Here is a 108,934-nt window from a genome sequence, read left to right on the forward strand (position 1 = left end):
CCACTACCCCTTCCGGCTGGTGCCGCCGGCGGCGATGCTCGAGTACGTCGAGAAGCTCTGCACCGAAGAGGGCGTCGTCGCCGAGCGCGGCGTGCTGCCGCTGGTGGTCCGCGCCGGCGGCGGATCCCCGCGAGACACCCTCTCGCTGCTCGACCAGCTGATCGCCGGCTCCGATTCCCCGGCCGGTTCAGAGACCGTCACCGTGGCGTACGAGCGGGCCGTGGCGCTGCTCGGATACACCCATGCGGCATTGCTCGACGAGATCGTCGACGCTCTGGCCGCCGCCGACGCCGCTGCCGCCTTCCCGGCGATCGACCGCGTCGTGCAGACGGGTCAGGACCCGCGTCGGTTCGTCGACGATCTGCTCGAACGACTCCGCGACCTCATCGTGATCGCGGCGGTCGGGGCCGGCGCCTCCTCGGTGCTGCGCGGACTCGCCGAAGACGATCTCACGCGCATGCGTGCGCAGGCCGAGTCCTTCGGCTCCGCACGACTGTCGCGCACGGCAGACGTCGTCAGCGCTGCCCTCGACGACATGTCCGGCGCGACATCGCCCCGACTCCACCTCGAGCTGATGGTCGCGCGCGTGCTCGCCGCGGCGACAGCTGTCGCCGCACCGGCGACGCCGGCGACTGCCGGCGCTGCGAGCGCGCCCGCACGGCAGACGCCGTCGGCGACGGAGCAGGCGAAGCCGTCTGTGACCGAGCAGGCGAAGCCGTCTGTGACGGAGCAGGCGAAGCCGTCTGTGACCGAGCAGGCGAAGCCGTCTGTGACCGATCGGGGAGGGGCGGCCGTGGCCGAGGCCACTCCTTTGTCGGATGCCGGCGATGGCACGGCAGGCGCCGCCACGCCCGAGTCCGAATCGCCCGAGTCCGAGTCGCCCGAGCCCGAGTCGCCCGCGGCCGACACGACCGCGGCTCCGGCGCCGGCCTCTGTCGCATCCGCGCCCGCTGCCGCACCGGCCGGTCCGGTGAGCTTCGAGGACCTCACCGCGGCCTGGCCCGCGATCCTCAAGCGGCTCGAAGACGTCAGCCGCACCTCGTGGCTCCTGGCCACCGCCGTGCAGCCTTTGGCCTTCGTAGCCGAGACCGAGGTGCTCACGCTCGGCTTCGCCAGTCAGCACGACGTCGCCAAGTTCAAGGGGACGACACCGGGATCCGGGCCCTCCGACCATCTGCGGAGCGCGATCGAACAGCAGCTCGGGGTGCGCGTCAAGTACTTGCCCGCGCCGATGCCGGCCGGTGGTGCACCCCGTCAGCCCGCGACTCCCGCCGCCGGCCGCCCGAGCGCCGACGCCCCCGCATCGGAGCCTGCGTCAGCGCGCCCACCGCGCACTCAGACACCGGCCGCCTCGACGGGCCCCGTGACGGAGTGGGCGGTGGCCGCTATTCCGGCATCCGTCGATGCTGCTCCGGCCGCGCCCGCAGCGCGGACGTCGACGGCAGTGGCCGCTCCGGTCGCGCCCGCAGAGCAGATCGAGGCCGTCGCCCCGGTCGACCCCGCCATCCCCGCCACCCCGGCCTCCCCGATGTCAGGCAGCACGGCGCCGTCGGTCGACGGACCGGCCCCGAGCGACGAACCGCCCTATCCGGTCGACGAGGAGCCGCCGTACTTCGATGACGAGCCGCCGTACGATCCGTCGTACGAGCCCGCACCGAGCGGCCCCACCCCGGCGCGGGCGCAGAACTCCGCGCCGGCGTCTCCGCGGTCGGCGACCGCATCCGACGCTCCCGTGCAGGTCACGGGGTCGCCGGTGCGCACGGTCGCGGCGGCCGCACCAGCCCCGGTCATCACCGAACGTGCCCCCGGCGGGGGAGTCCAGCGCTACGGTGAGGCCGTGATCCGCCAGGTGCTCGGCGCGACATTCGTGCGCGAAGAGCCCTACGAGCCCCCGACGAGGTTCTCCTGATGTATGACGGAATCGTTCAGGAACTGATCGACGAGTTCGGCCGGCTCCCCGGAATCGGACCCAAGTCGGCGCAGCGCATCGCCTTCCACATCCTGCAGACGCCGACCTTCGACGTCGCTCGGCTCTCCGAGCTGCTGGTCGAGATCCGCGTGCGCGTCCGGTTCTGCGAGATCTGCGGCAACGTCGCGGAGCAGGAGCGCTGCACGATCTGCCGCGATCCTCGTCGCAACCCGGCGCTGATCTGCGTCGTCGAAGACGCGAAGGACGTCGCCGCCATCGAGCGCACACGCGAATTCCGAGGTCTGTACCACGTGCTCGGCGGCGCGATCAGTCCGATCGCCGGCATCGGGCCCGATGATCTGCGCATCGCTCAGCTCATGACGCGTCTCGCCGACGGCACCGTGCAGGAGGTCATCCTCGCCACGAACCCCAACCTCGAAGGCGAGGCGACGGCCAGCTACCTGAGCCGCCTGCTCACCACGATGGAGATCACCGTGTCGCGCCTCGCCTCCGGACTCCCGGTCGGCGGCGACCTCGAGTACGCCGACGAGGTCACCCTCGGCCGTGCGTTCGAGGGACGGCGCGTGCTGTGACCCCGCAGGGCGGGTTCACCCGCCGCGGGTGGCTGCTCTTCGCAGCGATGGCCCTGCTGTGGGGTGTGCCTTACCTCTTCATCAGCATCGCGGTCGAGTCGCTCTCGCCGCCGGCGATCGTCGCGGGGCGCACACTCATCGCCGCGCTGATCCTGCTCCCGTTCGCCCTGCGCGGGGGCGCATTGCGCACGGCGCTCAGGCACTGGCCCTGGGTCCTCCTGTTCGGCGCCGTCGAGATGGCCGGGCCGTTCGTGCTGCTCGGCCACGCCGAGATGACCCTGCCCTCGGGGATGACCGGCCTGCTCGTGGCGACCGTGCCGCTGTTCGCCGCGCTCATCGCCCTCGGCGGGGGAGACCGCGGTGTGCTGCGCCCTACCCGCGCGATCGGCCTCCTCGTGGGTTTCGTCGGGGTGGCGATCGTCGTCGCAGGGCCGGGGCTCTTCGGCGGCCAGGTCAGCCTGCTCGCCGCCGGCGAGGTGCTCCTCGTGGCGGTCCTCTACGCCATCGCTCCGTTCATCATCGCGCGCAAGCTCAGCGACGTCCCCTCCCTCGGCACCATCACGCTCTCCCTGCTCATGATCGGCGTGATCTACCTGCCGATCGGAATCCTCACCCAGCATCGGATGCCGACGCTGCCCTCGCTCGCGGCGCTCCTCGCGCTGGCCGTCATCTGCACGGCGGTCGCCTTCCTGGCCTTCTTCGCGCTCATCCACGAGGTGGGACCCGTGCGGGCGCCGCTGTTCACCTACGTCAATCCGGTGGTGGCGATCCTTCTGGGAGCGCTCGTGCTGGCCGAGCCGTTGACGCCGGGTCTGCTGATCGGCTTCCCCCTCATCATCGCCGGATGCTGGCTCGCGGCCACCGGCGGTCGCCTGCGTGCATCGAAAGCGGTGCCGCCGGCATCCGTCGCTCCCGATCTCACCCCCGCTCCGCTCCCGCCCGCTCCCTGATCCGTCCGGCTCCCGGTTCGGCCGCGCCCGTCACATGCGCGGCGGGGCATGTGCGCCGATCGTAGAATGGGCGTGGGCGGATCCGCCCGACATCCCCGGGAGTGAACGTGGCCCTCATCGTGCAGAAGTACGGCGGCTCATCCGTCGCCGACGCAGAGAGCATCAAGCGCGTCGCCAAGCGCATCGTCGACACGCGTCGCGCAGGGCATGACGTCGTCGTCGCGGTGAGCGCGATGGGCGACACCACGGACGAGCTTCTCGACCTCGCGAACGAGGTGGCCCCGATCCCCGCGCCTCGCGAACTCGACATGCTGCTCTCCAGCGGCGAGCGGATCTCGATGGCGCTGCTGGCCATGGCGATCCATTCGATGGGCTTCGAGGCGCGCTCCTTCACGGGCAGCCAGGCCGGTATGATCACCGACTCGCAGCACGGAGCGGCCCGCATCGTCGATGTCACTCCGGTGCGACTGCGCGAGGCGCTCGACGAGGGCGCGATCGTCATCGTCGCGGGCTTCCAGGGATTCAACCGCGACACGCGAGACATCACCACGCTCGGCCGCGGCGGCTCCGACACGACCGCAGTCGCGCTCGCCGCGGCGCTCTCCGCCGACGTCTGCGAGATCTACAGCGATGTCGACGGCATCTTCACGGCCGACCCGCGGGTCATCCCGAAGGCACAGAAGCTCGACCACATCGGCAGCGAGGAGATGCTCGAGCTCGCGGCCAACGGCGCCAAGGTGCTCTACATCCGCGCCGTCGAGTACGCACGCCGTCACGGCGTCCTGATCCACGCCCGGTCGACGTTCTCGTCGTCCGAGGGCACATACGTTCTGGGCGAGGGTATGAAGAACCCTCGCGAAGCCGAGGGAGCAGCACCCATGGAAGAACCGATCGTCGCCGGCGTCGCCACCGATTTCGGCCAGGCCAAGATCACCGTCTCGGGTGTTCCCGACGTTCCGGGCAAGGCGGCGGAGATCTTCAAGATCGTGGCCAAGTCGGGTGCCAACGTCGACATGATCGTGCAGAACGTGTCTGCCACCGGACGCACGGACATCTCCTTCACGGTGCCGAAGGCGGATTCGGCGGGGGCGCTCAAGGCACTCGCCGGAGAGCAGACCGAGGTCGGATTCCAGAACCTCGTGCACGACGACCAGATCGGCAAGCTGTCGGTCGTCGGTGCGGGCATGCGCACGCACTCCGGTGTCTCGGCGACCCTGTTCGAGGCGCTGTCTGCGGGCGGCATCAACATCGAGATGATCTCGACCTCCGAGATCCGCATCTCGGTCGTGCTGCGCGACACCGACCTCGCCGAGGCGGCGCGCACCGTGCACACCGCGTACGGTCTCGACGGCGACGCCGAGGCGACCGTCCACGCCGGCACCGGCCGCTGACCCACGCCGGCCCCGCCGCCGGCCGGTCCCGCCGGCCGGCCGGTCCTCGGCTCGCGGGCGGCACGGTAGACTCACCGAAACCCTGACATCGGCGCCAGGCGCGGCATCCGCATCCCGACGTCGCGCCCGAAGCCTCGACTGCTGCACTGCACGACGCCAAGGAACATCATGACCCGCATCTCCGACTCAGGACTCTCCGTCGCCATCGTGGGCGCCACCGGCCAGGTGGGCACCGTGATGCGCGAGATTCTCGCCGAGCGGTCCTTCCCGATCCGTGAGCTGCGTCTGTTCTCCTCGTCGCGCTCCGCGGGCACTGCCATCGAGTTCGGCGGCGCGACGGTCATCGTCGAAGACGTCGAGACGGCCGATGCCGCGGGCATCGACATCGCCCTCTTCTCGGCGGGTGCGACCGCCAGCCGCGCGTACGCCCCGCGGTTCGCCGAGGCCGGAGCCGTCGTCGTCGACAACTCCAGCGCCTGGCGCAACGACCCCGAGGTGCCGCTGGTGGTCAGCGAGGTCAACCCGCACGCGATCGACGAGCGCCCGCGCGGCATCATCGCCAACCCGAACTGCACGACCATGGCGGCGATGCCCGTGCTCAAGGCGCTGCACGCCGAGGCCGGTCTCGAGCGGCTCATCGTCTCGACGTACCAGGCGGTCTCCGGTTCCGGTCTCGCCGGAGCCCAGGAGCTGCTCGGTCAGGTCGAGGGCGTCCTCGCCCAGGGCGACACGCTGCGCCTCGTCCACGACGGGTCGTCGATCGACTTCCCGGAGCCCGAGAAGTACGTCGCCCCGATCGCCTTCGATGTGATCCCCTTCGCGGGCAACCTCGTCGACGACGGGCAGAACGAGACGGATGAGGAGAAGAAGCTCCGCAACGAGAGCCGCAAGATCCTCGAGCTCCCGGACCTCCGCGTCGCGGGCACCTGCGTGCGCGTCCCCGTCTTCACCGGCCACTCGCTGTCGATCAACGTCGAGTTCGCCCGCGACATCACGCCGCAGCGCGCCGCCGAGGTGCTCTCCGCCGCTCCCGGAGTCGTCCTCGACGAGGTGCCGACGCCGCTGCAGGCCGCGGGCAAGGACCCGAGCTTCGTCGGACGCATCCGTGCCGACCAGTCCGCTCCCGAGAACAAGGGGCTCGTGCTGTTCATCAGCAACGACAACCTGCGCAAGGGCGCGGCGCTCAACGCCGTGCAGATCGCCGAGATCCTCGCCGAGCGCCTGGCGGTCATAGCCTGACGGCATCTCCGCCATACGGATCCGGTCTCACCGGACCGGTCCGTATGGTCTGCCGTGCCCCGACCGCGAACTAGACTGTCGTGGTGACCGAAACCGTCGATGTCGTCTTGATCGGTGGTGGCATCATGAGCGCCACCCTGGGTACCCTCCTGCATGAGCTGCAGCCGGATTGGAAGATCGTCGCGTTCGAGCGACTCTCCGACGTGGCGCAGGAGTCGTCGAACCCGTGGAACAACGCGGGAACGGGGCACGCGGCCCTGTGCGAGCTGAACTACATGCCGCAGCAGAAGGGCGCGCCGCTCGACCCGGCGAAGGCCGTCTCGATCAACGAGCAGTTCCAGCAGAGCCGCCAGTTCTGGTCGTCGCTCGTCGACCGGGGAGTCCTCGACGCCCCGTCGACGTTCATCAACGCCACGCCGCACATGACGTTCGTGCGCGGCGAGAAGGACGTCAAGTATCTCAAGGACCGCTACGAGGTCCTCAAGAAGCAGCCGCTGTTCGACGGCATCGAATACAGCGAGGACTCCCGCGTCATCAACAAGTGGGCGCCGCTGCTCATGCAGAAGCGTCGCAAGGGCGAGCCCTTCGCCGCGACGCGCGTGCCCGCCGGCACCGATGTCGACTTCGGTGCGCTGACGCATCAGCTCTTCGACCACCTCACGGACTCCGGCGTCGCGTTGCGGACCAATCACGAGGTCAAGGGCCTGAAGAAGCAGAAGGACGGCACCTGGCTCATCAACTACCGCACGACCATCGGACGCACGCCGAATCAGATCAAGGCGCGGTTCGTGTTCGTGGGTGCCGGTGGCTGGGCGCTCAAGCTCCTGCAGCGCTCGGGCATCCCCGAGATCAAGGGGTATGGCGTCTTCCCGATCGGCGGTCAGTTCCTCAAGACCTCGAACCCGAAGATCGTCGCCCAGCACAAGGCGAAGGTCTACTCGCAGGCATCCGTCGGCGCGCCGCCCATGTCGGTGCCGCACCTGGACACCCGCGTGGTCGACGGCGAAGCGTCGCTGATGTTCGGCCCGTTCGCCACCTTCAGCCCCAAGTTCCTGAAGAACGGCTCGATGCTCGACATCGTGTCGCAGGTGCGCCCGCACAATCTCATCCCGATGCTGCAGGTCGCGGTCAAGAATCCGGATCTGATCACCTACCTCGTCGGCGAGCTGCTGAAGAACCACTCCAAGAAGGTCGACAGCCTCCGCACGTTCATGCCGACGGCAGAAGACGAGGACTGGACGCTCATCGACGCCGGGCAGCGTGCGCAGGTCATGAAGAAGGATCCCAAGAAGGGCGGGATCCTGCAGTTCGGGACGGAGGTCGTCGCGGCGGCCGACGGGTCGATCGCGGGGCTTCTCGGTGCCTCTCCCGGTGCATCCACCGCTGTGCCGATCATGCTCGATCTGCTCAAGAGGTGCTTCCCCGAGGAGTACCCCGGATGGGAATCCGAGCTGCGCGCACTCATCCCCACCTTCGGCGAGCAGCTGAACAAGAATGCCGCACTGGCCGAGAAGTCCCTCACCACCACGGCGTCGACCCTCGGCATCAACGAGTAGCGCGCCGGTGGCGAAGCTCTACTTCCGCTACGGGGCGATGAATTCGGGCAAGTCCACCTCGCTGCTCCAGGCCGCCTACAACTACGAGGAGCGCGGACAGCACGTGCTGCTCGCGAAGCCCGCGGTCGACACCAAGGGTGCGTCCGAGATCGCGAGCCGTCTCGGCGTGACTCGCGAGGTCGACTATCTGATCGCCCCGGACGCTGACGTCCGCGCGCTCTTCGACGCCCACCGCGAGCGGGTGCGGGGGGAGTCGGGCGCCGACGTCGCGTGTCTGCTCATCGATGAGGCGCAGTTCCTCACGGGCGAGCAGGTCGACGATCTGTTCCGCATCGCGATCGAGGACCGCATCCCGGTCATCGCCTACGGCATCCGCAACGACTTCCTCACCCACGCGTTCCCCGGGTCCGCGCGGCTGCTCGCCGTCGCGCACTCCCTGGAGGAGCTGAAGACGATCTGCCGCTGCGGCCGCAAGGCCGTGTTCAACGGGCGCGTCATCGGCGGACGCTTCGTCTTCGACGGCGACCAGGTCGCGATCGACGAGGGGGCCGACGGCTCCACCGCTCCCGAAGTGACCACCTACGAGTCGCTGTGCGGGGCCTGCTACCTCCAGGAGTCCGGCGGGCGTCTGGGCTGAGCCCGCCCGCGTCCCTCGTTCACGATTCCGCATGAACGGTGGCTGAGCCGTGCCCATCGGCCGGTTTCGGCCGCGAGTGCGACGACCGTGCTGAGTCGTGAACCGTGATTGCGTGGTCTGACCACACGCGCTACTGTGGTCAGACCACACTGAGCGCGCCGACGAACGGCGCCACGGACGCGAACGACGAGGAGAGCGGATGCCGCAGCAGCCCGCCCGCGCCTGGCGCCTCGTGCTCGAACACGTGGAGCGCGACCTGCTCGACGGCCGTCTCGGACCCGGCGACCGGCTCGCGTCCGAGCGCGATCTCTCCGCCGACCTCGGTGTCGGCCGCTCCAGCGTGCGCGAAGCCCTGCGCGTGCTCGAGGTCATGGGCCTCATCCGCACCTCGACCGGCTCCGGCCCGCAGGCGGGAGCCATCGTCATCGCGACCCCGACGGGCGGCATGTCCACGCTGCTGCGCCTCCAGGTCGCCGCTCAGGGGTTCCCTCTCGTCGACGTCGTGCAGACCCGTCTGGTGCTCGAGAGCGCGGTCGCCGCCGCACTCGCCGCGCAGGACGCTCCCGACCTCGACGCCGCGCATCGCATGCTCGACGCGATGGATGCCGACGACCTGACCCCCGCCGAGTTCCTGGCGCTCGATGCGCAGCTGCATCTCGCCCTCGCGGAGTCGAGCGGCAACACCGTCGTCGCCGCGATCATGGCGGGGTTGCGCACCGCGATCGAGTCGTACGTCCAGCAGGGCGCGGCAGCCATCACGGACTGGGAGGCGATGGCGACCGTGCTCCGTGCCGAGCATCGCGCGATCATCGCGGCCATCACCGAGGGCGACGCGGCCGCCGCGCAGTCGACGGTGCACGCGCACATCACCGGCTACTACACCGCAGCGGGCCTCACCCGCACCACCCGCACCACCGACTGAGAGAAGACGACATGGTCCAGCGCCAGGTTCCCAATCCCGCGGAGCTCCTCGAGCTGATGAAGTTCAAGAAGCCCGAGTTCAACGGCAAGAAGCGCCGACTGGACTCCGCTCTGACGATCGACGACCTGCGGACCATCGCGAAGCGGCGCACCCCGAAGGCCGCGTTCGACTACACGGACGGCGCGGCCGAGGGCGAGCTCTCACTCACGCGCGCGCGTCAGGCCTTCCAGGATGTCGAGTTCCACCCGGGCATCCTCCGCCCGGCACCGACCGTCGACACGAGCGTCGAGATCCTCGGCGGCCCGTCGGCGCTGCCGTTCGGCATCGCCCCCACCGGTTTCACGCGCCTCATGCAGACCGAGGGAGAGGTCGCGGGAGCCGGTGCGGCCGCTGCGGCCGGCATCCCGTTCACGCTGTCGACGCTGGGCACGACATCGATCGAGGGGGTCAGAGAGGCCAACCCCCACGGACGCAACTGGTTCCAGCTGTACGTCATGCGCGACAGGGAGATCTCGTACGAGCTCGCCCGTCGGGCGGCGGCCGCGGGGTTCGACACGCTGCAGTTCACGGTCGACACCCCCGTCGCCGGTGCGCGGCTGCGCGACAAGCGCAACGGCTTCAGCATCCCGCCGCAGCTGACTCTCGGGACGATCGTGAACGCGATCCCGCGGCCGTGGTGGTGGTACGACTTCCTCACGACGCCCAAGCTCGAGTTCGCGTCGCTGAGCACCACCGGCGGCACCGTCGGCGAGCTGCTCGATGCCGCGATGGATCCGACGATCAGCTACGACGACCTCGCCGTGATCCGGGACATCTGGCCCGGCAAGATCGTCATCAAGGGCGTGCAGAACGTCGAGGACTCGGTACGGCTGCGCGACGAGGGCGTCGACGGGATCGTGCTCTCCAACCACGGAGGGCGCCAGCTCGACCGTGCGCCCATCCCGTTCCATCTGCTGCCCGAGGTCCGCAGGGCCGTCGGCGACGAGTTCACGGTCATGGTCGACACCGGCATCATGAACGGCGCGGACATCGTCGCCGCCGTCGCGCTCGGCGCGGACTTCACCCTCATCGGCCGGGCGTACCTCTACGGGCTGATGGCAGGGGGTCGCGCCGGCGTCGACCGGACGATCCAGATCCTGCGTACCGAGATCGAGCGCACCATGCGCCTGCTCGGCGTCGCCTCCCTCGCCGAGCTCGAGCCCGCGCACGTCACCCAGCTCACGCGCCTCGTGCCGGTCAGCCGCGCCGCGGCCGCCGTCGAGGTGCGCTGACGCCCGAAGGCCGCGCACAGGATGCCGTGCTCACGACGACACGTCGGAGCACGGCATCCGCGTCTCAGAGGGTTGTGAGCAGCTCGTCGAGCCTGTCGGCCGTGTCTTCCCAGCCGTGCACGGCGACCGAAGGCACACCGATCGCGAGCACCGGGTAGTCGTTGCCGCCCTCGTCGAGGCGGTCGCCGTAGAACAGCATCGAGGCGAGGGGGATGCTGGTGCGTGCAGCGAGCTGCCGCATCCCGAAGGCCTTGTCGATGCCGGCCAGGGTGACGTCGATCGACGTCGAGCCTCCCGAGCGCACCTCGAGATCGGGCAGGCGCACCGCGACGGCATCGCGCAGCGCGGCACGCTTGGCTCCCGACGGATCCCAGTCGCGCTTCGCCTCGTGCGGGGCCTTCTGACCGAGTGCGGAGAACGTGATCTGCGAGCCTCGGTCTTCGAGGATCTCGCCCCACGGCTCGGCCTCCCAGAGCCCAAGCCGCTCGGCCTCCTCGCGCAGCGCGGCGAGGGCGGCGGACTTCTGCTCCGCGCTCAGATCGTGCGCGTAGACGGGCGAGAAGTCCGTACCGTCGAAGCGCAGATAGCGGGTGCCGCAGGTCGGCAGCAGGTGCAGCCGATCCGCTGCCACCGGATCCAGAGCGCCGAGCCGGGCGATGATCTGAGAGCGGAACTGCGCCTCGTTGCCGCCCGAGATGACGGCGACCTCGACCTTCTCGAGCAGGGAGCGAAGCAGGGCGGCGATGCGCGGATCGATCGGTCCCTTGGACGGGGCGAGGGTGTCGTCGAGATCGAAGGCCACGAGAGCAGGCGAAGTCATGATGCTTCCAGACTAAAGGGCGAGACGGGGGTTCTGTCGCCGGAGCGGGACGCGGCGGGTTCAGCGCTCCGGATACGCGGAAGGCCGCCCCTGAGGGCGGCCTTCCGGTGTTGATGGTCGGGGTGACAGGATTTGAACCTGCGACCTCTTCGTCCCGAACGAAGCGCGCTACCAAGCTGCGCCACACCCCGTTTGCAACCCTCCGAGTCTACAGCGAAATGCCCGCTGCGCCGAATCGAGGGCTCAGATCGTGGCTCTCACGATCGAGAGCAGAAGCGCCGTCACGCCGAGCAGTGCATTTGCGCACAGCACGATCGTCCGCGTGGATCGGTTCGGGATCGTCATCGCCAGCGCGGACAGAGTGGCGGGCCACACGCTGACCGTCGCGCAGATCAGCGCGGTGGCGAAGCCGCCCACAGAGGTCAGCAGCTCGATCCTCCCGCCGCTCGCCCCGAGGGTGAACGACCATCCGACGAACGCAATCCACGAGATCGAGAGCACAGACATCGAGACGGCGAGAGCGAACACGGCCCCGCGCGGCACGAGGCGCGAGAACACGGGCACTGCGCCCACGACCGGCAGGAGAAGGGTCAGCGCGAACACCGCGGCGAGGGGGAGTGGCGCATCGGGGTGCACCCCCACGGGCGACGTCGTCCACGCCAACACCGGCGTGATGAGCGCGAGACTGATGATGACCGGGATGCCGACGTACGCCGCTCCGAGAACAGCCCGCACGCTCCGGCCGGCGGTCGCATTCGTGGTCATGAGACTTCACCTTCTCGCAAGGGTGAACGCTTCGTTCACATTCGGTCGAGCAACGCCGAGGGGAACGCGCGCCCGACCGCAGCTGCTTCCGCAATTGGCCTCATGCGCGTCACCTCGCATGAGCGGTCTCAGTCGCGACGAGCGGTGAGGGTCAGCAGTGTCGCCTCGGGGCGGCAGGCGAAGCGCACGGGCGCATAGATCGAGTGACCGCAGCCGGCGCTGACGTTGAGGGGCACCGTGCGCCCGCCCTGCGTCCAGGTGCTCAGCCCCTTGGCCTGCTTGAGCGGGATGTCGCAGTTCGCCACGAGGGCCCCGATGCCGGGCAGGCACACCTGTCCGCCGTGCGTGTGGCCGCCGAAGATCGCGTCGGCGCCCAGCTCGATGAAGCGGTTCATCACGCGCTGGTAGGGCGCATGGGTCACGCCGAGCACCGACGTGCCGTCGTCTCGCGGTCCCAGGTCGGCGATCGCGGCGGGGAGATCCTCGAGTCGGTCCCACTGGCGGTGCGCGTCGCTCACCCCGAAGAAGTCGATCCTGTCGCCGGCGACGGTGAGCCGCGCGGCCGTGTTGTTGAGATCCGTCCAGCCCAGGTCGTCCGTGAAGAACGCGTCCATGGCGTCCGTGTCGAGGAACGTCGGCTCGTGGTGGCGCTGCGAGGGGCCGGCGAAGTAGCGCAACGGGTTGCGCGGAGACGGCCCGTTCACGTCGTTGGAGCCGTGCACGAACACGCCGGGGACGCCGGCGAACGGCTCGAACGCCCGACGGATGCCGTCGAGGCCGTCCCGGTGACCGAGGTTGTCGCCGGTGTTGATGACGAGATCGGGCTCCAGCTGCGCGAGCGACGCCAGCCAGTCCTGTTTGCGATGCTGCCACGGCGCCATGTGCGCATCCGAGATGTGCAGCACGCGCAGCGGGGCCGAGCCGGGCGCCAGAGCGGATGCCGTCGCCTCCCGCACCGTGAAGAGGTAGCGCTCGATCCCGATGCCCCATACGGCGGCCGCAGCACCAGCGGCCCCCACCGCGCCGAGCGCGATGAGGGCCGGGTGTGCCGTGCGACGAGGGGTCACCGGCAGGTGACCGAGATCGCCGTGGACCTGTTGGCCGAGGTGTTCGCCGCGGGATCGGTGCTCGAGACCACGGAGTTCGGGGGATTGCAGGAGCTGTCGAACGAGATCGACGAGAACCCTGCGCCGAAGAGCGCGCTCTGCGCGGCGGACTTGGACTGCCCGGTGATGTCGGGCACAGTGACGCCCTGTCCGTTGCTCGGAGAGATCGTGATCGTCGCACCGCTCGGCGCCTGGCCGGACGGATCCTGGGCGACGACGACATCACCGGCGGGACCGTCGACGGGCTCACCGACGGCGACCGAGAATCCGGCGGCCTCGATGATCGACGTCGCCTCGCCCACGGACTTGCCGACGACGTTGGGCACGTCGGTCAGCACCTGGCGGACCAGCTTGTCGTCGGGGCGCGGGAAGGGATCGGCGGGGTAGACGGCGTCGGCCGCACCCTGGATCGCTCTGGCGAGGCCGTAGCGGATGTCGCCGAGCCGTGTGCCCTCGCCGTTGCGGAAGCTGTTCAGCGGCTCGCGACCGTCGATGTTGCCCACCCAGACGGCGGTCGTCACCTTCGTGCTCGACTCGACGAGCATGGTGTGCTCCTTCTCGGCCGTACCGGTCTTGCCGATCAGCTGGGTTCCGTCGCCGGGGTTCGCCCTGACGCCGGTGCCGTTGCCCTCCATCACGCCGCGCAGCGCGTACGCCGCGGTGGCCGCGACCTCGGGGGTGAGCTGCTGCGAGCACTTCTCCTGCGGAGGCGTGATCTCCGCGCCGTCCGGGCCGATGACGCGATCGATCACCCGCGGCTCGCAGAAGATGCCGTTGTTCGCGACCGTCGCATAGGCGCCTGCGATCTGCAGCGGTGCCACGCTCTTCGAACCGAGCACAGTGGGGAACGGGTCGTTCGGTGCGACGTTCACGTTGGTGCCGCCGACGGTGATGTCGTCGCCATTGCCGTAGTGCACGCCGAGACGCTTGGCGACCTCGTTGATCTTGCAGAGGTCGAGCTGCTGGGCCATGGCCAGGAAGCCGGTGTTCAGCGACTGCGCGGTGAACTGGCGCACACTTCCGACGTTTCCGCCGGAGTTGCCGAAGTTGTTGATCTTGGCCGAGTTCGTGACCCGATCGCCGCACCTGGTGAAGGGGCTGAATGTCTTGAGACGCCCGTCGAGAACCTGATTGACCGAGTGTCCGGACTCGAGCCACGCCAGAAGCGTGAAGAGCTTGTACGTCGATCCGGTCTCGAAGCCGTAGGTCGAGCCGCCGTGCTGCTTGTCGGCGGCGAACACCTGCGAGGTCTCGCCGGCCGCGAGATTCGCCTCGGACGTCTCGTTGAACACTGTGTTCTGCGCCATGGCGAGGACGCGACCGGTGGTCGCCTCGATCGAGACGCCGGTGCCGCCGACCAGGATGCCGGGCATGGCCTGGGGGACCTGGGCCTTCACGGCGTCGATCGCGGTCTGCTGCACGCGGAGGTCGAGCGACGTGTAGATCTGCATGCCGCCGCGGCGCAGGTTCGCCTTGCGCTCCGCCTCGGTGTCGCCGAAGGCCGGATCGTTCTCGATGACCTCCTTGACGTACTGGCAGAAGTAGGCGTTGTCGCCGGCCGCCCCGCATCCCTGCTGCGGCTCGCTCAGCGCCGGAGTCACGGGAGTGGCCACGGCCTCGTCGTGAGCGGCCTGAGTGATCTTCTTGTCCGCGAGCAGGCGGTTCAGGACGTAGTCCCGGCGCTCCTTGGTCTCCTGGTACCCGTCGGCTTCGCCGTTGTGGGCGACGCCCGCGTCATCCGTCCAGATGCCCTCGGGGCGATCGATGCGGAACCGGTTCGGCTCCTGCACCATACCGGCGATGGTGGCAGCCTGCACGAGCGTGAGGTTGGCCGCGCTCGTCGAGAAGTAGCGGTTCGCGGCGGCCTCGATGCCGTAGATGGTGCCGCCGAAGTTCGCGATGTTGAGGTAGCCGAGCAGGATCTGGTTCTTCGAGTACTCCTTCTCGATCTGCAGGGCGAAGCGCATCTCCTGCAGCTTGCGCTCGACACCCTCGCCGCCCTTGGCGACCGCGGCGTCGAGGAAGCACTGCTCGACCTGGGCGGAGTAGTCCTCCGCCGCGGTGTCGACGTTCTGCTCGCACTCCTGCACTTGGACGTTCTTCACGTACTGCTGCGTGATCGTCGACGCGCCTCGATCGGTGGTTCCGGCGACGTTCCCGACGGCGGCCTTCACGGTCGCGCCGAGGTTGATGCCGCCGTGGGTATAGAAGTTCTTGTCCTCGCTGGAGAGGATCGCGTCGTACATCACGGGCGCGATCTGGTCGTATGCGACGGGCACGCGCTTCTGCTCATAGAACGACGCGAGGGCGACGGGGTTGCCGTCGAGGCCCGTGGCGTAGATCGTCGACTGCTGCATCGGTGCATCGACCTGGAGGTTCTCGGGCAGGTCCTCGAAGATGTTGAGGGCCTGCGATCCGGCGATGCCGGTCATGGCGAGAACAGGGGTGACGCTGGCCGCGACGAGGAGGCCGGCGACGGCGCTGAGTCCGACGAGTCCGAGGACTCCTCCGAGCGCACCCTTCACCGTGCGATTCTTTTGAGGCATACGCTTGATCGTAGGGGAGTTCCCTGAATACCGCCTTTGACGCATCCGCGCGCGCGGATGCGTCCAGACAGGAGTGCCATGACCACCTGGGAGTATCTGACCACCCCGCTGCTGATCCACAACACGGCGGCGATCCTCAACAACTGGGGCAAGCAGGGCTGGGAGCTCGTCCAGGTGATCCAGGGACCCGAAGGCGGGCTCGTCGCCTACTTCAAGCGCCCGGTCACCGCGGAGGGCTCCGGCAACGCCGGCCTCGCGGCCGCCGCCGAGGCATCGCGTCAGTTCGAGGGGGGTGCGGCGTGAGCGTCTCCGCCCGTCTCGCCGAACTCGGCATCGAACTGCCGGTCGTCGCTGCGCCCGTCGCGGCCTACGTACCCGCGGTCGTGCACGCCGGACTCGTCTACACCTCCGGTCAGCTGCCCTTCTCCGATGGCGCGCTCCCGGCGACGGGCAAGGTCGGTGCGGAGGTCTCCGCGGAGGATGCCAACGCGTATGCGCGCACCTGCGCACTCAACGCCCTCGCGGCGGCGGCGGATGCGGCGGGCGGTGTCGACCGGATCGCCGGCGTGCTGCGTGTCGGCGGCTTCGTGGCCTCCACCCCCGACTTCTCCGGTCAGCCCGGAGTGATCAACGGGGCGAGCCTGGTGCTCGGCGAGATCTTCGGCGACGCCGGTCGCCACGCCCGTGCGGCGGTGGGCGTTCCCGTGCTGCCGCTGGACAGCCCCGTCGAGGTCGAGGTCACCTTCATCCTCGCCTGAGCCGCGTCATGCGGAACGCCCCCTCCCGATCTCGGAAGGGGGCGTTCTGCGTGTGGCGTTTTCCGTGCGGTGCCGTGACCCGTCGCGGCCTACTTGACCTGCGCCGAGATGATGCTCATCACCGCGGTGTCGGCGAGGGTCGTCGTGTCGCCGACCTCGCGCCCCTCGGCCACATCGCGCAGCAGTCGTCGCATGATCTTGCCGGAGCGGGTCTTGGGCAGTTCGCCGACGATGTAGACGTCGCGCGGTCGGGCGATCGCGCCGATCTGCTCGCCCACCCACACCCGCAGCTGCTGGGCGAGGCCGGCGGGATCGTGTGCCGAGAGGTAGCTCTCCTTGATGATCACGAACGCCACGACGGCCTGTCCCGTCGTCTCGTCGGAGGCACCCACCACCGCGGCTTCGGCGGTGGCCTCGTGCGCCACGAGCGACGACTCGATCTCGGCGGTCGAGAGACGATGGCCCGAGACGTTCATCACGTCGTCCACGCGACCGAGGAGCCACAGGTCGCCGTCGGCGTCCAGCCGGGCGCCGTCGCCGGCGAAGTAGAAGCCCTGCTTCTCGAACTTCTCCCAGTACGTCTCGCGGTAGCGCTCGGGATCCCCCCAGATGCCTCGCAGCATGCTGGGCCACGGCTCGGTCACCACGAGCAGGCCGCCGTTGCCGGGGCCCACCTCGACACCCGATTCGTCGACCACGTCGATCGAGATGCCCGGCAGCGGTACCTGGGCGGAGCCCGGCTTCGTGGACGTGACGCCGGGGAGGGCCGAGACCATGATCGCTCCGGTCTCGGTCTGCCACCACGTGTCGACGATGGGCGTCGTGCCCGCACCGATCACATCGCGGTACCAGATCCACGCCTCGGGGTTGATCGGCTCGCCCACCGAGCCGAGCAGGCGCAGCGACGACAGGTCGAACCCGGCCGGCACGCTGCGGCCGATCTTCATGAACGAGCGGATGGCCGTCGGCGCCGTGTAGAAGATGGAGACCCGGTACTTCTCGATGATCTCCCACCACCGGCCGGGGTGCGGCGCGTCGGGTGTGCCCTCGTAGATCACCTGGGTGGCGCCGTTGGCGAGCGGTCCGTACGTGACGTAGCTGTGCCCGGTGATCCAGCCGATGTCGGCGGTGCACCAGTACACGTCCGTCTCGGGATGCAGGTCGAAGACGTACTTGTGCGAGTAGGCGGCCTGGGTGAGGTAGCCGCCCGAGGTGTGCAGGATGCCCTTCGGCTTCCCGGTCGTGCCGGACGTGTAGAGGATGAACAGCGGGTTCTCGGCGGGGAAGGCCAGCGCGGTGTGCTCGGCGGATGCGGCCGGCACCACGTCGTGCCACCAGAGGTCGCGACCCTCGTGCCACTCGACCTCGTTCTCTCCTCGGCGCACGACGAGGACGTGCTCGACCGTCTGCTGCTCGCCCTCGCCGCGGTCGGCCAGCGCCTGATCGACCGCGGGCTTCAGCGCGGACACGCGTCCCTTGCGGTATCCGCCGTCTGCGGTGATCACGAGCTTCGCCCCGGCGTCGTCGATGCGCGAGCGGAGGCTGTCGGCGCTGAAGCCGCCGAAGACGACCGAGTGGATGGCGCCGACCCTGGCGACCGCGAGCATCGAGGCGACGGCCTCGGGGATCATCGGCAGGTAGATCGCGACGCGGTCGCCGTGACCGACCCCGAGGCCCTCGAGCACATTCGCGACCCGCTTGACCTCCTCGGTCAGCTCCGCGTAGGTGATCGAGCGCGAGTCGCCGGGCTCGCCCTCCCAGTGCAGGGCGACGCGGTCGCCGTTGCCGGCCTCGACATGACGATCGAGGCAGTTGTAGGCGACGTTCAGTTCGCCGTCGTCGAACCACTTCGCGAACGGGGGAGTCGACCAGTCGAGCACCTGCGTGAACGGCGTGTGCCAATCGAGGAGGTCCCGCGACTGCTCGCCCCAGAACGCCTCGCGGTCGTTCGCGGCGCTCTCGTAGAGGGCCGGGGACGAGACGGACTGCGCGACGAACTCGTCGGACGGCGGGAATCGACGGGTCTCGTCGAGTAGGTGATCGATCTGACTGCTCATCGGCAGGCGCTCCTTTGCGGCACGGCAGGTCATGCGGGCGAGATCGCAGCGAGGGCGATCAGGTCACGGCGAATCTAGTCTCGGCCGCGGACAGCCAATACTGCCGAAAGTAGGTACCCGACCTGGTTTTGTCAGGACGGTGGCTTTGCGTACACTCGACCGCAGCCGAATTCTCATTCTGGCCTTGGCGTGCCCGACTCCCCCTTCGAGGCACGCCCTGGGCGACACCTCATTCCCCCCGTGAGGTGTCGCCCATCTCGTTCCTGGGAGCGCTTCCATCGCGATCGAGGGGGTCGCTCCATCGGCCGCATGATCTCTGCACGGATGCGCGCGCCGATCGGTTGCCCACAGGCCCTGCGCCGTCGCCGCTCATCGACGCGCGGGAGTCGTGGGCGCGGCCTAGTTTCGGGGCATGTCCGCTCCTTTCGTTCTCCGGCCACGTGTCGCGGCAGCCTCTGCCGACACGGCCTCCGCGCGCTTCCGTTCCTCGGTCGAGGTCGACCCCGTGTTCGGGGCGCTCGCTCCGTTCTGCGTCGACGACGAGGTCACCGACATCTTCGTGAACGGTTCGTCCGGGCTGTTCGTCGACCGCGGCCGCGGCACCGAGGCGGTGGAGGGGTGGAGCATGTCCGAACGCGAGGTGCGGGATCTCGCCGTCGCCCTCGTGGCCAGCGGAGGACGTCACCTCGACGACCAGGCGCCGTGCGTCGACGTGCGACTGGAATCCGGCATCCGTGTGCATGCGGTGCTGGCTCCGGTCGCCACGTCGGGGACGGCGCTGTCGATCCGCGTGCCCCGGGTGCGTGCCGCCGACCTCGAGGCGCTGTCCGCGCTCGGGACGTTCGTCGAGGGTCAGCTCGCCTGGTTGCGGCGCCTGGTCGGGGCGCGGGCGAACATCCTCATCACCGGGGGCACCGGCACCGGAAAGACGACGCTGCTGGCAGCCCTGCTGGCCGCCGCGCCGGCCGACGAGCGCATCGTGACGATCGAGGACGTGGCGGAACTGCGGCTGACGCATCCGCATCATGTGGCCCTGGAGGCACGACAGCCGAACCTCGAGGGCGCGGGCGGCATCAGCCTGGCCCGTCTCGTGCGGGAGTCGCTGCGGATGCGGCCCGATCGGCTGGTCGTCGGCGAGTGCCGAGGCGAAGAGGTGCGGGAGCTGCTGACGGCTCTCAACACGGGGCATGACGGCGGAGCGGGCACGCTGCATGCCAGCGGCCTGCACGACGTACCCGCCCGGCTCGAGGCGCTCGGCGCCCTCGCGGCGATGGACACCTCCGCCCTGGCGCGTCAGGTGGTGAGTGCGTTCACCGTCGTGCTCCACCTCGACCGCTCACCGGCGGGACAGCGCCGCATCGCCCAGGCCGGCACCTTCATCCTGGTGGGGGAGCGCCTGGGTATCGAGGAGGTGCACCCGTGGTGATCGCGCACCGCCGACCGACGCCCGAGAGAGGCGCCGACGCGGCGACGTGCGTGCAGACTCTCGCCGTGCTGCTGCAGGCGGGCGCCATGCCCGCTGCGGCGTGGCGCCACCTCGCGTCGATCGGCGATCCGCATGCCGCGGCCGTGGCGGCTCGGATCGACGACGGTGTGGCTCTCGTCTCCGCGATCGAAGCGGAGGGCGGCCCCTGGCGTGACCTCGCCGCCGCCTGGGAGATCGCCACGACCGTCGGCGCACCGCTCGCCGAGGTGCTGCGCATGATCGCCGAGACGCTCAGAGACGCCGCCTCAGCGGCCGACGACGTGCGCATCGCTCTCGCGGAGCCCGCGGGCACGGCACGGCTCCTGCTGTGGCTGCCGTTCGCCGGGCTGCTCCTCGGATTCGCGCTCGGGTTCGACACGGTGGGAGTGATCTTCGGGACGCCGGCCGGCGCCGTCTGCGTGATCGCCGGACTCCTGCTCGTGCTCGCGGCGCGCTCGTGGACACGTCGCCTGCTGCGGCGGGCACGCCCCGAGCCCGGCACTCCGGGAATGCAGGCGGAACTCGTCGCGGTCGCGCTCGCCGGAGGCGCGTCGATCCCGCGGGCACTGCGCCTCGTCGCCGAGAGCCCCGTGTCGCGACGCGACGGCGGGGAGGCGCGGATCGGCTCGGTGCTCGAGCTCTCGCAGACGGCCGGCGTGCCCGCGGGGGAGCTGCTGCGTGCGGCCGCCGCCCAGGAACGCCATGCCTCGCGGATCGAGGGTCGCCTGCGTGCGGCCGCGCTCTCGACGAAGCTCCTGATCCCACTCGGCGTCTGCACCCTGCCGGCGTTCCTGCTGCTCGGGGTCGCTCCCCTGCTGCTGAGCGTGCTCTCCTCGACCCCGCTGCCGCTGTGACGGCCGCGCACCACGGATGCCTCGCGCATCCCACCCAGAGAAAGAAGGAACACATGAACACCCTCCCTCCGCTGACCCGCTCGCGTGCTGCGACGCTCTTCGGCGACGACACGGGCGCGGCCACCGCCGAGTACGCGATCACGACCATGGCCGCCGTCGCCTTCGCGGGACTGCTCGTGGTCATCATGAGGTCCGACGAGGTGCGCGGCATCCTCACCGATCTCATCCGCCGGGCTCTCACGGTCTCGTGAGAGCGCCCATCCGCGCGCGTCGACGCCGGCATCGGTGCGGGAGCGAGGACGAGCGCGGGTCCGTCGCGGCCGAGCTCGCTCTCGCGCTCCCCGCCGTCGTCCTCGTGCTCGTGCTCGGAGTCGGGGCGCTGGGAGCGGCGGCGCACCAGGTCGCCCTCCAGGACGCGGCGGCGGATGCGGCACGTCTGCTCGGACGCGGGGAGGACGAGCGCGCGGCGGCGCACGCGGTGGCGTCGGCGCTGCCCGGAGCCGCGATGTCGACCACGGCGACCGGCGACCTCGTGTGCGTGACGACACGGATCGAGGTCGGCATCGGCGGCTTCCTCCGCTGGGGTCTGCGCGCGCACAGCTGCGCTCTGGACGGTGGACGATGAGTCGATCCGCCTCGAGAAGAGTCGCCTGATGGCGGGCTCGGCCCTCGCCGCGGGTGTGCTGGCGGTGGCCGCGGCCCTCTCGCTGGGGCTGGCCGCGGTCGGGGGCGCGACGGTGACGGCGCAGCGCGCAGCGGGAGCGGCCGATGCCGCCGCGCTCGCCGCCGCGGACGCGGTGAGCGGAGCGATCCCCGCCTCGGAGGCTCCCTGCGATCTCGCGAGCAGGGTCGCGACGGCGGCCGGAGCGACCCTCACGGACTGCTCGGTGGTCGGGTACGTGGCGACCGTGCAGGTGAAGGCGGCGTACGCTGGACTCGCTGCCGTCTCCCGAGCCCGAGCCGGGCCACCCGACGGAACCTGACGGCCGCACGAAGCACTTTCCCGCGCGAACGCAGGCGACCACTGGGACCAACCCATCACGGTGGTGTGTATGGTGTGCTTCGAAGAAAGGATGCTCCCTTGGCTGAAGGCAAGAAGCTCGTCATCGTCGAGTCCCCGACGAAGATGCGGTCGATTCAGGGGTACCTCGGCGACGGCTATGAGGTCCTCAGCTCGGTCGGGCACATCCGCGACCTCGCAGACAAGAAGGACATCCCCGCCTCGGACAAGCAGGCGTACGGGAAGTACTCGATCGACGTCGACAACGACTTCGATCCCTACTACGTCGTCTCCGATCGCAAGACCAAGACCGTCGCCGAACTCAAGCGCGCGCTCAAGAGCGCCGACGAGCTCCTGCTCGCCACTGATGAGGACCGCGAGGGCGAGGCCATCGCCTGGCACCTGCTCGAGACGCTCAAGCCCAAGGTCCCCGTCAAGCGCATGGTCTTCCACGAGATCACGAAGGACGCCATCCAGGCGGCCATCGGCAACACCCGCGAACTCGACACCGACCTCGTCGACGCCCAGGAGACCCGCCGCATCCTCGACCGTCTCTACGGGTGGGACGTCTCGCCCGTGCTCTGGTACAAGGTCAAGACCGGCCTGTCGGCCGGACGCGTGCAGTCCGCGGCCACGAGGATGATCGTGGAGCGCGAGCGCGAGCGCATGGCGTTCGTGTCTGCCGAGTACTGGGACGTCGAGGCCGTCGCGACCTCGAGCGCCGGGTTCACGGTGCGTCTCGTCCGCGTCGACGGCGGCCAGCTCGCCCGCGGCACCGACTTCGACGACACGGGCGCGCTGAAGAAGGCCGTCGTCATCCTCGACGAGAAGAAGGCGGCAGCCCTCGCGCTGGCCGTCGACTCGGCGGGATCCGGCACGGTCACCAAGGTCGAGGCGAAGCCCGGAACCCGCAGCCCGTACGCCCCGTTCACCACCTCGACGATGCAGCAGGAGGCAGGGCGCAAGCTCTCGATGAGCGCGAAGCAGGCGATGAGCGTCGCCCAGCGGCTCTACGAAAAGGGCTACATCACCTATATGCGAACCGACTCCGTGGCGCTGAGCACGCAGGCGGTGCAGGCCGCCCGCAGCCAGGCCGTCGCGCTGTACGGCGACACCGCCGTGCCGCTCAAGCCGCGCGTGTACAAGTCGAAGAGCAAGAACGCGCAGGAGGCGCACGAGGCCATCCGTCCCTCGGGCGAGAACTTCCGCACCCCCAAGTCCGTCGCCTCCGAGCTCGACCGCGAGGAGCACCGCCTCTACGACCTCATCTGGAAGCGGACCGTCGCGAGCCAGATGGCCGATGCGAAGTACGAGACGACGACAGTCACGATCCTCGTGGATGCGGCCGGGCAGAAGGCCGAGTTCACGGCATCCGGAACCGTCTACACCTTCAAGGGCTTCCTCGACGCGTACGAAGAGGGGCGCGACGAGAAGCGCAACTCCCAGGATCGTTCCGACGACCAGTCGCTCCCCGTGGTCGCGGTCGGCGACGAGCTCACGATGTCGGATGCCGAGGCCAAGGGGCACCGCACCACTCCCAAGCCGCGATTCACCGAGGCCTCGCTGGTCAAGGCTCTCGAGGAGCACGGCATCGGCCGACCGTCCACGTTCGCGAGCATCATCGGGACCGTGATCGACCGGGGCTACGCGACCAAGCGAGGCCAGGCGCTCGTCCCGACCTGGCTCGCCTTCAGTGTCGTCCGACTGCTCGAGGAGCACTTCGCGCACCTGATCGACTACGACTTCACGGCATCGCTCGAAGACGATCTCGACGCGATCGCCCGCGGCGAGCAGAAGCGCGTCGAGTGGCTGCGCTCCTTCTACTTCGGATCCGATTCGCACGTCGGCCTCCGCCAGGTCGTCGACAACCTGGGTGAGATCGACGCGCGGGCGCTGAATTCCACGCCGATCACCGAGAACGCGACTCTGCGCTTCGGCAAGTACGGGCCGTACCTCGAGGTCGCCAACCCCGAGGCGCCCGACGAGAAGCCGCGCATCGTGAACGTCCCCGAAGACCTCGCGCCCGACGAGCTGACCGCGGCGAAGGCGCAGGAGCTCATCGACGCGCCCGTCGCCGGCGACCGTGTGCTGGGCGTCAATCCGGAGAACGGCAAGATCGTCGTCGTCAAGGACGGCCGGTTCGGGCCCTACGTGCAGGAGAACGACCCGGTGTCCGAGGACGCCGCGGTCGACGAGGCCACCGGCGAGGTCGTCGAGGAGAAGCCCAAGCCGAAGCGCGGGGCGAAGAAAGAGGCCGAGCCGAAGCCGCGCACCGGCTCGCTGTTCCGTTCGATGTCGGTCGACACCATCGACCTCGACACCGCGCTCCAGCTTCTGAGCCTGCCGCGAGTGGTCGGGGCCGACCCCGAGACCGGCGACGAGATCACCGCGCAGAACGGACGCTACGGTCCCTACCTGAAGAAGGGGACCGACTCTCGCTCGCTGGACAGCGAATCGCAGATCTTCGACGTCACGCTCGAGAAGGCGCTGGAGATCTACGCGCAGCCGAAGTACGGCGCAGGATCCCGTCGAGCCTCCAGCGCGCTCGCGGAGTTCGAGGCGGACCCGGTGAGCAACAAGCCGATCCGCATCCGCGACGGTCGCTTCGGTGCGTACGTGACCGACGGCGAGACGAACGTGACGATCCCCCGCGGTCAGAAGCCCGAGGACATCACCTTCGAGATCGCCGTGCAGATGCTCGCCGACAAGCGCGCCAAGGGCCCGGCCCCGAAGCGCGGCGCAGCGAAGAAGGCGCCGGCCAAGAAGGCTCCGGCCAAGAAGCCCGCGGCCAAGAAGCCCGCCGCGAAGAAGCCTGCCGCCAAGAAGGCTCCGGCCAAGGCGTCGGCGACGGATGCAGAGAAGGCCGCTGCGCGCTCCGCCGCAGCCAAGAAGGCGGCGGCGACGCGTGCCGCGAACGCGGCGAAGCGTCGTACTGAGTGAGCGGAGCGAGTCGAAGTGAAGGCCGGTTCGTGACGTCGGGGTCCGGCGTCTGGATCACTCTCGAGGGCGGCGACGGGTCGGGCAAGACGACTCAGTCGAACCTCCTCGCGGACTGGCTGACGGATGCGGGACGCACTGTGGTGCGCACCCGTGAGCCCGGCGGCTCCGAAGTCGGCCAGCTGATCCGCGACATCGTGCTGCACCACCGCGGTGACATCGCACCGCGCGCCGAGGCTCTGCTCTACGCCGCCGACCGCGCACACCATGTCGCCACGGTCGTGAGGCCGGCTCTCGCCCGCGGTGAGGTCGTGCTGCAGGATCGCTATCTCGATTCGTCGGTCGCCTACCAGGGTGCGGGCCGTGTGCTCGACGGCGACGAGATCCGCGACCTCTCGCTGTGGGCAGCCGAAGGCGCCCTGCCCGATCTCACCGTGCTGCTCGACCTCGACCCCGAATCGGCGCGGGTACGTCTCGACTCCGCCGACAAGCCGTTCGATCGGCTCGAGGCCGAGAAGACCGAGTTCCACGCCCGCGTGCGCGATTCCTATCTCGCCCTGGCCGAGGCCGAGCCCGAGCGCTTCCTCGTTCTCGACGCCTCCGCATCGCCCGAGGCCATCGCAGCGCACATCCGTGACCGCGTGGCGACTCTCCTCGGCTGAGCAGCCCGACCGCGGAGCGACGTCCTCGGCGGTGCGACCTCGACAGCGGTGCCGCGCACGTCGGTGCTCCCGATTAGGCTGAGGGCATGCCTCAGACCATCGCCGCCCCGTTTCCGTGGGCGGACGTCTGGGGGCAGGACGCCGCTGTCGAGACGCTGCGCCACGCGGCCGCCGATCCGACGGCGCTCTCGCACGCCTGGCTCATCACCGGTCCGCCCGGGTCCGGGCGATCGACTCTCGCGCATGCGTTCGCCGCGGCGCTGATCGCCGACCGTCCCGACGACGAGGCGGCGATGCGCCAGGTCCTCGCCGGCACGCACCCCGACGTCACCGCACTGCGCACCGACAAGGTGATCATCACGATCGCCGAAGCCCGCGCCCTCGTCGAGCGTTCGTATTTCGCCCCGTCTGCCGGCCGCTACCGCGTGATCATCGTCGAAGACGCCGACCGCATGGTCGAACGCACGTCCAACGTGCTGCTGAAGGCGCTCGAGGAGCCCCCCGAAGACACGGTGTGGATCCTGTGCGCACCCAGCGAGGCCGATCTGCTCCCCACGATCCGCTCGCGGGTCCGTTCGCTGCGACTGCGAGAGCCCGATGTCGCCGACGTCGCGCGTCTGATCACGCTCCGGACGGGCGCCGACGAGGCCGTCGCCGAACAGGCCGCCCGGCACGCGCAGCGACACATCGGGATGGCGCAGCGACTCGCCACCGACGAGGCCGCGCGACGCCGACGCGACGACACGCTGAGATCGGTTCTGGGCGTTCGCGGGGTCAACGACGCCGTCGAGGTGGCCGGTCGCATCATCCAGGCGGCGAACGACGACGCGAAGACCCTCACGGCCGAGCGCGACGCGAGTGAGCGCGCGAGCCTCCTCCGCACCGTCGGCATCGCCGAGGGGCAGGCGGTGCCGCCGGCGCTGCGCACGCAGATCTCCGCGCTCGAAGACGACCAGAAGAAGCGCGCCACGCGCAGCCTGCGCGACGGGATCGACCGTGTGCTCACAGATCTGCAGTCGCTCTTCCGCGACGTCGTGATGCTGCAGTTCGGGCGGGGCGACGACCTGATCAACCGCGAGCTCCGTGAAGAACTCGAGGCGCTCGCCGCCGCCTGGCCCGAGACCCGTACTCTTGTCGTACTCGAACACCTAGCCGATACCCGCCAGTCGCTGGAGCGCAACGTCGCACCGCTTCTCGCCCTCGAGAGCTTGCTCGTGACTGTCACGAGTGGGAGGACACCGTGAACACCAGACCGACTTCCCGCCTGCGCCGCACCGTCGCGGTGATCGCCGGCCTCGCCGCCGCATCCGTCGCCCTCTCGGGGTGCCTGTACTCGATGATCCCCGAGCAGGCCGAGCCGAAGCCCTCGACCACCAAGTCCCCCGACACCGAGGGCGTCGCCGCAGATCTGATGTCCTTCTACGGGCAGACTCTCTCGTGGAGCGAATGCGGCACGGGCTTCGACTGCACCGACGTGACCGCGCCTCTGGACTGGGAGAACCCGGGCGACGGCGAGATCACGCTGTCGGTGGTGCGCCACCAGGCGACCGGTACCGCGCAGGGTTCCCTGCTCACCAACCCCGGTGGCCCCGGCGCCAGCGGTGTGGAGCTCATCCGCGACAGCCTCGACTTCGCCGTCGGCTCCGACCTGATCGAGAACTACGACGTGATCGGCTTCGACCCGCGCGGCGTCGGTCAGTCCACGGCGGTCACCTGCTTCGACGCGTCCGAGATGGACGACTACCTCTACACGATCCCCACGGCGAAGCGCGGCAGTGCGGAGTGGGAGGCCGAACTGCTCGCGGGGCACAAGAAGTTCGCCGAGGCGTGCGAGGCGAACAGCGGCGGGATCCTGCCGTACATCACGACCATCAACGCGGCGCGCGACATGGACCTGATCCGCGCAGTGCTGGGCGACACGCAGCTCAACTACCTCGGGTACTCCTACGGCACGTTCCTCGGAGCGACCTACGCGAGCCTCTACCCCGACAAGGCGGGACGCCTCGTTCTCGACGGGGCCATCGATCCCGCGGTCTCCGGCCTCGAGGTCGGCGCGACGCAGGCGCTCGGATTCGAATCGGCGCTGCGTGCGTACATGCAGGACTGCCTGGATTCGGGGGAGTGCCCGTTCGCCGGCACCGTCGACGAGGCGATGGCTGACCTCGGCGCGCTGCTCGCGAGCGTCGACGCGTCGCCGCTCAAGAACGGCGACGGGCGCCTGCTCGGCGCCGATTCGCTGATGACCGGCATCATCGCCGCGCTCTACTCGTCCGACAGCTGGTCGTACCTCACCCAGGCCTTCGACGAGGCGCTGCAGGGCGACCCGACGACCGCATTCTTCCTGGCGGACTTCTACAACGGACGCGAGAACGGCAGCTACCTCGACAACTCCAGCGAGGCATTCCGCGCCTACAACTGCATGGACTACCCGGTCGAAGACGACCCGAGCGCCGAGGCGGCGACGACCGCGAAGATCGCCGAGGGTGCGCCGACGATCGCTCCGTATTGGAACGGACCCGATTCGTGCGCCGTGTGGCCGTACCCACCGACCGGCACCCGGGGCGAGATCACCGCCGAGGGCGCAGGCCCGATCGTCGTGGTCGGTACGACCAACGACCCGGCCACCCCGTACGAGTGGTCGGAGTCGCTCGCCGACCAGCTCCAGGAGGGCGTGCTCATCACCCGTGTGGGCGAGGGGCACACCGGATACAACAAGGGCAACGCCTGCGTGGACGACGCGGTCGAGGCATTCCTCCTCGACGATGTGGTGCCCGAGGACGGACTGCGCTGCGAGTGACTCGACGTCGATTCGCGGTGCGGGTCCGGAACGGGTAATATCGATGATCGCGCCGCTTTAGCTCAGTCGGCAGAGCATCTCACTCGTAATGAGAAGGTCGTCAGTTCGATTCTGACAAGCGGCTCCAGCAGGCCCCGTGATCTGAAAAGATCACGGGGCCTTTTGGTTTCCGGTGAGCCGTCGTCGGATGGCGCGTACGCTCGGAGCATGGGCAGAGCGCTTCTGATCGTCGACATCCAGAACGACTTCACCGAGGGCGGCGCGCTCGCCGTCGCGGGTGGGGATGCCGTGGCATCCGCCGTCTCCGCCTTCCTGGAGGCTCACGCGGCGGAGTACGACGTGATCGTCGCCTCGCGCGACTGGCACGACGCGCACGGCGACAACGGCGGTCATTTCGCCGAGAGCCCCGACTTCGTCGACACCTGGCCTCCGCACTGCGTCGAAGGCTCGGACGGGGCCGAGTACGACCCGCTGCTGGTGACGGATGCCGTCACCCACCATGTCCGCAAGGGGCAGGGCGAGCCGGCGTACTCGATGTTCGAGGGGACGACCGAGGCGGGAGAGACCGCCGCCGGGATTCTGGCCGATGCGGGCGTACTCGTCGCGGACGTCGTGGGGATCGCCACCGATCACTGCGTCCGAGCCTCCGCCCTCGATGCGATCGCGCACGGTGTGCAGGTGCGGATCCTCACCGACCTGATCGCCGGCGTCGCGGCGGAGCCGAGCGCCGCGGCCCTCGCCGAGCTCGCCCACGCCGGGGCGGTCCTGACGGAGAGCGCCGCGGAATGACTCGCAGCGCGCTGCTGCTGAGGGCGGTGAACGTGTCGGGCCGCAACCTCGTGCCGATGGCACGGCTGCGCGAGGTGCTCACCCCCGAGCTCGGAGAAGTCTCGACCTACATCGCGAGCGGCAACATCCTGTGCGAGCAGCCTGACGACCCGACGGCCGCCCGCGCGAGGGTCCGTGCGCTGATCGCCGCGGAGTTCGGTGTCGACACTCCGGTGATCCTGCGCACCCACGACGCGCTCGCCCGCGCGATGGAGGCTCACCCCTTCGCCGATGCATCCGAGAAGCTGCTGCATGCGATGTTCCTCGAGGGGCCGGCATCCCCGGAGGCGGTCGAGACGTTGGAGCAGCGTCTCGTGCCGGGGGAGCGGATCTCCCTGATCGGCGAGGACCTGTGGATCGCCTACAGCGAGGGCGGGGTGCACAGCACCAAGCTCACCAAGGCCGTCCTTGACCGGGCGCTCGGCGTCGCCGGCACGGCTCGCAACCTCCGCACCGTCAGGAAGCTGGTCGAGCTGACCGCGTGAGCGCGTCTTCAGTCCGAGGTCTCCCTGCTCAGGGCGAGGGGCGGGCGGTGCGGATCCGTCTGCAGGTCCACGCGGTGCACGCCGCATCCGACGCAGCGGACGTAGACGACCGTGCCCTCGCTGGTGGTGTGGCGGGAGTCGACGGCCCAGGCGTGCTCATGCGGGGGAGCGGTCGGGCGGGGGATCGGAAGTGTGTGCAGAGAGGTCATGCGTCCAGCGTGATGTAATGTCCTTATGCATCTCAACCCTTACGGCGAGTACGCGGTGCTGCTGGCCGCGTCGCTCGCAGACGACTTTCCCGACGATCGTGCCGGCATCGAGGAAAGAACGCTCGAGAGGGGCATGACGATGACGTTCCCGCCCGCACGCGATGATCACGAGCGTGTCCGCGAGGTCGTCGACGACTGGCTGCAGATCGTCGACGAACGCGACCCCGCCGCGCGAGCCGAGGTGCTCAACGCGCAGATGGCGAAGGCAGCGGCCTATCCCCGCCTCACGAATCATGACGGGGAGGGCTGGCACCTGCACTACCGGGACGACGTGCAGTCGCTGCCGTACGTGCTCCGGGCGATCTTCGCGGTCGGCACGTCGCTGCACCTCGTCACCCGCGGCATGGATCGCCTCGGGCGATGCGAGGCCTCGCCCTGCACGAACGTCGTCGTCGACGTCACCCGGAACGGCAGGCAGCGGTTCTGCTCGGTGCGCTGCGCGAACAGAGCGGCGGTCCGGCGTCACAGGGCGCGCGCTGGCGCCTGACACCGGACCGCCGGAGGATGATCAGATCAGATCAGATCAGATCAGATCACGCCGTCTGCTCGGCGTGCCGCCCTTCGGCGACCTCTTCGATCAGCTTCGCGTTGAAGGCGGGCAGGTCGTCGGGTGTCCGGCTCGAGACGAGACCCTCGTCGACCACGACCTCCTCGTCGACCCAGGTGGCACCGGCGTTGCGCAGATCGGTGGCCAGGCTCGGGTAGCTCGTGAGGGTGCGTCCGTCGACGACTCCCGCTTCGATCAGGATCCATGCGCCGTGGCAGATGACGGCGACCGGCTTGTGCTGCTCGAAGAACGAGCGGGCCAGGTCGATGGAGGCCTTGTCGAGGCGCAGCTGGTCGGCGTTCACGACGCCTCCCGGGAGCACGAGCGCGTCGAACTCGTCGGCCTTCGCGGTGTCGGAGGTCAGGTCGACGTGCTGCACATGTCCGTTCTTCCCGGTGATCTGCAGCCCCTCGGGGGCGATGAGCGTGGCGCTCGCGCCCTCGCCCTGCACCGCTTCCCACGGACTGGTCAGCTCGCTGTCCTCGAATCCGTCGGTGGCCAGGAATGCCACTCGGCTGTCGGTGAGAGTCGCCATGATGCGTCCTTTCGTGGAGGTCGATGTCCCGGATGGGATACCTCGACACTCTCGTAGGACGCCGGCCCCGTGAAGGGGGTGGCCGGATCGTCGGTGCGGTGATAACGGTGGGCCCCGTGGGGCTCGAACCCACGACCCGCGGATTAAAAGTCCGATGCTCTGCCAACTGAGCTAGAGGCCCGCATGACCAGTCTATTGCGCAAAGAAGGAGCCGCTGACGACGTGTCGCCAGCGGCTCCTTCTCCGTCTCGTCGTCCTCCCCCTGAGTGACGAGACGGTTCACCGAGTGTGCCTCGGTGTTTCTCTGCCTTACGCGGCCGGGGGCATCAGCACCGAGTCGATGAGGTACACGGTGGCGTTGGCGGTCTTGACTCCACCGCAGATGACGTTGGCGTCGTTGACCATGATCGAGTCGCCGCTGCCGGTGACCTCGAGGTCGGCGCCGTTGACCGTGGCGTGGGTGCCATCGATGTCAGCCGGAGCGATCTGGCCGGGGACCACGTGGTACGTCAGGATCGAGCTCAGCGTGGCGCTGTCGGTCTTGAGTGCCTCGATGGTGGCGGGGTCGATCTTGGCGAAAGCGTCGTCCACGGGGGCGAAGACGGTGAACTCGTCACCGTTCAGGGTGTCGACGAGGTTGACGTCGGGGTTGAGCTGTCCGCTGACTGCGGCAACCAGCGTCTTGAGCAGCGGGTTGTTGGATGCAGCGGTCGCAACCGGGTCCAGGGACATGCCCTCGACCGATCCGGCGCCGTCCGGCACTGCCTCTGCGTATGCGGCGCAACCGGGGCCGACGAGGTCCGCGGCCGGGTCCATCGTCTCGGGGGCCGTGGTCTCGGAGGACTCCGGAGCCATCGACTCCGACGGCTCGTCGCTGCTGGTGGTTCCGCCCATGGAACATGCGGAGAGCAGGAATGCGCTCGCAAGGCCGAGGGTGATCGCTGCGGTGACCTTCTTCTTGGTGCTGAACATCTCAAGCTCCTTCAGAACATTTGCCACGGCCTCTCCGTGGCGTTGACAGTCGTTCGGAGCCCCGTCGGGATCGGATGGGAGAAACGCAGAAGTTTTTTTCCGGGCGCCGGATTCAATCCGATTCCCGCTCTGTGGCGAACAGCTCTCGACGACATGTCCTTAAGAGGACTCGTTTACGTCACTTTCGGGTGGCGGTTGCAGGGGAAAGCGGGGTGAATGCGGCATGCTGGTAGAGATGGTCATCGATGGAATGGACGTACCCGAAGAAGGTGCGCCGCGGGATGCTGTCGCCGACCTGCTCGTACGTATCGGTGGCGGCGATCAGCGCGCGTTCGCCGAGCTCTACGACGCTCTGTCCTCTCGCGCGTTCGGCCTGATCCTGCGGGTCCTGGTGAACCGTTCGCAGAGCGAAGAGGTGCTGCAGGAGGTCTTCCTCGAGATCTGGCAATCCGCTTCGAAGTTCGCTCCGAACAAGGGGCAGGGAAGAACCTGGGTGATGACGATCGCGCACCGTCGTGCGGTCGACCGGGTACGGGCATCCCAGTCCAGCGCGGACCGGGATGTGCGGGCCGGGTTCAGGGATATCGGAGTCGCACACGACAGTGTGTCGGAGACGGTCGAACTGGGCATCGAGAGCGAGAAGGTCCACCACGCGCTCGCAGCTCTTCCCGAGGCGCAGCGCGAAGCACTCGTTCTGGCCTACTACGGCGGATACAGTCAAAATGAAGTTGCAGTGCTCGTCGGAGCACCGCTGGGGACGATCAAGACACGGATGCGGGACGGACTCTCGCGTCTCCGGACAGCCATGGGGGTGACAGCATGAACGAACAGGAATTCGCGGAACTCGCGGCAGGAGCGGCACTCGACGCGCTGTCGCCGGACGACCAGCAGCGCTACCACGCCGCTCTCGTCGCGAACCCGCAGTGGCAGGCGATCGCGGACGACGACGTCGACACGGCCGGCATGCTCGCATCCGGTGCGGCCCCGGTGGTACCGGGCCCCGGAATCAGGGCTGCGCTGCTCGCACGCATCGCCGAGACGCCCCAGGACGGCCGGGTCATCGTGTCCGGCTCCGTTCCGGACGTCCTCCCCGAGTCGAACTCAGCCGACACGAAGGACTCAGCCGACACGAAGGACTCAGCCGATGCCGAGGACTCCTCGTCGGTCGCCGGGCTCGAGTCCGACGGCCTCGAGCCCGGCGACCCGCGTGCTGCGGCGTCTCCGAAGGCTCCGCCGCACCGTCTCCGCATCCTCTTCACGCTGGCCGCGTGCCTCGCGCTCCTGGTCGGAGTGGGCATCGGCGCAGTGGCCGTCAACGACTACCTGAACCGCCCCGCGAGCGTCATCGCTCTGCAGGACATCCAGGCGGCCGGTGACGCGCAGCAGGCGAGTGTTCCGCTGGAGGGCGGCGGCACGGCCACCGCACACTGGTCGGCGTCGCTCGGCACATCGGTGCTGGTCACCGACGGCATCCCGTCCCTCGCGGATGGAGAGACCTACGAGCTCTGGTACGTCCGTGGCGACACACCCGTCTCCGCAGGCGTGTTCGACGCCGACAGCGGCGAGGCGACGGCCGTTCTCGCCGGCGACATGCACGCCGGCGACGTGATCGCGGTCACCGTTGAGCAGGCCGGCGGCTCGCCGTCGGGTTCGCCGACGACGGACCCCGTCGTCGTCATCCCCACGGCCTGACCCGCGTCGATCGCGCGTACCCTGGACTGATGCCTGAGCAGTTCTCCCGTCCCGTGCGCCGACCTTCGAGCGCCTTCGACAACATCGTCGGGGCGCACGACCCTGCGGAGGAGACGCGGATCGCGCATGCGACCGCATCCGCTCTCCTGACGCGTGTGCGCGCGGACGAGAGCGGAGTGAGCGCCGACAGGCTCGTCGCCTTCACCGCGGAGCACGGCATCGACGAGATCGCGGAGCTGTGGTCGAAGGCGCCCGCACGGACGCTGCCCGGCGCGCTGTGGCGGCTCTATCTGCTGCAGCTCGCGATCCACAGCGATCCGCACACGGCAGCGCTGCTGTACGAGAGAGGGCGGGTGGAACTCGCCTCCGTCGACGCGATCGTCGCGGGCGCCCCCGTTCCCGCGAACCCCGACGAGATCGTCGCCCTGATCGACACCATTCTGCGGGGAGCGTTCCGGGGCGACTTCGCCGTCGCTCTCGATCGCGCGGCGTCGTTCTGCCGGGTGCACGCCTCCGGCGCCACGCACACCGCGGACGATTACGAGCTCACCGAGCCGTCGCGAGCGAGCGAACTGACCACGCGCGCGCTGCGGCTGAGCAGCTACGCCCAGGACCTCACGGCCGCCGCGACGCTCTGGCGATCGGACGCACTGGTCTGAGGTCTCCCTGGCGCATCGCCGGGGGAAGGATAAGACCGGGCCGCAAGAACGCCTCTCGGCGGAAGGCCGCTCGCAGCGGCAAAAATTGGAGCCCGGGGTTATGCGGCCCGGCCATTCCAGTGTAACAAGATCGCTGCGGGTCTATTCCCGGGGCTCTAGGCTCGGACCATGACCCGGCGCTTCGCTCTGATGATCGACCCCGCAGCATCCGACGTCGTCCGCGCGGACTTCGCCGACACGTTCACCCTCGTCGATGCGGCGGCGCCTGCGCTGAGCGTGGGCGAGCTGAGCACGCAGCGCGGAGACGGGGTCTTCGAGTCGATCGGCGTGATCGACGGGCACGCCCAGGAGGTCGTGCCGCATCTGGAGCGGCTCGCGCACTCCGCGGCACTGTGCGATCTGCCCCTCCCGAACCACGCGCAGTGGCGCCAGGCCATCGAGCGCGCCGCGGAGCACTGCGAGGCGGGCGAGTACGTCATCAAGCTCATCCTCAGCCGGGGAGTGGAGCACGGCCCGACTCCGACCGCGTGGGTGACGGCGGCACCGGCATCGGACTTCTCCGAGGTGCGCGAGCGGGGCGTCCGCGTGGTGACGCTCGACCGCGGGTATGACCTCGATGTCGCCGCGAATGCGCCCTGGCTGCTGCTCGGTGCCAAGACCCTCTCGTATGCCGTCAATATGGCCGCACTGCGCGAGGCGCACCGGCGGGGCGCCGACGACGCGATCTTCCTGTCGCGCGACGGCTTCGTGCTGGAGGCGCCGACCGCGTCGCTGATCCTGCGCCTGGGCGATCGCTTCGTGACGCCCGCGCCGAACGGCGGCATCCTGCACGGCACGACGCAGCTCAGCGTCTACGAGTATCTGGCTGATCGCGGCCTCGCCGCGGAGTATGCGCGGGTCCCGGCCTCCGACCTGCCTCGTGCGGATGCCGCGTGGCTCGTCTCGAGCGTGCGCCTGGCCGCTCCGATCACCGCCGTCGACGGCGTCGAGCTGCCGGTCGACCACGATCTCACCGCCGACCTCAACCGCTACCTGCTCTCGCCGCGCGACTGAGCCGTTCGCGGGCTGCAGCAGGCGCTCATCGCGCCCATTGCGGGCACGGCTGCGGCCCCACGACGACGACGCGCCGTGGGGCCATAAGGCCGCACGGCGCGTCGAGCCTCCTGCTTCGACGTCGTGCCCGCGAGACGCGGACCGGACGGTGGAGAACCCTGGAGGAGAGGGCGGGGGAGCGGGTTATCCGAAGCGTCCCGAGACGTAGTCCTCGGTGGCCTGCACGGAGGGCGTCGTGAACATGGTGCGGGTGTCGTCGTACTCGATGAGCTTGCCGGGCTTGCCGGTGCCGGCGATGTTGAAGAACGCCGTCTTGTCGGAGACGCGGCTCGCCTGCTGCATGTTGTGCGTCACGATCACGACCGTGTACTGGGTCTTGATCTCGGCGATCAGCTCCTCGATCGCGAAGGTCGAGATCGGGTCGAGGGCCGAGCACGGCTCATCCATGAGGATCACGTCGGGCGAGACCGCGATCGCGCGCGCGATGCACAGACGCTGCTGCTGTCCGCCGGAGAGTCCCGATCCCGGGCGGTCGAGACGGTCCTTGACCTCGTTCCACAGGTTCGCGCCGCGCAGCGACTTCTCGACGAGGGCGTCCTGATCGCTCTTCGCCATGCGCGTGTTGTTCAGCTTCACGCCGGCGAGCACGTTCTCCTTGATCGACATGGTCGGGAAGGGGTTCGGACGCTGGAAGACCATGCCGACCTGGCGACGCACCAGCACGGGGTCGACGCCGGTGCCGTAGAGGTTCTTGCCGTCGATCAGCACCTCGCCCTCGACGCGTGCGCCGGGGATGACCTCGTGCATGCGGTTGAGGGTGCGGAGGAAGGTGGACTTGCCGCACCCGGACGGGCCGATGAACGCCGTCACGGTGTTGGGCTTGATGTCGATGCTGACGCCTTCGACAGCGAGGAAGTCGCTGTAGTAGACGTTGAGGTCGTTGACTTCGATGCTCTTGGACACGGGAGATCCTTCTTGTTCAGTCAGTCAGTCGGGTGTGTCGGCTCAGCGGCCGTTGATCTTGGGTGCGAACACCTTGGCGATGATGCGAGCCAGCAGGTTCAGCACCATCACGATGACGATGAGGGTGAGAGCCGCAGCCCACGCCCGATCGAGGTAGGCGTCGACGGGGATGCCGGGGTACTTCGCCTGCATGTACGAGAACACCGGCAGAGTCGCCATCTGGCCGCTGAACATGTTGAGGTTCATACCCTGCACGATGCCGACGGTGAGCAGCAGCGGCGCCGTCTCGCCGATGACGCGGGAGATGGCCAGCATCACGCTGGTGAGGATGCCGGCGATCGCGGTCGGCAGCACGACCTTGATGATCGTCAGCCACTTCGGCACGCCGAGGGCGTAGGCGGCCTCGCGCAGCTCGTTCGGGACGATGCGGAGCAGCTCTTCCGATCCGCGCACCACGACGGGGATCATCAGCACCGACAGCGCGAGCGAGCCCATGATGCCCATCCGGGTTCCCGGGCCGACGATCAGGGAGAACACCGAGTAGATGAACAGACCGGCGACGATCGACGGGATGCCGGTCATGACATCGACGAGGAAGGTGATGCCGCGGGCGAGCTTGCGTCCTTCGCCGTACTCGACCAGGTAGATCGAGGTCATCAGGCCGATCGGCACCGAGATCACGGTCGCACCGAGGGTGATCAGGAGCGTTCCCCAGATGGCGTGCACGGCGCCGCCGCCCTCGCCGACGATGTTGCGCATCGAGAAGCTGAAGAATTCGCCGTCGAAGCGCATCAGGCCGTTGACGACCACGGTGTACAGCAGCGAGATGAGGGGGAGCAGCGCGACCACGAAAGCGCCGGAGACCAGCGCGGTCATGAGGCGGTCGATCGCGTGGCGGCGGCTCTCGACGACGGTCGAGATCACCATGATCAGCGCCATGTAGAAGATCAGGCCGACGACGAGGGTGAGCGCGATGTTGAAGTCGGCCGGGTCGTTGCCCACGTTGACGAACGCGAAGATCGTCGCGGACACGACGAACGCGACCAGCAGCAGCGCCCACGGCGCCCACTTCGGCAGGTGCCCGGCCGACGTGCTGTGGGTGGGAGCGGCCACCGAGGAGGGCGAGGGGGTGAGTGTGGTGGTCATGTCAGTTGGCTCCCGAGAACTCGGCACGGCGCGAGACGATCCAGCGGGCGACGAAGTTGACCGCGAAGGTGACGATGAAGAGGATCAGACCCGCGGCGATGAGCGTGTTGACGCCCTCGTCGTGGGCTTCGGGGAACCGCAGGGCGATGATCGCGGGGATCGTCGTCGGGTTCTCCGGGTTGATCAGGTTGAACGTGATGATGCCGAGGGGGGAGAGCACGAGCGTCACGGCCATGGTCTCGCCCAGCGCACGGCCGAGGCCGAGCATCGCTCCCGACACCATGCCGCTGCGGGCGAAGGGCAGCACGGCCATCCTGACCATCTCCCAGCGCGTCGCGCCGAGGGCCAGGGCGGCCTCCTCGTGGAGCTTGGGTGTCTGCAGGAAGACCTCGCGGCAGATGGCGGTCATGATGGGCAGGATCATCACGGCGAGGACGAGGGATGCCGTGAGGATCGTCTTGCCGGTGCCCGAGGGCGTTCCGCTGAAGATCGGGATCCACCCGAGGTGCTCGTTCAGCCACTTGTAGAAGGGCACGAGCATCGGGGCGAAGGTGAGCGCGCCCCAGAGGCCGAACACGACCGACGGCACAGCGGCCAGCAGGTCGATGATGTAGCCGAGGAAGCCGGCGAGCCTGCGGGGGGCGTAATGCGAGATGAAGAGCGCGATGCCGATGGCGATCGGAGCGGCGATGACGAGGGCGATGAGGCTCGACCACAGCGTGCCGAAGACGAACGGCCAGACCCAGGAGAGGAACGACTGGCCCGCGAGGATGTGATTGTCCGACGTGTCCGCCGACAGAGCGGGGATCGACTGCACGATCAGGAACAGCGCCACCGCGGCGAGGGTGACGAGGATGATGATCCCGGCGGCCAGCGCGGTGCCCGAGAAGACCAGGTCACCCCGTCGGCGCAGCGTATGGGGTGTGCCGGGTGAACGGGTGGTATCGGGACCCGTTGTGGTTGTGGTCATCGGAGCGACTCCAGGCTCTGAGGGACTTTCAGGGTTTTCATGCGGGTGCCCCCGGGTGTCGGTCGAGTCCTCTCGACCGACACCCGGGGGCGTCGGACCGGAGCTCAGCCGTGGGCTGAGCCGTCGGTCACTTCGTGACGATCGCGTCGATCGCGGTGCTGATCTGGTCGCGCAGGCTGTCCGAGATCGGCGCGCTGCCGGCAGCCTCGGCGGCTGCATCCTGACCCTCGGCCGAGGAGACGTACTCGAAGTACGCCTTCACGAGGCCGGCGGTCTCGGCGTCGTCGTAGTCGACGCAGCCGATGAGGTACGAGACGAGCGCGATCGGGTACGAGCCGGCGGGTGCGGCGGCCGGGTCGACGGCGAACGCGAGGTCGTGGTCCGAGCGGCCCTCCTCGAGCGGCGATGCCTCGACGAGCGCTGCGGCGGCGTCTGCCGAGTAGGGGACGTAGTCGCCCTCGACCTCGACGGCCACCTGGCCGAGCTCCGAGGTGCGCGACGCGTCAGCGAAGCCGATGTAGCCGGAGCCGTTGGTGATCGCGTCGACGACTCCCGAGGTGCCGTCTCCGGCCTCGCCCGTCTGAAGCGGCCACTCGTCGCTGGCCTCGTAGGTCCACACGTCGGGGGCGACGGCGCTGAGGTACTTGGTGAAGGTCTCCTGGGTGCCCGAGGGGTCCGAGCGGTGCACGGTGACGATCGCCTGGTCGGGAAGGTCGACGCCCTCGTTCTGCGAGGCGATGGCCGGGTCGTTCCACTGGGTGATCGTGCCGGCGAAGATCTTGGCGATGGTCTCGCCGTCGAGGTTCAGCTCGTCGATTCCGTCGAGGTTGAAGGCCACGGCGACGGGGGAGATGTAGACCGGGATCTCGACGATCTCGTCGGATGCGCAGGAGCCGAAGCCGCCCTTGGCGATCTCGTCGGCGTTGAACGCGCGGTCGGAGCCGATGAAGTTGGAGGAGCCGGCGATGAAGTTCTCACGGCCGGTTCCCGAGCCCGTCGCGGTGTAGTTCACCGTGGTGTCGGGGTTGGCGGTCTGGAACGCGGCGACCCAGGACTGCTGGGCGGCCTCCTGCGAGGAGGCGCCGGTGGCCTCGATGGTGCCGGAGAGGGTGGAGTCGGTGGGGGCGTCGGTGGAGCCGCCGGTGCCGCCTTCGTTCGCGGCACAGCCGGCGAGTGCGAGAGCGGCGACGGCGCCGATGGCGCCGATACGTGCGATTCGGGAGATCTTCACTGTGGATCCTTCGATCTTGGAGGGGTGGGGCCCGGTGCAGGGCACACAGTGACGCTAGGTGCGGCGGTTAACGAGACTCTCCCGCACAGGTGAACGGAAGGTGAACGGCGGTCGACTCTCTGGGGCCGGATACCGCGCCCATCCGCGGAATCCCGCCGGAGTCGGGGTCAGACCTTGGGGATGTGCGTCTCGATCGCGATGATCCCGGAGCCCGGATTCGTCGCCGAGAGGTGCACGACCGAGAAGGCGGCGGGCTCGAGGGCGGCGGCGCTGCTCACGTACGATCCGCGGATGGTGCCGGTGGCGAGCGCGAGCTCGGTGAGGATGCCGGGGAGCACCGGTCCGTGGCTGCACAGCACCGCGGGCTTTCCCGAGCGGACGCGGCGGCCGACCACGGAGCGGAGGTCGTCGCGACCCTCCTCCCAGGCATCCTGACTGATCGCCTCGGTCTTGACCTTCTTGCGGTCGAGGGCGGCGGCCAGCGGGGTGACGGTCTGCACGCACCGCACCGCGTCGCTGGTCACGATCCTTCGCACGCCGAAGGCGCGCAGCGGTCCGACGATCGAGGACGCCTGGTGCTGGCCGCGCTCCGTCAGCGGACGCGCGGCATCCGCCCCGTCCCAGTCCGAACGGGACAGCGCCTTCGCATGACGCAGTGCGATCACGGGGAAGGTGCGCAGGACGCCGTCATCGACGAGATTCGCGAAGAAATCGAGGATCTCGAGGTCGACCGGGTAGCTCAGACGGGCACGTGCCTTCTTGATGCTGACCCACTCGAGGGCGGCGATCTCGCGATTGGGCACGAAGGTGGAGGCGCGGATGGCCTCGGCCGTGGCCTCGGCCGCCCAGTAGTGCACGACCTTCTGCTTCTTCGACGGCAGGTGATAGCGGCTGACCCCGACCGGGACGCCGAGGGACACCCGGATGCCGGTCTCCTCGTGCACTTCGCGCACGGCGGTCTCCGCGAGCATCTCGCCCGGGTCGACCTTGCCCTTGGGCAGAGTGATGTCCCGGTACTTCGTGCGGTGGATGAGCAGGATCCGCAGTTTGCCGTCGATCAGGCGCCAGACGACGGCGCCGGCCGCGTAGACGGCCTTGTCCGTCCACTTCGACCCCGCCGCCTGGGCCGTCGACTGTGAGCTCATCGGACCGACCGTGCGCGACGGCGTCGCTGGATCAACCCCATGGTCTTGTCCTGCAGGTCGACGAGCGGCGTGCCGTCGGCATTCTCGGAGTGCCGCGTCCAGACCCCCTCGGCTCCCAGGTGCCACGAGGTGGTGCCAGGGTCCATGGCCAGGTCGAAGAAGTCGAGCAGGTCCTTGAGGTGGCCGGGGTCGGTGACCCGCACCAGCGCCTCGACGCGTCGGTCGAGGTTGCGGTGCATCATGTCGGCGCTGCCGATGTACACCTGCGGGTCGCCGTCGTTGTGGAACGCGAAGATCCGGGAGTGCTCGAGGTAACGGCCGAGGATGCTGCGCACGGTGATGTTGTCGCTGATGCCCTCGAGGTCGGTGCGCAGGCTGCAGATGCCGCGCACCCAGACGTCGACCTTCACTCCGGAGGCGCTCGCGCGGTACAGCGCGTCGATGATCTCTTCGTCGACCATCGAGTTGACCTTGATGCGGATGCTCGCGGGCCTTCCGCTCTCGGCGTTCCGGCGCTCGTGATCGATCTGGCGCACGAGGCCCTTGCGCAGGTGCAGCGGGGCGACGAGCAGGCGCTTGAACTTCTTCTCGATCGCGTAGCCGCTGAGCTCGTTGAAGAGGCGGGTCAGGTCCTTGCCCACCTGCGCGTCGGTGGTGAAGAGCCCGAAGTCCTCGTAGATGCGGCTCGTCTTCGGGTTGTAGTTGCCGGTGCCGATGTGCGAGTAGTGGCGCAGCACGCCCTCCTCCTCGCGGATCACGAGGGCGAGCTTGCAGTGGGTCTTCAGCCCGACGAGCCCGTACACGACGTGCACACCGGCCTTCTCGAGCTTGCGCGCCCAGACGATGTTGTTGGCCTCGTCGAAGCGGGCCTTGACCTCGACCAGGGCGAGCACCTGCTTGCCGGCCTCGGCGGCATCGATCAGGGCCTCGACGATCGGGCTGTCACCGGAGGTGCGGTAGAGCGTCTGCTTGATCGCGAGCACGTGCGGGTCGCGTGCCGCCTGCTCGAGGAACGACACGACGCTCGTCGTGAACGACTCGTACGGGTGATGCACCAGCACGTCGGACTTGCGGATGGCCTTGAAGATGTCGGCGCGCGTGTTGCTGCCCGTGGGCTGGAACGCGACCGCGGTGGTGGGCAGGTGAGGCGGGTAGCGCAGGTCGGGGCGATCGATCCGCGACAGGTCGAACAGGCCGCGGAGGTCGAGCGGCCCCGGGAGACGGTAGATCTCCTTGTCCGTGATGTCGAGCTCGCGGACAAGGAGGTCCATCGTGACCTCGTCCATGTCGTCCGTGATCTCGAGCCGGATCGGCGGTCCGAACCGGCGCCGCAGCAGCTCGGCTTCGAGGGCCTGGATGAGGTTCTCGCTCTCATCCTCCTCGATCTCCACGTCCTCGTTGCGGGTGAGTCGGAACGCGTGGTGGTCGAGCACCTCCATGCCGGGGAACAGGTCGCCGAGGTGGTTCGCGATGAGTTCCTCGAGAGTGAGGAAGCGCTTGATCTCGCTCGTGCCCGGCACCTCGACGAAGCGCGGCAGCATCGGCGGCACCTTCAGGCGGGCGAACTCCTGGCGCCCCGTGCGGGCGTTGCGGATGCGGATGGCGAGGTTGAGCGACAGCCCGGAGATGTAGGGGAAGGGGTGGGCGGGGTCGACGGCGAGCGGCATCAGGACGGGGAACACCTGGGCGCCGAAATACTCGCTGAGCTTGCCCCGCTCCTCGTCCGTGAGCTCGGACCACACGGTGATCTCGATGCCGGACTCGGCCAGCGCCGGTCGCACCAGGGAGTTCCACGCGTCCGCGTGGCGCAGCTGCAGGGCATGCGCCTCGCGGGCGATGTCGGCCAGCGCGTCGGCGGGCGAGCGCCCGATGTTCGTCGGCACGGCGAGACCGGTGACGATGCGGCGCTTGAGCCCCGCGACGCGCACCATGAAGAACTCGTCGAGGTTGCTCGCGAAGATCGCCAGGAAGTTGGCCCGCTCGAGTTCGGGGAGCGACGGATCCTCGGCGAGCTCCAGGACGCGCTGGTTGAACGCGAGCCAGCTCAGCTCGCGATCGAGGTAGCGGTGGTCGGGAAGCAGCGCATCCGGAGCCTCGGTCGCATCGAAGTCGTCATCTTCAGCGTCACCGAGACCAGCGTCGGCGAGAGCGGGATCGATCATGGGGTACATCTAAGCACCGTGAGGTGACGCGCGCGTGAACGGGCACGCCAGGGTCACACCGTGGCGGCGACCGTCTCGTCGTCGTGGACGTTGAACCGGTACCCCACGTTGCGCACGGTGCCGATGATCTGCTCCTGGTCGCCGAGCTTGGCGCGCAGCCGGCGCACGTGCACGTCGACCGTGCGGGTGCCGCCGAAGTAGTCGTAGCCCCAGACCTCGCTGAGCAGCTGCTCGCGCGTGAACACCCGTGACGGGTGCGTGGCGAGGAAGTGCAGCAGCTGGAACTCCTTGTACGTGAGATCCAGCGGGCGCCCCCGCAGCTTCGCCGAGTACGACTGCTCGTCGATCGTGACGCCGGAGGCCTGCACGCGCGTGGGCTCGGCGACCTCGTCGCGGCGGGCGAGAGCGAGGCGCACGCGGGCGTCGGTCTCGGCCGGTCCCGCGGTGGAGAGCAGCACGTCATCGATGCCCCACTCCCCGGACAGGGCGCTCATGCCGCCCTCGGTGACGACCAGCAGCAGCGGAGCATCCTGGCCCGTCGCGCGCAGCAGCCGACACAGCGACTTGGCTCCGACGAGGTCGAGACGGCCGTCGACGATCACGATGTCGTAGTCGGGAGCGTTCACCAGCTGGGCCGGCTCGGCCGGGATCTGACGCACGCGGTGGCTGAGAAGCTCGAGCGCGGGCAGGACCAGTTCCGACACCGGAGCATTGGTCAACACCAGGACCTGGGCCACACGCACTCCTTCCGGACGGCGGGGTACGCCGTGACGCCATGATACCGGGCGCGGATGGGTGACAATGGAGGTATGTCGGATCCTGCGCTCGCACCGCGTAACGCTTTCGTCGGTGTGCTCACCGTCTGGGCGGTCGCCGTCGTCGCGTCCATCGGGGTGGGCGTCTTCGTCTCGTCGGAATGGCGCGTGCCCTGGCTGATCGTGGCGTTCGGGGGCATCGTCCTGCTCTCCTTCGCCACGCAGCTCTGGTACGGGCGCACGCAGGGGTTCATCCTCCGGGTGGGCGGGAGCACGATCGGGGCGCTGCTGCTGATGGGCGTGATCTCCATCGGGTTCGGGCTGGCGTCGCTGGTCACCTGACGCGTCGCGAGACACCCGTCCGCACGGAGGGTAAAGTGGGCGTCATGGATCTCCTGGCGCTCGAACTCTTCTTCATCGGCCTGCTCGGCCTGGCGAGCCTCGCGATCGTGTTCGTCTCGGTCGTCGTGCTGCGCAACCTCTTCCGCGGTCAGCGCTGAGCGTCGTGCTCGAGCTGCCCACCGATCTCCCCGCCGACCTCGCGCCGCTCTCGTGGCTCCTCGGCGTCTGGGAGGGCACCGGTGTCATCGACTATCCCGTCGGCGACGAACGCCTGCAGGGCGAGTTCACCCATCGGGTGAGCTTCAGCCACGACGGCGGGGCCTTCCTCAACTACTCGGCGACCGCCGTCCTCGCCGGCGATGACGGTGCCGAGTCGATCCCCCTCGTCGCCGAGACCGGATTCTGGCGCCTCTCCCGCCCCGCGACCGACGCCGACGCCGGACCCGCGCTGCTGCCCCCGCTCGCTGCGACCGTGACCCGCGGGGTCGACGACGTCGAGGCCCTCCGCGCTCCCTCGGGCGGCTTCCCCATCGAGGTGTCGATCGCGCACGCCGACGGGATGCTGGAGCTCTACCTCGGCGAGATCGCCGGGCCGCGCATCGACATCGCCTCCGACGCGATCGTCCGCGGCGCCGGCGCAAAAGAATACGGCGCCGCGACACGCATGTACGGGCTCGTCGACAACCATCTGCTGTGGGCGTGGGACATCGCCGCCCTCGGAACCACGATGCGCTCGCACGCCTCGGCCCGTCTGGCGAAGGTCTGACATGACCGGTTTCGCCGACATCCCCGGTGCCGTCGCCGACGAGACGGGGATCTCCCATTTCGGCGACGCATTCCGCGAGCAGCGCCGACTCGCCGCCGGTGCGGCGGTGGCGCCGCTCGACGATCGCACGGTCATCGAGGTCGCCGGCCCCGAGCGTCTGAGCTGGCTCGACTCGATCACCTCGCAGGCGGTCGGACGACTCTCGGCGGGCGAGAGCACCGAGCTGCTGGTGCTCGACCCTCAGGGGAGGGTGGAGCATGCGGCCGGGGTGGTGGACGACGGATCGTCGACCTGGCTCATCGCGGATGCCGGCGATGCCGACGCCCTCGCGACCTGGCTGACGCGCATGAAGTTCCGCACGCAGGCCACCGTGACCGTGCGCCCCGACCTCGCCCTGCTGGGCTTCGTCGACGGCGGAGCCGCTGCCGAGCTGGCGCTCGCCGCGGCATCCGCTCCGTCGGGCGTTCCGCTCGTCTGGGTGGATCCGTGGCAGGCCGTGAGCGCCGGCGGGCATCAGTACGCCGAGATCGCCGAGCACCCCGGGGCGGCGCTCGCCTGGCGGGTGGCGATCCTCGAGCGGGAGAGCTCCGACGCCCTCGCGACGACGCTCGCCGCCGACCAGCTCGCGGGACTCCTCGCCGCTGAGGCGCTGCGCGTCGCCGCGTGGCGCCCGCGCTGGTCCGCCGAGGTCGATGAGAGGTCGCTGCCGCACGAGTCCGATTGGATCCGCACGGCCGTGCACCTGAACAAGGGCTGCTACCGGGGACAGGAGACGGTGGCGAAGGTGCACAACCTCGGCCACCCGCCGCGTCGCCTCGCCGCGCTGCACCTCGACGGCAGCGAGGCGGTCCTGCCCGCGGTCGGAGACCCGGTGTTCGCCGGCGACGACGAGGTCGGTCAGGTGACCTCGGTCGCGCGACACCACGAAGACGGTCCCATCGCCCTCGCGATCCTGTCGCGCCGCACGCCGGTCGGCGATCTCGTGGTGCGGTCCGACGGCGTCGACGTGGCGGCGACCCAGCAGGTCATCGTCCCCGCGGACGCGGGCGCCACCGCCGACATCCCTCGTCTGACGCGTCTGTCACGACGCCCGAGCGCACCCGATCCGCGCCAGGCGGGCTGAGCGCCGGTCAGTCGAGCGGCGCCACCGCGTCCCAGGGCAGCGTGAGCTCGCCCAGGCGCCAGCGGCTCCTGCCGCCGAGCACGGGCCAGCCCTGCGCGCGCAGGGCCCCGACGGCGGCGAGGAACCGCTGAGTCGCCCCGAACGTCGACAGCGGCGACGCGCGCGCCCACTCGCGATCGAGATCGACGAGCAGGGCGTGCACCCGCTCGCCAGGGACATTGCGATGGATCAGCGCCTTGGGAAGCCGTTCCGCGACGATGCTCGGATGCTCGAGGTCGGCCAGGCGCAGCGAGATCGTGAACCGCTGCGGTGCTCGCGTCGGGTCCACGTCGATCCAGCTCGACACGCGACCGATCTCGTCGCAGGTGCCCTCGACCAGCAGCCCACCGAGTGAGAGACGCGCGGCCATCGTGCGCCAGGCGCTCGCCACATCGCCCTCGTCGTACTGCCGCAGCACGTTCATGGCGCGGATCACGGCGGGGCGGCGTCCGGCCGGGAGCGGGACCTCGAAGCCGCCGCGGGCGAAGGACACCCGCAGGCCGGGGGAGAACGGGGTGCGGCCGGCGTGCACCTCGGCGAGCTGCCGGGTCGCGGTCTGCACGCGCGCGGGATCGATCTCGAGGCCGCGCACCTCGGCATCCGGGCGCACGCGCTGCAGTCGGGTCGCGAGCTCGAACGCGGTGACGCCGCTCGCCCCGTAGCCCAGATCGACGACGAGCGGATCCTCGGCTCGTCGGAAGGCGGTGCTCGCCGCGATCCAGCGGTCGTTCCGCCGGAGCCGGTTCGTCCCGGTGGTGCCGCGGGTCGGCCGACCGAGAGGAGATGACGCCATGCGTCAATCCTCCCAGGGCGCGGGCGTGTACGCGTGGCGCTGCGCCGATAAACTGATGCCATGACTTCGAAGCGCACCCTGATCCTGCTCCGTCACGGCCGGAGCGAGTGGAACGAACTGAACCTCTTCACCGGCTGGGTGGACGTCCGACTCAACGCGCAGGGCGAGAAGGAGGCGAAGCGCGGTGGTGAGCTGCTCGCCGAGGCCGGTCTCCTGCCCGATGTCCTGCACACCTCGCTGCTCAGCCGTGCCATCCAGACCGCGAACATCGCACTGGACGCCGCCGACCGCCTGTGGATCCCGGTCACGCGCTCGTGGAGGCTGAACGAGCGTCACTACGGCGCGCTGCAGGGCAAGGACAAGGCGCAGACCCTCGAGGAGTTCGGTCCCGAGCAGTTCCAGCTGTGGCGCCGGTCGTTCGACGTGCCGCCGCCCGTGCTCGACGACGACAGCGAGTTCAGCCAGGTGCACGACGCGCGCTACGCCGGCATCGACGGCGAGGTGCCTCGCACCGAGTCGCTCAAGCTCGTCATCGACCGCCTGCTGCCGTACTGGGAGAGCGCGATCGTTCCCGACCTCGAGGCAGGCAAGACGGTTCTCGTCACGGCGCACGGCAACTCGCTCCGCGGACTCGTGAAGCACCTCGAGGGCATCAGCGACGACGACATCGCCGAGCTGAACATCCCCACCGGCATCCCGCTCGTGTACGAGCTCGACGAGAACAACGTCCCGACCGGGCCCGGCCGCTACCTCGACCCCGAGGCCGCTGCGGCCGGTGCGGCGGCGGTCGCCGCCCAGGGCAAGAAGTGACCCGGGGCGAGAAGTAACGCGCGACCGCGGATACACCGAGGGGGCGGATGCAGTCGGCATCCGCCCCCTCGGTGTATCCGCGCCGGCTCAGGCGTGCCCGAGCTCCCGCTGCTGCTCGATCGCGAGGGCGATGTCCTCTTCTTCGATGCGCCAGTCTCCGGTCGCGAGGTAGATGACCTTCTTGGCGACGGCGACCGCATGGTCGGCGAAGCGCTCGTGGTAGCGGCTGGCGAGCGTGGCGTCGACGGTCGCGGTGGCCTCGCCCTTCCAGTTGTCGCTGAGCACCTTCTCGAACACGCTCGCGTGCAGCTCGTCGATGTCGTCGTCGGTGTTGCGGATGGTGTCGGCGAGCTTCAGGTCCTGCGTGCGCAGCAGCTCGGAGAGCGTGCGGGAGATCTCGACGTCCAGCTCGCCCATCTTCGTGAAGGTGCCCTTGAGGCCCTTCGGGATCGCGCGCTCGGGGAAGCGGAGACGCGCGAGCTGCGCGATGTGCTCCGACATGTCGCCCATGCGCTCGAGTGAGGCGCTGACGCGCAGCGCCGTGACGACCACGCGGAGGTCGCGGGCGACCGGCTGCTGGCGGGCGAGGATCTCGATGGCCTGCTCGTCGAGGGCGACGGCGAGCTCATCGATCTTGGCGTCGTCGGCGATGACCTCTTCGGCCAGCTCGACGTCGCTCGTGGCGAACGAGCGGGTCGCCTTGTCGATCGAGACCGTGACGAGGTCGGCGATCTCCACGAGCTGGGACTGCAGATCCTCGAGGGACTGATGGAAGACTTCGCGCATGTCGGCGCAACCTTTCGTTCGGGTCTCGGCTGTGGTGTCAACGCGAGACGGCTGGGTCGTCCGCGCGGGGAGAGCACAGCGCTCCCGCACAGGCCCGAAAGCGATTGTCTGCTCCGAAGGTTAACGAACGGTGCCCAGCACGTGAATAGTACTTCTCGCCTTGTGGTCAGCGCGGGCGAACCCGCCGAATAGCGGGTGAACGCCCTCTACGCTGAGGGTATGACCCTGCCGCAGATCGCGCTGCTCGCACTGGCCGTCGGCCTCGCGATCGGTGTCGGACTCTCCCTCCTCGTGGCGTGGGCGTACCGCGCGAGGGCCCGGGTCGCCGATGAGTCCTCGCTGGTCGTCCCCGACGGCGTCACCGCGGTGCTGGGCAGCATGGACGACGCGGCCTGCGTGGTCGACTCCTCGGGTCTCGTCCTCGCGGCCTCCAGGGCGGCGTCGCGCTTCGGCATCGAGGTCGGTGCTCCTCTCGAGAACCCCGAGCTGCGCCAGCTCGTGCGGGGCGGACGCGCCGAGGGCGGATCCGCCTCCGAGTCGCTGCGCCTCACCCGCGGCGGTCTGAGCCTCGATCCGCGGCTGGTGTCGGCCCGCGCGAGTGTGATCAGTCCGCGGATGACGCTGTTGATCATCCGCGACGTCACCGAGCAGGAACGCCTCGACCAGATGCGCAGGGACTTCGTCGCCAACACCAGCCACGAGCTGAAGACCCCGGTGGGTGCGGTCACGCTGCTCGCCGAGGCGATCGAGTCGGCGGCGGACGATCCGGCGCAGGTGCGTCACTTCGCCTCCCGCATCTCCGCCGAGGCCTCGCGGCTCGGTCAGCTCACCGGACGCATCATGAGCCTGTCCCGCCTGCAGGCCGAGGACGCCCTCTCCGACGTGCGGCCGGTCGCGATCGACGAGGTGCTCGCCACCGCGCTCGAGGCGCACGTCGTGCAGGCGGACTCCGCGGGCGTGGAGATCGCGCGAGGCGGCGACCGCGGCGTCTGGGTGCGCGGTGACTCCCAGATCCTCATCGAGGCCTTCGGGAACCTCATCGCGAACGCCATCGCCTACTCGCCGAAGGGCTCCAGGGTCGGCATCGGCGTGAAGGTCGACGACGGCGTCGTCGAGATCGCGGTGTCCGACCAGGGCATCGGCATCGCCGAGGGCGACCGCGAGCGGATCTTCGAGCGGTTCTACCGCGCCGACGAGGCGCGCTCGCGACGCACCGGCGGCACGGGCCTGGGGCTCGCGATCGTCAAGCACGCGACCCAGCGACACGGCGGCGAGGTGCGGCTGTGGTCGCGACCGGGCCGAGGGTCGACCTTCACCATCCGGCTGCCGAGGATCGATGCTCCCCCGAGGATCGACACGGACAAGAAGAACAAGAAGAAGCGCGAGCGCAAGGCGGCCAAGGCCGCGGCCCGCGTCCGAAACGGAGAGCACGCATGACACGCATCCTTCTCGTCGAAGACGAGCCCGATCTCGCCGACCCGCTGGCGTACCTGCTGCGCCGCGAAGGGTACGAGGTGGAGATCGCCGAGGACGGCCCCGGCGCGCTCACGGCGTTCCGCGAGCGCGGCGCCGACGTGGTGCTGCTCGACCTGATGCTCCCGGGGATGCCGGGAACCGAGGTGTGCCGCCAGATCCGCACGACCTCGGCGGTGCCGATCATCATGGTCACGGCCAAGGACTCGGAGGTCGACATCGTCGTCGGGCTGGAGCTCGGCGCCGACGACTACGTCACCAAGCCCTACTCGTCGCGCGAGCTGCTGGCCAGGATGCGGGCGGTGCTGCGCCGCGTCGTGCAGGCCGACAGCGAGCTCGACGAGCGTGTGCTCGACGGCGGTCGCGTCTCGCTCGACATCGACCGGCACACGGTCTCGGTCGCCGGCGCGCAGATCAACATGCCCCTGAAGGAGTTCGAGCTGCTCGAGGTGCTGATGCGCAACTCCGGGCGCGTGCTCACCCGCGGGCAGCTGATCGACCGCGTGTGGGGCAGCGACTACTTCGGAGACACCAAGACGCTCGACGTGCACATCAAGCGCATCCGGTCGCGCATCGAGGAGAACCCCGGCGAGCCGGTGATGCTGGTCACCGTCCGTGGTCTCGGATACCGCTTCGAAGGCTGACCCGCGCGCAGACCGCACAGACGGAAGAGGCCGGCACCCCCGCGGGGGTGCCGGCCTCTTCCGTCAGCGTGGGGGTGCGATCACTCCGCGGGCGCCGGGGCTGCGGTGTCGGTCGGGACCGGCGTCGGCGTGGGCGTCGCCTCGGCCTCGTCGGGGACGAGGTCGGAGTAGTAGGGCAGGGTGCCGTCGAGGACCGGGATGGCCGTCTTGGTGCCGGCGCCGTCACCCGACTGGAAGTGGACCTCGATGGTCGACCCGGGCTTGGCATCGAGATCCTCGATGCGCAGCGGCTCTTCGCCGGCGCCGTAGCTGAGGGTCTTGCCTGCGGGCACCGTGACGGTCAGGGGGTCGAGGTCGCCGACGGTGATCGTCAGCGTCGCCTTCTCGGAGGAGGGGTTCACGACGGCGCCGATGAAGTTGCCCACCGTGCCGTCTTCCGACGCGACGATGAAGGCGTTGCGGACATCGATCGGTCCGTCGGAGTCGAAGACGTTGACGCCGTCGGACGCGGAGTACTCGATCTTCGTCGCCTGCGGCGAGATGAACGTGCATCCGGTGGCGCCCAGAAGGACGAGGGCGCTGATGGCGGCAGACGCAACAAGGCGCGATTTCACGGGTCCTCCTGAGGTCCGACGGGATATCCGCATCCATTCTATGCGTATGCGGGGGACGGTCCGAGGACGCAGGGGCGCGAACCTTAGCGCATATTCCCTGTGGTATCCTTGAGGTTGCCGAAAGGACAATTTTTTATGCTTTTTGAGGTTGGCGAGACTGTCGTCTATCCGCACCATGGCGCTGCGACCATCATCGAGGTCAAGGAGCGCATCATCAAGGGTGAGGCGAAGAAATACCTGAAGCTCAACGTCACCCAGGGGGACCTCATCATCGAGGTGCCCGCTGAGAACGTCGATCTGGTCGGGGTCCGTGATGTGATCGGCCGTGAAGGCCTCGATCACGTGTTCGAGGTGCTGCGCGCCCCGTTCACCGAGGAGCCCACGAACTGGTCGCGTCGTTACAAGGCGAACCTCGAGAAACTCGCCTCCGGCGATGTCATCAAGGTGAGCGAGGTCGTGCGCGACCTGTGGCGTCGGGATCAGGACCGCGGACTGTCGGCGGGAGAGAAGCGGATGCTGGCCAAGGCGCGTCAGATCCTCATCTCCGAGCTGGCTCTGGCGGAGAAGACCGACGAGGACAAGGCGAGCGCACTGCTCGACGAGGTCCTCGCTTCCTGAGAGATTCGAGAGAGGGCGGATGCTTCGGCATCCGCCTTTTTTCGTGCGCGCCGGTAACGTGAACCCGGTGAGCATGCTTCCCGTCCCAGACACCGCGATCCTCGTCGTCGCCGCCGGTTCCGGCACCCGGCTGGATGCCGGAGCGCCCAAGGCGTTCGTCGGCATCGACACGCACACGATCCTGCGGCATGCGCTCGAGGGCGTCTTCGCCGCCGCCCCGGCGCAGGTGATCGTCGTCGCGCCCGCCGGGTTCGAGGGCGACGCCGAGACGGAGCTGCGCGCGGCGGCGGGCGACCGGATCGAGCTCGGACGCGTCGTCACGGGCGGCGACACCCGTCAGCGGTCCGTGGCCGCAGGGCTGGAGGCGCTGTGGGGCGATGTCACGCGGGTGCTCGTGCATGACGCCGCTCGTGCGTTGACCCCGCCCGAGGTGATCGACGCCGTGGCGGCGGCGGTCGACGGCGAGACGGGGATCATCCCCGCCCTCCCGGTCGTCGACACCCTGAAGCGGGTCGACGGCGACACGATCATCGCGCCCGTCGATCGCGCGGAGCTGGCCGCCGCGCAGACACCGCAGGGCTTTCCCCGTGCGCTGCTCGAAGCCGCGTACGCGGCGGCCGCGGCATCCGGCATCGACTACACCGACGACGCGGCCCTCTTCGCCGCGGCCGGCCATCTCGTGCGGCGGATCCCCGGGTCGGCGCGGAGCTTCAAGATCACGACGCCGGACGACCTGGAGCGTGCCCGCCACCTGCTCGCCGCTGTCGGAGCGGTGCCCTCCGCGGCCGCGCCGTCGGTCCGGTCGTCGGGGCCGTCCGCAGGACCCAGGGTGGGCCTCGGAACCGACGTGCACGGGTTCGGGGGAGAGGGTGTGCTGTGGCTGGCCGGTCTCGAGTGGCCGGGGGAGCCGGCGCTCTCCGGCCACTCGGACGGCGATGCGGTCGCCCACGCGATCGTGGACGCGCTGTTGGGTGCGGCAGGCCTCGGCGACATCGGCGAGCACTTCGGCACCGCGCATCCCGAGTACGCGGGCGCCCACGCCGAGGTCTTCCTCGCGCGCACCCGGGAGATCCTCGCGGAGGCCGGCTTCGCGATCGGCAACGTGTCGGCCCAGTTCCAGAGCAACCGTCCCCGCTTCAGCGGCCGACGGGAGGAGGCCGAGCGCGTGCTGTCGGACGCCCTCGGAGGCGCTCCGGTCGCGGTCACCGCCACCACCACCGACGGCCTGGGCTTCCCCGGCCGTGGCGAAGGGGTCGCGGTCACCGCGGTCGCCATCATCCACCCGGTCTGACGACGCAGCGTCCGGATGCCGGGAATGCCCCGGCCCGCCGGCCCGTTGGGGCACACAGCAGCGTGCGGCGGTCGCATGCGCAGAAGGAGATGTCATGAGGATCCTGGTCATCGGAGCCACCGGACAGGTCGGTCGTACCGCGGTCGACGCACTCGAGGGGCACGAGGTCGTCTCCGCCTCCCGCAGCGGTGAGCCGGCGGTCGACATCACCGACCTGGCGTCGATCGAGCGGCTCTTCGCCGCGGTCGGGCAGGTCGATGCCGTGATCGTCGCCGTCGGAGAGGTCCCGTTCGCTCCGCTGGGCGATCTGCGACGCGACGACCACGAGTCGGCGTTCCGCGGCAAGGTGCTGTCGCAGCTCGATGTCGTCCGCATCGGCACGCCGTTCGTGCGCGACGGCGGCTCGATCACACTGACCTCCGGCATCCTCGCCCGGGAGCCGATCGCGACCGGAGCGGCCGCCTCGATGGCGAACGGCGCCGTCGAGTCGTTCGTGCGCGCGGCCGCGACCGAGCTGCCGCGCGGCATCCGCATCAACGCCGTGAGCCCGTCGGTGCTGGAGGATGCGCCGGCGTATCACTCCTCGTTCCCCGGATTCGTGCCCGTGTCTTCGTATCGCGTCGGCCAGGCCTTCGCGAAGAGCGTGCTCGGGGTGCAGACCGGACGTGTCCTCGCGGTCGACTGACTGCGGGAACGACCGACCTCCCCGAGGCGCCGCGCAACCGCCCAGTCTTCGGATTCCGCCGCCCGGTAAGCTTGTGCGGTGACACTCCGCCTCTACGACACCCGCGCACAGCAGCTGCGCGACTTCGTGCCTCTCGATTCCGAGAACATCACGATGTACGTCTGCGGACCCACGGTGCAGTCCGGTCCGCACATCGGTCATGTCAGGGCGGCGCTCAGCTTCGATCTGCTGCGGCGTTGGCTGGCGCATCGCTACGGGCGCGTGACCTTCGTGCGCAACGTCACCGACATCGACGACAAGGTGCTGGCGAACGCGACGGGCGCCGAGCCCTGGTGGGCGCTGGCGTACCGGATGGAGCAGGAGTTCACAGCGGCATATGCCGGTGTCGGCATCCTCGCACCGACCTACGAACCTCGCGCGACGGCCTCGATTCCGCAGATGCAGGAGCTCATCGCGACCCTCATCGAACGCGGCCACGCGTACCCGGCGCCGGACGGTTCGGGCGACGTCTACTTCGACGTGCGTTCGTGGCCGTCGTACGGCGAGCTCACCAACCAGTCCGTCGATGCCATGGAGGCCGCCGAGGACGCGGACCCCCGGGGCAAGCGCAATCCGCAGGACTTCGCACTGTGGAAGGGCGCGAAGGCCGACGAACAGGCGGATGCGACCTGGCAGTCGCCCTGGGGCGCGGGGCGTCCCGGCTGGCACATCGAGTGCTCCGCGATGTCGAAGCGCTATCTCGGACCGGAGTTCGACATCCACGGCGGTGGCCTCGATCTGCGGTTCCCGCATCACGAGAACGAGCTCGCCCAGTCGACGGCCGCGGGCGACGGCTTCGCGCAGTACTGGGTGCACAACGGCCTGGTGACCGTCGGTGGACAGAAGATGTCCAAGTCGCTGGGCAACTTCACGCTCGCCGCCGAGGTGCTCGACGCCCACGATCCTCTCGTGGTGCGGTATGCGCTCGCCGCCGCGCACTACCGCTCCAGCCTCGACCTCACCGAGTCGTCGTGGACCGAGGCCGAGGCGGCGCTGGGGCGCATCCGGACCTTCCTCGACCGGGGGCAGCGCCTGGCGAAGCCGGGGTGGTCCCAGGCGAAAGAGGGGCTGCCGACGGAGTTCTGGGACGCCATGAACGACGACCTCGCCGTCCCCCGCGCTCTCGCGGCGATCCACAGCAGCATCCGTTCGGGCAACGCGCTGCTGGATGACGGGAAGATCGACGAGGCCAGGCAGGACGTGATGGACGTCATCGCGATGACGAACATCCTCGGTCTCAATCCGCACGCCTCCGCGTGGAGCGAGAGCGGCGACGGTGCCACGGCATCCGCTCTCGACGCGCTCGTGCAGACGATGATCACCCAGCGCGCGCAGGCGCGCGCTGACAAGGACTGGGCCGCGGCCGATCGCATCCGTGATGCGATCGCCGCTGCTGGAATCACGCTGGAGGACTCTCCGGCCGGAACTCATTGGAGTATCGATGGCTAAGCCACAGCGCCCCGGCGCGAACAAGGGAAACAAGAAGGGCCCCACCAAGGGCACCGGTGGAATGGGACGCAAGTCCCTCGAGGGTCGTGGACCGACCCCGAAGGCCGAGGACCGCGCCTGGCACCCCGCCGGCAAGCGCAAGGCCGCGGCCGAGCGCTACGCGGCGTCCGGTGGCAAGGGCAAGCCGGGCCAGCGTCAGACGTCCGGCGGCAACCCGAACCGCTCGGCGCGCGCCAAGGACAACACGACCGAAGTCGAGGTCGTCACCGGCCGCAACTCCGTGCTCGAGGCCCTGCGTGCGAAGATCCCGGCGTCGGCGTTCTACATCGCCCAGCGCGTCGAGATGGACGACCGCGTCAAGGAGATGCTGTCGATCGCCACGAACCGGGGCATCCCGGTGCTCGAGGTGACGCGTCAGGAGCTCGACCGCATGGCCGGGTTCGACGGCGTGCACCAGGGCGTGGCCGTCAAGGTGCCGCCGTACGAGTACGCGCATCCGCAGGACCTCCTCGAGGCCGTCATCGACAGGGGCGAGGTTCCGCTGTTCGTCGCCCTCGACGGCATCACCGACCCGCGCAACCTCGGTGCGATCATCCGCTCCACCGGCGCATTCGGCGGCCACGGCATCATCCTGCCGCAGCGTCGCTCGGCTGGCGTGAACTCCGCGGCCTGGAAGACCAGCGCCGGTGCGGCGGCCCGGGTGCCGGTGGCCCTCGCCACCAACCTCACGACACAGCTCAAGGAGTTCAAGAAGCAGGGCGTGTTCGTGCTCGGCCTCGACGGCGACGGCGACGTGCTGCTGCCCGAGCTGCAGCTGGCCGATCGCCCCGTCGTGATCGTCACGGGCTCCGAGGGCAAGGGGCTCTCGCGCCTCGTCGCCGAGACGTGCGACCAGATCGTGTCGATCCCGATCTCGGCGGTGACCGAGTCGCTCAACGCCGGCATCGCGACGTCCGTCGCGCTGTACCAGGTGTCGACCATCCGCAACGCGAAGAAGTAGGGGAGAAGCACATGGCTCGCATCGTCGTCCTCGGAGGAACCGGCTACGCCGGACGCCACATCGTCGCGGAGGCGGTGAGCCGCGGTCACGAGGTCATCGCGATCTCCCGCTCCACCCCGTCCGACGCGGTCGAGGGAGCCTCGTACGTGCAGGGCTCCGCCCTCGAGAAGGGGGCGCTCGCGAGCGCCGTCGACGGCGCGGATGCCGTGGTCTCGGCCCTCTCTCCGCGCGGCGACATGACCGACCGGGTGCTCGACGCGCTGCGCGTCGTCATCGCCGAGCTCGACGGTGCGCGAACGCGTCTGGGCGTCGTGGGCGGTGCCGGCGGCAGCCTCGTCGCCCCCGGCGGACCCCGCCTGTTCGACCTCGACTTTCCCGAGGAGTACAAGCACGAGGCCCAGGTCGGCATCGACTCGCTCGCACTGCTCGAGAGCACCGACGAGTCCCTGGACTGGTTCTTCGTGCACCCCGCCGAGGTCTTCGGGCCGTGGGCCGAGGGGGAGCGCACCGGTCACTACCGTGACGGCGGCGATGTGATCGTGCGGGACGACGAGGGCACGTCCTTCATCTCGGGCGCCGACTTCGCCGTCGCGGTGGTCGACGAGATCGAGCGCCCGGCGCACCGCCGCGGGCGCTTCACCGTCGGGTACTGATCCCGCGGGCGAGCGCGCTCAGACGAGGTCGCGCCAGTCGACCTCGTCGTCGGCGACCGCGGTCGCTCCCGTGATCACCGGCAGACCCATCGTCTCGGTGGGCGGACCCATGATCGTCGCCTCGTCGCGCCGGTGGCGCAGCACCTCGTTGATGTAGCTCGTGAGCACCTCGGCGAGGGGGACCGACCGGCCCTGCGCCTGCGACAGGTACCACCGGTGCTCGAGCACCTGGTGGAACACCTCGGCCGGTTCGAGCTTGGCGCGCAGCTCGTAGGGGATCGCCCGCACCACGGGCTCGAACACGCGCGTCAGCCATTCGTGGGCGTACATCTCCTCGTCCGCCCACTGCTTGGTCGAACGGGCGCGGAACTCGTCGAGGTCGTTGAGCAGGCGTCGGGCCTGGTTCTCCTCGACGTCGAGTCCGGTCAGGCGGATGAGGCGCCGCTGATGGTGTCCGGCATCGACGACCTTCGGCTGGATCTCGACGACCGTGCCGTCGGAGGTCGTCGACATCGACATCTCGTCGATGTCGAACCCGAGCGCGTTCAGGCGCTCCACGCGCTCGGTGATGCGCCAGGTCTCGGCGGCGGCGAAGGACTCCTGGGCGGTGAGCTCGGCCCACAGCGAGCGGTACGACGACACGATGCCGTCGGCGATCGCGACCGCATCGACGCCGTGCTCGAGGCGTCCGCCCGCGGCGAGGTCCATGATCTCGCCGGCGATGTTCGTGCGCGCGAGGTCGAGGTCGTAGGCGCGCTGGCCGTCGGTCAGGCCCTCCTCGTGCAGCTCGCCCGTCTCGGCATCGACGAGGTACGCCGCGTAGGCACCCGCGTCACGGCGGAACAGGGTGTTCGACAGCGAGACGTCGCCCCAGTAGAAGCCGACGTTGTGCAGACGCACCAGCAGCACGGCGAGGGCGTCGACCAGGCGGTCAGCGGTGTCGGGGCGCAGCACCCGGGTGAACAGCGCGCGGTACGGCATCGAGAAGCGCAGGTGCGAGGTGACGAGGGCGGCGGGAAGCGGGTCTCCCGACGCATCCGTCCGGCCTGCGATGACCGCGACCCTGTCGACGCACGGGACGTCGAGGCGGGCGAGATTGCCGAGCATCTCGTACTCGCGTCTCGCCATCTCATCCGTCGTCTCCTTGACGGCGACGACACGTCCCGACAGATCCGCGAACCGCACCAGATGGCGGGAGAGTCCCTTGGGGAGGGACACGATCTGCTCCGACGGCCATCTGGCCAGGGTCGTCGACCAGGGCAGCGCGAGCAACGCGGGGTCGACGGAGCTGGCGGTGATCCGCAGCGCATCCTGCATGGGACTCCAGACGAGGGGGGAAATCAGAAGCGGCGCGGGCGACCGAAGTCAGCCCGCGCCGCGTCCGTGGATCCGATCAGGCGGAGACGATCGGCTTGTCGTTCAGGCGGACACCCGACTCGATGTCGAACGCGTGCACGTGGCCCGCGTTCGCGGCGAGGGTGACGGTCTCTCCTGCGTTCGGGTGGCTGCGACCGTCGACGCGAGCGACGAGGTCGGCGCGCTTGCCGTTGATCTCGGTGTGGCCGTAGAGGTATCCGTCGGCGCCGAGCTCCTCGACCAGGTCGACGACGACCGAGAGGCCCTTGCCGTCGGCCGGGCCGACCGTGATGTCCTCGGGGCGGACGCCCACCGTGACCTGCGAGCCGTTGGCGCGGCCGACCGTGTCGCGGTCGAGCGGGACGACCTCGGTGCCGAAGCGGATGCCGCCCTCAGCGAGGTCGGCCGAGAACAGGTTCATGGCGGGGGAGCCGATGAAGCCGGCGACGAAGACGTTCTCGGGCTTCTCGTACAGGTCGCGCGGCGAACCGACCTGCTGGAGCAGTCCGTCCTTCAGCACGGCGATGCGGTCGCCCATCGTGAGCGCCTCGGTCTGGTCGTGCGTCACGTAGACCGTGGTGACGCCGAGGCGACGCTGCAGCGACGCGATCTGCGTACGCGTCTGGACGCGGAGCTTGGCGTCGAGGTTCGACAGCGGCTCGTCCATGAGGAAGACCTGGGGCTGACGCACGATCGCGCGACCCATCGCGACACGCTGACGCTGACCACCCGAGAGGGCCTTCGGCTTGCGGGTCAGGTACTCCTCGAGGTCGAGGAGCTTCGCGGCCTCGAGGACGCGGGTGGCGCGCTCCTCCTTGCCGACGCCGGCGATCTTGAGCGCGAAGCCCATGTTCTCGGCGACGGTCATGTGCGGGTACAACGCGTAGTTCTGGAACACCATCGCGATGTCGCGGTCCTTCGGCGGGACGTCGGTGACGTCGCGGTCGCCGATGAGGATGCGGCCGGCGTTGACCTCTTCGAGGCCGGCGAGCATACGCAGCGAGGTGGACTTTCCGCAGCCGGAGGGGCCGACGAGGACGAGGAACTCGCCGTCAGCGACCTCGAGGTTGAGCTTGTCGACAGCCGGGCGGGTTCCGCCCGGGTAGAGGCGGGTGGCCTCGTCGAAAGTCACAGATGCCATTGTGTTTCTCCTTCACCGGCAGGTACGTGCCGGACGATCCGTAGTGATAGAGCGGTGGAGAACTCCACCGTGACCCCTCATCGGGTCGGGATCAGTATGGCAGACCGGCGTCCATCTGGGTATTTCTCAGCCTGGCTGGTTAGCATCGATCTCGGCCGCCTACCGCGGCGTTCGCCGCCCGAGTGGCGTCCGGGCCACCCTGCCCCCCTGAGACTGTCTAGAGGAACGATGTCGAGCGACGAGACGCCGAACGTCCCCAGCCCTCGCAATTCGCGTGAGGCCGTGCGGGAGAAGGCACAGAAGGTGCACGCCCAGCAGTCGAGGGCGCGCGTGATGCGACGGATCATCCTCGGTGCCGTCGCCGTGGTCGCCGTGGGTGCCATCGGCACCGCGATCACCCTCGCGGTGTCGGCGCAGGTCTCGAAGCCGCAGCTGACGCCCGCCGGGATGGACCACGACGGCATCCTCGTCTCCGACATCAGTGCGACCGCCGCCTCGGCAGAGGCATCCGCCGCTCCGGACCCGGATGACACCGGTGCCGGTGGCGAGACCGCCCCTGCCCCCGCCCCCGCGCCGACGACCTCGAGCACGGTCGACATCCACATCTACGTCGACTACCTCTCTCCGGATGCCGGCGAGTTCGAGCAGGCCAACGCCCGCCAGCTCGTGAACTGGATCTCCGAGGGCGCCGCCACCGTCACCTACCACCCGGTCGCGTTGCTGACCGCGAGCTCGAACGGCACGAAGTACTCGCTGCGCTCCGCGGCCGCCGCGGCCTGCGTCGCCACGCACTCGCCTGCGCAGTTCTACGCCTTCAATCACGACCTGCTCGACGACCAGCCCGAGGTGAACACCGACGGGTTCTCCGACGCGCAGCTCGCCGACATCGCCGGCGCGGTCGGATCCGACAACGTGAAGAGCGTCCGCTCCTGCATCGAGGACCAGGACTACGTGACCTGGGCCAAGGAGGCCACGTCACGCGCTCTCGAGGGTCCGCTCGTCGGATCGGACGATCTGGTGCTCACTGCGGCGCCGATGATCGTGGTCAACGGCGAGGCCTATGTGGGGGCTCTCGACGACCCGAGCGAGTTCTCGCAGTTCGTGCTGACCGTCGCCAGCGACGCCTACTACGCGACCGAGACCCCGTCGACGTCTCCCACCGCGACCCCGACGCCCACCGAGACCACGGAACCTGCTCCCACCGAGACTCCCGCGTCGTAGGTCGTCGCTGATCACCGTCCCTCGCTAAGCTGGGGGACGCCCGCCGACTTGGCGCAATTGGTAGCGCACCGTACTTGTAATACGGGGGTTGCAGGTTCGAGTCCTGTAGTCGGCACCATCTCCGGGGAGCTTCGGGAAATACTGCGCGCAGCGCGCGGGTTGTCCCGGGTATGACCCGTATCGGAAACAGTGACCTCGACGTCTTCCCCCTCTCGCTCGGCGGCAACGTGTTCGGCTGGACCGCCGACCGCGACGCCTCGTTCGCCGTGCTCGACGCGTTCGTCGACGGGGGAGGCGACTTCATCGACACCGCCGACGCGTACAGCGCGTGGGTGCCGGGCAACTCGGGCGGCGAGAGCGAGACGATCATCGGCGAGTGGCTGGCCTCTCGCAAGCCCGAGGGCGTGGTCGTCGCCACCAAGGTGAGCCAGCACCCGGAGTTCCCGGGACTCGCGGCCTCGAACGTCCGCAGGGCCGCCGAAGCATCGCTGGGCCGCCTCGGGGTCGACACGATCGACCTCTACTACGCGCATTTCGACGACGAGAAGGTTCCGCTGGAGGAGACCGTCGGCGCCTTCGGGCAGCTCGTCGCCGACGGCCTCGTGCGCAACGTCGCCGTCTCGAACTACAGTGCCGAGCGCATCCGCGAGTGGGTCGACATCGCGCGCCGGACGGGCGTCGCCCTGCCCGTCGCCGTGCAGCCGCACTACAACCTCGTGCACCGCAACGACGTCGAGGAGACGATCATCCCGGTCGCCCAGGAGTTCGGACTCGGCCTGGTGCCGTACTACTCGCTCGCGAGCGGCTTCCTGACCGGCAAGTACCGGTCGGCCGACATCGAGGGTCAGACCTCGCCGCGGGCATCCGGTGCGGCCAAGTACGCGACCGAGGCGGGGCTGAAGGTGATCGACGCCCTCGAGGAGATCGGTGCCGCCCACGACGCATCGATCGCCGCGACCGCGCTCGCCTGGCTGCGGGCGCAGCCCACGGTCGTGGCCCCGATCGCCAGCGCGCGCACCGTCGAGCAGGTGCCCGACCTCCTTGCCGGTGCGCGACTCGAGCTGACGAGCGACGAGGTCGCAGCCCTCGACCGGGTCTCGGCCTGGACGCCGACCGCCTCCTGACATCCGCCTGCCCGCACCGACGGGCGGCCCCGGCGCCCTGTCTCCCGACGCTCAGTCGGAAGGCAGGGCGCCGTCGTCGGTGAGGCCGAGGCGGTGGGCGAGGATCACCAGGTGGATGCGGTCGCGCGCGTCGAGCTTCGCGAGGATCCGGCCCACGTGGGTCTTCACCGTCGACTCGCTGACGTACAGGGTCTGGGCGATCTCCGCGTTGGTGAGACCTCGCGCGATCTCGAGGAACACGTCGCGCTCGCGGTCGGTGAGCTCGGCGAGGGCATTGTCGCGTGATGCGGTCGATGAGGGCGCGGCGGTGGATGACGTGTCGGTGGACGACGCGCTGGCGGACGATGCGGTCTCGGACGCCTCCAGGGTCGGCGCGACGTGCTCCAGCAGCATCCGGGTCACCCGCGGTGCGAGCACGGCATCGCCGCGATGCACCGCGCGGACGGCGGCGATCATCTCGTGACGCTGCGCATCCTTCAGCAGGAATCCGCTCGCGCCCGCGCGGATCGCGCCGAACGCGTACTCGTCGAGATCGAAGGTGGTGAGCACGAGCACGCGGGTGTCGGGGTGGTCGCGCACGATCGCCTCGGTGGCGGCGATGCCGTCGAGCCCCGGCATGCGGATGTCCATCAGCACGAGGTCCGGACGGAGCGCCGCCGCCTGCGCGATCGCGGCATGGCCGTCTGCGGCCTCGCCGACCACGACCAGGTCCTCCTCGGCGTCGAGCACCATGCGGAACCCCAGTCTGATGAGCTGCTGATCGTCGACGAGGAGGATCGAGATCGGAGGGGTCATGGCAGATCCTTCGGTTCGAGTGCGACGGGGTCGGGGGAGTGGGCGGGAAGCTCGGCACGGAGCAGCCATCGGCCCCCGCCCACCGCCTGCGAGGTGATCTCTCCTCCGGCGTGCGCGGCACGCTCGGCGAGTCCGCGCAGCCCGAAACCGGAGGGGCGGTCGGAGGAGTCGACGGCCGCGGTCACACCGTCGTTGACGATCTCCACCGTCACGCTCCCGGGCGCATGGATCAGTCGCACCGAGATCGACGTCGCGCCCGGCGCGTGCCGCATGGCGTTCGTGACGCCCTCCTGCACGATGCGGCCGACCGCGTGGGCGACCGCCGGCGGGAGCTCGCCGCCGCCGCTGACCGAGAGCGTCACGGGGTAGCCGGCGCGCTGCGCCTGGGCAACGGTCTCCTGGGGCGGTGTCGGCGCCAGGGGTGCGAGCGGGAGGGGGGAGTCGTCGGCGCGGAGGACGCCGAGCATCGCACGCATCTCGGTGAGCGCGCTCCTGGCCGTCTCCGCCGACGCCGATGCCGCGGCCTTGGCCTGTGCGGCATCGGGAGTCGCGGCCGCGCCCTCCGACAGGGCGACGATCACGGTGAGCGAATGCGAGACGATGTCGTGCATCTCGCGGGCGATGCGTGCGCGTTCGTCGGCCGCAGCGAGCTGGGCCTGCTGATCGCGTTCCACGAGCAGCTGACGCGATCGGTCGATCACCGCGGCGAGGTAGCGCTTGCGACCGCCGACATTGACCCCGAGCAGGGTGCCGATCAGGCCGAGCACGAGAGATCCCACGACGGCGTTCATCGCGATCTGCAGGGTGATCATGCCCGTGAGCACGAGGATGCCGGATACGGCCGCGAGCGAGGCGAGTCCGAGTCCCAGGCCGACCCATGCTGCTTTCGACGACCGGTACACCGCGAGCGAGTAGCTGGTCACGAGCAGCAGCGGCGACCCGATCGGCTGGAGGGCGAAGAGGAACGCCGTCTCGAGCGCGAATGCCGCGATGAACGGCACCCACGGCCGACGCCGGCGCCACAGCAGCGTCGCACAGACGGCGACGACGCCGACGGGCACCGCGATCGAGACGCCGAGAGCGAGCGGAATCGGCAGGTCGCGGGTGATGATGCCGACCGGGACGATCGAGAGCAGCGCGCACACGACGACGATCAGGATGTCGGCGAGCACCGGATGCCGGGCCCAGAACCGCCGCAGCACCCCGGGGGGACGCGGCAGCCGCAGCGCCTCGTCCTCACGGACCGAGGTGCTGCGGCTGCGCGGTCTGCTCACCGGGCGACTCTACGCGGGTGCGGCGCGGGGCGTCGGCTCACGCGTCGCGGGTGCGCAGCACGGTCCAGGCGGCGAGCATCCCCGCGACGACCCATGCGGCCAGCGTCAGATACGCGACCGGGCCTTCGAGGGCGGCGTTCTCCGGCAGGATGGCGCTCTGCGCCGCCGCTACGGGCAGGTAGTTCGAGGCATCCGTCACCCAGGCCCAGGCCTCGCCCGCCACGGCGAAGAAGCTCGCGACGATCGGCAGCACGAACAGCACTCCGACGGTGGCGGCGATCGCACCGGCGCCCGAACGCAGGAGGAAGCCGAACGCGACGCCGATCAGTGCGAACACCGACATGGCCAGCGACGAGACGACGATGGGCAGGATCGACGCGGCGGGGTCGGACCAGTCGATGCTCTGATCACGAGACGCGACGACGACCGACACCGCGACGGCGGCGGCGCCGAAGATCACCAGCGACGACACGAACATGAACACGCCGACGACGACGGCCTTGGCGGCCAGCATCGATCCGCGCTTCGGGTTCGCGGCCAGGGTCGACCGGATCATGCCGGTCGAGTACTCCCCGGTCACCGAGATCGCACCGAGGATGCCGGCGAGTAGCATCGTGAACTGGATCGGCATGACGACGGCCTGGATCGGCTCGAATCCCGGTAGGTCGATCGCCTGCGCGATGAGCACGGCGATGCCGATCGTGAGCAGGGCCGCGATGCCGATCGACCACCAGGTGGAGCGGAGCGTGGAGAGCTTGATCCACTCTCCGCGGATCGCCCGCACGAACGTGAGGCGGTGTGCGGACTCGACGCGCCGGGTGACGGGCGGGGCTGCCTGAACGGTCATGAGATCTCCTTGGTGCGGTACTCGACCGATTCGCCGGTGAGGGCGAGGTAGGCGTCTTCGAGCGAGCCCGTGGTCGGGGTGAGTTCGTGCAGGGGGATGCCGCGCTCCGCCGCGAGATCGCCGATGCGTGCGGCGGGCAGACCGACGATGTCGAGCACGTCGGGAGCGGCGCTCACGATCTCGACCGACGGGCCGCCGACGGCCGCTGCCAGATCGGTGGCGCGGGGGGTGCGGACCCGCACCGTGTTGGTCGTCCAGGCGCGCACCAGCTCCTCGAGCGGCGCATCGGCGAGCACCTTGCCCCGGCCCATCACGATCACGTGATCGGCGGTCTGCGCCATCTCGCTCATCAGGTGGCTGGAGAGCAGCACCGTGCGGCCCTCCGATGCCGCGTGGCGCACGAACTGGCGTACCCAGCGCACACCTTCGGGGTCGAGACCGTTCACCGGCTCGTCGAGGATGAGCGTGTGCGGGTCGCCGAGCAGCGCCGAGGCGATCCCGAGCCGCTGGCCCATGCCGAGCGAGAACTTGCCCGCGCGCTTGCGGGAGACGGGAGCGATGCCGGCGAGGTCGATGACCTCGTCGACGCGGGATGTGGGGATGCCGTGGGTGGCCGCCATCGCCCGCAGGTGATCGCGGGCACTGCGGCCGGTGTGCACGGCCTTCGCGTCGAGCAGCACGCCCACCTCGGTGAGCGGGGCCCGCAGCTTGCGGTACTCGCGTCCTGCGACGGTCGCGGTGCCCGAGGTCGGCCGGTCGAGGCCGACGATCAAGCGCATCGTCGTGGACTTCCCGGCGCCGTTCGGACCGAGGAACCCGGTGACCGTTCCCGGCTGCACCGTGAACGACACGTCCTGGACGGCGGTCTTGTCTCCGAATCTCTTCGTGAGGCCTTCTGCTGTGATCATGTCGTCGACGCTACCGAGCGCGACAGGGGGTGCGCGTCCTCCCGGGGTACCGATCCGTCGGCGAGCAGGGTCATCCTCACGGAGGATGCGGCCGTCAGGGGGCGGGCCTGCCGAAGAGCTGCGGATCGACGGGGCGCTGAGCCCTCGGGAGCTTCTCGACCACCAGCAGGTACGACTCGGTGACGAGCTCTCGCACCAGTTCCTCCTCGAGCGAACCGCCGCCGGCGACCAGCGTGATCCAGTGCTTCTTGTTCATGTGGTACCCGGGGACGATGTCCGCGAACGACTCTCGCAGAGCGACGGCGTCTTCGGGGTGGGACTTGAGCGTGACCCGCCCTGTGCCGTCGAGGGGCGCCAGCAGGAAGACCCTCCCTCGGACCTTGTAGACGTCCCACTCGGGGCCGAACGGGTTCTCACGCACGGAACCCGGCAGTTCGTCGGCGCGGGCCGCGGCGACGGCGATCAGCTGTGCGGGGTCCATGGCTCAGAACAGCCGATCCGTGCCTTTGTCGTCGCGGCGGGGTGCGACCCGCACCCGATGGTCGAGGGAGGCCGCGGCGAGCAGCGCCTCATCGAGGATCTCACCGCCCGGCTCAGCGGTGAGCCAGTCACCGCTCAGGGAGGCGGGGATCAGCAGCGGCATCCGGTCGTGCACATCGGCGAGATGATCGGGGGCGGGGCGCATCACGATCGAGTAGCAGGTGAACGACCGGCCGTCGGCCGTGCGCCCCTGCTGGGTCACCGCTGCCATGCCGAAGAGCGCGCCGTCGTCGAGCCCGAACTCGTGCCACACCCGTTCGGGCTTCTTCATCTCGTACCAGCTGGTCGCAGGCACCAGGGCTCGGTTCCTGAGGCCGCCCGGTCGCTCGCGCAGCCGCTCGGACCGGGTGTTGATGGAGGGGAACTTGGAGGGCTCGCCGCCGACGAGGAATCCCCACCACCCCGGTTCGAGGGTGGGAGCGCCCTCGGAGGGGACGACGATCGGGTTCAGATTGCGCAGGTTGCGGCCGGTCGGGCGCACCGTCTCCTGAGCGTTCTCCTCCGCCCACCCGCGGAGCCCGTCGAGCACAGCCTCGTCGGCGGCCGTCAGGAGCTCGGTGTCGGTGAATCGCGGATCCAGTCCATAACTCGCGCACATGCCGCCAGGGTACGCCCGGGCGCCGACATCCGGGTCGCGCGTCCGTTCCCGTCGATCCGCCCTCGGCTAGGGTCGACGGGTGACTCCGACCCGCAGCCTCCCCGCGCCCGTCGCACTCGGAGGAGCGGTGGCGATCGGCATCATGACGGCCGTCCAGGCGCGCATCAACGGCGTGCTCGGCCTTCGCCTCGACGACGGCATCGTCGCAGGGCTCATCTCGTTCGCCGTCGGTCTCGCCGCACTGATCGCCGTGATCGTCTGCATCCCGGCCGCACGACGGGGAGCGGGACGCCTGCGCGTCGGGATCCGCGACCGCACGATCCCGTTCTGGATGCTCCTCGGCGGGGCATGCGGAGCGCTGACCGTGTCGACGCAGGGGATCACCGCCGGGGTGCTCGGGGTCTCTCTGTTCACGGTGGGGGTGGTCGCGGGCCAGACGCTGCACGGCCTCGTGCTGGATCGCATCGGCTTCGGACCCGCCGGCGTCGTCGCCGTCACGCCAGGGCGCGTGGTCGGCGGACTGCTCGCGCTCGCCGCCGTGGGCATCTCGCTCAGCGGAGACGTGCTCGCCACGGCGCCGCTGTGGATGCTCCTGCTGCCCTTCGCCGCGGGGGTGGGCATCGCCTGGCAGGCCGCGACCAACGGCCGACTGGCGCAGCGGGTGCAGTCGCCGATCGCCGCGACGCTGATGAGCTTCGTCGCCGGCACGATCGCCCTGCTCGTCGCCGCCGGGATCAGCATCGCGTTCAGAGGGGTCCCGGCGGCGCCGCCCGCGGAGCCGTGGCTGTACCTGGGAGGATTCCTCGGTTCGGCTTACATCCTGCTGGGGGCGTTCATCGTCGCGCACACGGGGGTGCTGCTGATGGGATTGGGTTCGGTGCTCGGTCAGCTCACGGCCTCGGTGGTCATCGACCTGGTCTGGCCCGCGGCGTCGGGCCCCGCGCTCTGGCAGCTCATCGCCATGGTCGTCGTCGCCGTGGCGTCGGTCGTGGCCGCGCTGCCGCGACGACGACGGCGCTGAACTACGTCGTCGTGCTCTTCTCTTTCTTCGTGCTCTTGGGCATGCGGGTCACGAGAGCACGCGCATCGACCGGTTTGCGGCGGCCGGGCTTCTTGCCCGCGGGCTTGCCGCCGACGTAGAGCCAGCCGAGGAGCTCCTCGTTCTTGCCCACGCCGTGGGCCTTCGCGACCGCCTTGGAGCGCGTGTAGCGGCCGGTGCGCCAGAGCACCCCGTAGCCGGCCTCGTCGAGGAGCAGGCTCAGCACGTGCGCCACACCCGAGGCGACGGCCTCCTGCTCCCACCGCGGCACCTTCTCGCTCTTGCGGTAGCTGGCCACCACGGCGATCAGCAGCGGCGCGCGGAGCGGCTTCGACGACGGCGACCTGTCGCCCTCGGCCTTCGAGATCGCCGCGCCGAGGGTCTCGCGGTCGGCGCCGCGCAGCTCGATGAGCCGCCATGGACGCAGCGAGGAGTGGTCGGCGACGCGACCGGCGGCGGAGACGAGCCGCAGCAGCTCGTCGCGCGAGGGGGCCTCGTCGGTGACCTTCGACCAGGACTGCCGGGCGCGGACGGCGTCGAGCGCGCTCACGATGCGTCGGGAGTGAAGTTCAGGGCGATCGAGTTCATGCAGTAGCGGTCACCGGTCGGCGTGCCGAAGCCGTCGGGGAACACATGCCCGAGGTGCGAGCCGCAGTTCGCGCAGCGCACCTCGGTGCGCACCATGCCCAGAGTGGTGTCCTCGATGAGCTCCACCGCGTCGGGGCGGATCGACTCGTAGAAGCTCGGCCACCCGCATCCGGAGTCGAACTTGGTTCCGCTCTTGAACAGCTCGGCGTTGCAGGCGCCGCACGTGTAGAGGCCCGCGCGGCCCTCGTCGAGCAGCTCGCCCGTCCATGCGCGCTCGGTCGCTGCTCCACGCAGTACGGCGTACTGCTCCTCGCCGAGCTCGGTGCGCCACTCTTCTTCGGTCTTGTCCACGCTGTACGACATCGGTCCTCCTGGGGTCTGCTCCATTCTCTCGTGTTCCGCACCCCGTGGCGCCACGCGAGAATGGGAACATGACGGATGCCGTGCAGCTGCGCTATGCGCGCTTCGCCGAACAGGAGGCGCCGGGGCGCAGCGAGCTGTACGCCGAATGGGCGCACAGCGTCGCCGTGGATGCCGGGCTCGCGGCTATCCTCGCGCGCATCCCGGAGAACCGCCGGCAACCGCCGCTGGTGTTCGCGGTGACCCGAATGCTCGGCAGCGGCCTCGTGGGTCCCGAGGCGTGGCGCGACTTCGTGATCGCGCACGCCGACGCCGTCGTCGCCGAGTGCACCGCACGCCGGCTGCAGACGAACGAACCGCTCCGTCTCGCGCCGCTCCTTCCCGTGCTCACCGAGATCCAGGGCCCGATCGCCCTTCTCGAGGTGGGCGCGTCGGCCGGGCTCTGTCTGTACCCCGATCGCTACTCGTACCGCGTGGTCGACGCGCAGGGAGACCTGCGGGTCGCGCTGGATCCCGAGGACGGCCCGTCGACGGTCGTGCTGCAGAGCACGGTGGACGGGGCGCTCCCCGCTCTGGCGATGCCCGACATCGTCTGGCGTGCCGGGATCGATCTCGCACCCCTCGACGCCCGCGAGGACCTCGACCGGCGCTGGCTGCAGGGACTCGTGTGGCCGGGGGAGCAGGGCAGGGCCGAGCGGGTCGACGCCGCGCTGGACATCGCGGCCGCCGACCCGCCGCTGCTCGTCGCGGGTGATGCGGCCGTGCGCATAGACGCGCTCGCCGCGGACGCACCGCGCGACGCCACCCTGGTGATCACCACGCCCGGCGTGCTGGTGCACATCCCGCGTGACGCGCGCACGGAGCTGATCGCGCGCATCCGCGCGCTCGAGGCGCGCTGGATCACGATCGACCCGCCGGGACTCCTCGACGTGTGGGAGCCCGCCGTCGACGCGGCGGACTGGTCCGGATTCGTCGTCGCCCTCGACGGACGGGTCCGGGCGGCGGCCGATCCGCTCGGCCGATGGTGGGAGTGGCGTGCAGGCGGGGGCGCCTCGGCGACCTAATCTGGTCCCATGCTGGGAGAGCTGAGTGAGCGGGATCGGGCGATCCTCGCGTTGGAGACCGCGTGGCCGCGACACGGCGGCGCGAAGGAGGAGACGATCCGCACCCAGCTGGGCATGAGCGCGGCGCGCTACTACCAGCTCCTCGGTCGGCTGATCGACTCGGATGCGGCCCTGGAGTACGATCCGATGCTCGTGCGCCGCCTGCGGCGGATCCGCGATTCGCGCTCCTTCCGGCGGGCGAGCAGGGCCCCCGGATTCGTCGGCTGACCGCTCCGGATCTCCGTGTCGCGGCGCCACGATGCGGCGTCGCGCGCGTGTGCCGTTAGCATCGAGGGGTGTCAAAGCCCTCGCGAGATCGATTCGACGATGTCCCCCGCTCGTCCGGACGTGTCGGAGCGCATCGCGCCGAAGCGCCGGGGATGAACGGCTGGGTCGTCCTGCTGTGGTCCTTCGTGGCGGCGCTCGTGCTCATCATCGGCGGCATCTTCGGCTCGCTCCTGGTGATGGGACGCATCAGCATCTTCCCCGAGGCGGTGCCGACCTCCACGCCCACTCCCGTCGAGACCGGCGTCGTCGACGTCGCCTACTCCGTCATGATCCTCAACGCCTCGCCCGATGACGGGCTCGACGATCAGATGCGCGAACTGCTGATCAACACCGGCTGGGCGGCCGACATCGTCTTCGCGACCGACAGCGCGAGCCAGGACTTCGCGACGACGACCGTCTATTACGTCGCCGACGGCGACGAGCTCGCCGCCATCGGACTCGCGAACCTCATCGGCGGCGCCGCGGTCGAGCAGAGCGATTTCTACGCCGATCTCAACGACACGGGCGGATCTCAGCTCACGGTCGTCATCGGGGTGGACCGTTCCTCGGCGGCGCCCGAGACCCCCGCCGAGACCCCCGCTCCGTAGAGCTCGGATCCGTCCCTCCGCGCGGCTTGCACTCGATGGGGTCGAGTGCCAGAATGGCGTTAGCACTCTCTCACTCTGAGTGCTAAAACCCAACGTCTACGTCCAGGAGGGACGAAAAAACTCATGGCAAAGATCATTGCTTTCGATGAGGAGGCCCGCCGCGGCCTCGAGCGCGGCCTCAACATCCTCGCCGACGCGGTCAAGGTGACCCTCGGCCCGCGCGGTCGCAACGTCGTCCTCGAGAAGAAGTGGGGCGCCCCCACGATCACCAACGACGGCGTCTCCATCGCCAAGGAGATCGAGCTCGACGACCCGTACGAGAAGATCGGTGCGGAGCTCGTCAAGGAGGTCGCCAAGAAGACCGACGACGTCGCGGGTGACGGAACCACCACCGCCACGGTGCTCGCCCAGGCGCTCGTCCGCGAGGGCCTGCGCAACGTCGCCGCCGGCGCCGACCCGATCTCGCTCAAGCGCGGTATCGAGAAGGCCGTCGCCGCGATCACCGCGGAGCTCCTCGCCAGCGCGAAGGAGATCGACTCCAAGGAGCAGATCGCCGCCACCGCGTCGATCTCCGCCGCCGACCCCGCGATCGGCGAGCTCATCGCCGAGGCGATCGACAAGGTCGGCAAGGAGGGTGTCGTCACCGTCGAGGAGTCGCAGACCTTCGGCACCGAGCTCGAGCTCACCGAGGGTATGCGCTTCGACAAGGGCTACCTGAACCCGTACTTCGTGACGGACCCGGAGCGCCAGGAGGCGGTCTTCGAAGACGCCTACATCCTCATCGCGAACCAGAAGATCTCGAACATCAAGGACCTTCTGCCCATCGTCGACAAGGTGATCCAGGACGGCAAGGAGCTCGTCATCATCGCCGAGGACGTCGAGGGAGAGGCTCTCGCCACCCTCGTCCTGAACAAGCTCAAGGGCATCTTCAAGTCGGTCGCCGTCAAGGCTCCCGGCTTCGGCGACCGTCGCAAGGCGCAGCTGCAGGACATCGCGATCCTCACCGGTGCGCAGGTCATCACCGAAGAGGTCGGCCTCAAGCTCGAGAACGCCACGCTCGACCTGCTGGGTCGCGCTCGCAAGGTCATCGTCACCAAGGACGAGACCACCATCGTCGAGGGCGCCGGAGAGGCAGACCAGATCGAGGGTCGCGTCACGCAGATCCGTCGTGAGATCGACAACACCGACAGCGACTACGACCGCGAGAAGCTGCAGGAGCGTCTCGCGAAGCTCGCCGGTGGCGTCGCCGTCATCAAGGCCGGAGCTGCGACCGAGGTCGAGCTCAAGGAGCGCAAGCACCGCATCGAGGACGCCGTGCGCAACGCGAAGGCAGCCGTCGAGGAGGGCATCGTCCCCGGTGGTGGCGTCGCGCTGATCCAGTCGGGCACCAAGGCGCTCGCCGGTCTGTCGCTCTCGGGCGACGAGGCGACCGGTGCGAACATCGTTCGCGTCGCGATCGAGGCCCCGCTGAAGCAGATCGCGCTGAACGCGGGCCTCGAGCCCGGTGTCGTCGCGAACAAGGTCTCCGAGCTCGAGGCGGGCTTCGGCCTGAACGCCGCGACCGGCGAGTACGTCGACCTGTTCGCAGCCGGCATCATCGACCCTGCCAAGGTGACCCGTTCGGCGCTGCAGAACGCCGCATCGATCGCGGCACTCTTCCTCACCACCGAGGTCGTCGTGGCCGACAAGCCCGAGAAGTCCCCCGCTCCCATGGGTGACCCGTCGGGTGGCATGGACTTCTGATCCATCCGCACTGACAGAGACGCCCCGACCTCACGGTCGGGGCGTTTCTGCGTGACGGGGGTGCGACCCACGACCGCCGGGGTGGTCGGATCTCAGCGGAACAGGCTGGCCGAGTACTGGTCGGCGTCCGCATACTGTGTGGCGGCGCTGCCGAGCGAATGACCGATCGACTCGAGCGCCTGCTCGACGTGCAGCTGCGCGCCGCGCCACTGATCGGCGCAGGACTGGAAGGCCGCTGACGCGGTGCCGACCCAGCTGGTCTGCAGCTGGGAGAGCTGCGACATCAGCACGGCGGACTCGCTCTGCACCCGCTGCATGGTGGCCATGGCGGCGCTCTGGGCCGCACCTACGGCTTCGGTGTCGACGGTGAAGACGGACATGGGAACTCCTCTCGTTGGGTCTCCGACGATAGGTGTGTTCGCGAGCCGGGCACGGGCCTGCGCGGGGCTGCCCACGTGCGCGGTGCAGAAGATGGCCCAGCGCCGCTCCGTGCAGGAGAGTCGCGCCCCGCTCAGAGGTCGAGGGGCTCGAGGGGCTGCGTGTCCTCCAGCAGGTGGGCCGGGGTGGCACGGGAGGGGGCGAGCGGCAGGGTGACGGTGAACGTCGCGCCGCCGCCGGGGGTCTCCGACACCGACACGCTGCCGTGCAGCGCCTTGACGATCGACGAGACGATGGCGAGACCGAGACCCGAGCCGCCGGTCTCGCGTGCCCGCGACGTGTCGGCGCGCCAGAACCGCTCGAAGATCTGCTCGCGGATCTGCGGGGGGATGCCCTCGCCGTGATCGACGATCGAGATGCTGCCGGTGCCGCGCACGCGGTCGGCATCGACGACCAGCTCGATCGGGCTCTCTTCGGGCGAGAAGCGGCGCGCGTTGCCCAGCAGGTTGGTCACCACCTGACGGACCTTGTTCTCCTCGCCGAGGACGATCGGGGGCGTACGGACGGGGATGTCCGCCGCCTCCGTGAAGTCGATCCCCGGCACCTCGACGCTCGCGGCACGCGGACGTCGGCGCAGGCGGGCGAGCGTGCCGCGGGAGAGCCCGCGCGGCGTCGGCAGGGGCGGGGGCGTCACGGGGGTGGAGCGCGTGGTCACGTCGATCAACGGCGCTTCGACGGTGCGGTCCACGACCGTCACGGTGCGCGCCGGTGCGGCGGCTCGCAGGTCGAGGGCGGCATCCCGGGCGATGGGGCGGAGATCGAGCGGCTCGATCTCGGGCTCGCGCTCCTCGTCGAGGCGTGCGAGAGCGAGGAGATCCTCGACGAGCACGCCCATCCGGATCGCCTCCTTCTCGATCCGCTCCATGGCACGAGCGGTGTCCTCTTCGCCGGTGATCGCGCCCATCCGGTACAGCTCGGCATAGCCGCGCACGCTCACCAGCGGCGTGCGCAGCTCATGGCTGGCGTCGCCGATGAAGCGGCGCATGTGGCGCACGGTGCGGTCGCGCTGCGCGAGAGACCCGTCGACGCGGTCGAGCATGGTGTTGATCGCGCTGTTCAGGCGTCCGACCTCGGTCGTGGGTTCGAGGTCGGTGAGGCGTTGGCTGAAGTCGCCGGCGGCGATCGACATGGCCGTCGACTCCACCTGCCCCAGTCGGCGGAAGGTCAGGGTGACCAGCCCGCGGGTGAGCAGAGCGGCGAGGAAGATCGTCACGAACGCGACCGTGATGTAGATGCCGAAGTACTGACCGATGATGCGGTCCGCGTACTCGAGCGGCATGGCGACGATCTGGATCCTCAGCGACCCGTCGCCCTCGCCGGGCACGCGCGCGACGGCGGCGCGATAGCTCGCCCCCTTCGTGCCCTCCAGCGTGAAGCGCGTGTCCTCGTTGGCCTGCACATCGAGGGGGGAGTACGACGAGGGGAACAGCGGAGCGCCGTTCGCGGAGCTGGAGCTTCCCGTCGTGATCTGCAGCACGCCCTCGGCGTCGTATATCGCGACGAAGAAGTCGCGGGGGGAGTCACTGGGCGTGTAGACCGTCCTGCCGTCTTCGACGCTGACCTCGAAGTACCGGTTCGCGAGATCGGCGGACACGAGCGCGGGCAGCTGCGAGTCGATGTTGTCGACCAGCGAGTTGCGCAGGATCGGGACGGTGCCGATACCCGCGGCCAGCAGGCCCAGCGCGAGCACCGCGACGGTGACACCGGTGACCTTGGCCCGCAGGCTGATCGACCGCCACCAGCGGGTGATCGCATCGGGCTTGTGCGCCATGCGGTCGGTCCTCCCTGGAAGCGGATGCGGTGCGGCGTCAGCGGATGACGCGGAGCGGGACTACTTGCCGACCTTGAGCATGTAGCCGAACCCGCGCTTGGTCTGGATGACGGACTCCTCGGTGTACGGGTCGATCTTGCGGCGGAGGTAGGAGATGTAGCTCTCCACGATCCCCGCATCGCCGTTGAAGTCGTACTCCCAGACGTGGTCGAGGATCTGGGCCTTCGACAGCACGCGATTCGGGTTCAGCATCAGATAGCGCAGCAGCTTGAATTCGGTCGGGCTGAGCTCGATCGACTCCTTGCCGACGTGCACGTCGTGAGTGTCCTGATCCATCGACAGCTCTCCGGCGCGGATGATCGACTCCTCGTCGGCCTGCATCGTGCGGCGGAGGATCGCCTGCGCGCGCGCGACGATCTCGTCGAGGCTGAACGGCTTGGTGACGTAGTCGTCTCCGCCGGCGTTGAGGCCCTCGATCTTGTCGTCCGTGCCGTCCTTGGCGGTGAGGAACAGGATGGGTGCGGTGAAGCCGGCGCCACGCAGACGCTTCGTCACGCTGAACCCGTTCATGTCGGGGAGCATGACGTCGAGGATGATCAGGTCGGGCTCCTCCTCCAGTACGGCGGAGATGGTGGCGGCGCCGTTGGCGACCGTCTTCACCTGGAACCCGGCGAAGCTGAGACCTGTGGAGAGCAGGTCGCGGATGTTGGGCTCGTCGTCGACGACCAGGATGCGCGCATCAGTCATGACCCCATTATGGTGACTTCCGCCATGCGGATGCTGACTATCCGTCGGAGCGGCGCTTTCGCCCACCGCGTACCCGGCCGCCCTGACGGGCGCAGCGGGGGTCACGCGGCGATCGCGTCGGCATCCATGATCGTGTAGCTGTAGCCCTGTTCGGCGAGGAACCGCTGCCGGTTCTGGGCGTAGTCCTGGTCGATCGTGTCGCGGGCCACGAGCGTGTAGAAGCTCGCGGTGTGCCCGGACTGCTTCGGGCGCAGAAGACGACCGAGGCGCTGCGCCTCCTCCTGCCGGGACCCGAAGGACCCCGACACCTGGATGGCGACGGATGCCTCGGGCAGATCGATCGAGAAGTTCGCGACCTTCGAGACGACCAGCAGCGAGATCTCACCCTCGCGGAAGGCGCGGTAGAGCTCCTCGCGCTCGTCGACGGGGGTGGCTCCGGTGATCTGCGGGGCGTTCAGCGCCTGGGACAGCGAGTCGAGCTGGTCGAGGTACTGGCCGATCACCAGGATCCGTTCCCCGTCGTGCTTCGCGATGAGCTCGCGCACGGCATCGATCTTCGCCGGTGCCGAGGCCGCGAGGCGGTAGCGCTCGTCGTCGGTCGCCGCCGCGTACTCGAGCCGGTCGTCCGGCGGCAGATCCACGCGCACCTCGTAGCAGGCGGCGGGGGAGATGAACCCCTGGGCCTCGATCTGCTTCCACGGAGCGTCGAAGCGCTTGGGCCCGATCAGACTGAAGACGTCGCCCTCCCTGCCGTCCTCGCGCACGAGTGTGGCGGTCAGACCGATGCGTCGACGCGCCTGCAGATCGGCGGTGAGCTTGAACACCGGTGCGGGGAGCAGGTGCACCTCGTCGTACACGATGAGTCCCCAGTCCAGGGCGTCCAGCAGCGCGAGATGGGCGTACTCGCCCTTCCGCTTCGCCGTGAGGATCTGGTAGGTCGCGATCGTCACCGGCTTGACCTCCTTGGCCTGGCCGGAGTACTCGCCGATCTCCTCGGGCGTGAGACTGGTGCGCTTGAGCAGTTCGTCGCGCCACTGGCGCGCCGAGACCGTGTTGGTGACGAGGATGAGCGTGGTGGTCTTCGTGGCGGCCATCGCCCCCGCGCCGACGATCGTCTTTCCCGCGCCGCAGGGCAGCACCACGACGCCGGAGCCGTCCTTCGAGAACGCGTCGACCGCATCCTGCTGGTAGGGACGGATCGCCCAGCCGTCTTCGGCGAGCTCGATCTCATGCGGGGTTCCCGGGGTGTACCCGGCGAGGTCCTCGGCGGGCCAGCCGATCTTGAGCAGCTCCTGCTTGATCTGGCCGCGTGCCCACGCGTCGACCACGAAGGTGTCGGGGGAGGGATGCCCGATCAGCAGCGGCTGGATGCGCTTGTTGTTCGCCACCTGGGCGAGCACCGCGGGATCGGAGGAGCGGAGGATGAGGACGCCCTCGTCGTCGCGCTCGATGACCAGTCGGCCGTACCGGCCCACGGTCTCGCGCAGATCCACGGCGACGGACGGCGGCACGGGGAACCGCGACCAGCGGTCGAGCGTCGCGAGCATGTCCTCGGCGGTGTGGCCGGCGGCGCGCGCGTTCCAGAGCCCGAGGCGGGTGATCCGGTACGTGTGGATGTGCTCGGGCGCGCGCTCGAGCTCGGCGAAGATCGCCAGCTCGTGGCGGGCGCTCTCGGCATCCGAGTGGGCGACTTCGAGCAGCACGGTGCGATCGCTCTGGACGATCAGGGGGCCATCAGACATAGCTGTCCAGTTTACTGCTCGATGATCGTGGCGGCTCGGATGCTCGACACCGGCAGGGTGCGCTCGACGTCCGCCGCACGGTCCCTGCCGCGCAGGCGACCACCGCCGAGTCCCGTCGCCTCGAGCACGAGGTCTCGTGTCGAGCCGTCCGGCATGCCGACGCTCACCCGCAGCACCGCCCGCGCGCGCACTGCCGCATCGAGTTCGCGGTCGAGCCATGCGGCATCCGCATCCGGTCCCTCGTGCGATCGGAGCGCCTGGAGGAGGGGGCCGTAGTCCGGTGTCGTCGGGGCCGGCGCCGGCGGTGCTGGATGGCGTTCTCCGGTGATCGCCGTGCCGGCTTCATCGACGAGGGTCGCCGGGTAACGGGCATCCGTCAGTGCCCAGTAGACGGTGTCGCGCCCGACGCGCGTGGAGAGGGACGCGCCCTCGCGCGTCAGGGCGAGCGCGCGGAGACCCTGGTCGACCGACATGGCCTCGATGAGGTGCTGATCGCTGCTGTCGATGCGCGTCCTGCCGGTACCCGGCTCGACCGAGACCCGCACGAGACCGTGTCTCTGCGCGGTCTGGGTCACGAGGTAGCGGAGCGGCTGCGGGATCCCCGTGAGCGAGAGAGACTCGAGGAACTCGAGGATCGTCTGCTCCGTCTCGCCGAGCACGAGCGCGTGGGCGATCGACTCCGGGGTGAACCGATACGTCGACGCCTGCGCCGCCGACTCGCGTGTCGCCAGGGTGCGCAGGCGCACATCCAGCGCCGGTGCGAGCGGACCGGGGGAGATGGCGCTCAGATCGTTCTGGAGGAAGATGCGATCCACCTCGGCCGGCAGCAGCGCGGTGAGAGCGCTCGCGTCGATGTCGCCCCCGTTCCGCAGCGCCGTCGCCCAGGCGGTCTCGCCGTCGTCGTCGGTGAGCAGGCCGAGAAGGCGGGCGCGCTGGAGGAGCGCGCTGCTGCGCTCCGGCCAGGCGGCGTCCCAGGGCTGCGCCAGGGGCCACGATGCGGCGGGCGACCAGCCCCCGCGTTCGGTGCGCACGCCGCGCGGCAGCGAGTCGCGGAATCCGCGTACGAGCGTGCTCCAGCGATCTCCGACCGAGGAGCGCAGCCACGCCTCGGCCGCCGTCGTGATCCGCAGCTGTCGGTCGACCTGGACGACGAGCGCCGCGTCCGTCACGATCGCGATGAGGGCGTCGATCGATTCGGGCGCCATGCCCGCGTCGCTCAGCATCCGCTTCTCGCCGGCGCTGATGGTGCCCCCGGCGAGCAGGGCGAACGGTCGGTCGCGGGCCAGCAGGAGGATGTCGGCGAGTGCCGACACCGTGGTGAATGCCCGCTCGGCGGCGTGGGCGGTGGCGGCCTCGTCAGCGGTGCGCGGCTCGACCGCGTCGACGGGCTCCGGCACGGTGCGCTCGGCCACGGCAGCCGAGACCGGAGGGAAGGGTGAACCGTCCGGGCGGAGCAGCGCGAGCGCTCGCAGCGTGTCGGCCGACGGCCCGCTCACCCGCGCGTCGTCGGATGTCGCGGCGGCGAGCAGGTCGGCGGCTTCCGAGTGCGTCAGCGCGGGAAGGACGCGGGTCACCGAGGCTGTGTCGAGGAGGGCCTCCGCGGCGTCGAAGAAGTCCTGCCATCCCGCGTCCGGTCGCACACGCCGCGCGGCGAAGAGGGTGGCGAGCTCCGCGTCGCTCGCCGCGGAGAGCCATTCGGCCAGCGGGCGTGCGTGCGTGCTCATGCCGGAGTCCTCAGGGCCGCGACGTCGCGCGACCCTTGCGGATGAAGCTCATGACGAGCAGCGCGATGATCATCAGGAAGGCGGCGGGAAGGCCCCAATACGGGATCGCGGCGACGAACGGCCAGGCTCCCGCTCCGAAGTCCTCCTGCTGCATCCCGACGGCGGTGCCGATGATGATCGCGAAGAAGCAGATGATCGAGGCCGCCGCGAGTCCGAGCGCCGTGAACGCGAGAATGCGATCCACGCGGCGAACGGGAGGCTCGAGGTCGGGACTCTGGGTGCTCATCCCTCTGAGCCTAGTCGCTGCGCGACCGCGCGGTTCCGCCCCGTGACCTACGGATTCCCTGCCGGGCGACCGGTAGGCTGGTGGTGGTCGCATCCACGCGTCCGATCCCAGCTCCACACCGACTCAGCGAGGTTTCTCCCATGCCCACCGGCAAGGTCAGGTTCTACGACGAAGACAAGGGTTTCGGCTTCATCGCCGCCGATGACGGCCAGGACGTCTTCCTGCACGCCTCGGCCATGCCGGCCGGCGCTGCGGTCAAGGCGGGGACGCGTGTCGAGTTCGGCGTCGCCGACGGCAAGCGCGGACTGCAGGCGCTGTCCGTGCGGGTGCTGGAAGCACCCCCGAGCCTCGCGAAGGCCAAGCGCAAGCCGGCCGACGACATGGCGATCATCGTCGAGGATCTCGTGAAGCTCCTCGACGGGATGGGCGGCGACCTGCGTCGCGGCCGTTACCCCTCGTCCGCCCACGGCCGCAAGATCGCGGCCGTCCTGCGCAAGGTAGCCGATGACCTCGAAGCCTGAGCCGGACGAGCGTCTTCTCGGCGCTCACGATCTCGCCCTGTCCGCACTGCACGAGATCACCCCGGCGTCGACCGTCGGCCCTGCCGCCGACTATCGGGCGGAGGACGACGGATCCGTGTCGCTGCGCTTCCAGAACCGCATGCCCGGCTACCCCGGGTGGTACTGGACGGTCACGGTCGCGCGCGTCGAGGACGCGGAGCCGACGGTGCTCGAGCTCGAGCTGCTGCCGGGCGACGGTGCGCTGCTCGCTCCGGAGTGGGTGCCGTGGGCCGAGCGTCTCGCCGACTACCGTGCGCATCAGGTCGAGCTCGCCGCGCAGGCGGCCGCGACCGAAGAGGGCGATGCGCTCGCCGTCGCCGACGAGGACGCCTCCGAGGGCGATGAGCGGGAAGACGACGAGCTCGAGGACGATGAGCTCGACGACGACGACGACGACGACGACGACGATGACGACGACGACGATGACGACCTCGATGACGATGACGATGACGATGACGACGACGACGATGACGATGATGACGACCTCGACGAGGATGACCTCGCGGCGGTGCCGCGCGAGTTGCACGCGGGTGATCTCGACGGGGTCGATATCGACGAACTCGACGACTCCGCCGCGGACGACGAGTCGGACGACGACGAGTCCGAGGATGACGACGAGTCCGAGGAGTCCGAGGACGACGATTCCGATCCCGACGCCGATGAGGATGCCTCAGACGACGAGGAGTGACCTCCGGGAATGAGAAAGGGCCGCGTGCGAACGCGGCCCTTTCTCATCCCCCCGGGTGTCAGGCGCTCTGCTGCGCGAGGACGTGGTCGAGGCAGCGGGTGAGCTGACGGACGTCGTCCGGCTCGATCGAGACGAACGTCGCGACCCTGAGCTGGTTGCGGCCGAGTTTGCGGTACGGCTCGGTGTCGACGATCCCGTTGGCGCGCAATGTCTTGGCGACGGCGGCGGCGTCGACGCTGTCGTCGAAGTCGATCGTCACGACGACGGGAGAACGATGCGCGGCCTCCGCCACGAACGGCGTCGCGACAGCGGAGGATGCGGCCCAGTCGTAGAGGATGCCGGAGGATTCGGCCGTGCGTGCACCGGCCCAGGCGAGCCCTCCGTTCGACAGGATCCAGCTCAGCTGGCTGTCGAGCAGGTGCAGGGTCGTCAGCGCGGGCGTGTTCAGCGTCTGATTGAGGCGGGAGTTGTCGAGCGCGTTCTTCAGGCTGAGGAACTCGGGGATGTAGCGATCCGAAGCGGCGATGCGCTCGATGCGATCGATCGCCGCGGGCGAGACCGCGGCGAACCACAGTCCTCCGTCGGAGCCGAGGTTCTTCTGGGGGGCGAAGTAGTAGACGTCTGCCTGAGCGAGGTCGAAATCGATCCCGCCGGCGGCGCTCGTCGCATCGATCACCGTCAGCGCCCCCTCGGCGACGACGCGGTCGATCGGAGCGGAGACGCCGGTCGAGGTCTCGTTGTGCGGCCAGGCGTAGACGTCGACGCCGTCGACGATCTCGGCGGCCGTGCGGGAGCCCGGCTCGGCCTTGCGCACGTCCGGCGCGGCGAGCCACGGTGCGGCGGCGGCCGCGGCGAACTTGCCGCCGAACTCGCCGAACACCAGGTTCTGGCTGCGGTGCTCGATCAGGCCGAAGGCCGCGGCGTCCCAGAACGCCGTCGATCCGCCGTTGCCGACGATGATCTCGTAGCCGTCGGGGAGCGTGAAGAGCGCGGCGAGGTTCTCGCGGACGCTGCCGACGAGGTTCTTCACCGGTGCCTGGCGGTGCGAGGTGCCGAGCAGTGTCGGCCCCGCGGCGAGCAGCGCATCGAGCTGCTCGGTACGCACCTTCGAGGGGCCGCATCCGAAGCGGCCGTCAGCGGGCAGGAGGTCTCGGGGAATCTCGATCGCCATGCGTCGATTCTAGGGCGTGCCCGCGCCGTCGCCTCGCCGCGTGACGCCCCGATGTCCGCTCGGGAATGTAGGCTTGCCTAAGAAGACCCGGAGGGCCACATGACGGACTTGATCGACACCACGGAGATGTACCTCCGCACCATCCTCGAACTCGAGGAGGAGAACATCGTGCCGCTGCGCGCGCGCATCTCCGAGCGTCTCGGGCACTCGGGTCCGACCGTCTCGCAGACGGTCGGGCGCATGGAGCGCGACGGGCTCGTCGTGGTCTCGGAGGATCGCAGGCTGGAGCTCACCGACGCCGGGCGCCGCAAGGCGGTCGACGTCATGCGCAAGCACCGGCTCGCCGAGCGACTGCTGTCCGACGTCATCGGCCTCGATTGGGCTTACGTGCATGAAGAGGCCTGCCGCTGGGAGCACGTCATGAGCGAGCAGGTCGAGCGTCGACTCGTCGAGCTTCTCGGGCACCCCACCGAATCGCCGTACGGCAACCCGATCCCCGGTCTCGACCAGCTGGGCGACACCCCCGCCCGCACTTTCGACGAGGGCGTCATCGGGCTCGTGCAGAAGCTGAACGCCGCCGGTGCGCCGATCGAGGGCACGGTGCGGCGCCTCGCCGAGCCCGCGCAGGTCGACCCCGAGCTGCTCGAACAGCTCCGCGATGCGGGCGTCATGCCCGGCGCCAAGGGCGACTACCGCTTCAACGAGGGCTATGTGCTCATCCAGATGGAGGGCAAGGACGACGGCCTGGAGCTCCCCGTCGAGCTCGCCTCGCACATCTTCCTCGTCGGTGACCCGCTCTGATCCTCATCCTCCCGGTGTCGGATCCGCGTGATTCCGCCGCCCCGGTGATTGCCAGCTTCACGGGGTGACAGGATCGTTATCTTCCGGTAACCTCGGACGAGTCGTCGAAGAAGCCCGCTGACGACACCCGAGAGGATCCGCCTTCCAGGCTCGTCGACCTCTCGGTCAGACCGCACAAAGTACCCGAGATACGTTCGTGCCACGAGAGCAGAGTGCCGACGAGCCAGCGCCGACAGGCGTGCAGGCGCAGGAGGATTTAGTTTTGGCCACAGACATCGAAACGCCCGCGAAGACAACCGAAGATCGAGCAGTCGCCCGCCGCACCGGCGGCCGGGTGGACGCACGCAAGGTCGTCAAGCCCCTGCGTTCGATCGCCATCTTCGGGGCAGTGGGTGCTCTCGTTGCCGCTGTGGCGCTCCCCGCGTACGCCGCCTCCAAGCCGATCGAGGCTTCGGCGACCGTCCAGCAGATGGCCGCGGTCGACGCGCAGTCCCTGGTCGTCGCCTCGGACGCCACCGCGTCGTCGCTCGGACGGGGAACCTTCACGGCCACCACCCCTGACGAGATCGAGAAGAAGAAGGCGGAGGAGGCCGCAGCCGCACGGGCCGCAGCCGCCGCCTCGACCGCGTCGACGTCGGGCTCCGGAAACTACGACATCGGGAACTACTCCCTCGTGTCGCCCGGCTCCGGCGAGGTGCGCTACCCGCTTCCGCAGGGCTCCTACAACGTGAGCCGCACCGTCGGCGGCGCCCACCAGGGCGCGGACATGCTGGCTCCTGCGGGCACCCCGATCTATGCGGCCGCCGCCGGAGTCGTGCGTGCCTCGGCCGAGAGCATCGGCGGCTACGGCGTGGCCGTCATGCTCGACAGCGTCGTGGGCGGCCAGCGCGTGCAGACCACCTACGGGCACATGACCTACGGCTCGCGCCAGGTGCAGGCCGGCGAGACCGTCGTCGCCGGGCAGCTGATCGGATTCGTCGGAAGCACCGGGCGATCCACCGCGAACCACCTGCACTTCGAGGTGTGGGTCAACGGCGGTCTCATGGAGCCCATCGCCTGGCTCGGCGCGAACGCCGGCTGACCCCGGTCGTCTCGCCCTTCCGCGCGTCGTCACGGACACGCCTCTGAGCGTTCACCCCGGGTTCGACCCCGGTGTCCGCGGGATGGGTTAGCCTGAACCCGTTGTCGCATAGGCGGGAGAGGCAGATGGAGCGAATACCGAGCATCCGAACCATGGATGCCCTCGGTCGTCACGTCCTCCTGCATCGTCCGCAGGGACGTAACGGTCTTGCTGTGTGCAAAAGGCGCTGTCTGTAGACAGCGCCTTTTCTCATCCCTGCGAACGCTTCCGCCCTGCGCGGCTTCGTGTGAGTCGAGAGTGCCGGGAAGCCGTCCCGGCGGATCGAGAGGATGACGATGCGCACACTGGTACTGAACGCAGGATACGAACCGCTCGCGATCGTGTCGTTCAAGAGAGCACTGGTCCTGGTCATGAACGACAAGGCCACCGTGATCGAACGCGTGGAGGGCGACCCGGTCTGGGGCAGCCACGGCGTCTACGATCGCCCGGCCGTCATCATCCTCTCCCGGTACGTGCGCATCCCGTCCAGCAGGCGCGTGCCCGTCACCCGCCGCGGTGTGCTCCGTCGGGACAACCACCGCTGCGGCTACTGCGGCAAAGCGGCGTCGACGATCGATCACGTGATGCCCCGATCCCGTGGGGGCGCCGACTCCTGGGAGAACCTCGTCGCCTGCTGTCTCCGATGCAACAACATCAAGAGCGACCGCACACCGCAGGAGATGCGGTGGGAGCTGCGCTTCGCTCCCCGGCCTCCCCACGGCTCCGCCTGGACCGTCCGCGGCACCGAGCGAGGCGACCCCCGATGGGAGCCGTATCTGGCTCTGGCCGCCTGAGCGAGGGCGGGGGTTCCTCTAGAATGGAATCCTCGCCCCCGTAGCTCAGCAGGATAGAGCAGCCCTCTCCTAAAGGGCAGGTCGCTGGTTCGAATCCAGTCGAGGGCACCCTTCTCGCTCACTGCTCGCGCGTCCGCTCAGGGATGCGGCTCTCATCACCGCGTCGAAGTTCGCGTCCAGAACCGACGCAGCCCGCCCTGCGGTCCAGCGGGTGCCGTGGGCATCGCGATACTCGAGCAGCGTGAGAGCATCCGCCGTGCTTCCCGCTCCGAGGCTCGTCTGATGAAGCGAGAGGACCTCGAGGGTGATGCCTGAGTCGACGAGAGCGGACACGAGGCTCTCGACGGGCCCGGCGCCGACCCCTCGATGGGTGCGCTCTGCCGAGTCCGACCGCAGAGTGACGTGCACCGGGGAGCCGTCCAGCCGATAGTTCGTCAGCGTCGGCACATCGCTCGCAGGTGCAGACAGGTAGGTGTGCGCGAACAGGGCCCACAGGTCCGTCGCCGTCAGCTCATCGCCGACACTGTCGGCATGCGCCTGAACCGTCTTCGCGAACTCGATCTGGAGTCGCCGTGGCAGCTCGATCCCGAACTCCTTCTCGAGCAGATAGGCGATACCGCCCTTGCCCGATTGCGAGTTGACCCTGATGACAGCGTCGTAGTTGCGACCGAGGTCGGCGGGGTCGATCGGCAGGTAGGGGACGAGCCACCGTTGTTCGCGAGCATCCGCGCCTGAGGCGCCGGCGCGGGAGCGATGCTCGGCGAGCCCCTTCCGGATCGCATCCTGATGGGTGCCGCTGAACGCGGTGTGCACGAGGTCGCCGACGTAGGGATGCCGTGGATGCACCTCGATGCCGTTGCAGTGCTCGACGGTGCGTCGGATCTCGTCGATGTCCGAGAAGTCGATCATCGGATCCACTCCCTGCGCGTGAAGATTGAGGGCGAGGGTCGCGAGGTCGACGTTGCCGGTGCGCTCGCCGTTGCCGAAGACGCATCCTTCCACACGCTCCGCCCCCGCGAGCACCGCGAGCTCGGCGCAGGCGACCCCGGTGCCGCGGTCGTTGTGAGGGTGGACGGAGAGGATCACTCCTTCTCTCCTGGCGAGGTTGCGGTGCATGTACTCGATCTGGTCGGCGTACACGTTCGGCGTCGCGACTTCGACGGTCGCGGGCAGGTTCAGGATCACCGGGCGCTCGGGTGTCGCATCCCAGAGCGTGGTCACGGCGTCGCACAGGTCGAGCACGTAGTCGGGTTCGGTGAGGTTGAAGACCTCGGGCGAGAACTGGAAGCGCACATCGGGGAGTCCGTCGGTGAGATCGAGCACATCCTGCCCCGCTCTCAGGATCAGGTCCTTCAGCTCGGTGCGGGTGCGACCGAGCACGGTGTCCCGCCAGGTGGGGGCGGTGGCCGTGTAGACGTGGATGACGACCGGGTTGCGGATGCCGCGTACCGACTCCACCGTGCGTTCGATCAGATCACGACGCGCAGCGGTGAAGACGACGATGGTGACGTCGTCCGGGGCGAGGTCCGACGAGGCGAGGAGCCTGACGAAGTCGTAGTCCGTCTGCGAGGCGGAGGGGTAGCCGACCTCGATCTCCTTGTAGCCCATCGTGACGAGGAGCTCGAAGAAGCGCCGTTTGCGCGCCGGATCCATGGGCTCGGCGAGCGCCTGGTTGCCGTCGCGGAGGTCCACCGGCACCCACAGCGGCGCGGCCGTCAGCTGGGCGGTCGGCCACTCGCGGTCGACGAGCGGCACGGTGACGCGGTCGAACACCGAGGCGTAGCGATGCGACGGCATCTGGGACCGGCGTTGGCGGTTCCATGACGGCGACGAGTCCGGCACCGGGCCGGCGGGGGTGGAGAGGGTGGGGAACAGTATGGACATCGGGAACTCCTCGGTGCGGGGGTGTGATGACCGGCGGCGCCGTGCACCCCACGACGGGGAGCCGGTCGGCTAGGTCCCGTCGTGGCGCAGAAGGAGGAGGTCGAGCGTCATGCACTCACCGTAGCAACTCCTCAGACAAGTTGACAAGTTAGGATCGACGCATGACTCGGATCGAACGCACGCCTCTTGCCGACCAGGCGTCGGACATCCTGATGGCGCGCATCGGCTCGGGAGAGTGGCAACTCGGACAGAAGCTCCCGGGGGAGACCACGCTCGCCGCGCAGCTGGGTGTCGGACGTTCGACGATCCGCGAGGCCATCCGTCAGCTGGCAGGACGGGGAATGCTGGCGACGCGTCAGGGGTCGGGAGTGTTCGTCACCGCGCTCGAGGCGCCCGGGGACTGGGATGCCGTGCTCCGCCGTGCCGACATCGTCGCGGTCATCGAGGCGCGCACGGCGATCGAGACCGAGGCTGCCGCTCTCGCTGCGTCGCGCCGCACGGCATCCGATCTCCGGCTCATCCGTCGAGCGCTCGTCGGTCGCCGAGCCCACCCCTCGGGGGTCGAGGCGCATGTCGATGCCGACACCGCGTTCCATCGCAGCATCGTCGCGGCCGCCCACAACCCGATCCTGCTCGAGCTGTTCGACGGCTTCACCCCGCGTATGCGGCAGGCGATGATCGAGATGCTCCGGCTGCGTGCGGACGACGGCGGTCGGGCCGATGACGACCGCCACGCCCTGCTCGCCGACGCCGTCGCGGCGCGCGACTCCGCACGGGCGGCCGCCGAGAGCCGCACCCATCTCGTCGACCTCGCGAAGACGCTCGGCTGACGGTCGTCATCGACCTCAGTCGCGACCGCTGCGCCACAGCTTCGACGGCCACCAGATCACTCGACCGAGGTCGTACGCGAGCGCCGGCACGAGCAGCGAGCGCACCACGAACGTGTCGAGCAGCACACCGAACGCGACGATGAACGCGAGCTGCGCGAGGAACAGGATCGGGATCACCGACAACGCCGCGAAGGTCGCAGCGAGCACGAGCCCCGCCGACGTGATCACGCCGCCCGTGATCGAGAGACCGCGGAGCACGCCCTCGCGCGTGCCGTGGGCGAGCGATTCCTCCCGCACCCGCGTCATGAGGAAGATGTTGTAGTCGATGCCCAGCGCGACGAGGAACACGAAACCGTAGAGCGGAACGGCGGGATCCGCCCCGGGGAAGTCGAACACGCCGTTGAACACCAGCGCGGACACCCCCATCGCGGTGCCGAAGGACAGCACCGTGGTGATGATGAGGAGCACGGGTGCGAGGACGGATCGCAGCAGGAGCATCAGGATGACCATGATCACCACGAGGATGACGGGGATGATCAGGTTGCGGTCGTGGATCGAGGCGTCGTTCGTGTCCACCGCGGTGGCTGTGACCCCGCCGACCAGCGCATCCAGATCGTCCAGCGAGGTGCGCAGCTCCCGCACCGTCGCGGCGGCGGCGTCGGAGTCCGCCGCGTCGGTCAGGGTGCCCTGCACCAGCACGTCGCCCGCGACGACGGTCGGCTCCGGCACCGCCGTGCCGGGAGGACCGACCGCCTGCAGGCCGTCCGCGGTGACGGGGGCCGAACCGCTCGGGGAGTCGGATGCGGCGACGGTCACGCCGTCGATGCCGTCGTCGGCCAGGAGCACATCGGCCGCGTCCTGGAGATCCTCCTCGGCGACGATGACGTACACCGGGCTGCCGGATCCGCCGGGGAAGTGCTCGCCGAGAGCGACCTGGCCGTCTCGGGCCTCCGAGCTTCCCAGCACGAGGTCGGACTGCGGGACACCGCTCGCGTTGAGCTGCAGGACCCCGGCGGCGCCGGCGACGAGGACGAGGGTGGTCGCGATCCAGATCACGCGGGGGCGCCTGGTGATCAGGTGCGAGAGCCGCGCCCACAGGCCGGTCGTGCGCATGCCGTGCTCCTCGGCGACGACCTCGGGCTCGAACGCCGGACGTCGAGGCCAGAACACCGCCCGGCCGAACAGCAGCAGCAGTGCCGGCAGCAGGGTGAGCGCAGCGAGCATCGCGAACACGATGCCGATCGCGGCCACCGGGCCGAGGGTGCTGTTGGACTTGAGGTCGCTCAGCAGCAGGCACAGGAGTCCCGCGATCACTGTGCCGCCCGAGGCGGCGATCGGCTCCACCGAGCCCTTCCAGGCTGCCAGCACAGCGGCTCCCTTGTCCTGCATCACCGGCAGCTCCTCGCGGAACCTGGCGACGAACAGCAGGGCGTAGTCGGTCGCCGCGCCGATCACGAGGATGAACAGAATGCCCTGGGTCTGCCCGCTGAGCAGCAAGACCTCGAACTTGGCCAGCCACCACACGACCAGAAGTGCCACGCAGAGCGCGAAGAGGCTCGTGGAGAGCACGACGAGCGGCAGCAGGAACGAGCGGTAGACCAGCACGAGGATCACCAGTACGGCGAGCAGCGCGACGCCGAGCAGCAGCCCGTCGATGCCGGCGAATCCGGCGACGAGGTCGGCGCTGAACCCGGCTGGGCCCGTGACGTACACGGTCACCCCGGCCGGTGCGGCCTCGCGGAGCTGGGCACCGAGCGCGTCGACCGCATCCGCGAGCTCCGCGTCGCCCTCGATCGGGATGAAGGCCTGCACGGCCCGTCCGTCGTCGGAGGTGAGGGCCGGCGAGACGTCCGCGCTCACGCCCTCGGTCGAGGGCGCGTCGGCGACGGCATCCGAGATCGTCTGCAGATCGGACTCCGACAGCTCGCCGTCGCCCACGAAGACGGCGATCGCGGGGATGGCGTCGCTGTCGGTGAACGCGCCCAGCAGCTTCTGCACCTGGGTCGCGTCGGCGGATTCCGGCAGATAGCTCGTCTGATCGTTCGAGGAGACCTCGTCGACCTTGCCGAACAGCGGCCCTCCGAGTCCCGCTCCGACCAGCCAGACCAGGATCAGTGCGACGGGGAGGAGGACGCGCACCCAGGAACGCCGCCGCGAACGCTCTCGGATCGGCGGGGTCGGCGCATGCTCAGGGCTGGACATCGGTTTCCTCTCGAGGACTGTGCGGGAGAGTCGGGCAAGGTACGGCGGGGGAGTCGTTGCGGGTGCGCGTGCGGGGGTCGGGAGCGGCGGCGCTCAGGACACCCAGGCGAGGATCAGGATCATCGTCGCGAGGAACCCGGCGAAGTAGTTCAGGGTGATGAACCGGCGCCACGCGCGGTTCGTGCCGGGGGAGCTCTCGTCGGTCACCGTCCACCACGGGGCCGCGTTCACGATGTAGGGCACGGCGAGGAGAGCGCCGAGCGGGCCGGGCCACGCGGTGAACAGCATCGCGATCCCCGCGAGCGTCCACAGCGCGATCGACAGGCGGACGGTCGCACGGGCTCCGATCACCGTGGCGATCGAGCCGATTCCGCCCTCGCGGTCGGGGCCGATGTCCTGCACGGCGCCGAACGCATGCGCCGCCATCCCCCAGAGGAAGAAGGCGACCAGCACGAGCGCGACCGTCGGCGTGATCATCGCGCCCGCCAGGGTCAGCCCCACGATCGCCGGTGTGACGAAGTGCAGGCTGGAGGTCGTGGAGTCGAGGAACGGCCGCTCCTTGAAGCGCAGCCCGCGTGCGGAGTACGCGATGACCGCGAAGACGCTCACCGCCAACCAGAACCACGAGGCGGGGTTTCCCACGATCACCAGATAGACGAGGAACGGGATGTTCGTGATCGCCGCCGACCACAGCGTGGCGCGGTGGATGCGCGGTGCGAGCAGAGCGCCCTCGATACCGCCCTTGCGCGGATTCGCCAGGTCCGAGGCGTAGTCGAACACGTCGTTGATGCCGTACATGGCGAGGTTGTACGGCACCAGGAAGTACAGCGTGCCGATGATCAGCGTCAGGTCGACGTCACGCGTGCTCAGCAGGTAGGCCGCGGCGAAGGGGAAGGCGGTGTTGATCCAGCTGATGGGACGCGACGACAGGACGATCTGCGCGATGTCGCGCCCCAGAGAGCCGCGCGTGGCGGAGGTCATGAGATCTCCTCCGCATCACGGCGGCCGCGCCGGGCGCGCAGCACGGCCCACACTGCCGGGAGCAGGATGGCGCCGGCGATCGGATAGGCGAAGTCCTCCAGCGGCGCGAGGCCGATGTGCACGCCGAGCAGATGCGCGGGCGAGTAGTGGAACAGCCCGGTCGCGATCATCAGCGTGTCGAACACCGCGGTGAGGATGACGAGGGCCACGAGGGTCAGGGCGATCGCCCCGAGACGTGCGCGCCGCCGGCCCGCGATCAGCGAGAGCACGATCGCGGCGATCACGGCGGCGCCGACGAACCAGGCCGAGAGCTCGAGATAGGTCACGGGCGCACCTCGCTCCGGGTCCGGGCGCGTGTCGACAGCAGCCGTACCGAGCCCGTGTGGAGGACCATGGTGCACACGACCAGGAAGAGCAGGAACACCGGCTCCTCGATCGGCAGTTCCGGTGCGAGCACGATGCCGGTCGCGACGACCGCGTCACCTCGGAAGAAGATCCCCCCGGCGATGCCGGCGATGTCCCAGATCAGGAAGAACGCGAGGCCGAGGATCGTGACGAGGGATGCCGAGACGGCGTCCTTCCAGAAGAAGAGCCGGAAGCGTCGATCGAGAAGCAGCATGCAGCCGAGGACGAGGAGCAGGACCGCGAGGTAGACGAACCCCATCACGACGCGCTCGCCGCCGGATCGGCCGTCACGGGGGCGTCCAGCGGTCCGCTGGAGTGGTCTCCGCGGATCCGCTTGAGCACGATCTCGGCACTGATCAGGCACATCGGCACGCCCACACCCGGTGCGGTCGTGGCTCCGGCGTAGTACAGTCCGGCGACGCGGCGCGATGCGTTCTGCGCGCGGAACATCGCACTCTGCGACAGGATGTGCGCGGGTCCGAGCATCCCGCCGCGCCACGAGTTGTACTCCTCGCGGAAGTCAGCGGGTCCCTTGGTCTCGCGCACGACGATGCGGTCACGCAGGTCGGGGATGCCGGCCCAGGCGGCGATCTGGTCGATCGCGGCATCCGCCGTGCGCTCGATCAGCGCGGAGCCCGCACCGTCGGATCCGCCGCCGCCCAGTGCGGTGTCGGCGGGGATCGGCACCAGCACGAAGAGGTTCTCGTGCCCCTCCGGCGCCACCGAGTCGTCGGTCGCGCTGGGGCGGCACACGTAGATGGACGCGGGGGCGGGGATGGTCGGCTCATCGCCGAAGATGGCGTCGAAGTTGGCGTCCCAGTCCTCGGTGAAGAACAGCGAGTGATGCGGGAGGTCGGGAAGCGAGCCGCGCACGCCGAGCATGACGAGCACCGCGCCCGGGCCGCTCGTGCGCCGTTGCCACCACGAGTCGGGGTAGGTCCGCAGATGGGCGGGGAGCAGCGCCGTCTCGGTGTGGTGCAGGTCGGCGCCCGACACCACGATGTCCGCCTCGACCGCGTGCGCGACGCCGTCGGCGTCGCGCCATTCGAGGCCTGTGGCCGTGGGGATCCCGGAACGGATCCCGGTCGTGATGGCCGTGACATCGGCATTGCGCACGATCCGGACCCCGGCGGACTCCGCGACGGCGGCGATCCTCTCGACGACGCGCCAGAAGCCGCCCTGCGGATAGCTCACGCCCTCATCGAGGTCGAGCGCACTCATCAGGTGGTACATCGCCGGCGCCGTGCGGGGGTCCGTGCCGAGGAACACCGCGGGATAGCCGAGCAGCTGGCGGATCACCGGATCGCGGAACCGGCGGGCGGCGAACGACTGCAGGCGCGTGCCCAGCAGCGTGAACAGACGCGGGAGCGCACGGAGCACCTCGGGGGTCATCAACCCGCGCAGCCGCGTGAACGGGTTGTAGAGGAAGTAGCGCTCGGCCATCACCCTGGCCTCGTGCGCGGAGTCGAGGTAGGCATCGAGGGCCTTCGCCGCACCCGGCTCGCGCGACTCGAACAGCCGGGACACCTCGTCGCGCCCCGCGGGAACGGTGACGGACGGAGAGGGGGAGCCGTCTGCCGACGGCTCCCGGAAGACGCGGTAGCCGGGGTCGAGCAGCGTGAGATCCAGCTGTGCTTCGGTGCTGGTGCCCATCATCGCGAAGAAGTGGTCGAACACCTCGGGCATCAGATACCACGACGGACCGGAGTCGAAACGAAAGCCGTCGCGCTCGATCGTGCCCGCGCGGCCGCCGACCCTGTCGTTCTTCTCGTAGACGGTCACCTCGTGTCCGTCGCGGGCGAGCAGCCCCGCGACGGCCAGGCCCGCGACCCCGGCGCCGACGACGGCCACCCGGCTCATCGGTCGCGCTCCAGCGATGTCACGAGCACGGCGCGCGCGGTGAGCAGGGCCTTCATCGGATCGGGCACTCTGACCCGCTTCTCGTAGAGCACGGCGGACGGGGTCCTCGCGATCCTCGTCGTCAGGGCCTCGAAGAGCGCGAGTGCGCTGCGGACGGCGGCGCGGGCGTCCTTCGGCAGGAGCGGGATCGCGCGCCGCGCGTCGGTGAGCTGCATTCTGATGGTGCGTACCCAGTCGTCTCTGTCGGCGTCGGTGAGCCGTGCCGATCCGCCGAGGTACCCCCGCTGGAGTCTGTCGGTGTCGTCGGCGAGGTCTCGCAGGAAGTTCACGTTCTGGAATGCCGCGCCGAGCCGGCGGGCGCCGTGGGTCAGGATCTCCCGTTCACGGGCGGTGCGGCGCTCGCCGCGGAGGAACACCTGCAGGCACATGAGGCCGACCACCTCGGCCGAGCCGTAGACGTAGCGGGCGTGCGCGTCGGCGTCGTACGGGGTGAAGTCCGCCTCGGCGGCGATGTCGGCACCCATCGAGTCGAAGAAGGGCTGCGTGAGGTCCTCGCCGATCCCGCAATCCCGAGCGGTCCTGGCGAAGGCGTGCAGCACGAGATCGGTGCTGTAGCCCGCCCGCATCGCACGGTGCGTCTCGGCGACGTACGACGCGAGCGCCTCCGTCTGCGCGGCGGCATCGAGTCCGGCCTGAGCGGCGACGCCGTCGACGACCTCGTCGGCGATGCGCACCATCGCGTAGATGTTGCGCACGTGCTGACGGTGCCGCTCGCCGAGCAGGCGCGTCGCAAGGCCGAAAGACGTGGAGTACGTGCGGATCACTTCGGTCGATGCGGTGTCGGCGGCGCGGCTGAATCGGCCGAGGCTCTCCTCGGGGGAGCCGTCGCGGGTCGGTGTCATACCTGTCGTCCTTCGAGGCGGGAGGCGGAGACGAGGATCGCTCGTGCCGCGTCCGAGGTGATCTGTCCGTCGCGCTCGGCCTCGCTAAGCAGTGCGTAGACGCCGTCGAGCTGCTCGCCGATCAGGCCCACCACGAACCGCTCCGCGCCGCAGCCCCGCAGCAGGTCGCGGATCGCCGTGGCGTCCTGCAGGCTCAGGTCGACCGCTCCGAATCGCGGGGCGATCTGCGGCCACGCATCGGTCGACCTCGCGAAGGCGATGATCGCGGTCTCCTTGCCCTCGCGCAGATCGGAGAAGGCGTCCTTGCCGTGGGCCCGATGATCGCCGAACACGCACAGCAGGTCGTCCTGCAGCTGGTAGGCGAGGCCCAGGCGGCGTCCGACGTCTTCGAGCGTCTGCTCCGCCGAGACGGAGGACCCGGCGAGCAGCGCGGCCGCCCGCAGGGGAAGGGAGAACGAGTACGTCGCGGTCTTGTAGACGCTCATGGCCAGGACCGTGTCGACGTCCGAGGGGATGATGCCGTGGCTCAGCGCGACGTCGGTGTGCTCGCCCGCCACGGTCTCGAGGATCGTCTGCTCCACCAGATCGAGAAGGCGGGAGCGGGCGTGCGAAGGGACATCGGCTCGGGCGAACCCCATGATGGCCGCCGAGAGCAGCAGATCTCCCATCAGGATCGCACTCGAGCGAGCCCAGTGCAGCGAGTCCTCCTCGGTCACGCCGGGGCTTCCCGCAGCGAGCGCGCCGATCAGGTTGGGTCGCCGGCGTCGCGTCAGGTCGCCGTCGATGACATCGTCGTGAAGGAGGAACGCGTAGTGCAGCAGTTCGATGTGCGCCGCGATGTCCACTGCCGCGAGGTTCGGCTCCTCACCCGCGTCGGGGGAGAGTGCGCGGTGGATGTCGAGAAGAAGCCGCGGGCGCACGAGCTTGCCGCCGAGAGCGTGATCCGCCGTCGCGCGCCACAGCGCGGCGAACTCGCGGCCGTATGCCTCCGCATTCTCGCAGTGGAAGGCGAACCGCTGTCTCAGCACCTCTTCGAGGCGGGTGCTCATGTCTTCTCGTAACGCCACCGGGGGCATGATCAGAAGACTCCGAGCTCGCGAAGCCGGGGGAGCTGCTCGGTGAGCCAGGGGCTGAAGGCGAAGGGCGCGCCGTCGACCGACCGGGCGAAGTCGGCGGGATCAACCCACGCCCACTCCGCGACCTCATCGGAGTCGGGGGAGAGTGCGCCGTCGGCGATGGCGACGTGCACGGGGCAGATCTCGTTCTCGACGATGCCGCTCGCATCCACCGCGCGGTAGCGGTAGTCCGGGAGGGCGAGGGAGATGTCGGTGATCCGAAGGCCGAGTTCGTCGAGCGCTCGCCGCCGGACGGCATCCGTCATGACCTCGTCGGGGCGGGGATGTCCGCAGAAGCTGTTGGTCCACACGCCCGGCCAGGTGCGCTTCGACAGGGCGCGGCGGGTGACGAGCAGGCGTCCTTCATGGTCGAGCACGTAGCACGAGAAGGCCAGGTGCAGGGGGGTGTCGGTCGTGTGCACCGCGTCTTTCGCGAGGACTCCGATCGCGACTCCGTCAGGGGAAAGGAGGGTGACCTCATCCATCGGGGGAACCTCCTTGATTTCGCTAGCTTAGCTAATAATCAACATAACATGAATCCAATGGTGTGTAGCATGATGTCATGCGCAACGGACCCGACGCCAGTCCCCCGGGGGACGGTGCGTCGGACGCCCTCGTGGCACGGGAAGGCGAGTTCGCCGAGAGGCTGTCGCACGCCGCGCTCTACGACGTGGATTCGAGCGATCCCCGCAGCACTCTGATCGACCGCTCGGGCGTCGATCCCGAAGATCTTCGGCAGATCGCGCAGGTCATGGGGGCCCTGGGTGAACTCAGGGATGCGGAGCAGAAGCTGTCTCTGGCGTCGCGGCGCTACATGCGTCTGAATGACACGGACATGAGAGCGCTGCATTACCTGATCGTGTCGGAGAATCGCGGGGGAACCGCGACGCCGGGCGCGATCGCCACGCATCTGGGGATCTCCACGGCATCGACCACCAAGCTGCTGGATCGGCTCGAGAAGGGTGGGCACATCCGTCGGGAGCCGCACCCGACCGACCGACGCGCGCTCGCGATCTCGATCACTCCGGAGACCCGCCGGGCGGCCATGGAGACGGTGGGGAAGCAGCAGGCGAAACGGTTCTACTCGGCTGCGCGACTGACGTCGGAGGAGCGGGATGTGGTCATCCGCTTCCTCTCCGACATGGCGCAGGAGATCGCGATCCGGGATGAGCCGTGGGCCCAGGCCGGAGTCGCGACCTCCGAGTGAGTCAGTGCGCGGCGTTGTATGCCTCGACGACCGGATTGGGAATGCGTCCCCGCTCCGACAGCGTGTAGCCGTTGTCATTCGCCCAGGCCCTGATCGCGGCGACCTCGGGATTGCGTCCCTGACGCTTTCTCGGTGCAGCGGAGCGCGTCGCCGCGGAGGACCCGGCCCGACGTCCTGCCGAGATGTACGGCTCGAGCGCCGCGCGCAATTCTTCGGCATGCGCGGTATTCAGATCGATCTCGTACGAGGTGCCATTCAGCGAGAAATGCACGGTCTCGCCTTCGCCCACCTCCAGGACCGACCCATCGATGTCATCGACCAACTGGTGCACAATTCTTCTAGCCATGTGATGACATTACCGCGAGCGGCGAATAGCTGCGCATTTATTCGTGACCGGGGTCGATCAATTTCAGCCCGACGATGCAGCCGACCAATCCCAGAAGAAGCAGGATGCGCGGCCAGGAGATATCGCTCTCTCCGGTCACCATCGCCCATACGACGGTGAGAGTGGCGCCGATGCCCACCCACACGGCGTAGGCGGTGCCGGTGGAGATCTCGCGCATGGCGAAGGCGAGGCCGACCATCGAGAGCAGCAGTCCGCCGACGAAGATGACGCTCGGCCAGAGTTTGGTGAATCCCTCGGACTTGCCGAGAGCGGTCGCCCACACGGCCTCGAGGACTCCGGACACGATCAGCACGATCCACGACATGAGTGGTCCTTTCGGACCAGTCTTTGCGCTCACCGGGTACTGGTCTGCCTCGTCCGGGGTCGGTGATCGCCGACCGTCATCCAGGCTAGCCGTGCGCGCTGGGCAGGGGCTGTGCACCGGCTGCCTGCGGCCCCACGGCCTCGGTCAGGGGAGCAGCCCCGCCCGACGTGCCTTCGTGACCGCGGCGTGCCGGGTGGATGCGTCCAGCTTCGACATCGCCGTGCCGAGGTAGGCCTTCACGGTGCCCTCGCGCAGACCCAGCTGGGTGGCGATCTCGCCGTTGGTCGCGCCGAGGGCCGCGCAGGCGAGGACGTCCGTCTCTCGTCGCGAGAGATGCACGGTCGTGATAGGGCCCGTCGTCGGGGACGCGGCATCCCCCGACAGCGTCAGCAGCCGGCGCTCCACCTGGGCGATGCGCGCGCGCAGCTCCGCGTCGTCGACCGAGGCCGCGATGCTGCGGAGCTCGGCGAAGCTCTCCCGCAGCTCTTCGCGCTGACGCGCCGGCACCGCATCGGATGCCGGGCCCGCGGCCCGCAGGCGTCGCTCCACCTCGTCGCGGATACGCAGTTCCTCCGCGACCGAATGGGCGACCTGCATCGCGGGGGCAGTGGTCACGCCCCCCACCGGCGTCCGGTCCCAGGACCCGGCGTAGAGCACTCCGCGGGGGCGTCCGTCCACGATGATCGGCAGTGCGAGCAGGGTGCGCAGCCCCTCGCCGAGCACGAAGACGTCGTAGTCGTGGGTGATCTGCCGCGACGACCCGTAGTCGTTCGTCATGCGCGGACGCAGCTCCATCATCGCCCGGCCACCCAGACCGCGTTCGGGCTTGACGCGCAGGCCGTCGAGGCTGCGGGTGCGGTTGCCGACGATGCTCGTGACGCTGACGACCCCGTCGTCGATCAGGCCGCCGAACGTCACCGGGAACCTCGTGCGCTGGGCGAGCTCGCGCACCGCCCGGGCGACGAGGTCGGTCTCGGACTCGCTCGCGGTCGATGTGCTCACGACTACCTACTTTCGGGGGTGACGGCGCTGTTCCCCGTTTCGTAGCGTCGACCCTATCATTCGCCCGGCAGGCGAGGGCGAGCCGTAGACCATGTGGCAAGGAGGCCCCATGACCGACCATCCGACGGCGGATTCCGCAGGCGCGATCGATTACATCGCGGTTGAAGAATCCCCCCGATTCCGTGAATTGAAGAAGACCCAGCGGTCGTTCATCTTCCCGCTCGCGGCATTCTTCGTGATCTGGTATTTCGTCTATGTCCTGCTCGCCGCATTCGCGATCGACTTCATGTCGCAGCGGGTGTGGGGTGATATCACCGTCGGGTTGCTGATGGGGCTCGGCCAGTTCGTCACCACATTCGCCATCACGATGGGCTATGTCGCATTCGCGAACAGGAAGCTCGATCCGATCGCGACGGAGATCCGCGAAGGTCTCGAGAAGGCGCAGGGTGACGCATGAACGCCGTGCACGCGGCGACCGCCGCTCCTACGGTCGAGAGCAACCCGATCCTCAACATCTCGATCTTCGCGGCCTTCGTGGCGGTGACGCTGTTCATCGTCATCCGCGCGAGCCGCAACAACAAGACGGCCGCCGACTACTACGCGGCCGGACGCTCGTTCACCGGCCCCCAGAACGGATTCGCGATCGCCGGCGACTACCTGTCGGCAGCGTCGTTCCTCGGCATCTGCGGGGCGATCGCGATCAACGGGTACGACGGGTTCCTGTATTCCATCGGCTTCCTCGTCGCCTGGCTCGTCGCCCTGCTGCTGGTCGCCGAGCTGATGCGCAACACCGGCAAGTTCACGATGGCCGACGTCCTCTCCTTCCGGCTCACGCAGAAGCCGGTGCGCATGGCGGCCGCGATCACGACCCTCGCGGTCTGCTTCTTCTATCTGCTGGCACAGATGGCGGGCGCCGGCGGACTGGTCTCGCTGCTGCTCGGCATCGACGGCCGCGTGGGGCAGTCGATCGTGATCGCGGTGGTCGGCGTGCTGATGATCGTGTACGTGCTCATCGGCGGCATGAAGGGCACGACCTGGGTGCAGATCGTCAAGGCGTTCCTGCTCATCGGCGGCGCCATCGCCATGACGATCTGGGTGCTCGCCATCAACGGGTTCAACCTGAACACGCTTCTCGAAGCCGCCGTCGCCAACTCCGACAAGGGCGAGGCGATCCTCGGACCTGGTCTGCAGTACGGCGCGAACCCCTGGGACTTCCTGTCTCTCGGCATGGCGCTGGTGCTGGGCACCGCGGGACTCCCGCACGTGCTGATGCGCTTCTACACGGTGCCGACGGCCAAGGAGGCGCGGCGATCGGTGGTGTGGGCCATCTGGCTGATCGGCGGGTTCTACCTGCTGACGCTGGTGCTCGGCTACGGCGCGGGTGCACTCGTCGGTGCCGATGTGATCGCGGCCGCCCCCGGTGGGCCGAACTCCGCGGCCCCGCTGCTCGCGCTCTACCTCGGTGGGCCCGTGCTCCTCGGGTTCATCTCGGCGGTCGCGTTCGCCACGATCCTCGCGGTGGTCGCGGGGCTCACGATCACGGCTGCGGCGTCCTTCGCGCACGACATCTACGCGAACGTGATCCAGAAGGGCAGGAAGGATGCCTCGGGCGCGCCGGTCGTGACCGATCCGAATGCCGAGGTGCGGGTGGCCCGTCGCACGGTCGTCGTGATCGGCATCCTCGCCATCGTGGGCGGGATCGGCGCCCAGGGGCAGAACATCGCCTTCCTCGTCGCGCTGGCGTTCGCGGTGGCGGCATCGGCCAACCTGCCCACGATCCTCTACTCGCTCTTCTGGCGTCGGTTCAACACCCGCGGTGCGGTGTGGAGCATGTACGGCGGGCTCGCGGCAGCGATCATCCTGATCGTGCTGTCGCCGGTCTTCTCCGGCTCACCCACCTCGATGATCCCCGGGATCGACATCGTGCTGTGGCCGATGAACAACCCGGGCATCGTGTCGATCCCGCTCGGGTTCTTCCTCGGCTGGCTCGGAACGATCACGAGCCGGACGAAGGAATCCCCGCAACTCGCCGCGGAGATGGAGGTGCGCTCGCTCACCGGGTTCGGTGCGGAGAAGGCGGTCGATCACTGACCGCTCCGAGCCCGCCGTCGCGCGGGTGAGCGGAACGTGGACCCCGACGGCCTACTCGTCGGGGTCCACGTCGTCGTCACCGCGCCGTCTCGAGATCGAGCAGGAAGCGCTTGCGTTCGGGATACGCGCCGTAGTGCCCCGGCGAGCCGTCGGATCGGACGACCCGGTGCACGGGGACGATGATCGAGAACGGGGTGTTGCGGCAGGCGGTGCCCACCGCCCGTGCCGCCCCCGGGTGGCCCGCGAGCGCCGCCACCTCGCCGTAGCTCATCGTCTCTCCCCACTCGATCGTCGCGATGGTCTGCAGTGCTGCGCGCGCGAACCCGTCGACCAGCCGCCAGTCCCAGGCGAGCTGCTCGTCGAAGCGCACGGCGACTCCGTCGAAGTAGTCGTCGAGCAGGGCGGAGAGATCGTCGGCGGCGCCGGGCGCCGGTTCCGGCACGGCGCCCAGACGATGCGAGACGTTCTCGAGAAGCCAGGGGACGGAGGGGTCGTCGGACTCCGAGAGGTCGAACCGGACGATGCCGTCGTCGGAGAACACCGCGAGCGCATCCCCGAACGGGGTGGGGGCGAAGTCGTAGCGGAAGGTCATGCACCCATACTGACGCCCCGGCCTTCGAGCACGCGGCCGGATCACGGGAGCGGGGGAGGCTCAGCGTTCCTCGTGAACCGGTGCAGGAGGAGTGCGGGGCTGCAGCGGTGCGCGACGACTGCGGAAATACGGTGAAACCCGCCAGGGATACAGCCTCGCGAGCGTGTCGCGCTTAGGGTGTGAGGTGTGTGGCGACGTGAAGGCAAGGCTGTGGATGACGCAGCGATCGATGCCTCGGTGACCCTGGGCACGCCCCTCGGCTCCGCACCCGTCTCCGGAATCGCGCATGCGGCGGAGGCCGCACGGACCCGACTGCGTGCCGAGGCCGCCGATCTGGGCGGCTCCTCGCCTCTGGTGAACTTCCGCGACACGGTCGAGTCGAGCATCGACATCTCCAAGGCGCATCCGGGCAGCCTGCCGCAGTTCATCACCGGGAGATCGACCCTCCTCTCCAATCTCTTCCGCGACGAGGTGGGTCTGCGCACGGCCAGGCTCGCCGCCGAGCGGATCACCGCCAAGAACACCGAGCTGCGCACGGTCCGCGGGATCGAAGCCGTGCACCTCGCGGTCGGTGTCGCGGGCTGGCGCATCGGGGGCGCGGATTTCGCCGCTCCCGTGCTGCTGCGCCCTCTGGCGATCCGGCGCCACCACTCCGACTTCGAGCTCAAGCTGCAGGGGGCGTTCGAGGTCAACCCCGAGCTCGTCCGCATCGCGCGGGAGCACTTCGGCATCACGATCGATGCCGCGGCCCTCGCGTCGCTCGCCTACGACGGCGGGATCTTCAAACCGCAGCCCGTGATCGACAGCCTCCGGGCCACGACCCGCTCGATCGACACCTTCACGGTGCTGCCCCGACTCGTCGTCTCGACGTTCGCCGATGTCGGCGGTGCGATGTCGCGTGACGGGGGCAGCCTCGACCACATCGTGCTCAACGCCCTCGCCGGCCACGTCGGCGACCGTGAGCAGGTCTCCGCACGCCGACCCGCGCCTCACCACACCGGACCGGACGACCGCGCACCGGCATCCGACAACCTGCTGCTCGATGCGGATGCCGAGCAGGAGGCCGTCCTCGCCAGGATCGCCGCCGGTCACTCGCTGACCGTGGCCACGCTTCCGGGCACGGGCGGCACCCAGACCGTGATCAACGCGCTCGGTGAGCTCGTGCGCGGCGGCAAGCGCGTGCTCGTGGTCTCCGCGCGACGATCGACCCTCGACGGCGTGCGTCATCGCCTCGCTGGCATCGGCCTCGACAGCCTCGCGGTGTCGCCGGCGAGCGTCCGCCGTGATCTCGTGCGGGCGATCGGCCGCAACGAGAAGGCCACGGCGCCGAAGGTGAGCGACGTCGACGACGCGCTCGTGCGACTGCGCACGGTTTTGCGCGACTACCGTCATGCGCTCACCGCCCCGGTGGCGGGCACGGGCTCATCGGTGCTCGACGCCACGCGTCACCTGACCAAGCTGGCCTCGCTCCCGACGCCGCCCTCGACGACCGCGCGTCTGAGCACCGAGACGCTGCGCACGCTGGCCGACGACCGCTCGGCGGCGGCATCCGCTCTCGCGCAGGCAGCGCGTCTCGGAGAGTTCCGCTTCGGCCCCGACGACTCCCCGTGGTACGGCGTGACCTTCTCGAGCACGGAGGCCGCACGATCGGCTCATCAGCTCGCCGGTCGCCTGCACGCCGACAGCGTTCCGGCGCTCCTGGAGCGCGGCTACGCGCTGATCTCGCAGACGCACATGCGCCCGTTCTCGACGATCGACGAGCTGGGGGAGTACCTGCGACTGCTGCAGGGGATCCGCGACTCCCTCGATCGGTTCAGCCCGACCGTGTTCGAGCGACCGCTGGGCGAGCTCATCCAGGCCCACGGGTCCCGGCGGGATGCTCCCAACATGTCCGGAGCGAACCGCCGCCGACTCCGTCGCCTCGCCAAGGAGTACGTGCGCCCAGGGGTGCATGTCACCGAGATGCACGACTCCCTGCTCCGCATCCAGGCACAGCGCACCCAGTGGCAGCGCTGCGTCGAGGCGGGCGTCGCCCCCGAGGTCCCGCTCGGACTCGCCGACGTGTACTCCGCGTGGCAGCGCGTGACGGCGGAGCTCGCCGAGCTCGACGTGGCGCTCGGACGCCGCGAGCCGCTGGCGACGCTTCCGGTCGCGCGTCTGGTGCGCACCCTCGCCGGTCTCGCGGCGAAGTCCGACGTGTTCGACAACCTCGTCGAGCGGGCGCAGCTGCGCGACCGTCTCGCCGATCTCGGGCTCGAGCCGCTGCTGGCCGAGCTCTCGGTGCGCCACGTCGCCGAGGCGCGCGTGGGAGACGAGCTCGAGTTCGCGTGGTGGCAGACACTCCTCGAGCGCGCGCTGCAGGACGACCGCGCGCTGCTCGGCGCCAACACGGCCGTGGTCGACAGGCTCGAGCGCGACTTCCGTCTCGTCGACGAGGCGCATGCCGCCATGGCGGGCCCGCTGCTGGCCTGGCAGCTGGCGAACCAGTGGAAGATCGCGATCGTCGACGAGCCCCAGGAATCGCAGAACCTGCGGCGGGCGCTGAAGCAGCCCGCGACGACGACCGCTGAGATCGTGAGCTCCGCGCCGACTCTGGTCGATGTGCTCGCGCCGGTCTGGATCTCCTCGCCCTATCTGGTCCCGCAGATCCCGGACTCCGTCGACTTCGACGCCGTGCTGCTCGTCGACGCCGCCGCGATCAACCTCGCCGAGGCCGCCCCGGCGATCCGCAGGGCCCGTCAGGTGGTCGCCTTCGGCGACCCCGTCACCCAGCTCCCGACCCCGTTCCACGTCGCGGTCGATCCGGGCGACGAATGGGAGCACGAGGTTCCCTTCGACTCCGTCTCGGCCTTCGAGCGTCTGTCCGAGCTGCTGCCTGTCATGACGCTGACCCGCAGCTATCGCGCGGGTGGCGAAGACCTCGCCGAGCTCATCAACGACGCGTTCTACGGGGGAGAGATCGTCTCGCTGCCCTGGGCCGGGTCCTATCTCGGTCGCGGCAGCCTCACCGTGGACTACGTGGAGGGCGGCACCGGTGCGCCCGACCCGATCTCCGGTGCTGTCGAGAGTCCCGAGGCCGAGGTCGCCCGCGTGGTCACCCTGGTCGTCGAGCATGCCGTGCACCGTCCGGATGAATCGCTCATGGTCGTCACGGCCAGCCGTCGGCATGCCGAGCGCGTGCGCGCGGCGGTCACGTCGGCGTTCGCCGGTCGCTCCGACGTCGCGGACTTCGTCGGTCGCGACACCGCCGAGCCCTTCTCCGTGCTCACTCTCGAGGAGTCGGTCGCCGAGAGCCGCGATCGGGTGATCTTCTCGCTCGGATTCGGACTCACCAAGCACGGCCGCGTGCTGAGCGACTTCGGCGACCTCTCCACTCCCGACGGTGAACGACTGCTCACCGTCGGTATGACGCGGGCCCGACGATCCATGGTCATCGTCTCGTCGATCCGCCCCTCGTCGTTCGACGACGGCCGACTCGAGCACGGAGCCGCCACGCTGATGTCGATCCTCGGGGGACTCGCCGCCCGAGGCAGGGACGCCCGCCTGGAGGATCTCGCGGATCCGCTCACGTTGGCGCTCGCCAGGGAGCTGCGCCGTCTGGGCGCCGCGGTCGACGTGGACTATCGCGGGCTGCTGCCGCTCGTGGCCCAGTACGGCGGCAAGGCCGTGGTCATCGAGCCCGATCCGGAGTCCCGCGGCGAGTCGCTGCGCGAGACCCTGCGTCTGCGCCCGCACGTCCTGCGCCGCCTCGGCTGGCACTACGTGCGCGTGCACGCCTTCGACCTCTACAGCGACCCGGTGACCGCAGCCGCACGGATCGGCGAGGTGCTGGGCATCTCGGCATCCGCCGCACGAGCCGAGAACGACACGCAGCCGATCGATCTCATCGATCCGCAGCATGACTGACGAGCGCGAGCCCGTCCCCGCACGGCAGCAGGTCGTGCGGGTGCCGGGATCTCGCCGCGCGAGGCTCACCCCCGTCGACGGCACCGACACCGATCCTGAGGGATCCGCGGTCGGGGCGGCGCAGTCCCCGGCCTTCGTCGCGCGCCGGGTGCGTGGCGATGCGCGACCCGCCGGTCCGAACGACGATCGTCTGATGCAGGACGTTCCCCCGCACTACTGACCCGCGCGTAATCCGCGCGTCACGCAGGGAATACGACGACGCGCACGGCCCGGAGGGACCGTGCGCGTCGTGATGCGTCGAGTCTAAGCTGCGTCGAGTCTCAGCTGCGAGGAGTCTCAGCTGCGAGGATTGCGAGCGAGCAGGTCGCGGATCTCCACGAGCAGCTCGGCCTCGGTGGCCGCGGCCGGCTCCTCCTGCGGCTCTTCGGCCGGAGTGCCCTTGCGCGCTTCGACGTGCGCCTTGAAGGTGTTCATCGGCAGCACGAAGACGAAGTACACGACGAGGGCGACCGAGAGGAAGCTGATGACCGCCGAGATCAGGTCGCCGAGCGGGAAGGTCACGGTGTCGCCGTAGATGCTCGTCAGCTGCGGGCCGAACTGGCCCGTCGCATCCGCCTTGAAGAAGAGGGAGACGAGCGGGGTGATGATGCTGTTGACCACGGCGGTGACGATCGCCGTGAATGCGGTGCCGATGACGACGGCGACGGCGAGATCGATGACGTTGCCGCGCAGGATGAAGTCTTTGAAGCCCTTGAGCATGATGTGCCCCTCAGTGATCGATGTCAGGAAGTGGTGGACGTCGTCGCGGGCGCCGGAGCGGTGCTCGCTTTCGACTCGGACTTCGATGATGCCGGGGCGGAGGACGAAGCACCAGACCCGGCGCGCGAGTCGGTCCGATAGAACCCGGATCCGTTGAACGTCACACCGATCGATCCGTACTGCTTGCGCAGCTCTCCGCCGCATTCGGGGCAGACGGTCAGGGCGTCGTCGGAGAAGCTCTGCACGGCGTCGAAGGCGTGGCCGCAGGAGCGGCAGGCATAGGCATAGGTCGGCATGGCGATCCTCGAGGGTCAGTGTCGCTGCTGCGACAGGAGAAGGGTCTGCGTGGGGGTGACGACGCCGGTGACCGGCTGATCATGCACCTCTCGGGGCAGGAGATCGAGTACCTCGGAATCATAGATGACCGCGTAGACGGGCGGGCACCTCTCCATCGAGCCGATGGTCTTGTCGAAGTATCCGCGGCCCCACCCCATCCGCATACCGCCGCGATCCACGGCTGCTGCGGGGATGATCATGAGGTCGACGTCGTTGACGGCGATGGGTCCGAGGACCTCGCCGGTCGGCTCCGGCAGACCGAAGAGCCCCTCGACCACCTCGTCGTCCTCGGTGGCGACGGCCCAGTCCAGCAGGCCGTCCGCGCGGGTGATGGGGAGGAGCACGCGGATGCCGCGACGGACGGCACCGGTGACGAACTCCCTGGTCCCCGGCTCGGTCGTCGAGGACAGGAAGCACGAGATCGATCGCGCACCGAGCGTCTCGACGAGGTCGTCCAGACGCTGCGCGATCGCGGATGCCGCGGTCTCGCGCTGTGCGTCGCTCAACAGCTGGCGTCGTTCGCGGAGCTCGGCGCGCAGTGCGCGCTTCTGGTGCTCGACGTCGGTGGACATGCCTCCGAGTCTACGGCGGCATCCCCGCTAGGCTGTCAGGATGGGTACACAGAAGATGAAGGCTGTCATTCCCGCCGCCGGACTGGGGACACGATTCCTTCCCGCGACGAAGGCGATGCCGAAGGAGATGCTGCCTGTCGTCGACAAGCCGGCCATCCAGTACGTCGTCGAAGAGGCCGCGAGTGCCGGCATCGACGACATCCTCGTGATCATCGGGCGCAACAAGAACGCCATCTCCAACCACTTCGACTCGGTTCCCGAGCTCGAGGTGAAGCTCATGGAGAAGGGCGACACGGGGCGCCTCGCCAGGGTCGTGCAGTCGAGCGATCTCGCCGACATCCACTTCGTCCGTCAGGGCGAGCCGAAGGGCCTCGGTCACGCAGTGCTGCGCGCGCGCACCCACGTCGGCGACAGCTCGTTCGCCGTGCTCCTCGGCGACGACCTCATCGATGAGCGCGATCCGCTGCTCACCGCGATGATCGCCGAGCACGAGCGCAGCGGTGCCGCGGTGATCGCCCTCATGGAGGTCGACCCCGCCAACATCCACATGTACGGCGCCGCCGCCGTCGAGCCGCTCGAAGGATCGGATGCCGTGCGCGTCACCGGCCTCGTCGAGAAGCCCGCACAGGAGGACGCCCCCTCGAACCTCGCGATCATCGGCCGCTACGTGCTGCCGGCGTCGATCTTCGAGGTGCTCGAGCGCACGGAGCCGGGCAAGGGCGGCGAGATCCAGCTGACGGACGCTCTGCAGGAGCTCGCCACGCGCCCCGAAGGACCCGGCGTCGTCGGCGTGGTCTTCCGCGGCCGACGCTACGACACCGGCGACCGGGTCGACTACATCAAGGCGATCGTCCAGCTCGCCTCGGACCGCGAGGACCTCGGCCCCGAGCTGCGGCCGTGGCTCAAGGAGTTCGCGGAACGCCTCTAGGCGTCATCGCGGCGTGGGGAGCGCTCGGATGGATCAGGCGACGGGGATGCGGCATGGTCCCATCGAGCTGCGCCTCGTGCGCCCTCGCGATGCCAGGACGCTTCAGCACGAGCTGCTGAGCAACAGATCCTGGCTGCAGCCGTGGGAGGCGACGGTGCCGTACGGTGCCGTCTCCTTCGACATGAGGCTCAGCATCCGCCGGCTCCTGCAGCAGTACCGCGACGGGTCCGGCTATCCGTTCGTCATGGAGTACGACGGCGAGATCGCCGGCCAGCTCAACGTGTGGGGAGTGGCACGCGGATCTCTGTGCTCGGCGACGATCGGCTACTGGGTCAGCGAGCGCTTCGCGGGCAAGGGCATCACGCCCACCGCTGTCGCCCTGGCAACCGATGCCTGCTTCACCGAGTTCGCGCTGCACCGCATGGAGATCTGCATCCGTCCGGAGAATGCCGCGAGCCTGCGCATCGTCCAGAAGCTCGGCTTCCGTTATGAGGGACTGCGCCGCAGGTACATCCACATCGACGGGGACTGGCGCGACCACTACGCCTTCTCGCTGACCCGCGAAGACGTGCCGCAGGGAGTGCTGGCGCGATGGCTGCGTGGAGAGGTCCCACCGGACGCCGCGACCATCCCTCCCTCCGACCGACTCGCGATCTGACTCAGGCCCCTGAACTCGTCGCGACACACGCCCCGCCTGAGGGCTCCGAGCAACGATCTTCCCGTACCGTTGTCGACATGGACGGGCCGGTGCTGAGCGGGGGAGTGATCGTGCTCGTCGCTGTGCTCCTGTGGATGCTCTATCTGCTGCCCTCCTGGCGGGGACGTTTCCAGTACGACGCCGCCGAGCGCAACGCCGTTCGACTGAACCAGGCGCTCCGGGTGCTCGCGGAGACCAGCGAGACGCCCACGGAGGTCCGCCTCGAACTCAATGCCAGAACGGCGCTGGCGCAGCAGAAGCTCGCGAAGCGACTGCAGTCCGAGAAGGAAGCCGGCGAACTCGCCCTGCTCCGTGAAGAGCTGGCCGCCACGAAGGCGGATCCTGCCGTGCGGCAGGCTCGCGCCCGTCGGCGGGTGCGGTTGACCGCGACGTCCGCGGTGCTGCTCGGGTTCACCCTGGTCGGGCTCGGGGTCTGGCAGCTGCTGACCGTGCAGGCACCGCTGCTGATCTGGGTCGGATCTGTGCTGGTGATCGTGTCGGGCATCGCCCTGCAGCGCATGTCCTCGGTCGCGGCGCGCGCGGCACGTCGTGCGGTGCGGGTCGAGGCGAAGCCGGTGGAGCGGGTTGCGCCGGCGCTGCATGATCAGGGCCGTGCGACCTGGACACCGCGTCCGCTGCCCGAGCCCCTCGTCTCCGTGACGGGGTCTCGCGCTCAGGTGGCACGCGCCGAGATGGATGCACAGGAGGGGCGTCGCTCCGCGGCCCGCCTCGCCGAACTCCGCGCCCGCGCAGAGGAGATGGCACCGCCCACCCCCGTGCAGATGCCGGCCGCAGCGTCGCCCTTCGCCCGGATGGGCTACGTCGACGACGCGGAGATCGAAGCGCACGTCCGCGACCTCCTCGCCAAGCGCGCAGCCGGATGATGCGCGACGCGAGTGGCGCGGCGAGCGTGATAGCGTAGAACACGTAAGGGCCTATGGCGCAGTTGGTAGCGCGCCTCGTTCGCATCGAGGAGGTCAGGGGTTCGAATCCCCTTAGGTCCACCACAGTGATCAGCCGGAACACGGGAATCGTCCCGAGGGTCCGGATGGATCATCACGAAGAAAGCCACCGGTTCCCCGGTGGCTTTCTTCGTGTGGGTGCGTGCAGCAGATCCCTCCCGTGTGACACCGCCTGGGTTGCGCACCCCCGCTCGGGCGGGGGAGTCGTCACGGCTTCGGCAGCCGGCTGCTGCGCCCCCACTCCGCGGGAATACGGGCGACACGCCCGGCGGGCGCCCATGATTTGCCGGAACCCCGCATCCCGCGTAACTTATTACTTGTTCGCCCCACAGGGAAGCGGAGAGGCCGAGAGCCTTACCCCCCTCAAGCGGAGAACCACCTCCACTCGATCAGCTCCTCGGAGAAGATCGCAGACACACTTCTGTCTGACCTGGAGCGTCCACCTCGGACAAGCGGTCGATTTGACAGCGAGTCCGAAACGGATAAGCTAGTGAAGTTGCCTCGGCGGCCTTGAGCCCCGAGCTGCAGATCTGGTTCTGATCATCACGGTGTGTCGAATTGACAGCCTGAATGACACAGATAAGATAGAGAAGTTGCCCTTCGGGCCTGGTTGTGATGACTGGGTCGTGGGAGCATCCGATCCTTGAGAACTCAACAGCGTGCACTTGTCAAATGCCAAATTATCCTCGTCTAGCTTCGGCTGGGTGAGAATTCCTTTGGATCAAAGACCAACTCCTTTCGGGGGTTGGCATTCGGATGAAGTCAGCAATGAATTTGTCTCTTTGGTCAGCATCAAACTCGCTGCGTCACCGTTTTCCCGGTGGGGTATGCATTTCTTTTTTACGGAGAGTTTGATCCTGGCTCAGG

At 69.2% G+C, this 108,934-nt stretch carries 111 protein-coding genes, 6 tRNA genes and 1 riboswitch (1 of these 118 running past the window's edge); of the genes, 64 read left to right on the forward strand and 53 right to left on the reverse strand.

What is annotated here, in order from left to right; translation table 11 throughout:
* The 9 genes from FQ142_RS05725 to FQ142_RS05765 form a co-directional block, all read left to right on the forward strand.
* On the forward strand, nt 1–1,909 hold the 3' portion of the coding sequence (locus FQ142_RS05725; protein ID WP_188042318.1) for a DNA polymerase III subunit gamma and tau. The gene continues 515 nt to the left of window position 1, outside the view; 1,909 of the gene's 2,424 nt are visible here — the last part of the coding sequence; its start codon lies beyond the left edge, outside the window; its stop codon occupies nt 1,907–1,909.
* Nucleotides 1,909–2,502: a recombination mediator RecR gene (recR, locus tag FQ142_RS05730; protein ID WP_056420201.1), complete on the forward strand. Its 594-nt coding sequence runs from the start codon at nt 1,909–1,911 to the stop codon at nt 2,500–2,502. The genes FQ142_RS05725 and recR overlap by 1 nt, the downstream gene beginning before the upstream one ends.
* Entirely contained in the window at nt 2,499–3,452 is a 954-nt protein-coding gene (locus tag FQ142_RS05735) for a DMT family transporter (protein WP_149422557.1), read from the forward strand. The genes recR and FQ142_RS05735 overlap by 4 nt, the downstream gene beginning before the upstream one ends.
* Before the next feature lie 107 nt (nt 3,453–3,559).
* Nucleotides 3,560–4,843 (forward strand): aspartate kinase, encoded by a 1,284-nt coding sequence (locus FQ142_RS05740; protein WP_056420524.1) that lies wholly within the window; start codon nt 3,560–3,562, stop codon nt 4,841–4,843.
* Between the two features lie 168 nt (nt 4,844–5,011).
* Entirely contained in the window at nt 5,012–6,082 is a 1,071-nt protein-coding gene (locus tag FQ142_RS05745; RefSeq protein WP_056420214.1) for an aspartate-semialdehyde dehydrogenase, read from the forward strand.
* A gap of 83 nt (nt 6,083–6,165) precedes the next feature.
* On the forward strand, nt 6,166–7,638 hold the full coding sequence (locus FQ142_RS05750) for a malate:quinone oxidoreductase (protein WP_149422558.1): 1,473 nt from the start codon (nt 6,166–6,168) through the stop codon (nt 7,636–7,638).
* 7 nt (nt 7,639–7,645) lie between these two features.
* Nucleotides 7,646–8,275 carry a thymidine kinase gene (locus tag FQ142_RS05755; protein WP_056420215.1) on the forward strand — a complete coding sequence of 210 codons (630 nt, stop codon included), beginning with the start codon at nt 7,646–7,648 and terminating at the stop codon, nt 8,273–8,275.
* Nucleotides 8,276–8,474: 199 nt separating this feature from the next.
* Nucleotides 8,475–9,197 carry a FadR/GntR family transcriptional regulator gene (locus FQ142_RS05760; RefSeq protein ID WP_149422559.1) on the forward strand — a complete coding sequence of 241 codons (723 nt, stop codon included), beginning with the start codon at nt 8,475–8,477 and terminating at the stop codon, nt 9,195–9,197.
* Between the two features lie 11 nt (nt 9,198–9,208).
* Nucleotides 9,209–10,468 (forward strand): alpha-hydroxy acid oxidase, encoded by a 1,260-nt coding sequence (locus FQ142_RS05765; protein ID WP_149422560.1) that lies wholly within the window; start codon nt 9,209–9,211, stop codon nt 10,466–10,468.
* 64 nt (nt 10,469–10,532) lie between these two features.
* On the opposite strand, the gene FQ142_RS05770 is transcribed toward FQ142_RS05765, so the two are convergent.
* The 5 genes from FQ142_RS05770 to FQ142_RS05790 form a co-directional block, all read right to left on the reverse strand.
* Nucleotides 10,533–11,288 (reverse strand): HAD-IIB family hydrolase, encoded by a 756-nt coding sequence (locus tag FQ142_RS05770; RefSeq protein ID WP_149422561.1) that lies wholly within the window; start codon nt 11,286–11,288, stop codon nt 10,533–10,535.
* Nucleotides 11,289–11,402: 114 nt separating this feature from the next.
* Nucleotides 11,403–11,479: transfer RNA gene (locus FQ142_RS05775), tRNA-Pro, on the reverse strand.
* Nucleotides 11,480–11,531: 52 nt separating this feature from the next.
* Entirely contained in the window at nt 11,532–12,053 is a 522-nt protein-coding gene (locus tag FQ142_RS05780) for a hypothetical protein (protein WP_149422562.1), read from the reverse strand.
* Between the two features lie 128 nt (nt 12,054–12,181).
* A complete protein-coding gene (locus tag FQ142_RS05785) occupies nt 12,182–13,120 on the reverse strand; it encodes a metallophosphoesterase (protein WP_149422563.1) in 939 nt (312 codons plus the stop codon).
* Complete coding sequence (locus FQ142_RS05790) at nt 13,117–15,705, reverse strand: transglycosylase domain-containing protein (RefSeq protein WP_149422564.1); 2,589 nt, start codon at nt 15,703–15,705, stop codon at nt 13,117–13,119. Before FQ142_RS05790 ends, FQ142_RS05785 begins: the two co-directional genes overlap by 4 nt.
* Nucleotides 15,706–15,783: 78 nt before the next feature.
* Here FQ142_RS05790 and FQ142_RS05795 point away from each other — a divergent pair, with 78 nt between their 5' ends.
* Together FQ142_RS05795 and FQ142_RS05800 are read left to right on the forward strand one after the other, a co-directional pair.
* On the forward strand, nt 15,784–16,008 hold the full coding sequence (locus tag FQ142_RS05795) for a DUF4177 domain-containing protein (protein ID WP_056420234.1): 225 nt from the start codon (nt 15,784–15,786) through the stop codon (nt 16,006–16,008).
* The gene (locus FQ142_RS05800; RefSeq protein ID WP_149422565.1) at nt 16,005–16,463 is read left to right on the forward strand and encodes a RidA family protein; all 459 of its coding nucleotides are present in this window, start codon (nt 16,005–16,007) and stop codon (nt 16,461–16,463) included. The genes FQ142_RS05795 and FQ142_RS05800 overlap by 4 nt, the downstream gene beginning before the upstream one ends.
* Before the next feature lie 89 nt (nt 16,464–16,552).
* Here the strand turns inward: FQ142_RS05800 and acs are convergent, their stop codons facing one another.
* Complete coding sequence (gene acs / locus FQ142_RS05805) at nt 16,553–18,520, reverse strand: acetate--CoA ligase (RefSeq protein WP_149422566.1); 1,968 nt, start codon at nt 18,518–18,520, stop codon at nt 16,553–16,555.
* Nucleotides 18,521–18,932: 412 nt separating this feature from the next.
* Between acs and FQ142_RS05810 the strand changes: the two genes are divergently transcribed.
* The 12 genes from FQ142_RS05810 to FQ142_RS05865 all read left to right on the forward strand — a co-directional run bounded on the left by FQ142_RS05810 (nt 18,933) and on the right by FQ142_RS05865 (nt 29,548).
* Nucleotides 18,933–19,946: a TadA family conjugal transfer-associated ATPase gene (locus FQ142_RS05810; protein ID WP_149422567.1), complete on the forward strand. Its 1,014-nt coding sequence runs from the start codon at nt 18,933–18,935 to the stop codon at nt 19,944–19,946.
* Nucleotides 19,940–20,839: a type II secretion system F family protein gene (locus FQ142_RS05815; protein ID WP_410477427.1), complete on the forward strand. Its 900-nt coding sequence runs from the start codon at nt 19,940–19,942 to the stop codon at nt 20,837–20,839. Before FQ142_RS05810 ends, FQ142_RS05815 begins: the two co-directional genes overlap by 7 nt.
* 53 nt (nt 20,840–20,892) lie before the next feature.
* Nucleotides 20,893–21,090, forward strand: coding sequence for a DUF4244 domain-containing protein (locus FQ142_RS05820; RefSeq protein ID WP_149422568.1), 198 nt, complete (start codon nt 20,893–20,895; stop codon nt 21,088–21,090).
* On the forward strand, nt 21,087–21,464 hold the full coding sequence (locus FQ142_RS05825) for a TadE family type IV pilus minor pilin (RefSeq protein ID WP_262492064.1): 378 nt from the start codon (nt 21,087–21,089) through the stop codon (nt 21,462–21,464). Before FQ142_RS05820 ends, FQ142_RS05825 begins: the two co-directional genes overlap by 4 nt.
* 28 nt (nt 21,465–21,492) lie before the next feature.
* Complete coding sequence (locus tag FQ142_RS05830) at nt 21,493–21,822, forward strand: Rv3654c family TadE-like protein (RefSeq protein WP_056420248.1); 330 nt, start codon at nt 21,493–21,495, stop codon at nt 21,820–21,822.
* A gap of 98 nt (nt 21,823–21,920) precedes the next feature.
* Nucleotides 21,921–24,779 carry a type I DNA topoisomerase gene (gene topA, locus FQ142_RS05835; RefSeq protein ID WP_149422569.1) on the forward strand — a complete coding sequence of 953 codons (2,859 nt, stop codon included), beginning with the start codon at nt 21,921–21,923 and terminating at the stop codon, nt 24,777–24,779.
* Nucleotides 24,780–24,808: 29 nt separating this feature from the next.
* Nucleotides 24,809–25,438 carry a dTMP kinase gene (gene tmk, locus FQ142_RS05840; protein ID WP_149422570.1) on the forward strand — a complete coding sequence of 210 codons (630 nt, stop codon included), beginning with the start codon at nt 24,809–24,811 and terminating at the stop codon, nt 25,436–25,438.
* 86 nt (nt 25,439–25,524) lie between these two features.
* The gene (locus FQ142_RS05845; protein WP_149422571.1) at nt 25,525–26,682 is read left to right on the forward strand and encodes a DNA polymerase III subunit delta'; all 1,158 of its coding nucleotides are present in this window, start codon (nt 25,525–25,527) and stop codon (nt 26,680–26,682) included.
* Nucleotides 26,679–28,235, forward strand: a complete 1,557-nt coding sequence (locus FQ142_RS05850; protein ID WP_149422572.1) for an alpha/beta hydrolase — start codon at nt 26,679–26,681, stop codon at nt 28,233–28,235. The genes FQ142_RS05845 and FQ142_RS05850 overlap by 4 nt, the downstream gene beginning before the upstream one ends.
* A gap of 51 nt (nt 28,236–28,286) precedes the next feature.
* Nucleotides 28,287–28,362 (forward strand) — tRNA-Thr (locus tag FQ142_RS05855).
* Nucleotides 28,363–28,442: 80 nt separating this feature from the next.
* Nucleotides 28,443–29,024 carry an isochorismatase family protein gene (locus FQ142_RS05860; protein ID WP_149422573.1) on the forward strand — a complete coding sequence of 194 codons (582 nt, stop codon included), beginning with the start codon at nt 28,443–28,445 and terminating at the stop codon, nt 29,022–29,024.
* Entirely contained in the window at nt 29,021–29,548 is a 528-nt protein-coding gene (locus tag FQ142_RS05865; RefSeq protein WP_149422574.1) for a DUF1697 domain-containing protein, read from the forward strand. The genes FQ142_RS05860 and FQ142_RS05865 overlap by 4 nt, the downstream gene beginning before the upstream one ends.
* A gap of 8 nt (nt 29,549–29,556) precedes the next feature.
* Here FQ142_RS05865 and FQ142_RS05870 read toward each other — a convergent pair whose 3' ends face one another.
* Nucleotides 29,557–29,757, reverse strand: a complete 201-nt coding sequence (locus tag FQ142_RS05870; RefSeq protein WP_149422575.1) for a hypothetical protein — start codon at nt 29,755–29,757, stop codon at nt 29,557–29,559.
* Nucleotides 29,758–29,782: 25 nt separating this feature from the next.
* Here FQ142_RS05870 and FQ142_RS05875 point away from each other — a divergent pair, with 25 nt between their 5' ends.
* Nucleotides 29,783–30,304 (forward strand): CGNR zinc finger domain-containing protein, encoded by a 522-nt coding sequence (locus tag FQ142_RS05875; protein ID WP_149422576.1) that lies wholly within the window; start codon nt 29,783–29,785, stop codon nt 30,302–30,304.
* A 46-nt stretch (nt 30,305–30,350) separates the two neighbouring features.
* On the opposite strand, the gene FQ142_RS05880 is transcribed toward FQ142_RS05875, so the two are convergent.
* From FQ142_RS05880 to FQ142_RS05890, 3 genes are all read right to left on the reverse strand, one after another.
* Nucleotides 30,351–30,899: a type 1 glutamine amidotransferase domain-containing protein gene (locus FQ142_RS05880; RefSeq protein ID WP_056420274.1), complete on the reverse strand. Its 549-nt coding sequence runs from the start codon at nt 30,897–30,899 to the stop codon at nt 30,351–30,353.
* Nucleotides 30,900–31,007: 108 nt separating this feature from the next.
* Nucleotides 31,008–31,080: transfer RNA gene (locus tag FQ142_RS05885), tRNA-Lys, on the reverse strand.
* 128 nt (nt 31,081–31,208) lie between these two features.
* Complete coding sequence (locus FQ142_RS05890; protein WP_056420277.1) at nt 31,209–31,871, reverse strand: fasciclin domain-containing protein; 663 nt, start codon at nt 31,869–31,871, stop codon at nt 31,209–31,211.
* 223 nt (nt 31,872–32,094) lie between these two features.
* On the opposite strand from FQ142_RS05890, the gene sigK reads away from it, so the two are divergent.
* The 4 genes from sigK to FQ142_RS05910 all read left to right on the forward strand — a co-directional run bounded on the left by sigK (nt 32,095) and on the right by FQ142_RS05910 (nt 35,275).
* Entirely contained in the window at nt 32,095–32,694 is a 600-nt protein-coding gene (gene sigK, locus FQ142_RS05895) for an ECF RNA polymerase sigma factor SigK (RefSeq protein WP_188042319.1), read from the forward strand.
* The gene (locus tag FQ142_RS05900) at nt 32,691–33,563 is read left to right on the forward strand and encodes an anti-sigma factor (RefSeq protein ID WP_149422578.1); all 873 of its coding nucleotides are present in this window, start codon (nt 32,691–32,693) and stop codon (nt 33,561–33,563) included. Before sigK ends, FQ142_RS05900 begins: the two co-directional genes overlap by 4 nt.
* 29 nt (nt 33,564–33,592) lie before the next feature.
* A complete protein-coding gene (locus tag FQ142_RS05905) occupies nt 33,593–34,222 on the forward strand; it encodes a hypothetical protein (RefSeq protein ID WP_056420287.1) in 630 nt (209 codons plus the stop codon).
* 168 nt (nt 34,223–34,390) lie between these two features.
* The gene (locus FQ142_RS05910) at nt 34,391–35,275 is read left to right on the forward strand and encodes an aminotransferase class IV (protein ID WP_056420290.1); all 885 of its coding nucleotides are present in this window, start codon (nt 34,391–34,393) and stop codon (nt 35,273–35,275) included.
* Nucleotides 35,276–35,458: 183 nt separating this feature from the next.
* Here the strand turns inward: FQ142_RS05910 and pstB are convergent, their stop codons facing one another.
* From pstB to FQ142_RS05945, 7 genes are all read right to left on the reverse strand, one after another.
* Nucleotides 35,459–36,238, reverse strand: a complete 780-nt coding sequence (gene pstB, locus FQ142_RS05915) for a phosphate ABC transporter ATP-binding protein PstB (RefSeq protein ID WP_045254296.1) — start codon at nt 36,236–36,238, stop codon at nt 35,459–35,461.
* Between the two features lie 42 nt (nt 36,239–36,280).
* On the reverse strand, nt 36,281–37,384 hold the full coding sequence (gene pstA / locus FQ142_RS05920; RefSeq protein ID WP_056420293.1) for a phosphate ABC transporter permease PstA: 1,104 nt from the start codon (nt 37,382–37,384) through the stop codon (nt 36,281–36,283).
* A gap of 1 nt (nt 37,385) precedes the next feature.
* Nucleotides 37,386–38,354: a phosphate ABC transporter permease subunit PstC gene (pstC, locus tag FQ142_RS05925; protein ID WP_056420296.1), complete on the reverse strand. Its 969-nt coding sequence runs from the start codon at nt 38,352–38,354 to the stop codon at nt 37,386–37,388.
* A gap of 127 nt (nt 38,355–38,481) precedes the next feature.
* Nucleotides 38,482–39,585 carry a phosphate ABC transporter substrate-binding protein PstS gene (gene pstS, locus FQ142_RS05930; protein ID WP_056420299.1) on the reverse strand — a complete coding sequence of 368 codons (1,104 nt, stop codon included), beginning with the start codon at nt 39,583–39,585 and terminating at the stop codon, nt 38,482–38,484.
* A 167-nt stretch (nt 39,586–39,752) separates the two neighbouring features.
* Complete coding sequence (locus FQ142_RS05935) at nt 39,753–40,730, reverse strand: NUDIX hydrolase (RefSeq protein WP_056420302.1); 978 nt, start codon at nt 40,728–40,730, stop codon at nt 39,753–39,755.
* Entirely contained in the window at nt 40,727–42,892 is a 2,166-nt protein-coding gene (locus FQ142_RS05940) for an RNA degradosome polyphosphate kinase (RefSeq protein ID WP_149422579.1), read from the reverse strand. Before FQ142_RS05940 ends, FQ142_RS05935 begins: the two co-directional genes overlap by 4 nt.
* Nucleotides 42,893–42,945: 53 nt before the next feature.
* Nucleotides 42,946–43,629, reverse strand: coding sequence for a winged-helix domain-containing protein (locus FQ142_RS05945; protein WP_149422580.1), 684 nt, complete (start codon nt 43,627–43,629; stop codon nt 42,946–42,948).
* Nucleotides 43,630–43,701: 72 nt separating this feature from the next.
* On the opposite strand from FQ142_RS05945, the gene FQ142_RS05950 reads away from it, so the two are divergent.
* The 3 genes from FQ142_RS05950 (at nt 43,702) to FQ142_RS05960 (ending at nt 45,878) form a co-directional block, all read left to right on the forward strand.
* The gene (locus tag FQ142_RS05950; protein ID WP_056420308.1) at nt 43,702–43,989 is read left to right on the forward strand and encodes a hypothetical protein; all 288 of its coding nucleotides are present in this window, start codon (nt 43,702–43,704) and stop codon (nt 43,987–43,989) included.
* A 163-nt stretch (nt 43,990–44,152) separates the two neighbouring features.
* Nucleotides 44,153–44,755 carry an FABP family protein gene (locus FQ142_RS05955; RefSeq protein WP_149422581.1) on the forward strand — a complete coding sequence of 201 codons (603 nt, stop codon included), beginning with the start codon at nt 44,153–44,155 and terminating at the stop codon, nt 44,753–44,755.
* 1 nt (nt 44,756) lies between these two features.
* Nucleotides 44,757–45,878 (forward strand): YgfZ/GcvT domain-containing protein, encoded by a 1,122-nt coding sequence (locus FQ142_RS05960; protein ID WP_149422582.1) that lies wholly within the window; start codon nt 44,757–44,759, stop codon nt 45,876–45,878.
* A gap of 7 nt (nt 45,879–45,885) precedes the next feature.
* Here FQ142_RS05960 and FQ142_RS05965 read toward each other — a convergent pair whose 3' ends face one another.
* Nucleotides 45,886–46,710, reverse strand: coding sequence for a class I SAM-dependent methyltransferase (locus FQ142_RS05965; protein WP_149422583.1), 825 nt, complete (start codon nt 46,708–46,710; stop codon nt 45,886–45,888).
* Nucleotides 46,711–46,770: 60 nt separating this feature from the next.
* Between FQ142_RS05965 and FQ142_RS05970 the strand changes: the two genes are divergently transcribed.
* Nucleotides 46,771–47,520 (forward strand): phosphoglyceromutase, encoded by a 750-nt coding sequence (locus FQ142_RS05970; protein ID WP_056420319.1) that lies wholly within the window; start codon nt 46,771–46,773, stop codon nt 47,518–47,520.
* A gap of 87 nt (nt 47,521–47,607) precedes the next feature.
* Here the strand turns inward: FQ142_RS05970 and phoU are convergent, their stop codons facing one another.
* Nucleotides 47,608–48,306: a phosphate signaling complex protein PhoU gene (phoU, locus tag FQ142_RS05975; RefSeq protein ID WP_045254308.1), complete on the reverse strand. Its 699-nt coding sequence runs from the start codon at nt 48,304–48,306 to the stop codon at nt 47,608–47,610.
* A gap of 219 nt (nt 48,307–48,525) precedes the next feature.
* Between phoU and FQ142_RS05980 the strand changes: the two genes are divergently transcribed.
* Nucleotides 48,526–49,743, forward strand: a complete 1,218-nt coding sequence (locus FQ142_RS05980; protein WP_149422584.1) for a sensor histidine kinase — start codon at nt 48,526–48,528, stop codon at nt 49,741–49,743.
* Nucleotides 49,740–50,423, forward strand: coding sequence for a response regulator transcription factor (locus tag FQ142_RS05985; protein WP_056420324.1), 684 nt, complete (start codon nt 49,740–49,742; stop codon nt 50,421–50,423). Before FQ142_RS05980 ends, FQ142_RS05985 begins: the two co-directional genes overlap by 4 nt.
* A gap of 80 nt (nt 50,424–50,503) precedes the next feature.
* On the opposite strand, the gene FQ142_RS05990 is transcribed toward FQ142_RS05985, so the two are convergent.
* Complete coding sequence (locus FQ142_RS05990; protein WP_149422585.1) at nt 50,504–51,037, reverse strand: DNA modification methylase; 534 nt, start codon at nt 51,035–51,037, stop codon at nt 50,504–50,506.
* A 135-nt stretch (nt 51,038–51,172) separates the two neighbouring features.
* On the opposite strand from FQ142_RS05990, the gene FQ142_RS05995 reads away from it, so the two are divergent.
* From FQ142_RS05995 to FQ142_RS06020, 6 genes are all read left to right on the forward strand, one after another.
* Complete coding sequence (locus FQ142_RS05995; RefSeq protein ID WP_056312597.1) at nt 51,173–51,655, forward strand: CarD family transcriptional regulator; 483 nt, start codon at nt 51,173–51,175, stop codon at nt 51,653–51,655.
* A gap of 73 nt (nt 51,656–51,728) precedes the next feature.
* A complete protein-coding gene (ispD, locus tag FQ142_RS06000; RefSeq protein ID WP_410477429.1) occupies nt 51,729–52,946 on the forward strand; it encodes a 2-C-methyl-D-erythritol 4-phosphate cytidylyltransferase in 1,218 nt (405 codons plus the stop codon).
* Nucleotides 52,947–53,040: 94 nt separating this feature from the next.
* Entirely contained in the window at nt 53,041–53,631 is a 591-nt protein-coding gene (locus FQ142_RS06005) for a short chain dehydrogenase (RefSeq protein ID WP_149422587.1), read from the forward strand.
* 78 nt (nt 53,632–53,709) lie between these two features.
* Nucleotides 53,710–55,119 carry a cysteine--tRNA ligase gene (cysS, locus tag FQ142_RS06010; protein WP_149422588.1) on the forward strand — a complete coding sequence of 470 codons (1,410 nt, stop codon included), beginning with the start codon at nt 53,710–53,712 and terminating at the stop codon, nt 55,117–55,119.
* Complete coding sequence (gene rlmB, locus FQ142_RS06015) at nt 55,112–56,119, forward strand: 23S rRNA (guanosine(2251)-2'-O)-methyltransferase RlmB (protein ID WP_045254316.1); 1,008 nt, start codon at nt 55,112–55,114, stop codon at nt 56,117–56,119. The genes cysS and rlmB overlap by 8 nt, the downstream gene beginning before the upstream one ends.
* An 11-nt stretch (nt 56,120–56,130) precedes the next feature.
* Nucleotides 56,131–56,772 (forward strand): NAD(P)-dependent oxidoreductase, encoded by a 642-nt coding sequence (locus FQ142_RS06020; RefSeq protein ID WP_149422589.1) that lies wholly within the window; start codon nt 56,131–56,133, stop codon nt 56,770–56,772.
* Nucleotides 56,773–56,790: 18 nt separating this feature from the next.
* Here FQ142_RS06020 and FQ142_RS06025 read toward each other — a convergent pair whose 3' ends face one another.
* Nucleotides 56,791–58,089, reverse strand: a complete 1,299-nt coding sequence (locus FQ142_RS06025; protein ID WP_056420340.1) for a DUF4032 domain-containing protein — start codon at nt 58,087–58,089, stop codon at nt 56,791–56,793.
* A gap of 76 nt (nt 58,090–58,165) precedes the next feature.
* Entirely contained in the window at nt 58,166–59,269 is a 1,104-nt protein-coding gene (locus FQ142_RS06030; protein WP_056420343.1) for an ABC transporter ATP-binding protein, read from the reverse strand.
* A 228-nt stretch (nt 59,270–59,497) separates the two neighbouring features.
* Here FQ142_RS06030 and FQ142_RS06035 point away from each other — a divergent pair, with 228 nt between their 5' ends.
* The 3 genes from FQ142_RS06035 (at nt 59,498) to FQ142_RS06045 (ending at nt 61,614) form a co-directional block, all read left to right on the forward strand.
* Nucleotides 59,498–60,490, forward strand: a complete 993-nt coding sequence (locus FQ142_RS06035; protein ID WP_149422590.1) for a DsbA family protein — start codon at nt 59,498–59,500, stop codon at nt 60,488–60,490.
* A 42-nt stretch (nt 60,491–60,532) separates the two neighbouring features.
* Nucleotides 60,533–60,608, forward strand: a tRNA-Thr gene (locus FQ142_RS06040).
* A gap of 52 nt (nt 60,609–60,660) precedes the next feature.
* Nucleotides 60,661–61,614, forward strand: a complete 954-nt coding sequence (locus FQ142_RS06045) for an aldo/keto reductase (protein WP_149422591.1) — start codon at nt 60,661–60,663, stop codon at nt 61,612–61,614.
* A gap of 51 nt (nt 61,615–61,665) precedes the next feature.
* Here FQ142_RS06045 and FQ142_RS06050 read toward each other — a convergent pair whose 3' ends face one another.
* The 6 genes from FQ142_RS06050 to FQ142_RS06075 form a co-directional block, all read right to left on the reverse strand.
* Entirely contained in the window at nt 61,666–62,409 is a 744-nt protein-coding gene (locus FQ142_RS06050) for a response regulator transcription factor (RefSeq protein WP_149422592.1), read from the reverse strand.
* Nucleotides 62,406–63,683 carry a sensor histidine kinase gene (locus FQ142_RS06055; protein ID WP_149422593.1) on the reverse strand — a complete coding sequence of 426 codons (1,278 nt, stop codon included), beginning with the start codon at nt 63,681–63,683 and terminating at the stop codon, nt 62,406–62,408. The genes FQ142_RS06050 and FQ142_RS06055 overlap by 4 nt, the downstream gene beginning before the upstream one ends.
* A 37-nt stretch (nt 63,684–63,720) precedes the next feature.
* Complete coding sequence (locus FQ142_RS06060) at nt 63,721–64,530, reverse strand: ABC transporter permease (protein ID WP_149422594.1); 810 nt, start codon at nt 64,528–64,530, stop codon at nt 63,721–63,723.
* Complete coding sequence (locus FQ142_RS06065; protein ID WP_149422595.1) at nt 64,527–65,438, reverse strand: ABC transporter ATP-binding protein; 912 nt, start codon at nt 65,436–65,438, stop codon at nt 64,527–64,529. Before FQ142_RS06065 ends, FQ142_RS06060 begins: the two co-directional genes overlap by 4 nt.
* Before the next feature lie 94 nt (nt 65,439–65,532).
* Nucleotides 65,533–65,919 (reverse strand): MmcQ/YjbR family DNA-binding protein, encoded by a 387-nt coding sequence (locus FQ142_RS06070; RefSeq protein WP_056420359.1) that lies wholly within the window; start codon nt 65,917–65,919, stop codon nt 65,533–65,535.
* 3 nt (nt 65,920–65,922) lie between these two features.
* On the reverse strand, nt 65,923–66,576 hold the full coding sequence (locus FQ142_RS06075; protein ID WP_149422596.1) for an SOS response-associated peptidase family protein: 654 nt from the start codon (nt 66,574–66,576) through the stop codon (nt 65,923–65,925).
* Between the two features lie 79 nt (nt 66,577–66,655).
* On the opposite strand from FQ142_RS06075, the gene FQ142_RS06080 reads away from it, so the two are divergent.
* The gene (locus FQ142_RS06080) at nt 66,656–67,597 is read left to right on the forward strand and encodes a DMT family transporter (RefSeq protein ID WP_262492065.1); all 942 of its coding nucleotides are present in this window, start codon (nt 66,656–66,658) and stop codon (nt 67,595–67,597) included.
* 1 nt (nt 67,598) lies between these two features.
* On the opposite strand, the gene FQ142_RS06085 is transcribed toward FQ142_RS06080, so the two are convergent.
* Together FQ142_RS06085 and msrB are read right to left on the reverse strand one after the other, a co-directional pair.
* Nucleotides 67,599–68,165, reverse strand: a complete 567-nt coding sequence (locus FQ142_RS06085; RefSeq protein ID WP_149422597.1) for a nitroreductase family protein — start codon at nt 68,163–68,165, stop codon at nt 67,599–67,601.
* Nucleotides 68,162–68,566, reverse strand: a complete 405-nt coding sequence (gene msrB, locus FQ142_RS06090; protein ID WP_056420373.1) for a peptide-methionine (R)-S-oxide reductase MsrB — start codon at nt 68,564–68,566, stop codon at nt 68,162–68,164. Before msrB ends, FQ142_RS06085 begins: the two co-directional genes overlap by 4 nt.
* A gap of 68 nt (nt 68,567–68,634) precedes the next feature.
* Between msrB and FQ142_RS06095 the strand changes: the two genes are divergently transcribed.
* The 4 genes from FQ142_RS06095 to groL all read left to right on the forward strand — a co-directional run bounded on the left by FQ142_RS06095 (nt 68,635) and on the right by groL (nt 72,284).
* Nucleotides 68,635–69,627: a DUF2332 domain-containing protein gene (locus tag FQ142_RS06095; RefSeq protein WP_149422598.1), complete on the forward strand. Its 993-nt coding sequence runs from the start codon at nt 68,635–68,637 to the stop codon at nt 69,625–69,627.
* A 9-nt stretch (nt 69,628–69,636) separates the two neighbouring features.
* Nucleotides 69,637–69,894 (forward strand): DUF3263 domain-containing protein, encoded by a 258-nt coding sequence (locus FQ142_RS06100; protein WP_056420378.1) that lies wholly within the window; start codon nt 69,637–69,639, stop codon nt 69,892–69,894.
* Between the two features lie 68 nt (nt 69,895–69,962).
* A complete protein-coding gene (locus tag FQ142_RS06105; RefSeq protein WP_235564194.1) occupies nt 69,963–70,541 on the forward strand; it encodes a LytR C-terminal domain-containing protein in 579 nt (192 codons plus the stop codon).
* A gap of 123 nt (nt 70,542–70,664) precedes the next feature.
* Nucleotides 70,665–72,284, forward strand: a complete 1,620-nt coding sequence (groL, locus tag FQ142_RS06110; RefSeq protein ID WP_056420385.1) for a chaperonin GroEL — start codon at nt 70,665–70,667, stop codon at nt 72,282–72,284.
* Nucleotides 72,285–72,376: 92 nt separating this feature from the next.
* Here groL and FQ142_RS06115 read toward each other — a convergent pair whose 3' ends face one another.
* The 6 genes from FQ142_RS06115 to FQ142_RS06140 form a co-directional block, all read right to left on the reverse strand.
* Complete coding sequence (locus FQ142_RS06115) at nt 72,377–72,664, reverse strand: WXG100 family type VII secretion target (RefSeq protein WP_149422599.1); 288 nt, start codon at nt 72,662–72,664, stop codon at nt 72,377–72,379.
* Nucleotides 72,665–72,795: 131 nt separating this feature from the next.
* Nucleotides 72,796–74,493: a sensor histidine kinase gene (locus tag FQ142_RS06120; RefSeq protein WP_149422600.1), complete on the reverse strand. Its 1,698-nt coding sequence runs from the start codon at nt 74,491–74,493 to the stop codon at nt 72,796–72,798.
* 60 nt (nt 74,494–74,553) lie between these two features.
* Nucleotides 74,554–75,240 (reverse strand): response regulator transcription factor, encoded by a 687-nt coding sequence (locus tag FQ142_RS06125; RefSeq protein WP_056420389.1) that lies wholly within the window; start codon nt 75,238–75,240, stop codon nt 74,554–74,556.
* Between the two features lie 101 nt (nt 75,241–75,341).
* Entirely contained in the window at nt 75,342–76,982 is a 1,641-nt protein-coding gene (locus FQ142_RS06130) for a DNA repair helicase XPB (RefSeq protein ID WP_056420392.1), read from the reverse strand.
* An 11-nt stretch (nt 76,983–76,993) separates the two neighbouring features.
* Nucleotides 76,994–78,706 carry a helicase-associated domain-containing protein gene (locus FQ142_RS06135; RefSeq protein WP_149422601.1) on the reverse strand — a complete coding sequence of 571 codons (1,713 nt, stop codon included), beginning with the start codon at nt 78,704–78,706 and terminating at the stop codon, nt 76,994–76,996.
* A gap of 10 nt (nt 78,707–78,716) precedes the next feature.
* A complete protein-coding gene (locus tag FQ142_RS06140; RefSeq protein ID WP_056420398.1) occupies nt 78,717–78,992 on the reverse strand; it encodes a hypothetical protein in 276 nt (91 codons plus the stop codon).
* A 140-nt stretch (nt 78,993–79,132) separates the two neighbouring features.
* Here FQ142_RS06140 and FQ142_RS06145 point away from each other — a divergent pair, with 140 nt between their 5' ends.
* Nucleotides 79,133–79,513 (forward strand): cold-shock protein, encoded by a 381-nt coding sequence (locus FQ142_RS06145; protein WP_056420401.1) that lies wholly within the window; start codon nt 79,133–79,135, stop codon nt 79,511–79,513.
* Nucleotides 79,497–80,240, forward strand: coding sequence for a DUF3027 domain-containing protein (locus tag FQ142_RS06150; protein WP_149422602.1), 744 nt, complete (start codon nt 79,497–79,499; stop codon nt 80,238–80,240). The genes FQ142_RS06145 and FQ142_RS06150 overlap by 17 nt, the downstream gene beginning before the upstream one ends.
* A gap of 58 nt (nt 80,241–80,298) precedes the next feature.
* Here FQ142_RS06150 and serC read toward each other — a convergent pair whose 3' ends face one another.
* On the reverse strand, nt 80,299–81,411 hold the full coding sequence (serC, locus tag FQ142_RS06155; RefSeq protein ID WP_149422603.1) for a phosphoserine transaminase: 1,113 nt from the start codon (nt 81,409–81,411) through the stop codon (nt 80,299–80,301).
* Between the two features lie 99 nt (nt 81,412–81,510).
* On the opposite strand from serC, the gene FQ142_RS06160 reads away from it, so the two are divergent.
* The 4 genes from FQ142_RS06160 (at nt 81,511) to FQ142_RS06175 (ending at nt 84,234) form a co-directional block, all read left to right on the forward strand.
* Nucleotides 81,511–82,212, forward strand: a complete 702-nt coding sequence (locus FQ142_RS06160; protein WP_149422604.1) for a metal-dependent transcriptional regulator — start codon at nt 81,511–81,513, stop codon at nt 82,210–82,212.
* Nucleotides 82,213–82,474: 262 nt separating this feature from the next.
* Nucleotides 82,475–83,293: a M23 family metallopeptidase gene (locus tag FQ142_RS06165; RefSeq protein ID WP_082539487.1), complete on the forward strand. Its 819-nt coding sequence runs from the start codon at nt 82,475–82,477 to the stop codon at nt 83,291–83,293.
* A 335-nt stretch (nt 83,294–83,628) separates the two neighbouring features.
* Nucleotides 83,629–84,126: an HNH endonuclease gene (locus FQ142_RS06170; protein ID WP_045254360.1), complete on the forward strand. Its 498-nt coding sequence runs from the start codon at nt 83,629–83,631 to the stop codon at nt 84,124–84,126.
* Between the two features lie 34 nt (nt 84,127–84,160).
* A tRNA-Arg gene (locus tag FQ142_RS06175) sits at nt 84,161–84,234 on the forward strand.
* Here FQ142_RS06175 and FQ142_RS06180 read toward each other — a convergent pair.
* Nucleotides 84,196–85,923 carry a 2-isopropylmalate synthase gene (locus tag FQ142_RS06180; protein WP_262492075.1) on the reverse strand — a complete coding sequence of 576 codons (1,728 nt, stop codon included), beginning with the start codon at nt 85,921–85,923 and terminating at the stop codon, nt 84,196–84,198. The genes FQ142_RS06175 and FQ142_RS06180 overlap by 39 nt on opposite strands.
* A 248-nt stretch (nt 85,924–86,171) precedes the next feature.
* Here FQ142_RS06180 and FQ142_RS06185 point away from each other — a divergent pair, with 248 nt between their 5' ends.
* Complete coding sequence (locus FQ142_RS06185; RefSeq protein WP_149422605.1) at nt 86,172–86,840, forward strand: FadR/GntR family transcriptional regulator; 669 nt, start codon at nt 86,172–86,174, stop codon at nt 86,838–86,840.
* 15 nt (nt 86,841–86,855) lie between these two features.
* Here the strand turns inward: FQ142_RS06185 and FQ142_RS06190 are convergent, their stop codons facing one another.
* The 8 genes from FQ142_RS06190 to idi all read right to left on the reverse strand — a co-directional run bounded on the left by FQ142_RS06190 (nt 86,856) and on the right by idi (nt 94,790).
* Nucleotides 86,856–89,042 carry an MMPL family transporter gene (locus tag FQ142_RS06190; RefSeq protein WP_149422606.1) on the reverse strand — a complete coding sequence of 729 codons (2,187 nt, stop codon included), beginning with the start codon at nt 89,040–89,042 and terminating at the stop codon, nt 86,856–86,858.
* 93 nt (nt 89,043–89,135) lie between these two features.
* Nucleotides 89,136–90,023, reverse strand: coding sequence for a prenyltransferase (locus tag FQ142_RS06195; protein WP_149422607.1), 888 nt, complete (start codon nt 90,021–90,023; stop codon nt 89,136–89,138).
* Nucleotides 90,020–90,349 carry a lycopene cyclase domain-containing protein gene (locus FQ142_RS06200; RefSeq protein WP_149422608.1) on the reverse strand — a complete coding sequence of 110 codons (330 nt, stop codon included), beginning with the start codon at nt 90,347–90,349 and terminating at the stop codon, nt 90,020–90,022. The genes FQ142_RS06195 and FQ142_RS06200 overlap by 4 nt, the downstream gene beginning before the upstream one ends.
* The gene (locus tag FQ142_RS06205) at nt 90,346–90,687 is read right to left on the reverse strand and encodes a lycopene cyclase domain-containing protein (protein ID WP_149422609.1); all 342 of its coding nucleotides are present in this window, start codon (nt 90,685–90,687) and stop codon (nt 90,346–90,348) included. The genes FQ142_RS06200 and FQ142_RS06205 overlap by 4 nt, the downstream gene beginning before the upstream one ends.
* Entirely contained in the window at nt 90,687–92,288 is a 1,602-nt protein-coding gene (crtI, locus tag FQ142_RS06210) for a phytoene desaturase family protein (RefSeq protein WP_149422610.1), read from the reverse strand. The genes FQ142_RS06205 and crtI overlap by 1 nt, the downstream gene beginning before the upstream one ends.
* Nucleotides 92,285–93,190: a phytoene/squalene synthase family protein gene (locus tag FQ142_RS06215; protein WP_149422611.1), complete on the reverse strand. Its 906-nt coding sequence runs from the start codon at nt 93,188–93,190 to the stop codon at nt 92,285–92,287. The genes crtI and FQ142_RS06215 overlap by 4 nt, the downstream gene beginning before the upstream one ends.
* Entirely contained in the window at nt 93,187–94,239 is a 1,053-nt protein-coding gene (locus tag FQ142_RS06220) for a polyprenyl synthetase family protein (protein WP_262492066.1), read from the reverse strand. The genes FQ142_RS06215 and FQ142_RS06220 overlap by 4 nt, the downstream gene beginning before the upstream one ends.
* A gap of 29 nt (nt 94,240–94,268) precedes the next feature.
* Nucleotides 94,269–94,790, reverse strand: a complete 522-nt coding sequence (gene idi, locus FQ142_RS06225; RefSeq protein WP_149422613.1) for an isopentenyl-diphosphate Delta-isomerase — start codon at nt 94,788–94,790, stop codon at nt 94,269–94,271.
* A 77-nt stretch (nt 94,791–94,867) separates the two neighbouring features.
* Here idi and FQ142_RS06230 point away from each other — a divergent pair, with 77 nt between their 5' ends.
* A complete protein-coding gene (locus FQ142_RS06230) occupies nt 94,868–95,512 on the forward strand; it encodes a MarR family winged helix-turn-helix transcriptional regulator (RefSeq protein WP_149422614.1) in 645 nt (214 codons plus the stop codon).
* Nucleotide 95,513: 1 nt separating this feature from the next.
* Here the strand turns inward: FQ142_RS06230 and FQ142_RS06235 are convergent, their stop codons facing one another.
* From FQ142_RS06235 to FQ142_RS06245, 3 genes are all read right to left on the reverse strand, one after another.
* Nucleotides 95,514–95,858, reverse strand: coding sequence for a histone-like nucleoid-structuring protein Lsr2 (locus tag FQ142_RS06235; protein ID WP_056420449.1), 345 nt, complete (start codon nt 95,856–95,858; stop codon nt 95,514–95,516).
* 37 nt (nt 95,859–95,895) lie between these two features.
* Entirely contained in the window at nt 95,896–96,222 is a 327-nt protein-coding gene (locus FQ142_RS06240) for a DMT family transporter (RefSeq protein WP_056420452.1), read from the reverse strand.
* An 11-nt stretch (nt 96,223–96,233) separates the two neighbouring features.
* Nucleotides 96,234–96,301: riboswitch (guanidine-III (ykkC-III) riboswitch) on the reverse strand.
* A gap of 65 nt (nt 96,302–96,366) precedes the next feature.
* Complete coding sequence (locus FQ142_RS06245; protein WP_149422615.1) at nt 96,367–97,224, reverse strand: LuxR C-terminal-related transcriptional regulator; 858 nt, start codon at nt 97,222–97,224, stop codon at nt 96,367–96,369.
* A 109-nt stretch (nt 97,225–97,333) separates the two neighbouring features.
* Here FQ142_RS06245 and FQ142_RS06250 point away from each other — a divergent pair, with 109 nt between their 5' ends.
* Both FQ142_RS06250 and FQ142_RS06255 read left to right on the forward strand, forming a co-directional pair.
* Nucleotides 97,334–97,681 (forward strand): DUF485 domain-containing protein, encoded by a 348-nt coding sequence (locus FQ142_RS06250; RefSeq protein WP_149422616.1) that lies wholly within the window; start codon nt 97,334–97,336, stop codon nt 97,679–97,681.
* A complete protein-coding gene (locus tag FQ142_RS06255; protein WP_149422617.1) occupies nt 97,678–99,315 on the forward strand; it encodes a cation acetate symporter in 1,638 nt (545 codons plus the stop codon). Before FQ142_RS06250 ends, FQ142_RS06255 begins: the two co-directional genes overlap by 4 nt.
* Nucleotides 99,316–99,391: 76 nt before the next feature.
* Here FQ142_RS06255 and FQ142_RS06260 read toward each other — a convergent pair whose 3' ends face one another.
* The gene (locus FQ142_RS06260; RefSeq protein ID WP_149422618.1) at nt 99,392–99,907 is read right to left on the reverse strand and encodes a methylated-DNA--[protein]-cysteine S-methyltransferase; all 516 of its coding nucleotides are present in this window, start codon (nt 99,905–99,907) and stop codon (nt 99,392–99,394) included.
* A 210-nt stretch (nt 99,908–100,117) separates the two neighbouring features.
* Between FQ142_RS06260 and FQ142_RS06265 the strand changes: the two genes are divergently transcribed.
* Nucleotides 100,118–103,813 carry an AAA family ATPase gene (locus tag FQ142_RS06265; protein WP_410477428.1) on the forward strand — a complete coding sequence of 1,232 codons (3,696 nt, stop codon included), beginning with the start codon at nt 100,118–100,120 and terminating at the stop codon, nt 103,811–103,813.
* On the forward strand, nt 103,806–104,033 hold the full coding sequence (locus tag FQ142_RS06270; RefSeq protein ID WP_149422619.1) for a hypothetical protein: 228 nt from the start codon (nt 103,806–103,808) through the stop codon (nt 104,031–104,033). The genes FQ142_RS06265 and FQ142_RS06270 overlap by 8 nt, the downstream gene beginning before the upstream one ends.
* Before the next feature lie 116 nt (nt 104,034–104,149).
* On the opposite strand, the gene mscL is transcribed toward FQ142_RS06270, so the two are convergent.
* The 3 genes from mscL to FQ142_RS06285 are packed head-to-tail and all read right to left on the reverse strand — an operon-like array spanning nt 104,150 to nt 105,480.
* Nucleotides 104,150–104,572, reverse strand: a complete 423-nt coding sequence (mscL, locus tag FQ142_RS06275; RefSeq protein ID WP_149422620.1) for a large conductance mechanosensitive channel protein MscL — start codon at nt 104,570–104,572, stop codon at nt 104,150–104,152.
* A gap of 23 nt (nt 104,573–104,595) precedes the next feature.
* Nucleotides 104,596–104,868 (reverse strand): FmdB family zinc ribbon protein, encoded by a 273-nt coding sequence (locus tag FQ142_RS06280; protein ID WP_149422621.1) that lies wholly within the window; start codon nt 104,866–104,868, stop codon nt 104,596–104,598.
* Nucleotides 104,869–104,883: 15 nt separating this feature from the next.
* Nucleotides 104,884–105,480, reverse strand: coding sequence for a 5-formyltetrahydrofolate cyclo-ligase (locus FQ142_RS06285; RefSeq protein WP_149422622.1), 597 nt, complete (start codon nt 105,478–105,480; stop codon nt 104,884–104,886).
* A 40-nt stretch (nt 105,481–105,520) separates the two neighbouring features.
* Between FQ142_RS06285 and galU the strand changes: the two genes are divergently transcribed.
* The 4 genes from galU (at nt 105,521) to FQ142_RS06305 (ending at nt 108,112) form a co-directional block, all read left to right on the forward strand.
* A complete protein-coding gene (gene galU / locus FQ142_RS06290) occupies nt 105,521–106,408 on the forward strand; it encodes a UTP--glucose-1-phosphate uridylyltransferase GalU (RefSeq protein ID WP_056420477.1) in 888 nt (295 codons plus the stop codon).
* 46 nt (nt 106,409–106,454) lie between these two features.
* Nucleotides 106,455–107,066: a GNAT family N-acetyltransferase gene (locus FQ142_RS06295; RefSeq protein ID WP_149422700.1), complete on the forward strand. Its 612-nt coding sequence runs from the start codon at nt 106,455–106,457 to the stop codon at nt 107,064–107,066.
* A gap of 77 nt (nt 107,067–107,143) precedes the next feature.
* Nucleotides 107,144–107,989 (forward strand): hypothetical protein, encoded by an 846-nt coding sequence (locus FQ142_RS06300; protein WP_149422623.1) that lies wholly within the window; start codon nt 107,144–107,146, stop codon nt 107,987–107,989.
* A gap of 47 nt (nt 107,990–108,036) precedes the next feature.
* A tRNA-Ala gene (locus FQ142_RS06305) sits at nt 108,037–108,112 on the forward strand.
* Nucleotides 108,113–108,934 lie beyond the last annotated feature (822 nt).

Source organism: Microbacterium sp. ANT_H45B, assembly GCF_008369345.1.
GTDB lineage: Bacteria > Actinomycetota > Actinomycetes > Actinomycetales > Microbacteriaceae > Microbacterium.

Bases quoted from the DNA above. Each gene is read 5' to 3' on its own strand.
- recR (WP_056420201.1), top strand. From the start codon at position 1,909: ATGTATGACGGAATCGTTCAGGAACTGATCGACGAGTTCGGCCGGCTC.
- FQ142_RS05745 (WP_056420214.1), top strand. From the start codon at position 5,012: ATGACCCGCATCTCCGACTCAGGACTCTCCGTCGCCATCGTGGGCGCC.
- FQ142_RS05760 (WP_149422559.1), top strand. From the start codon at position 8,475: ATGCCGCAGCAGCCCGCCCGCGCCTGGCGCCTCGTGCTCGAACACGTG.
- FQ142_RS05765 (WP_149422560.1), top strand. From the start codon at position 9,209: ATGGTCCAGCGCCAGGTTCCCAATCCCGCGGAGCTCCTCGAGCTGATG.
- FQ142_RS05770 (WP_149422561.1), bottom strand. From the start codon at position 11,288: ATGACTTCGCCTGCTCTCGTGGCCTTCGATCTCGACGACACCCTCGCC.
- FQ142_RS05780 (WP_149422562.1), bottom strand. From the start codon at position 12,053: ATGACCACGAATGCGACCGCCGGCCGGAGCGTGCGGGCTGTTCTCGGA.
- FQ142_RS05790 (WP_149422564.1), bottom strand. From the start codon at position 15,705: ATGCCTCAAAAGAATCGCACGGTGAAGGGTGCGCTCGGAGGAGTCCTC.
- FQ142_RS05795 (WP_056420234.1), top strand. From the start codon at position 15,784: ATGACCACCTGGGAGTATCTGACCACCCCGCTGCTGATCCACAACACG.
- acs (WP_149422566.1), bottom strand. From the start codon at position 18,520: ATGAGCAGTCAGATCGATCACCTACTCGACGAGACCCGTCGATTCCCG.
- FQ142_RS05810 (WP_149422567.1), top strand. From the start codon at position 18,933: ATGTCCGCTCCTTTCGTTCTCCGGCCACGTGTCGCGGCAGCCTCTGCC.
- FQ142_RS05820 (WP_149422568.1), top strand. From the start codon at position 20,893: ATGAACACCCTCCCTCCGCTGACCCGCTCGCGTGCTGCGACGCTCTTC.
- FQ142_RS05830 (WP_056420248.1), top strand. From the start codon at position 21,493: ATGGCGGGCTCGGCCCTCGCCGCGGGTGTGCTGGCGGTGGCCGCGGCC.
- FQ142_RS05845 (WP_149422571.1), top strand. From the start codon at position 25,525: ATGCCTCAGACCATCGCCGCCCCGTTTCCGTGGGCGGACGTCTGGGGG.
- FQ142_RS05860 (WP_149422573.1), top strand. From the start codon at position 28,443: ATGGGCAGAGCGCTTCTGATCGTCGACATCCAGAACGACTTCACCGAG.
- FQ142_RS05865 (WP_149422574.1), top strand. From the start codon at position 29,021: ATGACTCGCAGCGCGCTGCTGCTGAGGGCGGTGAACGTGTCGGGCCGC.
- FQ142_RS05870 (WP_149422575.1), bottom strand. From the start codon at position 29,757: ATGACCTCTCTGCACACACTTCCGATCCCCCGCCCGACCGCTCCCCCG.
- FQ142_RS05875 (WP_149422576.1), top strand. From the start codon at position 29,783: ATGCATCTCAACCCTTACGGCGAGTACGCGGTGCTGCTGGCCGCGTCG.
- FQ142_RS05880 (WP_056420274.1), bottom strand. From the start codon at position 30,899: ATGGCGACTCTCACCGACAGCCGAGTGGCATTCCTGGCCACCGACGGA.
- FQ142_RS05890 (WP_056420277.1), bottom strand. From the start codon at position 31,871: ATGTTCAGCACCAAGAAGAAGGTCACCGCAGCGATCACCCTCGGCCTT.
- sigK (WP_188042319.1), top strand. From the start codon at position 32,095: ATGCTGGTAGAGATGGTCATCGATGGAATGGACGTACCCGAAGAAGGT.
- FQ142_RS05900 (WP_149422578.1), top strand. From the start codon at position 32,691: ATGAACGAACAGGAATTCGCGGAACTCGCGGCAGGAGCGGCACTCGAC.
- FQ142_RS05905 (WP_056420287.1), top strand. From the start codon at position 33,593: ATGCCTGAGCAGTTCTCCCGTCCCGTGCGCCGACCTTCGAGCGCCTTC.
- FQ142_RS05910 (WP_056420290.1), top strand. From the start codon at position 34,391: ATGACCCGGCGCTTCGCTCTGATGATCGACCCCGCAGCATCCGACGTC.
- pstA (WP_056420293.1), bottom strand. From the start codon at position 37,384: ATGACCACCACACTCACCCCCTCGCCCTCCTCGGTGGCCGCTCCCACC.
- pstC (WP_056420296.1), bottom strand. From the start codon at position 38,354: ATGACCACAACCACAACGGGTCCCGATACCACCCGTTCACCCGGCACA.
- FQ142_RS05935 (WP_056420302.1), bottom strand. From the start codon at position 40,730: ATGAGCTCACAGTCGACGGCCCAGGCGGCGGGGTCGAAGTGGACGGAC.
- FQ142_RS05940 (WP_149422579.1), bottom strand. From the start codon at position 42,892: ATGATCGATCCCGCTCTCGCCGACGCTGGTCTCGGTGACGCTGAAGAT.
- FQ142_RS05950 (WP_056420308.1), top strand. From the start codon at position 43,702: ATGTCGGATCCTGCGCTCGCACCGCGTAACGCTTTCGTCGGTGTGCTC.
- FQ142_RS05960 (WP_149422582.1), top strand. From the start codon at position 44,757: ATGACCGGTTTCGCCGACATCCCCGGTGCCGTCGCCGACGAGACGGGG.
- FQ142_RS05965 (WP_149422583.1), bottom strand. From the start codon at position 46,710: ATGGCGTCATCTCCTCTCGGTCGGCCGACCCGCGGCACCACCGGGACG.
- FQ142_RS05970 (WP_056420319.1), top strand. From the start codon at position 46,771: ATGACTTCGAAGCGCACCCTGATCCTGCTCCGTCACGGCCGGAGCGAG.
- phoU (WP_045254308.1), bottom strand. From the start codon at position 48,306: ATGCGCGAAGTCTTCCATCAGTCCCTCGAGGATCTGCAGTCCCAGCTC.
- FQ142_RS05980 (WP_149422584.1), top strand. From the start codon at position 48,526: ATGACCCTGCCGCAGATCGCGCTGCTCGCACTGGCCGTCGGCCTCGCG.
- FQ142_RS05985 (WP_056420324.1), top strand. From the start codon at position 49,740: ATGACACGCATCCTTCTCGTCGAAGACGAGCCCGATCTCGCCGACCCG.
- FQ142_RS05995 (WP_056312597.1), top strand. From the start codon at position 51,173: ATGCTTTTTGAGGTTGGCGAGACTGTCGTCTATCCGCACCATGGCGCT.
- ispD (WP_410477429.1), top strand. From the start codon at position 51,729: ATGCTTCCCGTCCCAGACACCGCGATCCTCGTCGTCGCCGCCGGTTCC.
- FQ142_RS06005 (WP_149422587.1), top strand. From the start codon at position 53,041: ATGAGGATCCTGGTCATCGGAGCCACCGGACAGGTCGGTCGTACCGCG.
- rlmB (WP_045254316.1), top strand. From the start codon at position 55,112: ATGGCTAAGCCACAGCGCCCCGGCGCGAACAAGGGAAACAAGAAGGGC.
- FQ142_RS06020 (WP_149422589.1), top strand. From the start codon at position 56,131: ATGGCTCGCATCGTCGTCCTCGGAGGAACCGGCTACGCCGGACGCCAC.
- FQ142_RS06025 (WP_056420340.1), bottom strand. From the start codon at position 58,089: ATGCAGGATGCGCTGCGGATCACCGCCAGCTCCGTCGACCCCGCGTTG.
- FQ142_RS06030 (WP_056420343.1), bottom strand. From the start codon at position 59,269: ATGGCATCTGTGACTTTCGACGAGGCCACCCGCCTCTACCCGGGCGGA.
- FQ142_RS06035 (WP_149422590.1), top strand. From the start codon at position 59,498: ATGTCGAGCGACGAGACGCCGAACGTCCCCAGCCCTCGCAATTCGCGT.
- FQ142_RS06045 (WP_149422591.1), top strand. From the start codon at position 60,661: ATGACCCGTATCGGAAACAGTGACCTCGACGTCTTCCCCCTCTCGCTC.
- FQ142_RS06050 (WP_149422592.1), bottom strand. From the start codon at position 62,409: ATGACCCCTCCGATCTCGATCCTCCTCGTCGACGATCAGCAGCTCATC.
- FQ142_RS06060 (WP_149422594.1), bottom strand. From the start codon at position 64,530: ATGACCGTTCAGGCAGCCCCGCCCGTCACCCGGCGCGTCGAGTCCGCA.
- FQ142_RS06065 (WP_149422595.1), bottom strand. From the start codon at position 65,438: ATGATCACAGCAGAAGGCCTCACGAAGAGATTCGGAGACAAGACCGCC.
- FQ142_RS06070 (WP_056420359.1), bottom strand. From the start codon at position 65,919: ATGGACCCCGCACAGCTGATCGCCGTCGCCGCGGCCCGCGCCGACGAA.
- FQ142_RS06075 (WP_149422596.1), bottom strand. From the start codon at position 66,576: ATGTGCGCGAGTTATGGACTGGATCCGCGATTCACCGACACCGAGCTC.
- msrB (WP_056420373.1), bottom strand. From the start codon at position 68,566: ATGTCGTACAGCGTGGACAAGACCGAAGAAGAGTGGCGCACCGAGCTC.
- FQ142_RS06095 (WP_149422598.1), top strand. From the start codon at position 68,635: ATGACGGATGCCGTGCAGCTGCGCTATGCGCGCTTCGCCGAACAGGAG.
- FQ142_RS06100 (WP_056420378.1), top strand. From the start codon at position 69,637: ATGCTGGGAGAGCTGAGTGAGCGGGATCGGGCGATCCTCGCGTTGGAG.
- groL (WP_056420385.1), top strand. From the start codon at position 70,665: ATGGCAAAGATCATTGCTTTCGATGAGGAGGCCCGCCGCGGCCTCGAG.
- FQ142_RS06115 (WP_149422599.1), bottom strand. From the start codon at position 72,664: ATGTCCGTCTTCACCGTCGACACCGAAGCCGTAGGTGCGGCCCAGAGC.
- FQ142_RS06120 (WP_149422600.1), bottom strand. From the start codon at position 74,493: ATGGCGCACAAGCCCGATGCGATCACCCGCTGGTGGCGGTCGATCAGC.
- FQ142_RS06125 (WP_056420389.1), bottom strand. From the start codon at position 75,240: ATGACTGATGCGCGCATCCTGGTCGTCGACGACGAGCCCAACATCCGC.
- FQ142_RS06130 (WP_056420392.1), bottom strand. From the start codon at position 76,982: ATGTCTGATGGCCCCCTGATCGTCCAGAGCGATCGCACCGTGCTGCTC.
- FQ142_RS06135 (WP_149422601.1), bottom strand. From the start codon at position 78,706: ATGAGCACGCACGCACGCCCGCTGGCCGAATGGCTCTCCGCGGCGAGC.
- FQ142_RS06140 (WP_056420398.1), bottom strand. From the start codon at position 78,992: ATGAGCACCCAGAGTCCCGACCTCGAGCCTCCCGTTCGCCGCGTGGAT.
- FQ142_RS06145 (WP_056420401.1), top strand. From the start codon at position 79,133: ATGCCCACCGGCAAGGTCAGGTTCTACGACGAAGACAAGGGTTTCGGC.
- FQ142_RS06150 (WP_149422602.1), top strand. From the start codon at position 79,497: ATGACCTCGAAGCCTGAGCCGGACGAGCGTCTTCTCGGCGCTCACGAT.
- serC (WP_149422603.1), bottom strand. From the start codon at position 81,411: ATGGCGATCGAGATTCCCCGAGACCTCCTGCCCGCTGACGGCCGCTTC.
- FQ142_RS06160 (WP_149422604.1), top strand. From the start codon at position 81,511: ATGACGGACTTGATCGACACCACGGAGATGTACCTCCGCACCATCCTC.
- FQ142_RS06170 (WP_045254360.1), top strand. From the start codon at position 83,629: ATGCGCACACTGGTACTGAACGCAGGATACGAACCGCTCGCGATCGTG.
- FQ142_RS06180 (WP_262492075.1), bottom strand. From the start codon at position 85,923: ATGCCGTCGCATCGCTACGCCTCGGTGTTCGACCGCGTCACCGTGCCG.
- FQ142_RS06185 (WP_149422605.1), top strand. From the start codon at position 86,172: ATGACTCGGATCGAACGCACGCCTCTTGCCGACCAGGCGTCGGACATC.
- FQ142_RS06190 (WP_149422606.1), bottom strand. From the start codon at position 89,042: ATGTCCAGCCCTGAGCATGCGCCGACCCCGCCGATCCGAGAGCGTTCG.
- FQ142_RS06195 (WP_149422607.1), bottom strand. From the start codon at position 90,023: ATGACCTCCGCCACGCGCGGCTCTCTGGGGCGCGACATCGCGCAGATC.
- FQ142_RS06205 (WP_149422609.1), bottom strand. From the start codon at position 90,687: ATGGGGTTCGTCTACCTCGCGGTCCTGCTCCTCGTCCTCGGCTGCATG.
- crtI (WP_149422610.1), bottom strand. From the start codon at position 92,288: ATGAGCCGGGTGGCCGTCGTCGGCGCCGGGGTCGCGGGCCTGGCCGTC.
- FQ142_RS06215 (WP_149422611.1), bottom strand. From the start codon at position 93,190: ATGACACCGACCCGCGACGGCTCCCCCGAGGAGAGCCTCGGCCGATTC.
- FQ142_RS06220 (WP_262492066.1), bottom strand. From the start codon at position 94,239: ATGAGCACCCGCCTCGAAGAGGTGCTGAGACAGCGGTTCGCCTTCCAC.
- idi (WP_149422613.1), bottom strand. From the start codon at position 94,790: ATGGATGAGGTCACCCTCCTTTCCCCTGACGGAGTCGCGATCGGAGTC.
- FQ142_RS06230 (WP_149422614.1), top strand. From the start codon at position 94,868: ATGCGCAACGGACCCGACGCCAGTCCCCCGGGGGACGGTGCGTCGGAC.
- FQ142_RS06235 (WP_056420449.1), bottom strand. From the start codon at position 95,858: ATGGCTAGAAGAATTGTGCACCAGTTGGTCGATGACATCGATGGGTCG.
- FQ142_RS06240 (WP_056420452.1), bottom strand. From the start codon at position 96,222: ATGTCGTGGATCGTGCTGATCGTGTCCGGAGTCCTCGAGGCCGTGTGG.
- FQ142_RS06250 (WP_149422616.1), top strand. From the start codon at position 97,334: ATGACCGACCATCCGACGGCGGATTCCGCAGGCGCGATCGATTACATC.
- FQ142_RS06255 (WP_149422617.1), top strand. From the start codon at position 97,678: ATGAACGCCGTGCACGCGGCGACCGCCGCTCCTACGGTCGAGAGCAAC.
- FQ142_RS06260 (WP_149422618.1), bottom strand. From the start codon at position 99,907: ATGACCTTCCGCTACGACTTCGCCCCCACCCCGTTCGGGGATGCGCTC.
- FQ142_RS06270 (WP_149422619.1), top strand. From the start codon at position 103,806: ATGACTGACGAGCGCGAGCCCGTCCCCGCACGGCAGCAGGTCGTGCGG.
- mscL (WP_149422620.1), bottom strand. From the start codon at position 104,572: ATGCTCAAGGGCTTCAAAGACTTCATCCTGCGCGGCAACGTCATCGAT.
- FQ142_RS06280 (WP_149422621.1), bottom strand. From the start codon at position 104,868: ATGCCGACCTATGCCTATGCCTGCCGCTCCTGCGGCCACGCCTTCGAC.
- FQ142_RS06285 (WP_149422622.1), bottom strand. From the start codon at position 105,480: ATGTCCACCGACGTCGAGCACCAGAAGCGCGCACTGCGCGCCGAGCTC.
- galU (WP_056420477.1), top strand. From the start codon at position 105,521: ATGGGTACACAGAAGATGAAGGCTGTCATTCCCGCCGCCGGACTGGGG.
- FQ142_RS06295 (WP_149422700.1), top strand. From the start codon at position 106,455: ATGCGGCATGGTCCCATCGAGCTGCGCCTCGTGCGCCCTCGCGATGCC.
- FQ142_RS06300 (WP_149422623.1), top strand. From the start codon at position 107,144: ATGGACGGGCCGGTGCTGAGCGGGGGAGTGATCGTGCTCGTCGCTGTG.